This window comes from Flavobacterium lotistagni (assembly GCF_011392125.1).
In the GTDB taxonomy this organism is placed as follows: Bacteria; Bacteroidota; Bacteroidia; order Flavobacteriales; family Flavobacteriaceae; genus Flavobacterium; species Flavobacterium lotistagni.
In genome coordinates this window covers 1-99,911 of record NZ_JAAJBU010000012.1, presented here as the reverse complement: position 1 = coordinate 99,911, position 99,911 = coordinate 1, and the positions used below count along the sequence as shown (strand labels likewise).

The window sequence follows — 99,911 nt, the reverse complement described above, 5'->3', positions numbered from 1 at the left end:
AATAAGTAACCGAACCTATAGTATTCAAAGTAGGTGATGCTACCGAAGCGCCACCAGTAGCTGCGTTGAACCAGCTCAAGGTTTGTCCGGCAAGAACAGTAGCGGTAGCAGTTAAAGTTTGAATCGGAGATTGCTCACATTGGGTAATATTTCCACCTGAAACTGGAGCCGCCGGAGCTGCGTTGATGGTCAAGGTTACCGGTGTTCTGCTCAGTGAATTACAAGTTCCGTCGTTGGCTTGTGCGTAATAAGTAACCGAACTTATAGTATTCAAAGTAGGTGATGCTACCGAAGCGCCACCAGTAGCTGCGTTGAACCAGCTCAAGGTTTGTCCGGCAAGAACAGTAGCGGTAGCAGTTAAAGTTTGAATCGGCGATTGTTCGCATTGGGTAATATTTCCACCTGAAACCGGAGCTGCCGGAGCTGCGTTAATTGTTAAGGTTACCGGTGTTCTTGTAGCAGAAGCACAAGGGCCACTTACGGTTTCAGCATAATAAGTAATCGAACCAGTAGCATTTAAAGTGGGTGAAGCTACACTAGCTCCTCCAACGGCAGCATTATACCAAGTCAACGTTTCTCCAGCTAGAACAGTAGCTGTAGCAGTCAAGGTTTGTATTGGCGATTGCTCGCATTGGGTAATATTTCCACCGGAAACTGGAGCCGCCGGAGTTGGTGGTTGCGGATTAATCGTCACATTAGTTAGCGGAGAAGTACAACCAAAGGCATTTCTTGCTCTTACATCATGAGGTCCTGGAGTGAGTCCGGAATAAATCAAAGTACCTGAATAAGCGCCTCCGTCTACGCTGTATGTTTCGCCTGCTACTCCGGTAATAGTGATTGTTCCGGTAGCTGTAGAACAGCTAGGTTGCGTGACAACTACTGAAGGAGCCAAAGGGCTGGTAGCAGGAGTACAAGCAGTCGAGAAGCAACGTACTGTTCCAGCAGTAAAGCAAGTACCGACTGCACCGGAAGGAGTTACATATAGGTCTACATAATCACCCGGTGCAAGGCCTGATCGGGTATATGTTAGGATGTTTCCTACTGTACCAAATTGAAATGGCCCGCCGTTTATGGTGTAAACAACTGTATATGTTCCGGCACCTGGAACTGCACCCCAATTAAATGTGATTTGATTGAAAGTAGTCGCCCCACATGTAATCGTAGGTGATAATAATGGGTTAATCGTTACTACTTGAGTCGTAGTACAGCCTCCTAGATTTCTATAGGTTATAGTTGCAGTACCTCCAGAAACGCCAGTTACAAGACCTGTATTGTCTACTGTGGCTACAGCAGGATTTGAGGATTCCCAGGGTATGGTTGCATTCGGAAAAAGAGAACCCGCCAATTGCAAAGTACCTGCAGCACAAGTGGTGTAAGTGCCGCTTGGCGATGTAATAGTGGGGAAGTTAGCAACATAGACATTAGCCGAAAATAAATTGCCCAAATTGTCTCTATAGGTGATAGTCGTGGCTCCTAAAACTCCAGTAGCCGTTACCAATCCGGTATTGCTGACAGTCGCAATGGCTGGGTTGGAGGATGTCCAAGGGGTTGTTGGATCAGGTGTTCCTGAGCCTGTCAACTGTGTGGTTAGTGGTCCGGGCAAACAGATGCTGAAATTTCCCGTGATGGCATTGGGCGCTAGTGTAGTACGAGATGAGATTTCAGTATCTTCAGTGTTTATTAGATTTGATTTATTGCCAGAATCTACTGTTATTTGAGCAAACGCAGCGGTAGATAACAGCAATAAAAGTAGTAAAGTTCTTAATTTAAATTTATTGGGGATAAGCTTCATAATTGTTGGGTTCCTTCGTTTTGTTTAAATCGAGTGAGGCCGTGAACTTCTGTCAAGCACCCGAATTAGCTAGAATTTCGAAATTGATTTTTGTACCAACATGACTTCACAAAAAAGTAAGTATATTAACCTTTAATTCCGTCATTCTGAAAGCTTTCAACTTCAAAAAATTCGTCTCAAAATTAAATTATTTTCATTATAAACCAACTGAACAAAGATTAAATTTTAAAGATATGTTAATTTAAAATTGTGCAATTCTTTTTTTATTGTAATCTCGATTAATTTTTGTTTTTATTTTTCTAAAAATCAAATGATTATGATGTCTTAAGTTCTTCTTAAAAATACTATAGCTTCATCAAAACTTAACCATAAAAAAAGCCTGAATCATCTTCAGGCTTGTTGAATTAAAATGAGATTTTGGCTCGAATTAAATATCGTCGAAATCCACATCTGTAAAGTTACTGGCCTTGGGTGCAGTTTCTTCAGTTCTTTCAGTGGTGTATTCCTTTTTGAAATCTTTTTGGTGACGCTCCGAAATCACTTCTTCGCCTTTGTGATTTAAAACATAAGAAGTCATGTCTTCCAAGATTTCGGTGAATGCAGCGAAGTCTTCTTTGTACAAATAAATCTTGTGTTTCTTGAAATGAAACGAGCCGTCTTCTTCAGTAAATTTTTTGCTCTCAGTGATTGTGATGTAGTAGTCATCGGCCTTAGTAGCGCGTACATCAAAGAAATAAGTTCGTCTGCCTGCTCTTAAAACTTTAGAAAAAATCTCCTCTTTTTCTAACATGTCATTGTCTCTCATAATCCTGCAATCAATTAGTTTTTTGGTGTTAATTTCCATCCAAAAATGGTAAAAAATGTATTACAAAACAAAATTTTAATTCAATTCTTTTTCCGAAAGTTGTTTCAAATATAACTCGGCATAATAACCTTTCTCGTTTATAAGTTGATTATGAGTGCCTTGTTGAATAATTTTTCCACCGTCGAGAATGATGATCCAATCTGCGTTTTTCGCCGAAGATACTCTATGGCTAACAATAATGGTGGTTTTGTCTTTACAGAAAATAAGTAAATTGTTCAATATGGCTTCTTCGGTTTCGGTGTCTACAGCCGATAAACAGTCGTCTAGCAGCAGTATCGGCGCATTTTTGATGATGGCCCTCGCAATGGCAACCCGCTGTTTTTGTCCACCTGAAATTGTGATGCCGCGTTCGCCAAGCATTGTTTGGTAGGCTTTATTGAATTGAATAATATTCTCATGCACGACGGCTTGTTTGGCTGCCCATACCACTTCATCGTCAGTGGCATTTTCCTTACCGAATTTGATGTTGTTGCCGATGGTGTCTGAGAATAGAAAAGCATCTTGAGGCACAATGCCTATGCTGTCGCGCAAACTGTCTAGATTTAACTTACTGATTTCCTTTCCGTCAATCAATACCGCTCCTTCATTCGCCTCATAAAGCCTACTAATTAGTGACAAAATGGTCGATTTTCCTGAGCCGGTTTTTCCTAAAATCGCCAAGGTTTCGCCTTTTTTAATCGAGAAATTGACATTTTCCAGGGCTTGAATATTGGTGTCATCGTAAACAAAGCTCACATTTTTGAATTCAATCGAGCCATTAATCGGTGTTTTTTCAAGATGGGTATTCTGAATTTCCGGTTCTATTTTCAGAAATTCATTGATTCTTTTCTGCGAGGCTTCGGCTTCCTGAACCATCGAAGAAACCCAACCCAATGAAGCAACCGGCCAAGTGAGCATATTAATATACAGGATAAATTCGGCGATAGTACCAATACTTTGAATTGTTCCGTTAATATACATCAAGCCGCCAAAATAAATCACAACCAAATTGCTTACGCCAATCAGTGCAATCATCAATGGCCCGAACAAAGACTGCACTTTAGCCAAATGTAAACTCTTGGTTTTGCTTTCTTGCGACAAATCGACGAGTTGTTTTTGGTATTGATTTTCGAGTGAATAGGCTTTAATAACCCGAATTCCTGAGAAAACTTCTTGTGTGAAACTCGATATTTTCGAAAGATATTGCTGAAAAACTGTACTGCGTTGGTTGATTTCAGAACTCAATTTGAAAATCACGTAAGACAAAATCGGGAGCGGTAGTAATGAATATAGTGTCAATCTCGGCGAAACATTGTACATATATATAATGACAATCGCGAAACGAATAAATGTGTTAATGGTATACATCACCGCCGGACCAACATACATACGGACTTTGCCAACATCTTCACTAATCCGGTTCATCAAATCTCCGGTGCGGTTCTGTTTGTAGAAATTTTGCGTAAGCCGTTCGTATTGGCGGAAAACTTCATTCTTAAGATCGAATTCGATGTGGCGCGACATCACAATCAAGGTTTGGCGCATTAAAAAAGTCAGGAATCCGGCGATGATGGTAGTGGCAATTATCAGTAAAATATTATGAAACAGTTCTTTCTGAATTGTTGCTACACTTGGGTTGTTTGCCTTAGAAAAGTCTTCAATAGCTTTGAAAGATTTGCTGATGAGTTTTGGCGTGAACAAAGCGAAAATCTGCGCGACAATCGTGGTGATAATTCCTATTAAAAAACTGTATTTGTAGCGGACAAAATATCGATTCAAATATTGAAGTTCCTTCATGATATTAAGATGAACAGAAAATGATGTTTAAGGATTGTGTTAAAAGTGAAAGATATCTGTAATTGTATAAAATACTTTATATCAATGCTATTTTAATAATTCTACAATTAAACCCAAATATATTATGATATTTTGATTTAAATGATAAATTTGCATGGCGTTTTTGATAATGCCCCAATTAAAAATCACATTTATGACTACAGAAACCCTCACCCCAAAAGAGCTGCAAAAAATGGATCCCGTTTTCGGACAAATGTCTTTCAAAGACCACGAACAAATTGTTTTTTGCCATGACAAAGATACTGGTTTGAAAGCAATAATAGGCATCCACAATACTGTTTTAGGGCCAGCTTTGGGCGGTACCAGAATGTGGAAATATGACAACGAATGGGAAGCGCTTAACGATGTATTGCGCCTTTCCAGAGGAATGACTTATAAGTCTGCCATTTCAGGTTTGAACCTTGGTGGCGGAAAAGCCGTCATCATAGCCGACGCCAAAACAGAAAAAACTCCAGAAATGATTACCCGATTCGGACAGTTCGTCAACAGTTTGAGCGGTAAATATATCACAGCCGAAGACGTAGGAACTACTACCGAAGACATGGATCGCATTCGCAAAGTAACCAAATTCGTTACCGGTATTTCTGAAGAAATTGGCGGTTCAGGCAATCCATCTCCAGTAACAGCTTATGGTGTTTACATGGGAATGAAAGCTGCGGCCAAGTTCAAATTCGGTTCTGAAAAACTTCAAGGACGCAAAGTGCTTGTACAAGGAATTGGGCATGTCGGAGAAACTTTAGTAGACTACTTAACTAAAGAAGGTGCACAGGTTCAAATTACCGATATTAACGAAAACCGTGTTGCGGAAGTTAGCCAAAAATATGGAGCACAGATTTTTACGGGAAGCGATTTGTATGCAGCCGAGGTTGATATTTATGCACCCTGTGCTTTAGGAGCTACTATTAACGATAATACTATTGACAGAATTAAAGCGCAGGTGATTGCTGGTGCTGCGAACAACCAATTGGCCAATGAGCAGATTCACGGGCAAATCTTGAAAGAAAAAGGTATTGCTTATGCCCCAGATTTCTTGATTAATGCAGGCGGAATTATCAACGTTTACGGAGAAATTGTTGGCTACGGTAAAGAAGAAGCGATGAAAAGAACCGAGAACATCTTCAACACGACGCTCGAGATTTTTAATTTTGCCGAGCAGAAAGACATTACCACGCACCAAGCCGCTCTGTCGATTGCTGAAAAGCGCATCGAAGACCGCAAAAAAGAAGCGAAGTAATTTTATCGATTCACAATATAAAAGGAGCAATGAAAGTTGTTCCTTTTTTTATTTTATGGTTCTAGCTTTTATTCTCATAGGCGAGTGGTTCACATCAACCTTATAAAAATCAATATTAACATTAAAAGAACCTTCCGATGATTTTCGGTTGGAATAATATTGCTATTTTTGCCGCGCGTTCTTCGCAATAATCTTTAAAGTTCTTACCGCGTGTTAAACAGACGTCACATTCGAGTAAAAGTTATGCAATCGGTTTTTGCGATGCATCAAAGTGGTTCCGATCAAATCGAGAAACAAGAAAAGTTCCTGCTTCACAGCATCGAAAGCATCCGCGACCTTTATTTGTTGATGCTTTCCGCACTGGTAGAAATCGTCAAAAAGGAAGCCGATTTCCTTGATAAATCCAGTAAAAAACATTTGGCTACAGCTGAAGATAAAAACGCCAACCCGAAGTTCATTCGCAATGCTGTTTTTGAATCTTTAGCAGAAAATTTGTCACTCCAGACAGCACTTGGCGATCGCAAAATCAACAACTGGACACTCAATGATGATTACATTATCTTGTTGCTTGAAGACATCAAGAAAAGTGAATTGTATGCTAATTACATGAGAAATCGCGTAAATACTTTTGAAGAAGATCGCGAATTTGCCCAAGCACTTTTTATGGAAGTGATAGCCGCCAACGAAAAACTTTACGACTATCTCGAAGACTACAAACTCACGTGGGTAGACGATATTCCGGTAGTTAATACGCATATCATCAAGCAGTTGAAAGCATTAAAACCGGGCGAGCAAATCCAAATTCCTTCGGTTTATAAAGATGCCGAAGACCAACAATTTGCCACAGATTTGCTCAAGAAAACCTTGCTCAACGAAACCGAGCTGGCCAAAGAGTACATTCATAAAACACCGAATTGGGATACCGAGCGCATCGCAGAAATCGACACGATTATCTTAAAAATGGCGATTTGTGAGTTGCTTAAATTTCCGTCGATTCCGGTGAAAGTAACCATCAACGAATATTTAGAAATTGCCAAGGAATATTCAACACCCAAAAGCAGTATTTTCATCAACGGCATTCTCGACAATTTGGTCAAAGAATTCCAAACTGGCGGCCGACTTTTAAAAACCGGGCGCGGCCTAATGTAAATTTCAACTAACAATTAATTCAAAATTCAATATGCAACAACTTCAACAATTTCTGCCATTTATCTTGATGTTTGTGGTCATTTATTTCTTCATGATCCGGCCGCAACAAAAACGCGCAAAAGAAGAAAAACAGTTCGAAGCCGATTTAAAAGTAGGTGATAAAATCGTAACCAAAAGCGGCATTCACGGTAAAATTGCAGAACTAGCAGAAACTACGGTCGTAATCGAAACGATGTCGGGCAAACTAAAAATGGAACGCTCGGCGATTTCGATGGAAATGAGCGCGGCTTTGGCCAAGAAATAATTCCGCTGCACAAAAAAGAAAGCCTCAATTTGACTGAGGCTTTTTTCATATGATGATTTTGGGAAAATGATTATTTGTACTTGTCGTTCAAACCTATACCCAACAGTACCATCGGTTTGATTTTTTCCATGCGCCCGACTTTGGTTTCTTCCCGTTTGGCCGAATCTATATATTCAAGGTATTCACGTTGTTTGCCAGGGGTGAGTTTCTCAAAGTGTTTTTTTAATTCCAAATCGGCGAGCAATTGGTTTTGAAAAAAGTCAGAGATAATAGTTTCTTTTTTCACAGGTGCTAACTTTTTACCGAGTTTTTCATTCTCGATCGCTTCTTCAATATACTGTAGAATGGCCTTTTCGTCAATTTCATTTTTAGATGTAAAACGCCATTGTCTGAGCGCTTTGGTTACACCTTCTTGTGCATTGACCAATACTTTTTTCGGGTCTTTCAGAAACACGCCGTTGAAGAACCAAATCGTAAAATAGTTTTTGAAACCGCCAATGCCCACCACATTTTTGCCGTTGAAAGTATAGACTTCGCCGCCCCATTTGGTCGCGGGAACCAGTTGGGTTTTAGCTAAAATTTCCCGAAGCAGTTCCAGCTCATCGCCCCAGCTATTGGTTTTATTCCAACTGTTTTTGGTTTCCTTTTCCATGGTGTTATTTGTGTTTGGAAAAGTCTGTGCTAGCGGTAAGTTCTGCGATTTTGATGATGACCTCCACGGCTTTCTGCATACTTTCTACCGGAACGTATTCGTATTTACCGTGGAAATTGTGTCCGCCGGCGAAAATATTCGGGCAAGGCAAACCCATGTACGACAAACGACAACCGTCAGTTCCGCCGCGAATGGGTTTGATGATGGGTTTAATACCGAGGCTTTTCATGGCTTTTTCGGCCAAATCAACAATGAACATCACCGGTTCAACCTTTTCCTTCATGTTGTAATACTGGTCTTTTATTTCGGCAATCACAATGTCTTCGCCAAATTGGTCGGCAAATTTTTTATTGATTTTTTGGGTGATTTTCTCAATGCGTTTTTTCCGCTTCTTGAATTTCTTGGCGTCGTGGTCGCGGATGATGAGCTCTAGTTTGGTTTCCTCTATACTGCCTTGAAGCTGCGTCACATGGAAAAAACCTTCATAACCTTTGGTTTCCTGTGGCGTTTCACCTTTAGGTAATTTGTTGATGAATTGGTTCGCAATCAACATCGAATTGATCATTTTTCCTTTGGCATAGCCCGGATGCACGCTTTTCCCTTTTATGGTAATCTTCGCCCCGGCAGCATTGAAATTCTCGTATTCCAGTTCGCCAATTTGGCTGCCATCCATTGTATAGGCCCATTCGGCTCCGAATTTTTCTACATCAAACAAGTCGGCACCGCGGCCAATTTCTTCATCGGGCGTAAACCCAACTCGGATTTTCCCGTGCTTGATGGCTGGGTTTTTAATCAAGTATTCCATAGCCGATACGATTTCAGTCAGTCCGGCTTTGTCATCAGCGCCCAACAAAGTTAAGCCGTTGGTGGTAATGAGCGTTTGTCCTTTATATTGCAATAAATCTTTGAAATAACTCGGCGATAAAACAATGTTCTGTTCAGCGTTAAGCACGATATCGCCACCGTCATAATGGGTAACGATTTGGGGTTTTACATTCAGTCCGGTAAAGTCCGGAGTTGTGTCGTAATGCGCAATAAAGCCGATGGTCGGTACTTCGTGATCGAGATTGCTTTCAAGTGTTCCCATAACATAACCGTTCTTATCGATGGTTACTTCGGTCATGCCGATGGCTTTAAGTTCTTTGACCAGCAAATTGGCCAGCACGAGTTGTTTTTTGGTACTCGGAGTAGTATCTGAATTCGGATCGGATTCGGTATCGATGGTCACGTAACTGATGAAGCGGTCGATGAGGTGTTGCATTTTTTGAAGAATTAAATTTTGTGCCCGTAAATATACAAATCGTCAGGGTGGAAATAAAAAAAATCACTAACCGTCCACAATAGTTTCGGGTTAGTGAAATTTCAGCTTGGTTTAAGCTTAGGGATTATTTTATTACGTACACTTTCTTTACGATAGGTTTGCCATTAATCATCATCCGGATGAAGTAAAGACCTTGTGATAATGGTCCGGCGAGCGGAATTTCGTAATCGTATATACCAGCCGTTTGCTTAGCTGGTAGGTTGAGGTTCATGACTTTTTCACCCACTAAGTTGATCAATTCGGCACTCAAATCAGCATCTTGAACCAGCTTATAGTCTAGATGGATGCGGTTCTGATCAATGGTTGCATCTAAGGCATCTTTTGCCACTACGACCAAATCTTGATTATTGTTTTTTGCACTGTCTGTAGTTTTGGTAATCGTAAAATTATCGACTACCGAACCTGTCGAAGCCAAGTATTTACAAGAAAGAATATCGCCGTTCACATCAATCACCAAAGAACAGTTGTTGGTGTTGTTGTTGAAATACATTGCAGCCATCGGATAACCCGGCTGATTCACTACTTCGGGGTCTTGTCCAGAAGTACCGCAAACCGCATACACCGTTCCCTCATAAGGCGGCGACTTGACAAAGTTGTTGGTCTGCGTGCTCACTTTCATCGAATTGCTGAACGTTGTTGAATTGCCCAAATGGCCTTTCATCATATAACTTCTTTCGTTCACGTGCGAATGTCCGGCGAGTACCAAATCGACTTTATAGCTTTCTAGTAAAGGTACAATGTTCTGGCGTACTTGAATCAATTCTAACTCGGTGTCTGAATTGTGTGTGCCCAAAGTGTAGGGCGGATGATGCATATACACTACGGTCCAGCGTTGGGTATTGGCGGCCAAATCATTTTCAAGCCAAGTACGCATTGGGCTTCCAACAGTGTTTTCAGCACCATAAGTGTCTAACGAAATGAAATGGATGTTTGCATAATTATAAGAGTAGTACTTCGGTGAATTTGAAGCCACGCCACCACATTCGCCATTTTCTGGCAAAGAGAAAATCGAGAAATAAGGAAAATTGTTACTCATAGCTGCTGTGCTCAAATAGCCAACATCTGCATAGTCGTGATTGCCCATAGTAGGAAACAGTGGCATATTCTTGAATTGATCTGGATACTGCGCGAACACACGGCTTTGGAATTCTGGATCTTCGCCTTTGGTGTAGGCATCATCGCCAAGCCAAATCCATAAGTTGGTCGGGGTTGATCCGGTGTAATTCATATACGAATTTCTCACACTAAGTTGGTGGTCGGTTCCATTTCCGAAATCGCCGATGCCCCAAATTCTAACCGGTGTAATGGTTCCGGTTACTGGTGCTGTGATGAAATTGTTTTTGGTATCGCCTTGCAAAGTTTCGGTAGTGGTTCCGATGGTATAAAAATATTTTGTGCTTGGTGTAAGCCCTGAAATCGTAACGATATGATCGGTGACTAGCGCATTGTCTGTTACTACATTTCCGTATGCCAAAGTAGTTCCGAATTGTACGGCGCTGTTGCAGGCTACGTCGGTTCTCCAACGAATCGTAATGCTGTTGGAGTTGAGTTTTTGCAAATAAGCACCGCGAACCACTACCGGCGTCGATGTGCTGCTCGGTGCAGTAAGTTTAGCATTGAAACTCAAGTCTGAACTTGCAACCGATTGCTGATGCACTTCAACGGCTAACACATTTGTTCCAGTCACTAAAAGGGAAGGGTCTATCGAAGCGGTGAGCCAAGTATATTCATCAGAACCGCCTAAAGATTCAATAGCCAAAGTGTTGTATGTTATGGTTCCTGTGGGAAGATTGTTGCGGAAAACTTCCGTTCCGTTAAGGTAAACTACTATGCCGTCATCGCGCACCACGCCCAAAGACAATGCGCTAAATTCAGCCGGATTACTGATGTTGAATGATTTTCTGAAGTAAGTAGTTACATATTTATTAATGGCATCCGGGCCGTAGTTCACTATAGTAGTTTCGTCGCTATCTCCATAACCGAATTCCGCTGCAGCAGTTTTCCAGGCGGAATCATCAAATGTAATCGATTGCCAAACGGTATTCTGGTCGCTGCCGTTGTCAAGATATTTCCAAGTCGCATTTGGCGCAATTAAAGTATTCGCACCGGGCGCATTGGTCGTATAACCCAACACAGCACTATATGGACTGCTAGCGTTAGTACAATTGGTTTTTACTCTGAATTCATAACCGGTTGAGGCAATTAAACCTGAAATAGTTTTAGAGTTGCTGTTTGAGGTCGATATTATCCAAGCGTTGGCTCCGGCGAGTTGGTATTCTACAGTATAACTTGAAGCGCCACTAACGGCATCCCAAGAAAGCAGAATTGACGATGAACTATTGGTACTGATGCTCAAGTTGACAGGTGCATCACAACCTTGCTCAAGCGTTGAAAAAGTCGCCAATGCACTATAAGCACTCAGGAACGAGCAAACACTTTGCACTTGAAATTCATAATTGGTATTCGGTGTTAGGTTTGAAACTAAAATAGAGTTGTTGCTCGAAGTCAGTTGGTTCCAATTGCTAGAACCAGCTGCACGATATTGAATATTATAGCTCACTGCACCGCTCGCAGCCAACCAATTCAAGGTAGCTGAAGTCGATCCTGCGCTGGCATTCAAACCACTCGGGGTTTCGCATGTACCGGGAATGGTTCCGGATAATCTTCCGTTGAAACTAATGTCCGAACTATCATAAAACTGCTGATGGATTTCCACCGCAATCACGTTTTCGCCAGACAAAATTTGTGACGGACTAATCGTTACTGAATTCCAAGCTGTTTCTTCGCTAGCATTAGCTCCGACAGCAGCTGGAGTGTTGAACGCAATAACACCTGTAGGCATATTGTTGCGATAGATTTCTGTACCATTGAGATACACTACCGCACCATCATCGCGCACCAAATCAAAAGAAAAGGTTGAATAAGCCGCTGGATTATTGACTGTGAAAGTTTTTCTAAAATAAGTGGTTAAGTATTTGGCATTCGGATCAGTGCCATAGCTTACCACGGTGGTTTCGTCGCCGTCGCCGTAACCGAATTCAGCGTTAGCACTCGGCCATAAACTATCATCGAAATTGTTATTGGGCCAAGTTGTTCCTTGATCGGTTCCGTTGTCTAAATATTTCCAAGAACTGGAAGCCGGGAAAATAAAAGCTGTTCCAGAAGTTAAAGTAGTAAAAGTTACCAATTCACTAAAGTTGTTGTTCACAGTGCAGATGCCTTGTACTTGACATTCGTAATTGCTGGTTTCAGACAATCCGCTCAAGAAAACAGAATTTCCGTTGGCAATGATGCTGTTCCATGAAGCTGTTCCAGTTTTTCTGTATTGGACATTGTAACCATTGGCACCAGAAACTTCCTGCCAAGAAAGTGTTGCCGTAGCTGCTCCGATACTAGAAACAGACAATCCGCTTACCACTTCGCAAGTAGGTGTTGGCATCAATGTCCTGAAATTGAAAGACGCGCTGAAAGCACTCGTAATTATGCACAAAGCTTGTACTTGTACTTCATAATTGGTCGCTGATAATAAGTTATTTAGGTTTACGTTGGCCGATGTTACTGTAGTCATAATCCAATCTGTATTGCCATTAGGTCGGTATTGGACATTGTAACCCGTAGCACCTGTTACTGGCTGCCAAATCAAACTGGCGGTATTTGTTGTTTGGCTCTCAGAAGTCAATCCGGTCGGAACATCACAAGTGGGAACCGGGAGTGTGGTAAAATTGAATGCCGCGCTGTAAAGGCTGGTTGTGGCACAAACTGCTTGCACTTGAAATTCGTATTGGGTAGCGCCCGACAGGTTTTCAATAGCCATACTTGTATTGGTGGTGGTTGTATTGAACCAATCGTTGTTTCCAATCACTCGGTATTGCACATTATAGGAATTCACTCCAGAAACTGCTTGCCAAGACAGTTGCGCCGTATTCCAAGTAATGGTGTCGGCATTTAGAGCTGTTGGGGTTTCGCAAATGGGGAAAGTGCTGAAGTTTGCTAAAGCACTAAATTCACTATTGTAGCCGCAAACGGTTTGCACTTGAAATTCGTAGGTTGTGGCCGCAGCCAAATCAGTTAAAGATTTTGAATTGGTGGTTGATGAAGTGGTCTGCCAAGTTGTTGTTCCGGTTGGTCTGTATTGGATATTATAATTAACCGCATTCGATACGGCATTCCAGGTAACTGTTACAGAATTGCTACTCAAGTTACTGGAAGTCAATCCGGTTGGTGCGTTGCAAATGGCCAAAGTACTAAAGTTACCCGAAGCACTATAAGAACCTGTAAAAGCGCAAACGCCTTGTACTTGAAATTCATAAGCTGTCGCTGCGGTTAACCCTGTGATGGCTTTGCTGTTGGTGGCTGAAGTCGTCGTCGTCCAATTGGTGGTTCCGGTTCTGCGGTATCTGAGGTTATAACTTCCGCTGCCGACGAGCATATTCCACGAAAGTGTAGCGGCAGTAGTGGTAATGGTCGTTGCAGTCAAGCCCGAAGGCGTTCCGCAAGTTAATGACAAAGTACTAAAACCCATTGGCGTACTATAGTTTCCTGTAATAGCGCAAACCGCTTGCACCTGAAACTCATAAAAAGTTCCGCTAGACAAACTGCTTAACGATTTGGTCGTAGTAGTTGAGGTGGTATTGCTCCAAGTGGTGGTTCCGGTTTTTCTGTATTGAATTTTGTACGATGTGGCTCCTGAAACTGCAGCCCAAGACACCGAAGCGCCACTTAGTGAAGTTGAGTTTACAGTCAGTAAAGTGGGTGTGCCACAACTCAAAATTAAAGTATTGAAGGTTGCTGGTGTACTGTAAGCACTAGTAATCACACATACTGCTTGTACCTGAAATTCATAAGCCGAACTGTGAGTCAATCCGGTCAAGGCTTTACTTGTTGTGCTCGACGTGGTAGTGGTCCAAGCTGTCGTTCCCACGATTCTGTATTGGAGGTTATAACTAGTAGCTCCTGAAACCGCAGCCCAAGATATTGTGGCTGAAGTTCCGGTTATTGATGTTGCGCTCAAAGCAGTAGGTGTTCCGCAACTGTAGGCTAATGTTGAGAAATTAGCAATCGGGCTGTAGGCACTGTTAATCAAACAAACTGCCTGTACTTGGAAATCATAACCTGTAGCTGCGGTCAGTCCGGTTAAGGCTTTGCTTGCAGATGTTGAGGTGGTCGTTGTCCAAGTAGTGGTGCCCGTTTTTCTATATTGGATATTATAGCTAGTTGCTCCGGTAACGGCTGTCCAATTGAGTGTAGCCGTAGTGGGTGTAATATTCGAGCTACTCAAACCATCGGGAACATTGCAAGTCGGTACCAGTGTCGAAAAAGTAGCTGGTGCACTATAAGCGCCGCCAAGCAAACAAGTAGCTTTTACCTGAAATTCATAAGTACTGCTGTGTGTAAGACCTGTAATGGCTTTGCTGTTGGTGGTTGAGGTTACGGTTGTCCAAGAGGTAGTTCCTACCCGACGGTATTGAACGCTATAATTTAGGATGTTGGGCACCGATGCCCAATTCAAAGTGGCAGTAGTAGTAGTAACCGAAGTGGCGTTAAGTCCGATGGCAGTACCGCAAAGTCCGGTGGTCGCCTCAAGTTTTAAATTGAAACTAGCATCGATGTTACTGGCCGTGGCTTGATGAAGTTCTATTGCTAGCACATTGTTTCCAGCAACAAAAAGCGACGGATTGATCGTGTAATTGGTGTATGCTGTTTCATTGGTTCCGCTAATTTCAGCACTGGCCAGCGTATTGCTATTGATGGTTCCGGTAGGCATATTGCTGCGGGCCACTTCTACACCGTTGAGGTAAACCACCGCACCATCGTCGCGCAATAATTTCAAAGTAAAACCGGAATACAATCCGGGGTTGGCTACCGAGAAATTTTTCCTAAAATAAGTAGTAATCGGTTTTAAAGTACTGTTCAGTAGCGTTGCCTCACCGCCATCGCCATAACCCAATTCCGCATTGCCCGATAGCCAAGAAGTATCGTCAAATCCGGTTTCGCGCCAAGTTGAACCTTGGTTGCTACCATCATCGAGGTATTTCCACGAAGTGCTTTGGGCAATAATAGTGGTTTGGGAAAATGAATTAATCTGCCATAGCAATAGCACGGCGATGAAACACAGTTTTTTCATGCTTTGATAATTTAGTAAAGGCTTTGAATAATTTGGGGTTATTCAAAAACCGGTTTAAGCTTATTCGAAGACAAAGCAACTTAAGAAATCTGCTAGGGAGAAATTTTTTCGACAAAGTCCAGTAAAAACCGATTATCTATACAATTCTTAAGTTAATCTTAAGAAAATAGCTGATTCTTTTGGTTTAAAAAGCACCAGAAGAAGGAAGTCTTTATTTCTTTTTGATGGTATTTCCTTTCATGGTGTAATACCAAGCCAAACTCATTTGTTTGTTGTAGTCGTTTAAGAGTGGAGTGGCCGGCTGTTGTGATGCTTTCATTGTAGCCAATTCGATTTTTTCTACCGGTGCATCTTTCGGGATATAATACAAATCTGAAGCGGTCACGATTTTGCTGTACGACATGCTTTTCACTTTTTGCGCATCATACATCGAGGTGCCGAAACTATAATACTCAAAACCTTTAGGCGCCACCATTTCAATTAAAGTCGGCATGATGTCAATATGCGAACCCGGTGTTTTGTTGGCCGATATCGGAATGTTTTTGCCATACAAAATAAAACCGACCGAACTAGTTTCATACAAATTAGGTTTACTGTTTAAAAATCGCCTTCCGTAATGATCGCCGGTGAAACCATACACTGCGTCAGGGTATTTTTGGGTAGCTTTTTCCATGAACTTTCCTATTGCGTAATCGCCGTACCACAAATGGCCGAGTTCTTCCATGGTCATACTGCCATCGTAATATTTTTGCATGGCCGCGGGGAAATCTTTTTCGCTTTTATAAGGAAATCCTTTTTTATAAACCTCCACTGTATAAGGTGCATGATAACTCGAAGTTAAAATCACGTTGAACGAATATTGCTCCGGATTGGTTTTGGCTTGCACCAACTCAAAGAGCTTTTCATCTTCTACGCCCCAAGTGCCTGAATTGTTGTCGCCGCCCAAATCGGTTGCAGAGAAAAATCGGTCGGCGCCTTGATATTTAGTAAATTCAGCAATGTTCTGCCAACTGGCGAAACCACCGTAAAACATATTGGTTTGATAACCCAATTTCTTGAACTGCATGAACATCGAGGTCATAAAAGGCTCGTTGAGTTCGCCAATCTTGCTGATATTCACGCCCGTATAAGGCACATTCGTTACAATCGCGCCAAACGAATCAAAAGTAGCATAAGCAGCCGGTAAAAAATAACTAAAATGCGTTCCTTGGTTTTTAATCGCGCTGAGTTGGGGCGATAATCCCATCGGCGCATATTGGTCCATCAGCGGCCACGAATCATAGCTTTCCATAATGACCAAGAAAATCTGTTTGGGTTTTTCGTTGTTTGTTCCCGGAGCAGTTTTCTTCAAATAATCGCTCACTTGCGGCTTAGAAAAAATATTGAAAAATTCCGCCTCGCTCATATAAGGGTTTTTGCCCTCAAGGATATTGATCTCCTTGAAATCTTCAAGTGCATAAGCCAAAGAGCGATAAGGGTTGATAATAGTTTTGTTCAGAAAAGGATCTGTGGAAACCGCTGCCCATTTGCGCAAAGCCGGCACATCAGTCACCGAACCGCGGATGCTCATTACAAATAAAAGTAGCGAAGCCACAATCATTACAGTTCGATGCCCTTTGAATTGCAACTTTGATAGTTTCCGATAGATAAAATCCTTGGATTCAAAATACCGCAACACCAAAATCCCAGATATTATTACCACAACAAGAGCGAGCAAATTCCACCACGGATGAAAATCTTCCATCACCGTTTTCATCACTGCTTTCTGGTCGTCATACAAACCCAAAAACAAAAAGTTGTTGAACTGGCTGTGGTACTCTGCAAAGTAATTGATGGTCACCACGCAAATAAGCGTCGAGAATATCACGAACAAGTATTGGCAAACCTTGCGAACGGCGCGAATCAAGCCGAACTTTTCAAAGTACCAAAGCGACAACAACAGCAAAAAAGCCGGCACCATAAAATAGGAAACTGCCGTGCAATCGAAGCGGAAACCCATCAAAAAAGTCTTGAAGAATTCGCCCGCCGAAACCGGAAAAGTCAACTGTTTGTGAAAACTCAAGATGAAAATCACCCTAAACAGAAAGAAGAAAACAATGCCGAAACACCAGAAAAAAAACAAGTTGGCCAGTTCTTTCAGGGTTTTGTTCCATTTGCTGTCTGCCATTGTCAGTATATTGAGGTTGTTTTTTTAGCAAGGCGAAGGTAAGAAAAAGAAACCAACTCCGGCAGCGATTTCACTTGCCACCATGAGCAGATTTTCCCGATAAACTTCACAGGCCGTGTGATTGAAAGGGTATTTCGTCATTTCAACGATTTTAAATTCGTGGTTCGAACAGACTTCTTAAGTTTGGATTGAATTTAATGTTTCAACCTATACATGATGAAAAATATCCACAGCCCGATTTACCGATTGGATTATTTTGAAGGATATTCCAACGGACTCAATCCGCAGGTGCGTATCAACACCAAGCGCGACAACGACGCCTACACTACCGGGTTCAATCTGGGCCGGCTCGAGTTCGAAAGCATGAACGGTTCCTTGCGCAATGGCGTGCCGCAGCGTATTGTGAACACCAAAATTCTCGAAGACTTTCTGCTGGCGGGCATGCTGGGGCTGAGTATTGATACTGAAGGTTATACTTCGTTCCAACTGCATATTATTTTGCAATGGTACCAAAGCGGTATCGAACAATATGATCCGAACCAGAGCAGTTATTTAATCGAATTGCTCGAAGCCAACGGCATAGAAATGAGTTAAACACTTTCGGGGAAAAAGGGTTTCATTTCAAAGCAAAACCACGAATGCCTACAGTTAATTGGGTGTTCGTGGTTTTTTCTTTTTGTTTGGGCGTTTCCTTACAGGTCGGGCTTTCCGCTCCAATATTTTGCGTCGAACGCCGCCACAAAATGATTTCCGCTGCAATCCCTAACGCAACTTCCGAATCTCGAATCAGATTTGCTTAAAACAAGACAAGCATGTAAAACCCTCAATGGCTTAATTCCCGGTTTAGATTCTCTGGAGTCAATCCTACTTTACTCAGGATGTTCCATATGTCATCGGTGCTGTTCATTAACTCGAATAGTTTTTGTTTTCCGTAATGGTTGAGGGTTCTTTCACAAATTAAGGCGGCCGCCATATAAGGGATCGAGGTTTGACCATCAATATATTCGCGAGAATAAATATCAAAATAGTTACTAAGGTTCAACTTAGGATTTTTTTGCAAAAACGCTTTCATTTTCATTCGGTGCCACTCAAAATCGTGTTTACCGCTTCCGGCCAAATACATCGCAAGGCCTTCGTCTAAAAAGTTATTTTTGTTGGGAAACAGTTTTGAAGTATAAATATGAATGATCTCGTGGGTATATACCTCGGCATTATTTCCAGAGAAAATGATGTTTCCATGATCTGCCAAACCGCCTGTAGTATCAACGTACATTAGCGGATGATAATCAAAGCCTTTAATTTCAAACACCTCTTTCGGGTTCACACAAGAGAAGTATTTTATTTCAAGCTCTTGTGTATCGAAAAAATTGCAAATCCTATTGATTTCTAGTTTTTGTCTCTCCATCTCTTGATCATTAGGTGCTTTAGTAGGTGAAATTCTGTAACTGATTTTTCCCACTTTTCTTTTTTGCCATTGGTCATCAATTAAATTCAAGTAACGACTTAGAACAATTTTGTTGTTGCTTTTCGTTGCCACGATATTGTAAATTGCCTTTAACAGGTTTTCATTTTTTTCAGTATTGTGGCCAATATAAGCTACTTTCAGAATTTTGCAATTTTCATCGTTGGTGTCGATAATTTCCATTAAAGTCGGCTTGTAGAAATCCTGACCCAACTTGCTTTTTTCAATTCCGTAGAGATCCATATACGGTAAAACATATTTTTCAAAATCGGTTTTGAGCCAATATTGGTTCTCGGTTAAGTCATTGTTTTTGGTTTTCAGAAAGCCCTCCAAAGTGGCAATAATCTCCAGATTCAATGATTTGCTTTGGTCTATTATGGGCGAAACGGTCAGATGAAATGTGTTTTCAGTTTTTTCTTGTCCTAAACAAAAACCACACAAGAGCAGTAATAACCAGCAGGTGTTTTTCAATTTCATTGGATTTGGTTTTTCCAACAAAAATAAAGTTTAACCGAATGCTTCAAAAAAATAATCAGAGTTCAATCAAAAATAAAAAGAAGTCGAGGAAAAAGGGTTAGTTTTTCGTAATCGTAAAATCGTCCACCACCGCGCCAGTAGAAGCCAGTGATTTGCAAGTCAGCACATCGCCGTTAACGTCAATCACCAAGGAGCAGTTGTTGGTGTTGTTGTTGAAATACATCATTGGCATCGGATAACCCGGTTGGTTCACTACTTCAGGATTTTGCCCCGAAGTGCCACAAACCGCATACACCGTTCCCTCATAAGGCGGATTCTTTACAAAATTATTCGGCCCGCCGCCCACTTTCATCGATTCGTTGAAAGTCGTCGCTACGTCGTAATGCCCGTGAACCATATAGCTTCTTTCGTTCACATGCGAATGGCCGGCGAGCAGCAAGTCTACATGATAACTTTCCAGCAGCGGCACCAGAATCGTCCGCATATCGATCAGGGTGGTTTCGGTATCGCTGTTGTGCGTGCCGTAAGTGTATGGCGGATAATGCATGAACACTACAGTCCAGCGTTGGGTATTGGCTTGTAGGTCATTGATGAGCCAGTTGTGCATAGCGGTTCCCGGTGCATTCAATGTACCATAACTATCAATCGAGATGAAGTGAATGTTCGCATAGTTGAACGAATAGTATTTCGGAGAACCCGACGGCACACCACCGCATTCGCCATTTTCAGGCAAAGAAAAAATCGAAAAATACGGGTAGTTCGTACTTAAAGTGCTGGGTTTCTGGTAACCGGTTTCATTGTAATCGTGATTGCCCGGTGTGGTAAAAAGCGGCATACTCTTGAATTGGTCTTGGTATTGGTTGAAAGTTCGGTCTTGAAAATCAGTATCGGTTCCGGTAGTGTAGGCATTGTCGCCCAACCATAACCATAAATTGGTCGGCGTATTTCCGGTATATGCTGTGTAGGCATTTCGCACATTGAGTTGGCTGTTGGTTCCAGTGCCAAAATCACCAATGGCCCAGATGCGCACTGGCGTTGTACTTCCTTCAACTGGAGCGGTGATGAAATTGTTTTTTAAATCACCTTGCAAAGTTTGGGTTTCCGTTCCTATGGAATAGAAGTATTTGGTGCCAGGGGTGAGTCCGTTTAAAGTGATTTCGTGTTCGGTAGTGAAGGCTTCATCTGAAACATGGTTTCCGTAAGCGATGCTAGTACCAAATTGCACTTTACTATCACAAGCAATATCGGTCCGCCAACGAATAGTAATACTTTCTGAGGAAACTTTCTGCAAATACGCGCCACGGGTTACTACCGGAATCACTTCTGTACTTGGTGCGGTAATTCGGGCGTTGAAACTCATATCTGAACTGTCATAAGAAGCCTGATGCACTTCTGCCGTCAAGACGTTGGTTCCGGTCAAAAACATTGATGGGCTCAGAACTACATTATTCCAAGTCGTTTCTGCGCTACCACTGACCGAAGCATTCGCCGGCATATTATAATTGACATTGCCCGCCGGCATATTGCGGCGCATTACTTCGGTGCCGTTGAGGTAAACCACCACGCCATCGTCGAAAATAACACCCAAGGTCAATTCACTGTAGGCGTTCGGATTAATCACGTTAAAAGTTTTGCGGAAATAAGTCGTCAGGTGTTTGTGGTTCGCGTCTGGACCATAACTTACTACTGTAGTTTCGTCGCCGTCGCCATATCCAAATTCTGCTTTGCCGGAAAGCCAAGAACTATCGTCAAAATTGTTGTTGCGCCACGTTGTTCCGGCATCGCTGCCATTGTCTAAATATTTCCAAGTGGCGTTCGCAGGAAGAAATGTATCGGTGCCGCCGGGATAAGTCGTAAAATCCACGATGGTGCTGAAATCGCTGTTGTAAGAGCAAACCGCTTGCACCCTGAACTGATAATTTGTCGAAGGAATCAAGCCGGTAATCGCTTTAGTGTTGGTGCTGGAAGTTGTATTTACCCATGTGTTGCTTCCCGCCAATTGGTACTGAATATTATAGGCTGAAGCATCTACTACAGCATTCCAATTCAAATAAACTGTTGAGGCTGTATTAGAAACTACCGTTAAAGCTGTTGGCGCATGGCAAACCGGGTTGGTAGTGATGAAATTTGTGGTGTCGCTGAATCCGCCGGGCAAAGAACAAATCGCCATCACTTTAAATTCATAAGCCGTTTGCGGATTTAATCCAATGATGTTGATGGTAGTGGTGGTCGAAACGCCGGTATTCCATTCTTCGGTATCCACTTGACGGTATTGAACATTATAATTTTCGGCATCGGGCACGGCTTGCCAAGAAAGTTGTGCAGTCGTTCCGGTAACATTTGAAGTACTTAACCCAGTAGGAATAGCGCAACTCATGGCTACGGTCGAGAATTGACCTAAAGCACTAAAATCACCCGCGATGCTACACAAAGCTTGAACTTGGTATTCATAATCGGTATCAGGCACTAAACCACTGAGCAGTTTAGCGTTCGTATTTGTTGCGGTCGAAGTCCAAGTTGCTGTTCCTACAATTCGGTATTGAATATAATAACCCGTGGCTCCGGCAACAGCTTGCCAGTTTATTGTTGCTGAGGATGAATCGACTCCGGCCGTATTCAAATTATCGGGAATACCACAAGACGACGGAATGGTGCCTGAAAGTCGTCCGTTGAAAGTTAAATCAGAACTGGCTAGCGATTGCTGATGGATTTCCACGGCAATGACATTCGTTCCGACTAGTAAATTATTGGAGTCAATCAGAATACTGTACCATTGGGTCTCATCCGAACCACCGACAGAGTTCATTGCGAAAGTGTTGTAATTGATGGTTCCCTCCGGCAAATTGTTCCGAAAAATCTCGGTACCGTTGAGGTAAACCGCCACGCCATCATCGCGCATGACTTCAAAAAGCATTGCGCTATAAGCCGCCGGATTGCTCACCTGGAATGAGCGTCTGAAATAGGTCGTTACATATTTATTGTTCGCGTCTGGGCCGTAGTTTACCAAAGTGGTTTCATCGCCTTCACCATAACCGAACTTCGCATTTGCTGTAGGCCAACTGCTGTCGTTAAAATTGTTCTCGCGCCATGTGGTTCCTTGGTTGCTTCCGTTATCGAGGTATTTCCAAGCTGCACCCGCTGGAATGATAAAATTCGTACCCGAAGCCAATGTCATGAAATGCACTGGAGCACTCATTGCGCTGGGAATTAAGCAGGAAGCTTGCACCTGAAATTCATAAAGACTCGATTCTAACAAACCTGAAAGCGTTTTAGTGTTGCCGGTAAGGTTTTCCGTTGTCCATTGGCTAGTTCCTGTTCGGCGGTATTGCAGCGTATAATTGTTCGCGCCTTCTGTAGCCGCCCATGAAAGTGTTGCAGTTGAGGCTGTTACATTAGAAGCGGTCAAAGTGGTTGGCGTATCGCAATAAGCAATTTGCGTAGTGAAAAAGGTTCTGGCGCTAAAATTTCCCTGGTTACAAACCGGTTGGATTTCAAATTCGTATGAGGTAGCAGGCGATAGATTAGAAAGGTTTAATAATGGGTTGGTTGTAGCGGTAATGGTCCAAATTCCGGTCAATGCCGGACGATAACGTACTTGATAACCTGAGGCAGCGCTAATGGCGTCCCAAGAAATCGTTGCAGAAGTCGTGGTGATGTTGCTCGATAGAATTCCCGTTGGCGGTTCGCAATTCGAGAAAGGCACCGCATCGAGTTTGGCATTAAAGCTCAAATCTTCATCGTCAATTTTGAATTGATGCACTTCAATGGCCAGCAAATTTTCGCCCTCACGAAACAAATCTGGACTAATGTTGAATCCGAAGAAAGTGGCTTCATCACCGTTTTTGGTTTCTCTAGCAGCTATATCTGAGTAGGCAATGGGCTGGTTGTTGGGCATGTTGCTCCGCGCTACTTCCACGCCATTGAGATAAACTACCGCCGCATCATCGCGCAAAATACTCAGCCGAAACCACTGATAGGCAGCACCGTTAGTAATCTGAAACTTCTTTCTGAAATAAGTAGTTCGGTGTTTTATCTGACCCGAGCCGTGAGCAATCAACTCAATTTCATCGCCATCGCCAAAGCCAATCTCGCCAGAAGCTTCCTGCCAGTTGCTGTCGTCAAAGTTCAACGCGCGCCAAGCAACGGCTAAGTCATATTGGTCGTATTGGTATTTCCATGGGCTGTTGGGCGAAAACACCGGAACAGTTTGCCCGAAGAGGTTCCTAGCCAGCATGATAATGAAGATGCAGTAAATTTTTTTCATTGGTAATCTCACCAAAGAATTGGTTTTGTTTAGTGTTGCGAAAGTAGGATAGCAACAGCAAACACACAATTTAGTCCGATGAAAGCCAGAAATAAACGTTGACGGTTGTTGGCAATAGGCTTTAGGCTATATGCAGTAGGCTTTTTTTGTGGAATTAGCGGTGTTTGTGGCTGTAGGCTTTAGGCTGTAAGCAGTAGGCTATTTTTTGTGGAATTAGCTTATAGCTTACAGCTTATTGCTTATAGCTTTTTTGGTGGAATTAGCGGTGTTTGTGGCTGTAGGCTTTAGGCTGTAAGCAGTAGGCTTTTTTTTGTGGAATTAGCTTATAGCTTACAGCTTATTGCTTATAGCTTTTTTGGTGGAATTAGCGGTGTTTGTGGCTGTAGGCTTTAGGCTGTAAGCAGTAGGCTTTTTTTTGTGGAATTGACGGTGAAATTAGCTTACAGCATATAGCTTATAGCTTACAGCTTTTTGTTAGCGAATGTGCCTCTTAATAAGTTTGGATAAGCACGTCAGTTGGAATGTTTAATCTGTCATGTAACTGACGAATCATTTCAAGAGACAATTTTCTTTTCTTATTCAATATTTCACTTGCTCGACTTTTCAATCCAATAATACTTGCCAAATCAGTTTGGTTGTAACCTAACTGTTCCATTCGAAATTTAATTGCTTCAATTGGATCAGGCAAATCAATAGGAAAATGATCTTTTTCATATTGGTCAACCAAAATTCCAAGCACTTCAAGTTCGTCACCTTCTGGCGAACCTTTTTTTGCGTCAAAAATCTCTTCAAGTCTTTCGAGAGCTTGATTGTAATCTTTCTCTGTTTTTATTGGTTTAATTTCCATAGCTATTAAATTTCGTTTGCATTAATCTTGTCATATTCTGAATGTGTTCCAATAAATCGAATCCAAACCATTTGGTAATCATAATTTATCTTTACAATCAATCTGTAGTTGTTTCCTTTGATATTAAAAACAACTCTGTTGTCATTAAGAATACTAGCGCTTGGATACTCTTTTTTTATTTGATTTGGATTTTTCCATTCTGCATTGCTTGCTTCCTGAAACCAGGATTTTAATTGTTGTTCACAACCTGAATGTGTTTCCCAAAATTCTCTCAATATCTTTTTTGCAATTACTCTCAATACATAAATTTTTTGACGAATATAAATAAAAAGTTCCCAATACGGGAAATTAATTATGAATTTTTATTTTTGGTACGCGCTCTTTGGCATAATCGCTAACTTATTGCTGATAGCTCTTTTTTGTGTAATTAGCGGTGTTTATGGCAATAGGCAATAGGCTTTAGGCTGTAAGCAGTAGGCTTTTTTGTGGAATTGACGGTGTTTATGGCTTTAGGCTGTAAGCAGTAGTTTTTTTGTGGAATTGACGGTGAAATTAGCTTAAAGCCTACAGCTCTTCGTCGTGGAATTCAAAACCGACAACTCTAATTCTTCTTATACTTCAAAAAATGCATAATTTTCTGCAACTCCTCATCTGAAACTGCATTGGTAGTAAGCCTTTCGGTATGCTCGGGGTTTTTCACGCGCATGATGTAGAGTTCTAGTTGCTCTGGAGTGAATTTGGGATATTCGGTTTTGCGCTTCACTTTTTTGTTGTGGCATTCGGCGCAACTGACCGCGTAATAAGCTTCGCCTTCGGTAAAGAACTGAATGAATTGTTTTTGGTTTTTTTCGGTTAGTCCTTCAGGCAGGTTGTACTGGCCTTTTTTCTGTGCCTGAGCGGAAGTCAATCCAAGAAAAATTAGCAGTAGAATGAGTTTTATGGGTTTAGTAGCTTCCTCCAACTTTTCGGGTATTTAATTTTTTGATTTTTGATTTTGGCAATCCCACGGGCGGTTTTTCAAAAGTAATCTTTTCGTTGAGCGATTGTATAAAACGGATGAGTTGTTTTTTTTCAGCTAAGTTCAAATGCAAAGAATCTGCCGTAGCCGTTTGGTTGGGAACCGAGAGTTTATGGCCTGCACCGGCACCGCGATTGTAAAAATTAATCACTTCTTCAAGCGAATTAAAAACACCGTTGTGCATGTAAGGCTTGGTTTTTTCGGCATTTCTTAATGTGGTGGTTCTAAAGGCATGCAGTGTTTCAGTGGCTGGGTTGACTTCGTATCGGCCTTTGTCTTGGCTGATTGAAGTAAAAGTGGTATCCGACGGTACACCCAAAACCTCAAATTCATTTCCAATGTAAGGCGGTTTGATGCCACTAAAAGTCGGTACAAAATGACAAGTAGCGCATTGGGCTTTACTCATAAACAAATTAAAACCTTTGATGGCTTCTTCAGGGATTTCTTTTTTTGAACTCATGGCCTCGTCAAAGGGCGAATAGTATTGACTAAATTTGCTGTAATAAGCGGTTATTGCCGAATAGATGTGGTTCAATGAAACTTTTTGATTTGCAGGGGTATAGTTCGCGAATTTCTTAAAAGCTTTCTTGTAGGTCGGGCAACTCATAACCTTTTTGAGCATTTCGCCTTCAGAACTGCCCATTTCATGCGGATTGGTGGTTACAGTTTGCACTTGTTCTTGCAAGCTGAGCAATTTTCCATCGAGCATCATTAAGTGGTTGTAGGGCGCGTTGATGAGGCTCGGAGTGTTGCGAGGCAAAACTTTTGCCGGATTGAATTGCAAGGCGGTTTTAATTCGGGTATCGGTAAAATAATCTTCCGCTTTATGGCACGAGGCACAACTTCTTTCATTGTTGCCAGAGAGGATTGGATCGTAAAAAAGCAACTTGCCAATGCTGTCAATTTCTTTCAGGATGTTAGGGTCTTTGATGCGGTGATAAATGCCGTTGGGGTTTTGGGCTGTGAACAACGATTTGTCGAATATTGAGGGGTTGTTTATGTTCAAGCTATAGTCGAGCATATTTTTAGAAACTATCTGGTATTTAGCGATGTAAGTTTGGTTAATCGTGTAAAGCGGATTGACGTAATCACGGATAAAAACAAAATGGTTGAACTGGGTATAATCATCCGATGCATGCGCGACAAAGTTGATGGTTTGTCGGTATAAATCAAGGTACGCTGCAGTGAGTTTCTTATCCTCAAATGTGATATTGTAAGCGGTGTAGATTTCGTTTACATCAGACAGCATTTGTCGCAATTCGGGAATGATATTTTCGGAATTCGGATTTTCAAATCCGGTTGAATAAATCGAGGCTAAGTTTAATATAAACAATCGGTTACACAGAAAAAAAACATCGCTGCTTTTTAGATTTTCCAATATCGGTTGGGTGTTGTAAACCGAAATCGCCTCTGTAGCCATTTGGGTATAATTGAGCAGTATTTTTTTATCGACCGAATCTTCACCGAGATAGATTTCAGAAACGGTCAAACCGGCACCTTCGCGTTTGTAAGGTTTTTCAAATTTCTCGAATACTTCCGTTTCCCATTCAACCGGCAAAGGGCCATTAATTTTTCTGTAGGCGTTTGGTTCAAAATACCGCAGCCAAAAGTCGATTTTTTTCAGGTGGATGCGATTTTCTCTAATTTTTTTTAAGAGGGTTGTTTTCGATACACTGTCGAAGGAAGTCGTGTTTTCAATCAGGCTCAAAAGCTGGTTTTGCTGGGCGGTAAAAGTCGATAAATTCTGCGAATAAAAAAGCTCATACGGATTGGCTTGCTCATTCTTGAAAGAATAAGTCAACACCAGCATAAGAAAAACCAATATCGCAATGGATAGTTTTCGCATCTCGGAGTGTTTAGCTTCTCATTTGTAGCATTGCCAGCAAAGTAAATGAAAATCAAAGCAAAAATAACCACTTTAGGCAATCGTGTTTTCGTTTCAACTCAATCAACCAGAAATCTGCATCGTTTTGAACCTTGCTATAGCTCTATTTTGCTTAAAATTAATGCGGCAAGTTTTCAAATTAATTTCCTATTTTTGGGCCATAAAAAATTAGCTCATGGCGATTATTGCATTAGGAGAAAACACCATCCACACTTCGGGCGAATTGCCACAAGTGAACACAAAAGCACCCAATTTCGAGTTGGTAAAAACCGATTTGTCAACCGTTCAATTAACTGATTTTGCGGGAAGCAGACTTGTTTTGAATATTTTTCCGAGTATCGATACCGGAACTTGTGCTACTTCGGTCAGAAAATTCAATGAGAAAGCCAGTGGGCTTGACAATACCAAAGTGTTGTGTATTTCGCGCGATTTACCTTTTGCGCAAAATCGTTTCTGTGGTGCCGAAGGTCTGGAAAACGTGATCAACCTTTCGGATTTCAAAACGGGTCAATTCGGAAAAGATTACGGTTTGGAAATGACAGACGGAAAACTCGCCGGATTGCACTCTAGAGTGGTCATTGTTATCAACGAACAAGGCACAGTAACTTATACTGAGCAAGTGGCTAATATTGCGCAAGAACCAGATTATGACCGTGCTTTAGCCGCACTATAAAAACCCAAGATGGAATTTCAGAAAGACAATACTTTTATTACCGGAAGATTCAAAAGTGTAGGTTATGCCGTGAAAGGTGCCGTGAAATTACTCACTACCGAACACAGCGTGATGGTGCAATCTTCAGTAGGCGTTTTACTGATCATTGCAGGGTTTTATTTTCAGATTTCCATGACCGAATGGCTTTGTCAGACTTTAGTGGTCGGTTTAGTACTCAGCATAGAAGGATTGAATACCGCCGTGGAGAAAATCGCCGATTTCATTCATCCAAATTACCACGAGAAAATTGGTTTCATTAAAGATATTGCGGCCGGTTCGGTTTTTTTTGCAGCCATGACCGCCATTGCAGTTATCATGATGATTTATGTTCCTAAATTTATAGCCTAGCAATTATGGCCAAAACAGTCAAAACAGCAGTAGAACCCAAAGCGGAAGGCAAGACAGAATCCAAGAAATCTTGGAAATTTACCCGCCAGCACAAAATGCTCTTGGGCAGTGTTTTGGTTTTGTTTTCTATTGCGTTGCTCTTGGCCTTTATTTCATTTTTTATCTACGGTCACGAAGACCAAAGTACGCTTGGCACACTCACAGATCGTGCAGAGAAATCGCAGAATTGGCTCGGTAAATTTGGTGCCGTATTAGCTGATTTCTTTATTTTCAAAGGCTTTGGCGTAGCTTCGTTTTTATTTGTCAAGTTGTTTTTCTTAACCGGTTCATTCTTAGCGCTCGATATCTCACTCAAGAAACTCAAGAACATTTGGTTTTGGGATTTGTTTGCGATGGTGCTCATTTCGATTCTGTTTGGCTTTTTTGCGAATTCTTTGCCTGAATTGGGCGGCACTATTGGCTACGAAATGAACTTGTTCTCGCAAGATTATATCGGCCGCATCGGCACCTTGCTGGTTTTGGTTTTGGGAATTATCGTTTATCTGATTTTCAAAATCAATATTTCCCCTGAGGCCGTCAAGTCGTTTTTTGAGCGCAACAAAAAGCAAATCAACGACGAATTGGCTACGATGAATCCGCCGGTGGTTGAAAGTGCTTACAACCTTGAAGAATACGCCGTAAAAGAAGAAGACCAAGAGCCGATTCAAGAACCGGAACTCATCCGAGGCGAAACCGAACCGAGCGGCACTCAACCTGTTTCGCAGTTTGAAATCAACAAGGACGCTTTGAAGCCCACTATTGAGCATGCTTCGGAAATTATTCTAGAGCCGCAACTTAAACCCGAACCCATCAAGCCATCAACGGCTCCGGAGCCTGAAATCATCAAAACCGACGATGAGTCATTCGTGATCGAAAAAGCACCCGAAGAAGCTACAATCGACGAAAATCTAGCGGCTAAATTAGTGGCTGATTTCGGGCTGTTCGATCCAACACTCGAACTTTCCAACTACATGTTTCCAACCCTCGACATGCTCAAGGAATATTCCGGCGGCGGCATTACCATCAACCAAGCGGAACTAGAGGAAAACAAAAATAACATCGTCGAAACGCTGCGCAATTATAAAATCGAAATCGCGCAAATTAAAGCCACGGTCGGGCCATCGGTAACGCTTTACGAGATTGTTCCTGAAGCCGGTATTCGGATTTCGAAAATCAAGAGTCTAGAAGACGATATCGCATTGTCATTAGCCGCGCTCGGTATTCGTATCATCGCACCAATTCCGGGCAAAGGAACCATTGGTATCGAAGTGCCCAACAAAAATCCGACGATGGTTTCTATGAAAAGTGTCATTGGTTCGGCCAAGTTCCAAGAAGCCGAAATGGAGCTGCCCATTGCGTTGGGTAAAACCATTTCAAACGAAACTTTCGTAGTCGATTTGGCCAAAATGCCGCACTTGCTTATGGCTGGAGCTACCGGGCAAGGAAAATCCGTGGGTTTGAATGCAGTACTGACTTCGCTATTGTATAAGAAACATCCGGCTGAAGTAAAGTTCGTACTGGTCGACCCGAAAAAAGTCGAACTCACGCTATTCAATAAAATCGAACGCCATTATCTGGCGAAGTTGCCTGATTCGGGTGATGCGATTATTACCGATAACACGAAAGTCATCAACACGCTCAATTCGCTTTGCGTGGAAATGGACAACCGTTATTCGCTTTTGAAAGACGCCATGGTGCGCAACATCAAGGAATACAACGAGAAATTCAAGTCGCGCAAACTCAATCCGGAGAATGGACACCAGTTTTTGCCTTACATTGTTTTGGTGGTCGATGAGTTCGCCGATTTGATTATGACCGCTGGTAAAGAAGTTGAAACCCCGATTGCACGTTTGGCCCAGTTGGCTCGTGCCATTGGTATTCATTTGATTATTGCTACACAAAGACCGTCAGTGAATGTGATTACCGGAATTATTAAGGCAAATTTCCCAGCTAGAATTGCTTTCAGGGTAACCTCTAAAATCGATTCCAGAACCATCCTCGATACCCAAGGCGCCGATCAACTCATTGGTCGAGGCGATTTATTATACTCCAACGGGAACGATGTGATTCGCGTGCAGTGTGCTTTTGTTGATACGCCTGAAGTCGAGAAGATAACCGAATTTATTGGCGCGCAGAAAGCATACCCAGATGCTTATTTGTTGCCCGAATTTGTTGGAGATGGGGAAGGTGGCATCAATCTTGATATCGACATTTCTGAAAGGGATTCCCTCTTTCGCGAAGCCGCAGAGATTATCGTGACTGCACAACAAGGTTCCGCTTCTCTTTTACAAAGAAAATTAAAATTGGGCTACAATAGGGCCGGAAGGTTGATTGACCAACTCGAAGCCGCCGGTATTGTCGGGCCGTTTGAAGGAAGTAAAGCCCGAAATGTCAACATCACCGATCTAAACGCTTTGGATCAATTTTTTAACAACGAACAGAACAATGATTTTTAACATGAAAAGATTCACCCCAATCGTTTTTATTTTACTGCTCAGCCTCCACCTACAGGCGCAAGACAAAAAGGCCAAAGACTTACTCGATCAAGTGACGGCCAAAGTCAAAAGTTATCAGAATATTGTCATTGATTTTAAGTATTCGCTCAATAATTCCAAAGAAAACATCAACCAAGAAAGCAAAGGCAACGTGACCATGAAAGGCAATATGTATGTGCTGAATTTAATGGGCGTCACCAAATTGTTTGATGGTAAGAAGGTTTATACCATTAACCCAGAAGACGAAGAAATCACCATTTCTAAACTCAACGAGAAAGACGACAATGCCATTACGCCGTCTAAAATGCTCACCTTTTACAATACCGGATACAAATATACCTTAGACATTACCCAAAACGTCAAAGGCCGCCAAATCCAATATGTGAAACTTGTGCCTACCGGTGGTAAAGACCAGCGAAAAGAAATTCTGCTCGGTATTGATACCCAAACCAAAAACATCTACAATCTGATTGAAGTAGGGAAGAACGGTACCAAGACCACCTTGACAGTTAATTCTTTTAAAGTCAACCAACCGTTGTCTAAAAATCAGTTTGTCTTTGACGCGGCCAAGTATCCAAAATACTACATCAACAAGCTAGACTAAGCCCGTGAAAATCATTGACAGATACATCCTGAAATCGTTCATTACTACGTTCGCGACGGTATTTGTGATTTTGCTGCTTATTTTTATTCTGCAAACCGTTTGGTTGTTCATCTCCGAACTCGCGGGCCGAGACCTTGATTTTATCATGATTGTCAAGTTCTTGCTTTTTAAAATGCCCAGTTTGGTGCCTTTAGTGTTGCCTTTATCTGTTTTGCTGGCTTCTATCATGACCTTTGGCGATTTGGCCGAGAATTATGAGTTTGCCGCGATGAAGTCGGCCGGAATTTCGTTGCAACGCATCATGCGCGGGCTGATGATTTTTATTGTATTTCTGAGTTTTGCCGCTTTTTTCTTTGCCAACAATGTGATTCCATATGCCGAATATAAGTTCATCAACTTCCGCAAGAACATCGCCCAGCTCAAACCCGCGATGGCCATAGCAGAAGGGCAATTCAGCGACGTCGGGACTTACAACATCAAAGTAGAAAAGAAATCAGGTCCCAACGGAAATTTCCTCACCGGAGTGACCATCCACAAAAAAGTCAATAATTACGATGGCAGCAAGAATGTGATTAAGGCCAAAACAGGCGAATTGGTCAGCAACGAAAGTTCGAATATTCTCAAACTGGTGCTCAAAGACGGGTATTATTACGAAGATATTGTACCTAAAAAGTACGAAGAGCGCCGTAAAATTCCTTTTGCCAAAAGTTCGTTCAAGCAGTACATTATCAACATCGACCTGAGCAAACTTAATCCGGTAGACGAAGACCAAGATCAGGTCAAAGACACCGACCGAATGCTTAACGTGAGTGAACTGCTTTATACCTTAGATTCGCTCAACAGCAATTACCGAAAAGACATTATATCCATTGCCGACAATACCTACCTCAGAATGGGTATGATTGGCAATCAAACCGCGCCGGTCAAAGGAAATGAAAAGTTGCTGGATGGGTTTACCCCTGCGGAAAAAGCCAATATTTTGCGTACTGCAGCCGGAAATGTCATGAGTAATAATTTCTCCATCGACAGTTATAAAAATGAAATTTTTGCTAAAGTTGAAACCATCAACGAGCACTGGATTGCGGTCTATGAAAAGTTTGTGATAGCTTTTGCTTGTTTGTTGATGTTCTTTATCGGCGCACCACTCGGGGCTATCATTCGCAAAGGTGGTTTAGGGCTTCCTATTGTGTTTGCAGTTACAATTTTTATCATCTTTCATTTTGTGAATACTTTCGGGAAAAAAGTCGCGCAAGAAAACGGAATTACACCTTTTATGGGTTGCTGGCTTTCTAGCTTTATTTTATTGCCATTAGCTATATTGCTTACTTATAGAGCCACGAACGACATCAGTTTGATTAATATGGATACGATATTGACACCAGTACAGCAATTTTTTAAACGATGGCTACCGGCTAAAAAATAATTTTCAATCATGGAAAAAATCAAACTCAACACGATTGAGGAAGCAATAGAAGACATCCGTCAAGGCAAAGTAATTATAGTAGTCGACGACGAAGATCGCGAAAACGAAGGCGATTTTCTAGCCGCTGCCGATATGGTCACGCCTGATATGATTAACTTTATGGCCACACACGGACGCGGCTTAATTTGTGTGCCACTAACCGAAAACCGTTGTAAAGAACTCGGCCTACACGCGATGGTGAGCAACAACACCGACCCGATGGAAACGGCTTTCACAGTTTCGGTTGATTTGCGCGGCAATGGCGTTACTACAGGAATATCCGCTTCAGACCGCGCCAAAACCATTCTCGCGCTCACAGACCCAAATACCAAACCGCATGAATTGGCCCGCCCGGGGCATATTTTTCCGCTGATTGCCAAACAAGGCGGCGTGCTCAGAAGAACCGGACACACCGAAGCGGCCATTGATTTTGCACGTTTGGCCGGTTTTAAATCTGCTGGAGTCATTGTCGAAATCATGAACGAAGATGGCACGATGGCGCGTTTGCCAGAGCTTATGGAAGTAGCCAAAAAGTTTGATTTGAAACTGGTTTCAATTGAAGATTTGGTAGCCTACAGAATGCAGCACGACAGTTTAATTGTCAAGAAAGAAGACTTCGACGTAGAAACCCGCTTTGGCAAATTCAGGCTCAGAGCGTATCAACAAACCACTAACAAACAAGTCCACATTGCTCTTACCAAAGGCACTTGGAATATGGGCGAGGCGATTCTAACAAGAATTAATTCTACCTTAGTCAACAACGATATTTTAGGCACACTCACCAACAACGCCGACAAAAAGCTCGACGATATGTTCCAGCTCATCAATGATGAAGGCAAAGGCGCGATTTTGTTTATCAATCAGGAATTGCAGACTACCAATTTATTGAACCGCATTTCTGAACTCAAAACCCTGCAAGGGCAAGGCATTTTCAAAGCGCCGCAAATCAAAATGGATATCAAGGATTTTGGGATTGGTGCGCAGATTCTGCATGATATTGACATTTCTAAAATTCGTTTGGTATCGAATGCGGAACATGCCAAAAGAGTGGGGATGATAGGTTATGGGTTGGAGATTACGGAGTATGTAGCGTATTGATTTAGAATCGCATTAAATGAAAAACCGCAGCAAAGCTGCGGTTTTTTTTGAACTGATGATGCCTTCGGAGTGGGTTGGGGGTTATGGGGTTTTTTTGGATGAGATGTGTAGTGTTTCTTCTTCTTCTTCTTTTGTCTTGATACAAACCGACGTTTGGAGGTTCAGCGAATACCTATGAAAAATATTAACCAATGAGCTAAACCGACGTCAGGAGGTTCACCGAACTCTTATAAAAAATACTATCCAGTGAGGTAAAAGAAGCAAAAAATCAAGGCTGGCATAAAATTAAGCTAAAAACTAAATTGAAAAACTAAGCCAGCTTAACGGTTATTTCTTCTTTTGTCTTGATACAAAAGAAGCAAAAAATCAAGGCTGCATAAAACCGCGCTAAAAATTAAAACTAAAAGCTAAGCCAGCTAAACTCGCCTGGCGGCTCAAACAGTACCTGGCTCTTAACGCTTTTAGTTTTAATTTTCTTAACGCCCGGTTTTATGAAGGCCGAGGCTGAGCTGGGTTGGGCTTTGGTGGCTCGCCTGGCGGCTCAAACAGAATAATGCTTGTTTTCACTTTGGTTTTCTTAACGCCCGCTTTTATGAAGGCCGGTGCGGAGCTGGATTGGGCATTCGTGGTTCGCCTGACGGCTCAAACAGAATCTGGCTCTTAACGCTTTTCAATTTAGTTTTCTTAACGCTCAATTTTATGAAGGCCGGGGCGGAGCTAGGTTGGGCATTCGTGGTTTGCCTGACGGCTTAAACAGAATAGTGCTCTTAACGCTTTTAGTTTTAATTTTCGTAACGCCCGGTTTTATGAAGGCCGGGGCGGAGCAGAGTTGGGCTTTGGTGGTTCGCCTAGCGGCTTAAACGTTTTTTTTTTTAACGCTTTCGATTTTAGTTTTCTTAACGTTCTGTTTTACGAAGGCCGAAAAGCGTTTTCCAAAAACTATCTGTCATCGTTGACTTCGTCGTCTTGCTCGTCTTCGGTAATGTCGTGGGTGAAGAATTCTTCTACTTCTTTTTTGTCTTTTCGGTTGCGGGCTACTAGGGCAACGATTAGTGCGATGGCGCCAACGATGACAAATCCGATTATTTTCCAGTTGATTTGCATAACGGTTGTTTCTTATAAAGTTACGAAGAAATTGAAAACTTGCGTTGGGGTGGAGGTTATATTTTGGTTATTTAGTTTGTTGAAAATATCTTACTTTTTGTCTTGATACAAAAAGTAACAAAAAAATCAAGGCTGCATAAAACCGCGCTAAAAATTAAAACTAAAAGCTAAGCCAGCTAAACTCGCCTGGCGGCTCAAACAGTACCTGGCTCTTAACGCTTTTAGTTTTAATTTTCTTAACGCCCGGTTTTATGAAGGCCGAGGCTGAGCTGGGTTGGGCTTTGGTGGCTCGCCTGACGGCTTAAACAGAATAGTGCTTGTTTTCACTTTGGTTTTCTTAACGCTCAATTTTATGAAGGCCGGGGCGGAGCTGGGTTGGGCTTTGGTGGTTCGCCTGACGGCTTAAACAGAATAGGGCTCTTAACGCTTTTAGTTTTAATTTTCGTAATGCCCGGTTTTTATGAAGGCCGGGGCTGGGCTGGATTGGACTGGAGGGGTTTGTTGCAATTTTTGAATTGATTTTGAAATTGCAACAACTGTTGTTGCAATTTTTTTTTGATGTTGAAAATTGCAACAGTTTTTGTTGCAAAATTTTTTGGGGTTTGAAAATTGCAACAGGGTTTGTGTTGGGGGCAAACAGTAACTGTTATTTAACGCGATTGATTTTAATTTTTAGCCCGGTTTTATGAAGGCCGGGGTGAGTGCAAAGCAAGATCTTTGGTTTGTTGTTGAAATAATCGTCGGGAAAGAGTTATTTGCTTTTTGTCTTGATGCAAAGCGACTTTAGGAGCTTCACCAAACTCCTATAAAAAAATATCCAGTGAGGAAAACCGACGTCAGGAGATTCACCGCACTCCTCTTAGAAATATTTACCAATGAAGCAAAAAATCAAGTCTCGCTCTTTTCTCTTGTAAATTATCACAAGGGCCAGCACTCCTCCAAAAAATCCACGGGACATTTTCTTAACGCTCAGCTCTTATTGCGCTCACACCTTTGTTTGTGGCTCTTGGTTTTCGTATTGGTTTTTGGAGTTCATGCGTTTATGCTAGTGTGGTTCATTTTTGCACTCAGATTTCTTACAATTCTAGTACATTTGCAGACTAGTTGAATGTTAAGAATAAAATTATCTCTGTGTTGCGAATTTCGATTTTAGTGTTGTTATGTTTTGGGCAAGCGTTCGGGCAAATCCCAGCGGGTTATTATAATACCGCCAACGGGCTATCAGGAGAAAACCTCCGTACTGCTCTCAAAATCATCACTAGTACAAGCCATGTCAAATTGCCTTATACCAGTACTAGTTTCGACACATGGGATGCCTATCAATATACTGATGTACGCCCTTCGGCGCCGACCCAAATCTGGGACATGTATAGCGACCGTCCTAACAGCACGCCCGCTTACACCTATACGCTGTTCACCTCGCAATGCGGGAATGCTAGCGCCGAAGGCAGTTGTTACTCACGTGAACATTGTTTCCCGAGATCCTGGTGGGGTGGGATAGATAATGCAAGCAATCCGCAGTATACAGACCTACATCATTTGTTTCCTTCAGATCAGTATGTCAATGCAATGAAAAGCAATTATCCGATTGGTGCAGTAAATCCTTCAGCAGTTTCCTGGACTTCTACCAACGGTAGTAAAGTTGGTAATTGCGGCGTGCCCGGCTACACGGGTTTTGTCTTTGAGCCAATTGACGAGTACAAAGGTGACTTTGCTCGGGCATACCTCTATATCATCACCCGCTACAAAGACCAGATAAGCAGTTGGATCACCGCCAATGGTAGTACCCAAATTGCCGATGTTGCTACTGGGAACAATTATAAACCCTGGTTTCTGAATATGCTTATTGCTTGGAGCACCAATGATCCTGTAAGTGCAAAGGAGATTGCGCGCAACGATGCTATTTATTACCAAACTCCGCAGCATAATCGTAACCCGTTCATTGACCATCCGGAGTATGTTACTGCGATTTGGGGGACCCCATTAGTTGTGGCAGCTCCAGTGGCTAATGCCGCTTCTACCGTTAACAGTACTTCATTTACCGCAAACTGGACCCTTATTGCCAATGCCGCTGACGGGTACTTACTCGATGTGAGTGCTAGCCCCAATTTCTCGGTAATGACTCCCCAAAACACCACTGACTTGCTTTTTTCAGAATATGTCGAAGGCTCTTCTTTCAATAAGTATATTGAGATATACAATGGCACAGGCAGTACCGTCAATCTTGCGGATTATAGGCTGCAACTATTTCTCAACGGGGCAAACACCCCTTCGGTCACTACAACATTGAGTGGACAGCTTCCTCACGGTGCAACTGTTGTTTACAAAAATACCAACGCTACACTATACAGTGGGGTGGCGACCATTTCTGGGACTATCGATTTCAACGGAGATGATACGATTGCACTCTACAAAATATCTACTGCGAGTTATGTAGATATATTCGGACGCATCGGCGAAGACCCGGGTACAGCCTGGAATAGTGGCAGCAACACGGCACTAGACCGCACTTTGGTCCGTTTGCCCAATGTTACCGCAGGGGTGACGGTCAATCCGAGCTCAGGTTTTCCAACCCTGGGGACCCAATGGGTGGTATCCGACCTGGATGATGTCTCCGACCTTGGCGGGCACTCGTTTGCCGCCACCAACCTAATTGATTCTTACGTCAGCGGTTACCAAAGCAAACCCATCAGCGGATCAGGATCTACAAGCGCTTTGGTGAGCGGCTTGGCGGTGAATACTAATTATTATTACCGTGTTCGGGCCAAAAACGGTACGGTCATCTCGGGTTATTCCAATACGATAGCGGTTTGCCAAAACTTGACTATTCCTACTTTTACTCCAATTGTTCCGATTTGTAGCGGTAGTCCTCTTGAACCGCTGCCCCTTACCGCTAACAATGGTATTGTTGGAAGCTGGCAGCCGGCCTTGAACAACACCCAAACCACCACCTATACTTTCACGCCCTCAGCCGGGCAGTGCGCCAGTACGGCCAGTCTGGTCATCACTGTGAGTTGTGGCGCCACCATGCAAGTCAAGTTTTTTGTGCAGGATTTTTATGATCCTACTCAGGGCACGATGCGTCCGGTGGCAATGAACCAAGGCAGCAGTCTCAGCCCGAGCGAGGTGGTACCGGTAACACTTTCCTTGTTTCGAAGCACCGACCTCGGCCTACAAGCCAGTACCAGTGCCATGTTGGGCACCGACGGAATCGCGAATGCCGTTTTCACCTCAGTGCCTGACGGTAACTATTTTGTGGCGGTCAAAGGAGGTAATTTTATAGCAACCTGGAGTGCTGCGCCCGTTGCGATCAGTGCGGGAGCCAACACCCAATATGATTTCACGACCGCTGACAACAAAGCTTATGGAAGCAATATGACCCCTATTGCTGCAGGTTGGGCATTTTTCTCGGGCGATGTCAACCAGGATGGAGCGATTGACAATTCAGATTTAGATACGGTGTTCACTGATATCGATAACTCTAATTTTGGGGTATTGAATACGGATATGAATGGTGATGGGGTAGTGGACAATTCGGATTTGGATTCGGTTTTTGTGAATATTGAGAATTCGGTCTTTGCGGCGATGCCGCAATAAGCTTTTTTTCTTCGCTAAGTGAGACATTGGAGTTCTTTACTTTTTGTCTTGATATAAACCGACGTTAGGAGGTTCATCGAATTCATTTACTTTTTGCCTTGATGCAAAAAGTAACAAAAAAATCAAGGCTGGCATAAAATTGAGCTAAAAACTAAATTGAAAAGCTAAGCCAGCTTAACGGTGACTTCTTCTTTTGTCTTGATACAAAAGAAGCAAAAAATCAAGGCTGCATAAAACCGCGCTAAAAATTAAAACTAAAAGCTAAGCCAGCTAAACTCGCCTGGCGGCTCAAACAGTACCTGGCTCTTAACGCTTTTAGTTTTAATTTTCTTAACGCCCGGTTTTATGAAGGCCGAGGCTGAGCTGGGTTGGGCTTTGGTGGCTCGCCTAGCGGCTCAAACAGAATAATGCTTGTTTTCACTTTGGTTTTCTTAACGCCCGGTTTTATGAATGCCGGGGCGGAGCAGAGTTGGGCTTTGGTGGCTCGCCTAGCGGCTCAAACAGAATAATGCTTGTTTTCACTTTGTTTTTTTTACGCGCAGTTTTATGAAGGCCGGGGCGGAGCTGGGTTGGGGTGGAGGGGTTTGTTGCAATTTTTGAATTGATTTTGAAATTGCAACAACTGTTGTTGCAATTTTTTTTGATGTTGAAAATTGCAACAGTTTTTGTTGCAAAATTTTTTGGGGTTTGAAAATTGCAACAGGGGTTGTGTTGGGGGTCAAACAGTAACTGTTATTTAACGCGATTGATTTTAATTTTTAGTTTGGTTTTATGACGGATGGGGTTCTTGGTTGCTACGTTATCTACTTTTTTTAAAGTTTTCGGCTTGTTCGAAGATTTCTTTATAAACTTCGTCCCGGTCTATGGGCGGGTAGTCATTGTCAGCTAATAGAATAATAAGATCTACCTTTAATTCGGCTTTAATGTCGTCGCGTTTGCTCCAATCGGTATATTTTGCTTTGTCGTCTACAACCTCTTTCACTTTTTTTGCTAGTACGACCAACTTTTCTTCTGGATAAGGAAAGTCGTATTTAACCGTAAGCATTTTTAGGATGTCATAAAACGCCTTTTCTTCAAAGTCAATCCCTTTATCAGCTAGTGAGTTGTTTTCTGCCATTAAGGCGTGATACAGTGCAATAATTTCATCTGTAAAATCTTCAAGTACCTCACTGCGTAATATATCATTTTCTTCACGTTGGTTGTATCGATGCAAAATTGCTTCCAGTCGCTTTGAAAAATCAATACCGGTTACTTTGTTGACTTTTTTGGTTTTGTCAATAGCTTGTTGTAAAAGCTTCAGCAAAAGTTTGAACTTGGTATGCGGTAGTTTTATTTTATCGAGTTTGGCCAAGTAATCTTCTGAAAATAAATCGATTTCAGTGGCCTCATCTGCATTTAATTTAAATAATTCTTCCACCCCTTGGCTTTCTATAGCGTCTTGAATCATTATCCTAACTTTTTCATTCATCTGGGTGGCATCGGGTGCGTTTCCTTTGGTGAGTTTATAGATAATCGAACGAATGGCGACGTAAAAGTGAATCTTGTCTTTTTCCAAGGTTGACAATAAATCACTTCCCGAACAAATATCAAAAGCTGCCTTAAGTCGTTTTACGATGTTCATAAAACGAGTTTCGAGTTCTTTGGTAGCTTGTATAAATTCTGCCCCTTTATTGAGTGTAGAAAGTTGCTCTAATGGCGTTCCGTTGAAATAGCCGGTAGCGTCAAAAGTGTGAAATATGTTTTCTAATAAACTCAAATGGTCTTTAACAACCTTCACGGATTGCTCCACATCCTCAACACTAGTTGTGTTATTATTGTTGTATTGGGCTAAGGCTAAGTTCATTTGTTTCTTTATACCGATATAGTCAACCACCAGTCCTTTCTCTTTACCCTCAAATTTGCGGTTTACTCTAGAGATGGTTTGAATCAAATTGTGTCTTTGTAGTGGTTTGTCGATGTAAATGGTGTCTAAAAACGGAACATCGAAGCCGGTAAGCCACATATCGACCACAATGGCAATTTTAAAATTAGAATGTTCAAACTTAAACTGTCGATCTAGTTCTTTGCGATAGTCTTTTGTACCCAATAAGTCGTATAGCTCTTTTTCATCGTCTTTGTTGCGGGTCATGACCAATTTAATTTGCTCAATCGGAACGAGTTCTCTTCGCTCTTTCTCGCTAAGTAATGTTGGGTCGAAGGCTGTTTTGGGCTCGCCCCATTTTGGTCTCAGCTTTAGAATGGCTTTGTATAAATCATAGGCAATTTCACGGTTACTGCAAACAAACAGTGCTTTGCCACGTATGGTCGATTTTTCTTCTACTCTTTTTTCGTAATGATTGACGAAATCTTCTGCCAAAGCTTTAATACGCGACGGGTCGCCCAATATCACATTCATCTGTGACATGGCATTTTTGCTTTCTTCAATCTGATTTTCGTTGCTGCCTTCTTCAGCACATTTACTGTAATACTTTTCTATTTCAGCCAGTTTATCATTTTGCAGAAGTAATTTAGCCGCTCGGCCTTCATAAACTAATGGAACGGTAATTTCATCTTTAACCGACTCACGCATGGTATACGAATCTATGATGTCGCCAAATACCTCAATGGTGGCATCTACCGGCGTTCCAGTAAAACCTACGTAGGTAGCATTGGGCAGTGAATCATGCAAATGTTTGGCAAAACCATAAGTTTTTCTAAGGCCTTCTTTGGTTTCTTTGAGCTTTTGATTTAGGTTGGTTTGGCTTCGGTGTGCTTCGTCAGAAATACAAATAACGTTATATCGATCCGTCAGTAGTTGGGTGTCTTCGGTAAACTTGTGAATAGTTGTCAGGAATACCCCGCCACTATTTCGGTCTTGCAGCAGTTCGCGTAAATGAACCCGACTTTCCACACTGATGATCGTTTCGTCACCGATGAAACCCTTGGCGTTAGTAAATTGCGCTGACAATTGATCGTCTAAATCCGTTCTGTCGGTAATAAGCACAATGGTAGGACTTTTCAGTTTTGTGCTACGCATAAGCAATCGGCACAAGTACAACATCGTATAACTTTTACCACAACCTGTAGTGCCAAAGTAAGTGCCGCCTTTGCCGTTTCCGAGGGGTTTCTGACTTAGGATGATGTTGTCAAAAAGCTTGTTGGCTGCATAATATTGCGGATAACGACAAACTATTTTTTCGTTTTTTTTGCTGCTGTCGGGCAAGAAAATAAAGTTTTGAATAATGTCTCGAAGTCGGTCCTTGTGAAACATTCCCTGTATCATGGTAAACATGGCGTCTACGCCATCTACTTCGTTGTCCATGCCCGCTATTTTACGCCAAGCGTAGTAAAAGTCATAAGGCGCAAAGAATGACCCGGCTTTGGTATTTACGCCATCGCTAATAACGCAAAAAGTACTGTATTTGAATAGCTCGGGAATGTCTCGTTGGTAGCGTTTGGTTAATTGCACATAGGCATCGTGTATGGTGGTGTTTTCTTGTATGGTCGACTTAAACTCAAATACTACTAAAGGCAAACCGTTGATATATATAATCAAATCAGGGATACGCATTTCAAAACCTTTGATGGCCAGTTGATTGACGATGGTGTATGTATTGTTGTCTTGAGAAGAAAAGTCAATTAGATGTACCAAGAAATCTTTTTGTTGGCGGTCTTCCCGCTTTAGTACAAAACCATCGGAAAGCATCTTCATGAACGCTTTGTTTGATTCATACAAATCTGATGCGGGAAGGCGCTCAAGGTTGCGAACAATAGAGTCTATTTCGGCAGCAGTAATGTTGTGTGCCGCGTATTGGCTCTTAAGGAAATTTCTAAGTTCATCTAACAAGAGCACATTTTCGGTAGCGATATGCCCATATAATCTTTTCGGCTCCTGTACGCCCAGACTCTCTGCACTGCGCAGGTCTTTACCATTGCGGTGCTGCATAGACTGTTGGGTCAACAAATCAATAAATGAGAGCTCTAAGTGGGCTTCGGTGAACTTCATTGTTTATTTAATAGAAAAGTTAGACACCCAGTCGCTAATATTTTTATCCGGATAAAGATACTGAATTACTTTTAGCGTAATATCGGCAAAATCCTCCTGTATTTTTTGGGTCACGAGTTCACCAAAGTTTTTAAGTTCATCAGTACCCAAAGAGTAGTCTTGACATAAAAAATGGAGATAAGTGTTTTTAGATTCACCCTGCTCTTTGCTTGTCAATTGTGGGTGATTCGCAAACTGTTTGCGCACCTCGGCTGCCTTTTCTTTGTCTGCCCGATTCAGTTCAAGGATGATTCTAAAAGTCATTTTGCCATTGATGAGGTCGCGCGTTATAATAGTTAAATAGGTATCCAGTACGTTATGCTGATCCCAGAAGTTGCGCCAATTCATGCTGCTACCGTAGGTTTGCCAACCCAAGTTTTGGGCAATAAGTTCCAACTGATTGTTTAAAAAATCATAGGCTTGCTGTTGGGTTTGTACGGCCAACTGAACTTGTTGTGCATGGGCGAAATAGAATTGGGCTGATTTGTTCATAGCATATCGATTGGTCAGGTTTTCTAGGGTGTTGATAAAATCGTTGAGGTAAATTTCGTAGCGAATATCTAGATCATTAGATTGCATTTGCTCTTTGATGGCTTGCATCCACTCGCGATGGGTAATGTTGATAAATTTGCCGTTTAACTCTGTAGGGATCGGGTGGGGGTAAAGGGTAAGCAAAATTCCGACTTTTCGCGCATCGGGTAAGTTGCTGTAGTTCCAGTAATCGGATAAGTCATTATGCAAATAATGGTGAATTTTGTTCTCGATTAAAATGATATTCTGGTTATGAAAATCTTCAATCACCAAATCAAGCCTACCGCCCATAGGGGTTTTGACCTCGGTACTGACCACCGACTGACTGAGATTGAGCTGTTTTTGTGTTCGGGAATAAACCAGGTCGGTTAAGGTATCACGAAACAAAGTCTCAACGCCCGGAATGCCGCAACTAAGGAAGTGGGCGTAAACGGCCGAATTGATGTTTTCGTGGTGTGCTTTGTTGATGACCTCCAGAAAACCGATTCTGCGTTCAATCCTGGGAATCCTGCCTTGGTCTACTAAGGTTGCTAAAGCTTGTAGATTCATGCCACCTTTCTTTTTATTTTTTGCTCATCCGGTACCTGCTTGTTCAAATTTATCAAGCTGCCTTTAGACAGTGTGTAAAACGTTTCTTTGTAGTGCTTTAAGCCTCTTTTTTGAATATAGTGTTCTACAATAAAACTACCCGGGCCATTGAATAACTCTGTCAACGAACCGTCGCTATTGATATTCAACGCTAAAAAATGATCGGGTATCCTATCTACTCCGTAGGGAAAATAGCAATAACCTTTAAAAGACGCTTTAATCTGTACCAGCTTGCCGGTTGCTCTTTCCTTAGCATCATGTTTAAAGCTATTTTCAGGCAATAAATCAAGCCCGTATGCTTCAGCTGCCAAGACTTCGCCGATATCGCCTACCAGACGTCCGTCTAAACTAAAACTGCGACCGTATTGGGCTTTGAGTTGTTGGGTGATGGAAAGGAGTTGTTGGATTTGGTGCATTTTTTTTAATATTTCAATAAAAGTTTGTTAGAAGCAACCCATAAGTAAAAAAACAAAATCAAGACAGCAATTAGTTGATAGTTAGTAAGAAATAGTAATAACGATAATACAAATATTGGAACAAGCCATAGCAGAGTTTCGATCAATATTAATCTATTAACCTGTTTGTTTTTTTCTGAATTTACATGAATAAAAGATTTTTCAACTTCTTTTCTGTCCTGATCCTTAAAGGTTGATTTATAATAATTTATATTTTCACTGATAAATTTTATTGTAGACTTTTGATTGTTTACAAATAATTGCAAAAGAGAAGAAAAAATAAATAGGCCAGCTGTGCTGATAATATTCTTAGGGTCATCGATTTTTTCAAAATTAAGACTTGATAAAACAAGAACAAATGCTGTTGGAATTGCAATTAATTTGGTTTGGGAATCATTTATCACTGATTGCAATTTTTGATTAAATTCGATAGCTTTTGAATCGATTTCCAACTTTAATTTATTGTATGAAAAATTTCTTAGATAAAAGTTATAAGTTGAATTTGAGTTATTTATAAATTGCTCGAAATCGTTTACTAGTGAGGAAAATCTTATTTCCTCAGGGTATTTGAAACAAAAGTCGACCAACTCATTTAAGTATATGTTTTTTTTATCTTGGAGACTATTATCTCTAAAGATTGTTAAGGCGGTATCTATAAGGAAACTGCTATTCTTATTGGTTAATAGTTCGCTCTCGTATAAAAAACTCACCAATAGTGACCTATCTTCCCTAAAAATAATTGCATTTTTAATCCCAGCATCTTCGTAGGTATGTTTGGCATTATTCTCTATTTCTAATATTAAATTAACAATAGATTTATATTGAGGATAAAATTCTGTTTCTTTTAAGTACTGTTTTAATTCGAATATATAAACATCATCTTGGGGAATGTGATATCTATATTTTTTTACGAAAGAACTTTTATCTGTAAAAAAACCTAAAGATTGAAGTTTTAGTATTGAGAATTCTAGCGTAAGTTGGTCATCTCGATTTACAGGTGTTGTTGTTATATTTTCAATAATAGCTTCTTTCTGCAGTAATTCAAAAAAGGCTAAATCATCAATCTTATACTCACAAAGTAACGTTGTTACCGAAAGGTTCGAATTGGAATTATTGATAATATTAACGATTTGAGATAGCATTATTAATTAAGGTTTTTAATTTTATCAATTAATTCTTGGGGTAGATTTTTAATCGTTAATCTTTTAGTGTTTTCGTTTAAATGTATTATTTCATTAATTAATAATGATGAGTCAAATTCGATTTTTAGATTATCATCGCTATAACTAACATACTTAAATATTTTCATTTTGGATTTGTCACCACTGATTACGGAGCTAACCTTACGACCATCTTCGGTTGCGAAATCTTGAAATTCTTCAGGATTGTCGGGATCTAAAATACTTGATATTCGGGATAGTAGTATTTCTTTCTTTGCAGTCATGCAGTCGTGACAATATTCGAAAATCTGATTTCTTTTTTTAATTTTGGTATCTCTGTCCCATCTTTTAGAATCAGAATATTCATCAAATGCCGTGATTAGGCTATTTGTAGATTCTGTCGTCGTCTTTTTATTGTCAACATCTACAAAAGTCATAAAATAGTAACTTATGTTTTTCATACCTTTTACAAATGACAGGTAAGTTTGTCTATCAGTCTCTAGGTGATCTTCAATATTTTTCCACTCTGTCAGATTTATAAGACAAGCAACATCGACTTTACTCAAATCAAGATTTTTAATATTCTCAAGAGTTAAGTTATCTTCATTAACAACATACCCATCTTTGTTATTAATCATTAAAACAAGTAACAAATCTTTAGCTGTTATCTTATTTGTATATTCACACAAAATCATGTAACCTCCGGTGGCGGGAACAGTATCTTCCAAAACTTTTTTGTAATGATTCATTACACTCATTGAAAAGTCATAAAATTCTAATTCTCCCTCGACATAGCTCGCAAGATTATTTTTAAATTCTGGTTTTTCATCAGCAAAAATCCCATAAATTGGATTTGATTTTTTATGATATGATTGATCTAAATTGGCAAGAAAAGTTTGCTCTTTGTCGGTAATGGTAATTGTTTTTTTTGCTTCCTTCGATTTTACTATTCTATTTCCAGCTTCTTTCAATAATTGATGTATTATGAAGTTTTTTATTACTAGACTATCTTTTCTCTTTTTACTAGCTGCCATTATTTTATTGTTTTATGTTATCAATCATATCTTTTTTAATTCCCCTTTAGCCATCTCACCCAACAACAACTCCTTTAACTCATTTAGTTTTAGATTTTCTTTTTCAATAATTTCTTTATGCTTTACAATTTTTTTTAATGAATTATTAAATTTCGTAAGTGAATCTTTGGTTGGTAAAACAACGTCAATACTGTTTAAAAATGCTGAGGTCATACTCGGAACAGCTGAACCTTGATCTAGTGCGTTAAAATCAAGTTGCTTTAATATGTAAAATGAGTAATATCCATTCACATCATCATTAAAAATTGAATAGAACATTGTGTCAACACACCAAAAAGGTTCATTAACAAACATAATATTGCTTAGAGTACCTTTTCTAGGTATTAGGACGCTTGGTTTTGAATAAAGTGCTTTATTAACTTTTCCCATTAATCCTCCTGAACCGTATAGAGGTATAGTACCTTTTTCTAGATGTGAATATGCTTTACCATATTTTACTTCAATTAAATCTGTTAGCTTTCCTAATCTCCAACCCTCAGGCAAATTCTCCAAATCAATTCCCTCCACAAACCACTGCTTATAAATCGTCTGTGCCGTTTCTTCCAACTTCGCAATCAATTGGTTATTGAGGTCAATCCGTTTTTGTAGCGTATGGTATTCGTTTACGAGTTGTTGTTGTTTTTCTTGGGAAGGAATGGGAAGCATTACGTCGCACATCTCTTGCCAATCAAAAATTTCTCTTGCACTACCATGTGATTTGAATCGGGCATAACGGTCAAATTCGGTGCGGCGAAACCACATCATTAAATATTCAGGATGTAGTTTACTTTCGTCTTTTACTTCAAAAGGAGTATACGCTTGCGAAACAAGCATTTTGTCAAATTTTTCATTTAAGGCAATGGCAATTTTATCTCCACGCCTTGAAGTGTCTGCTATATAAGTAAATTGATTCCTATAAACAATTTTATAAGTTGACATATCAGTGCCAACTAGGTTTGCAATAGTTGGAAAAAAAACTTTAGAAACACTTAAGCCCATCAAAGGCAATTTTTCTAAAGATTTATTTCTTTCATCAACAAGCTGTATGTAATCACCCAACCGTTTATAACCTGATGTCATAGCCTAACTCTTTAAAAACGGTTAGTAAATCCTGTTTCGATTGCGCTTCTTCTTGTAAAAGGGTAGTAATTTCCTGTTGTAATACTCTCATCTTTTCGTCGTAGTCAATCTGTTCATCGCGGTTTACAAAGGCAATGTACTTGCTAGGTACTAAGGAGTAATCTTTAGCCACTACCTCGCTTTTAGTAGCACTATAGCAAAACTCATCTTGGTTTTGATAGCTATCTTTACCCGTTTGCCAAGTGTGGTACGTGCTAGCTATATCGCGCACTTCATCTTCTGAGAATTGGGTATATTTCTTTTCAAAGGGTATTCCCTTTTGTCGTAAATCCAAAAAGAGGATTTCGTTTTGGCGGTTACGGTAGTTGCGGGTTTCTTCGGGTAATGAAACGGTTCTTGCTTTTTTGTTTTTGTTCAAAATCCAAAGCGTTACACTAATGTCGGTGGTATAAAACATATTACGAGGCAAAATCACAATCGCCTCCACCAAATCGTTTTCAATAAGCTTTTTGCGTATTTCATATTCGGTACCGCCACCGCTCAGCGCCCCATTAGCCAAGATAAAGCCGGCAACCCCATTTTCCGAGAGTTTGCTTACCATGTTTAATATCCAACCATAGTTGGCATTGCTGGTAGGCGGTACGTCATAGCCCCGCCAACGCGGGTCATCGGTGAGTTCATCGGTAGCCCGCCAATCCTTTTGGTTAAAAGGTGGGTTGGCCATGATAAAGTCGGCCTTCAAATCGGGGTGCTGGTCTTTGCCAAAGGTATCGGCAGGAACATCACCCAAATTGGCGTTAATCCCTCGAATTGCCAAGTTCATCTTCGCCAATTTATACGTGGTAGCAGTGTATTCTTGCCCGTAAATAGAGACCTCTTTTTTATTGCCGTGGTGACTTTCAATAAACTTAATACTTTGTACAAACATACCACCTGAGCCACAAGCGGGGTCATAAATAATGCCTTTGTAGGGCTCTATCATTTCGGCAATCAGGTTGACAATGCTTTTCGGGGTATAGAATTCGCCCTTTCCTTTGCCTTCGGCCAAAGCAAACTTGCTCAAAAAGTATTCGTACACGCGGCCTACAATGTCTTGCTCTTTGTCGCGTAGTGTATCAATATTGTTAATCGTGTCGAGTAGGGCTGCCAGTTTACTCACATCCATATTCAGACGAGAGAAGTAGTTATCAGGCAAAGCGCCTTTTAAAGCAGGGTTGTTTTTCTCGATGGTGTGTAAGGCCGTGTCTATTTTGAGCGCTATGTCGTTTTGTTTTGAAAACTCCATGATGTGGCTCCAACAGGCTTGCTCGGGCAGATAAAAAATGTTCTGCATATTGTAGAACTCTTTCATCTCAAGAAACTTTTCTTTGCCTTCGGCCATTAGTTCGCGACGGCGCTCGTCAAACTTGTCTCCGGCAAACTTTAAAAAGATGAGCCCCAATACTACGTGTTTGTATTCTGATGATTCAACCGTGCCCCTTAATTTGTTGGCCGAGTCCCATAGGGTTTCTTCAATAGACTTTTCTTTTTTAGCCTTTGTTTGTTTTGTCATTCTGTAAAGTTCTAGTTTGCCAAACCTACCAAAAAATACCCAAACCACCGCACGCAGAAAATAGATTCTCATTAAATTATTTTTCAACTTCTTCCGCAACCTTGCCAACCTAGGTGTTCTTTCGGTATACCACTTTACCGATCCGATGCATTCCCGATTTTTTAAAATTTGTGTCAAAATTGGAACTGTCGTGAAGTTTGACACAGATTTGGTGTCAAAATTAAAATCGCTCTCCAATTTGACACAGCATGGCAACGTTTTTGTTTTTGAGCGGCCATTAATTTAACCTTCAAGGCCATGAAAAAAGAAAACCCTATCCGGCATTTATTAGGTGTGACCCAGCTTGAAGCCGCTATGTTGTTGGGTATCAGCCGCAGTCAATGGTCTATGTTTGAATCGGGCAAGCGCGATCTGCCTTTGCCTGCACAACAGTTGTTGGCCGAGATGCTTGCGTTTGTGCAAAGCGCCGAGCAACAACCCGAGCGTCGGGCCCACGCTAGGGCACAGCAGATTGCAAATGTTGAGTTGAAGTTGCGCGAGTTGGCTTTTCAGCAAATGCGGCTGCAGCGGGAGATTGTTAAAATAGAACGGGAGGCCCAATGGCAAGCCCGGCGCGAGTTGCTTGAGGATTTTCTTGTGCAGCGGCAGCACAGCAAATCAACCCCGGTCGTGGTGCGGGTGGTGTTGTTCACCGGTAATAAAATAGCTACTGAGGTGCTTTTGGCTCAAATCGAGAAGCAAAAACACCGCAACGAATTACTCGAACTCGAAAAACTATTGCTCGAGTCACAATTGCGCAAATTGGGGAAATCACTTGAAAATACTGGAGGTGAAATATAGGCTTGATTGTCAATAGCTTTTGTTTTATGTTAAATATATTTTAAATATTCAATAAATTAACTTTTTTGGTTCGGCATTTGAAAATTCAGAAGCATTATTAACTTTTAATTCTTTTTATTATGAATTATTCAATTGCCAATGTTACAGAGGTAGCCGACTGTAATGTGTTGTTGTCTTGGGCTTCTAAAGAGAAAGCAGATTTAGAATTTAAAAAGCTTTCTGATGAGCGTTTAACGGCTAGATATACTGCTACTTCGGCAGAACTCGATGCAGAACTTCAAGGGGTGGTCGCCGAGATTTCCGCTACAGAAACCATCATTTCGATGTTGCCTGATGGGAATTCAAAAGAAGACGCCATCAACAAGAAAACCCGATTAGAGTACAAAAAGTTTCTGATCGAAACCCGCAAAGAAAGCAATGGCGTGGTGGCCTTGATTGAAAAGGAAGTCGATTTGGCTCGCGTACAAAACGAGCTCTCAGAAGTCAATGGTTTCATTACGATACTCGAAGCCAGAAAAGCAGAACTCATAGCACAGGCTTAAATAGCTTTTGCTTGAGTAGGAAAACGGGCCCCCCAGCCCGTTTTTTTATGGAATAAATTGAGGTGCCCCAATAGAGAACAATCCGCAACTGACAATTCCACAATGAAAAGCTGTAAGCTAATTTCACAAAAAAGCTGTAAGCTAATTCCACCGTTAATTCCACAAAAAGAGCCTACTGCTTACAGCAACAAACACCGATAATTCCACAAAAAGCTATAAGCAATAAGCTATAAGCTATTGCCATCGTTAATTCCACAAAAAGAGCCTATTGCTTAAAGCCTAAAGCCTATTGCTTAAAGCTTATAGCCTAAAGCCTAGAACCAACAACCAAACAAATCACAATTTCATCACCTCAATTTAACCTTGGGTTTGCACTGGTTGGCTACACTTGTGTATGGGAAAACGCCAAGTCGACCTTGTCATTTTATCAGACGTGCACCTGGGAACTTATGGGTGTCATGCCAAGGAACTTCTCGCTTATTTACAGAGCATCCAGCCCAAAGCCATCGTACTCAATGGCGATATTATCGACATTTGGCAATTCAGTAAATCCTATTGGCCGCAGTCGCACATGAAAGTGGTGCGCCGAATCATGAAGTATGTGGCCGAGAATGTGCCGGTATATTACCTCACGGGCAATCATGATGAGATGTTGCGCAAGTTTGCCGATTTGAGTGTGGGCAGTTTCAAGTTGCAAAATAAGCTGATATTGGAACTTGATGGTCGTAAGGCCTGGATTTTTCATGGTGATGTATTCGATGTCACGATGCAACATTCTAAATGGTTGGCCAAGCTCGGAGCAATAGGGTATGATACCTTGATTTTGCTGAACCGGTTTGTGAATTGGGGGTTGAAATTACTCGGTAGTGAAAAAATGAGTTTTTCCAAACGGATTAAAGCGCAGTTCAAAGATGCTGTGAAATTTATCAACGATTTTGAAAATACGGCAGCCGAACTGGCTATCGAAAAAGGCTATCATTATGTGATTTGCGGACACATTCACCAACCTGAAATCCGGGAAATTAAAACAGATAAGGGTAAAGTAACTTACCTCAATTCTGGCGATTGGGTGGAGAATCTTACGGCACTGGAATACCACCAAGGCCAATGGGAAATTTTCCGGTATGATGCAGCTGATTTTCCTGAAACTAAAGGCAATGAATCGGTTACTGATGTGGAAGATTTGAACAGCTTACTTAACATCAAAACCCTCATGATTGAAGTCATGGACGACAAGACGATCTAAGCGTGTTTGGCGACGATGCCATCAATGATTTCTTGGGTTTTGTCTGGGTAATTTACCGCGATACGCTTTCCGTTGTCGAGCCAATCTGCGATGACGGCGTTCCATTTGGGTTTTAAGCTTTTGATGACCGGTACATTCATTTGGCGCAAGGCTTCTGCGTTGAGTTGTTGTTCGTATTGGTTTTTCATCGGAATCACGAGCAATTTCTTGCCTAAAAATAGAGCTTCGGCTGGGGTTTCAAATCCGGCACCACACAATACTCCGGTACTGGCAGCCATGCTGTTAATGAAGCGTTCGCCATTGATGGGCTCGATGATGATATTTTGGTGAACAATTTTTTTGTGGTTGTGTTTGGAGAATACCTGCCACTGTACTTGTTCAAAGGCAGAAAGTCTTTCAATGAGCAACTCATCGCTGTAGGAAGGAAGATACACCGTGTAATGTCCTTGGTCGGTCACGTTTAGTTCGCGAACTTGCTTTCTTACCACGGGTGTGAAAATATCGTTGTCATTGCCTCTGAAATGAAAACCGTATTTATAATCGGCTGGGGCATAATTTTGCAAGATGAGTTGGCCCAATTTATCGGTTTCTTCTGGTTGCGGAAAATCTTTGGATAGTACTGCCGCTTGATGGCTGAGTGCAATGCAAGGTTTGTTTTTGACAAAGCAAGCCCAAGCGGATACGGGTTCAAAGTCGTTAATCACCAAGTCATAAGTTTCCACCGGCAACTGCTGGATGCTTTGATAGAGTTTGCGCGGATGGCTCCGGGTAATGGTTTTGAGCAAATCGACCCCGCCTTTTTTGCCAAAAATAAAGCTGAGTCCTTTGAGTTGGTATTTCACGGCATAAGGCAGTTTCAAATCGCCTTGGATACCGCTCACCAAGATATCGACTTCGCCGTGGCGCTGCAAGCAAGGAATGATATCAAGAGCACGGCTCAAATGTCCGTTGCCGGTGCCTTGAATAGCGTAGAGTATTTTCATGTGGTCTTCCTTTTGAAGGTAATACTTTTGTTCTAGAGGTTATTTCAAAAAATCCCGATACCATAATCCTGAATTCTTGACGGTGCGTTGTTGTGTTTCGAAATCTACATGCACCAGCCCAAATCGCGGGTGAAATCCTTCAGCCCATTCGAAATTGTCAGTCAAGGTCCAGACAAAATATCCGTCTGTTTTGTGGCCTTCTCTTTTGGCGCGCAGCACTTCTTTAAGATACCCTTGCAGGTATTCGGTGCGTTTGACGTCATTGACTGCTCCTGATTGCCACACATCGGGGAACGCCGCCCCATTTTCTGTAACAATAAGTTTTTTGATTTGTGGATAAGCGCTGAATTTTTTAATCATTTCGTAGATGGCCTCTGGATAGACCTCCCAATTCATCAAGGTATGCGGCACTTTGCGTTGGGATGCTTTTACAATCGATGCCCCGATGTATGGTGTCCAGAGCGAAGCTTTCACAATCTCTCGGGTATAACATTGAATACCGATAAAATCAAAATCGAAGGCCATTTTATCATAATCATCGGGTTGGATGTATTTTTCGATTTTCTTCAGTACCGAGAAATCGGCAATCGGATAACCCAAACCCAGAAGGGGCTCAATAAAAGTGCGGTTCAAAAGTGTGTCTACGCGTTGGGTTGCGCGAATATGACTAGGCGAGTGGGTGTATGGTTCGAGATGGGTACACGAAAAAGTAGTCCCAATTTGGGCCTTCGGAAGTGCTGCCCGCAAGATATTGGCTCCTGTTGCAGTGGCCAAAGTACTGTGGTGAATGGCTTTAAGGTAATTCGATAATCCTCTTCTGCCTGGGGCATGAACGCCCAGAAAATATCCTGCACCTGTAAACACGGAAGGCTCGTTCATCACCATGAAATGCTTCACACGGTCGCCATAATGCTGGGCACACAAGGCAGTATACTCAGAAAACCATGACACAATATCGCGATGGGTCCAACCGCCACGTTGCTCTAAGGCATGAGGCAAATCCCAATGGTATAAGGTAACCCAAGGAGTGATGCCCTTTTCCAGTAAAGTATCGATGACCCTATTGTAGTAATCAATTCCTTTGGGGTTGACCGCCCCAACTCCAGCGGGTAATAATCGGCTCCAACTCAAAGAAAAACGAAAATTAGGGATATTCAGCTCAGCCATCAAACCAATATCGTCGGCATATTGGTGATAAAAATTGCAAGCGTCTCCGGGCCGATGCCCATTTTTTATTTTATTTTTTCGAGAAGCAAACACATCCCATACAGACAAACCTTTGCCATCAGTTTCTGCTGCACCCTCAATTTGGAAGGCAGCCGTCGAAACGCCCCAATGAAAATCAGGTCCAAAGGCTGCTTTGTTCAAGTCTGTAGCTAGGCTTTGATCCATCGGCGATCGGCAATCATCAATCAATGGAGAAAAGTAGACTGCATGGCCCGAAGAAAAAGCCACTGCTTGACAAGAGTCAAAATATTTCTAAAACTGTGGAAATAAATCATAAACTACTTTGTTGGTACAACCAAAGATAAAGCAGGTCATGTAAATCAAGCGCTAAGAGAAGGTTAACAAATAGGTTGGAGGTGGTAGTTGGTGGTTGCCGGTTTTATTTACCAAAGGTTGAACCGCTGTTTTTGAGTTAAAACTTTTTTCAATGAAGTATTTGTTGGCTTTGAATTCCACAAAAAAAGCTCTAAGCAATAAGCAATAAGCTATAAGCTAATTCCACAAAAAAAAAGCCTACTGCTTACTGCCTAAAGCCTACAGCAACAAACACCGCTAATTCCACAAAAAGCTATAAGCAATAAGCTGTAAGCTATACGCTATTTCCACCGTTAATTCCACAAAAAGAGCCTATTGCTTAAAGCCTAAAGCTTACAGCAACAAACACCGTTAATTCTACCATTCGAACCAACAACCGACAACTCCAAAAAAAAGACCTACTCTTTTTGATTATAAGGAATATAATTTTCCCATTTCCAAGGCGTATAAATATCGCCAATAGCTACTTCTAATAATTCTTTAAAAATGCTTTCTGCATGATCACTATTACTCATCATTATTATTCCTATTCCTGTCTTGGGAAAAATGATGGAATAATGTTGAAATCCATCGCCATGACCTTCTTTGAAAGCACCAATGCCATGAGGAGATTGAAGTAAAACCCAACCCAGTCCGTAGCCTAAATCTATCGGATCATTGGCATCAGAATCTTTCAATCGCAACGGGCCAAACTGGGTTAATGATTTAATTTTAATTTGTTGGGTGAACATTGTTTTGGTCGTTGGTTTTTTCAATAACCTATGGTTCAATACCGCTTCGGTAAATAGGGAATAATCGTTTAAAGTGGTTTCTAAAGTACTAGCAGCCCTAGCATCGTTATCTTTATCTTTTGGGTATGGTGCGCCGTCCATATCATGACCCAAACAGTAATCGTTTTCAAATTCGGATTGCCAAGTGTAGGAGGAATGATTCATTTTCAATGGGTGAAATATATTTTCTTGCATCATTTGCTCTAACGGTTTGTTTAATAGATGCTCTAGCACGACTTGCAGATAAACCAGCCCTTCACCAGAATAGCCATAGCGAGAACCTGGATTGGTCTTCACCCTTAATTTTTGATCTGGTTCGTCCCATCGCCAATTTGGAAAACCAGAAGTATGATTGAGGCACATTCTTGCAGTTATCTTCTGATAGCTTGAATCTTTTTTCAGATCTTGATAGTTGTCATGCCATTTTTTGCTTGGTTGATAATCATAAATTGGCTTTGGTAAATATTCTTGTAATGGTTTATCTAAATCCAGTATGCCTTTTTCAACCAGTTGCATTACCATTACAGCAAAGACCGGTTTGCTTAATGAAGCACCATAAAAGTTGGTTTCATTGGTTATGGCCTCTTGGGTCAGAATATTTTTGTAACCGAATGACTTTTTATAAACAGGCTTATTATTGTTGAAAACGGTTACCGCTAATCCTTCTACTTTGGCAACTTTCATCAATGTGTTAATTTTTGTATCTAACTCCGTTGCTGTGATTTTGGTCTTATCAAGGCGAACGATATGCTGCCCAAAAGTCATCTGAAATAGTAAAAGAATTGCAAAACAAGGGCGATTTACAGACATGATGTGGTTTTTAATTGTGTATAACGGTGACTAGCTTCACGACTACTCGAAGTTAGCGAACTGGGTTTTCTCTGCTAAAGATAGAATTTCTTCGTAAAAACCAAGCTTCCAGCCAAGAAAATACAGACATTGCAACCAGACTAAGGTGAGTTGGTGGTTGTGCGTTGTGGGGTCGAATTGTTGAATTTATTAGGTTAGGGCTTTCAGTTGTATGTTATTTATTCTCCAAGCATTTCTCCAGATCAATCCCTGGGTTTTTAGAAACCATATCTCTAACGTAGTCTTGGGGCAATTTTTCTCCTTTTTTGAGCATACAATATTCAAAAATGCCATAGGTTTTGTCACAGGATTCTTTTTCAAGGCTTTGCCAGGCTTGGGCCGAAAACAAGTACATCGTCATTGAAAAGAGCAGCAGAATTAGGCTGGTTTTCAACCGGATTTTACTTTCGATGATTTTGAGTTGCAGAATAATAATTGTAAGCGAAATAACCGAAAACAAGGCCACTGAAAAATGCTCTTTTGCAATAAGGGTATTGTTTTCAAAACAGATATTGCAAGCAAAAAACAGAACTAACAAACTATTGAACAAACAAAAAAGGAACAGTACTTTTTGAGCGCCTATCGCAAGGATGATTTCTTTGAATGTGATGATTAAAGTAACCAATAACCCAATCAGGGCCACGATGCTCATTACCCAAAAGGAGAAACACAGGGTTTGGTTCAGGTTGATCAAGGTTTGGGTGTATTGCAAATACGGAACCCATTTGGCAGTACCTAAGATAGCGTGTTTGGTGTAGTAATAGGTTTTTAGTTTGTCTTTATTCTTGATGTAATCATTCGGAACGTATTTGCCTAGTATTTTGTCGAAGGTTTTTAATTTGATTATTTTGTCTGTGTTGGTCAGATAATGTGCTTTGGGAGAATATTTTTCATGAAATTCTTCTTCCACCCAGTATTTTTTCAATCCCAAATGGTGGGCGTTGCATTCGTCCATGAATTTGTCACTCAAATTGACCACCATGGCACCTGTGATATACGAGCTGATAATTAGGGTACCACTCAAAGTGATGAATTTGAATGATTGCATGATATTGTTAGAGAAAGTGTCCTGAATTTGATTCAATTCCGTTTTCTGATCGCCATCGGTAACAGTTGTCTGTTTTTGCACAGAGAAATACTGATAGACGATTTTCTTCAAGCTCTTGAAATAATACTCCAAAATGGTTTCGTCACCTTCTTTGCGAACCAAATACATAAAGAAGATAAATGAAAAAATTAGGGTTACATTAAAAATGAAACCTTGCGCAAAAATGTCCCAAGACAATCCTTGCTGAAACAGGTTGATAATTGAAGTTTCCATGTGTTTTGGGGTAAGAATTATTGGTTTTCCGGCTTCAGATCGAGCTTGGAATTACCAAAACCGTAATTGATCCCGAATAAGCTGAACAGGTTATTGACTGTGCCGAAGTTCTTTCCGTAGGAGCCGGTCAGGTAAACGCCGTCGCTAATTTTGTACTGCAGCAAACCCACGGTTCTTTTAGAATTTTCCGCGCTGTTGTTTTTGTATTCGCGCAGTAAGTATTCTATACCTAGGCTTAACTTTTTGAAGGAGTATTCCAGTTTGTAGCCATAGTCATAACAGCTTTCTCTTTCAAAACGGCTCGTAGTGGTATCTTTCAAGATGTTGTCTTCAATTGCCCTAACTACACCAATGAGCGATAGGCGGTGGTTGTTAGCGTTTTCATTTTTCTCTTGATTATCTATAAAAGTGTTGTAGTTTACGGCAGCCGTAAGCCAAAAGCCGCTGCGGTTGAACCTTTGCTGCTCGTAATCATTGTCGGGAATAGCTATCGAGTAGGCGTAGGCGGCATCAATTTGCACTGTGGGCAGCGATTCGATCTGCCCGCGGTAACGCTGGATTTCCTTGTCCTCGTTCATGGCTTTAAGGAGTTCGTTAGGCAGCGGTTTGTATTGTTGCACGATTTGATAGTGTATCACACTTAATCGAACAGTCAAGTCGGTTAATATCGAAGTACATTCCGTGATGATTTTGTCAATCGCTTTTAAATTTTCGGTTAGTTTTGTTTTTTCATTTTCAGTACTTGCGCTGGCGATTTTAACCACAAGGGCATCTCTTTCCGTAAGAGCCGAATTCTTTTTTTGGTTAATGGTATCTAGTTTTCCAAGGACAGCCGCTTTTTCGTTACTGATCTGATTTCTTTCCTTTTTGTAAGATTTTAGATCGGTGACGCGACTCCGATAGCCATCGATTGCTTTTTTGACCGCCTCCTGATTGCTTTTGGTTCTGTAGCTGACTAGGTTAGTCTTAAAGCCGACTGCCATATAGTTGGTGTTTTTAATCAGCGCGTCTTTGTCGGTTTCGTTGAATGTCGAAGCCAGAGAAAGGCTCAACTTCCGCACGGTATTACGAAGGTCGAAAAATAGTTTGTTGTCCGAATTCAGGTAATCTTCGACCTTAGTGTTATCGCCTTTAAAAATCCAGAATGGGCTCATTTCCATTGCAAAATTCTTGGGAAGTGCGGTTCCGTTGTTAGACAAACTCAACATACTTGCGGCAAACTCTGTGGGGTTCTTGGGCCGCTCGATGGTTTCCGGCGATAGGTCGAGGATTTGAAAGCCCGGTGAAGAAGGAGCTGCGAGGTCTGTAAAGTCATAGTCTTCTTGCGCCCAAAGGGATAGTGTGCTAAAAAAGATTAAAATCAAGAGTTTAGTTTTCATAGTGCTCAGTTTAAAAAGAAGTCTTTTCTGGTAATGATGATTTCTCCGTTGTCACTGTCTTCTTTGATATCCCCCGGATCATGTTTGAAAGTGTCGTCGGCGATCCCGCCAGTGAATTTGTACTTGATCTTGAGGTCGTCAAAAAATTGCTTCCGTTGCCCGGTAGTGAGGTTTTTCAAGTCGAAAACCATCTCCACGGTCAACATGCCGCCTTTGATTTGATTCCTTGTGCCCAGATCGTATTTGAAATTGAAATCGCCGGCCTGCTGTTGGGTGGGTTGCGGCTTGCTATCCGGGTAAAATATGACCTCAGGGGTCACCAGTACGCCATTCTTTTCAGGAGTGGTGATGATTTCCAGGTACACTTTATTGCTTCCTGTACCTACGTTGTATTCTGCATCCATATTTTTAAATTTTATCGTTCCTTAAATAATTTAGGGGCATCGGGCAATTGGGCCAAATCCAGTTCCAATCGGGTAGTGCCGCCATCTGCTTCAATGCCTACCGTAAATGCGCCATAGCTAATGAGTTTGTATTCTGCCTTTCCGTTGACGGCATCAACTTCAACATCATCGACAGGAAATGACGGATGAAGGTGGAACTTCACCATACCCAGGAGCGGCTTGTCCGGATTGGTTGAGGTTACTTCTAAATCTACAACAAAGAGCTCTTTGTCATAGGAAGTTTCGCGTACCGTGGCGTTAATTTTGCGGCCGAAATTCTCAGACAAGCCACCAAATTTTCCTTTGTGCGGATCACTTTCAGCTTCATCATCTTCCTTAATTCTCTTTTGCTCTTCCTTAATGAGTTGAGTGACATCAGGGAAAGTTTTGATAATCGCGTCGAGTTCGGTTTTGCTGATTTGTTTTTCCTCTTCAATTACCTTCTTTTCGCTGATTACATTGTCGAGTTTTTCAACGGTTTCATTATACATGTTCTTGAAGTTGATTTTGGCTTGTTGCAGGATGTGATAGAAATAAATCCGCGTCCAGATGTACACCATCATGAACCCAAGAATCGAAAAATAAAGAATAATGGCCACCGAGACATTGGTTCACAGTGTGTTTTTAGGATCATAACCCAAAATGGAAGTGCCCAATTTTTCACCGATGTGATACAATGATTTTGGAATGGTGTTGAGCTGTGTCAGGCCAACTCCTACAATGATTTTAGTGAGCCAATCGCTAATTTGCACTAAATTGTCATTGTGAATCACATCGGTTTCTCGGATATCTTCTGCCTTTGCGTCCAGATGATTGCTTTGAATAATCTTTGGGATGCCGAACAAAAATCCGGTCAGTCCGCCTGCACCGTAGAAGGCACCGGCAATCAGCATGGCATTTCCAATAGAATACAACACTCTAAAGCCAAATGTTTCGATGTTAATCAACGACAACAGTATGATGAATACCATGCCTAGAATCAGCATCCATTTTAAAATGACAAAAACATCAGGCAAGTTGTCAATTGATAATCTTGTGTTTCTGCGCGTCATCATTCAGCGGTTTTAGATTTCAATAATAATACTAGTCGGACAATGGTCACTCGCTTCGGTATGTTCAGGCCCAATAGTAGCAAATCGGTCACCTTGATATTGCTTGCATTTAGTGGTTATCCCTTTTCTGAAAATTTCGGTTTCGATTACTTCTATCGATGCATGTGGTAGAATATAGTCCAAACGGCTTACTTCTTTACCTGAAGTGTAGTAGTGGGTCCAGGTTTCTTTAGGGAAGTGATCCTTCAGAAGTCCATCGTCAATTAATAAGTTTACTGAGTTGTCCGAAGGTTTCTCAGGCTTGTTGATATCCATGTTTAAATCTCCCAGAACAATCGGTAGTTTGCCTTGGTCGAAAGCTTTTTTTGCAATCTCCAGTACTTTTTTTGCTTGTGTGATTCTTTTATTGATGCTACTTTCTTTTCCGTCTTGAGCTTTGAAGTGATTGACTAAGAAAGTAATCACTTTGTTATTGATTTCCACATCTACTTCAAGACAATCCCTTGAAAATAATGCTCCTTTACTCATGTATCCCATATTGGGAATAGAAACCCTGCTAGTAACGCCCAGATCACAATTTGTTCTTATGTTTAAAACTTTGCAAGGCAAGCCTTTTTTAATCATAAAGCCCACGTCAATACCTCTTGGATCATTGCCTTCAAGTAAAAAAATATGCTCAAAGTAATCATCTAAGTATTTATTGTTGAAAACCCTTAAAGTTTCTATATTTTCGACTTCCTGAACTGCCAAAAAATCAGGTTCGGTTTCTAAGATCGCCATGGCAGTATTATTTCGTTGGATGTTGGTTGTTTGATACGATACCAATGAACCGTCACGCCCCGCCAATGAAACTACATCAATTACTTGAATAAATTTATTATAATCTTTGTTTTCCCATGCCTGATCCAAGAACGAGTATCTGTTGAACAGATTTTCCACATTAAAATTGGTTACTTTAATTTTCATGATATTGTTGTTTAAAGGTTTAGTGATTAGAGTTATCTGTGCTAAGCAGCATTCTAAGGATTGCAAATCACCAATTATTCGGATTGAACAACTGGGTGTTGGTTTGCTTGAGTTTTTCTTCTACGCGATTGGCCTTGTACTGCTCCCACTCAAATGCTCTAAGAAAGCGCATGGCCTCTCGGGCGCCTATTCGGAAGAGCTCTTGCTTTTGGGGTTCGTCCATGTAAAAGTTGAGCCATGAAATTTTATCGCCAATTTCTACATAAGCGATGCCTTGCGCATACGAAGCATTTTTATTGATGAATTCTTTGTCGCTGCTAAGCTTCATTGTGCTGATGATTTTGCCGGCCAGATTGGTTAAGGTTTGAATGTTAAATTCATTGTCATCTTTTTTATCGACCAAACGGATCCCGAAAGTAGGCAGGCGTGGCGCATCGTTCTTAGGGTTGAAGAAGATGTTGATTGGGAAGTTAGACAACGAGCCTCCATCCACAAAAAGCACTTTGGGCGGAATCGGGCGTTTGGTATCCCAGTTGAGTAGTTCTTGCCATTGCGCCCTTCTTTGAACTGAGACGGCTTCTTTCCATACTGATTTCTGATAAGCTTCAAAAAAGATCGGAATCGACATACTGGCCCTGATAAAATCTGCCGGATTTACCGATTGCAGATCATCGTAATACAACGGCCACATCCGGGGAAACTCAATTTTGTTCTGGGTGGTGATATCGGCCGTGATGAAGGCTAGCCTCGGTACTCTGGGAGGAAGTTCGTCGGGTTTTCTGTGGTTGGTGGGCGTAGGCGGTTCCAGTTTCAAATCTTTAGGCACTTTGCTGAAGTGGTTTTTAAGATCTTCAAGGGTTTTGCCTTCCAGAATCTTGTCAGTGACCCAGCGGTGGAAATAATCGCCTTTGTTGAGTCCGAAACCTTTCTTGACCTGATTCAGACGACGCCATGTGAGCAAAGTCAACAACAAAGCAATGACCCAAGCGATGATCGTGATGATGCTCACCGGATACAGAAAAGGCGAGTCGCTGTAAGCTAGTATTGCCGTAGCCAAGCTGCTAGCCACAACCACCAAAAACAGAACGAACAGCACCGTTTTGATCAAAGCGCCGAACCAAGTAAACTTGATGAAGAATCCGATCAGTTTTCTTTCAAAAGCAGTGAAGCCACGGCTGGATTTACCATCCATGAGCGAATCGAGTGGTAAATCAATCAACAATTGCAATATTTCTTCAGTCTTAGTTTCGTGTTTTTCGTTGATAGCGGCCATGGCCATTGCGTTGATAGCACCGGCACTGGTTCCGGCCAAAGAAAAAAAGCGAATGCCCACTTGTTCCATGACATAGACAAATCCGAGTAGTGCGATACCCCAAACGCCGCCACCTTGTTGCACCAAGTCAACATATTGGTGGCCTTGCAGATCGGTCACATCGGAAAATTTCTTTTTTTTCTCGGCGAGTTCTTTTTTCAATTCGGCGAGTTCTGCTTCGATGCCGGTTTGCCGAATGAATTCTTGTGGTGTTTTTTTCATGGTGTTGGTCTTGGTTTGAATTAATTTCGACAAATCAATGTTACTGCTTCTGTTTCTAGTGGCTTCAGGGTTTTCCCTGGACGCTGCCCGGATTTTCCTCAGAAAGGCTTGCTTGGCAGGAAACAATGGGTTGTTTTGGTTGTTTTTACGTATTAGAATTTTCTGAAAAACTTATAGAGCAAGCAAAATATCACCAAAAGCGAGGTCTGTAGTGTGATGGTCACAAAGTCTATTTTTTCGTGTTTAATGCCATAATAAAATAGTGTAAAACAGATACTGCCGATCAGAAAGTTTAGAATCAGATGGAAAAAGAAGACGCCCGATTGAGGTTTTTTATAATCCGATTTGGCCCGCTTTATATTTTGCTCAACCATCAATTGAATTTTCTTGTTGTGTTCATTTTGATAGACCCTTTCATAAAACTGGTCCACGATGTCAAGGCTGGTTTTATGGTTGTGTTTGCTTAAAAAGTATATCATCTGAGCATTGAGTGTCCTCAAACGGCCAAGTTGATGGTAGTTGAGCGCTAACCCGGCTTTGAATTCTTCCTTTTTTTTCTTTGTGATGGTGACCGTGGAAGCTATGGAACCCAAAAGAAAATCGGCTTTAAGCCTTTCTTTTTTCAACAGTGAAGCCGAGTGCCGATCGTCATGAAAGCTTTTACTCAGATCATCGGCCAGCCGCTTATTCAATTGCGTCAATGAATTGGGTTTGAAAATTTTCCTGCGGTAGTAGTGACACTGAAAAAGGCTCAATACCAAATAGAGCCCGAGCGGAAACCAAATCAACGCCTTATCAGTGAACGCAGCATCAACCATCGGGGTTTGATCGTTTTTGAGACCTTGATGGGTTTTGGTAACCTGTGAACAAGAATCCACAGGGCACGGAATAGTATCATACCCTTGATGGGTCAAATTGATTTCGACATCCATGATTTTATTTTTTAAGTTCTTTTTTTATTTCTTCAATCTTGTCCTGATACACATTATGCATCATATAATAGCGTTCCAAGGCAGCCCCGAAGTGAAAGCGATGGTCGTTGAAATCGTCTTCGAGATAAACCATTTCCCTCATCTTGCGGTTGTATTCCTGCCCGGCAGTATGCAATTCAATGGCGATATTGTAATAATCAACGGCTCTTCGATAATGATAATCGACATCCAAAGCAGAATAGGAATGGCCTCCGATGAGCTCGTCTATCCTGTGTATGAGGTCTGGGTCTTGCGCCAAGGTTTTGTTATCCTGAATAGTTTTGGCCATTTTATAATGGATATGGGCATTGAAGCTGGGGCCGAAAATGTAGTCGCTGCCATAAATCTTAAAAATTCTCAGGATGGAACTTTGGTTATAGATATAGCTGATGAAACTCACTGCATCGGTTTTTTCGGATTTGAGTTTCCTGGCCAACACCCTAGAATTGTATTCAAGTTCCAACACCCGTAGATGCTGAGAGGAAACTGATGGGGCGATGGCTTTTGGTTTTGGGTCGAGTTGTACCTTCAGTAGCAACCTTTTGAAATATAAAAGGGTTTCTTTGATGTCTTGATGGTTCGGGAGTTTATAGATCTGTTGCATCAGCGCATCGGTTTGCTCCAAAGTGGTAGTATCAGATTGCCCGATTTCATCCTCTTTACTCTTTTTGATGATGTGCCTTTGTGATTGCCCCAAAGAAGTGTAATAAAGATCCAAAGCCGGCAAGATGATGTCATTGAAAAGCGGCGTTGCTATCGAATCGGCGTCATCGGTTAGCACATGAGATAAAACCTGTATGATTTTTTGATACTGGTATTGCGCAGAACTGATTTGTCCGTTTTTTTCGTATAGCTTGGCGGAATAGTAATAGCATTTGAGCATCAAAGCCAACGGAGAAGTGTTCAGGCCTGTAATGAAACTGCCTGTTTTTGCACCTTTATAAATGTCATTCAGGTTTATTTTAGTTACTTTCTGCGTTTTTGAGTGATCTTTCAAACAAAGCAAACAATCTCCGATCGAGGATAAGAATGAAGCCATATACCTCAGGTGATTGGAAATAAAAGCTTCTTTGCCCCCAGAATTACTGCTGAAAAATTTTTCAATGAGCTCGATGTATATCAATATAACCGCATTGACACCATTGGGGTTTTGATTTACAGATAAGCACAATAGTTCGTTTTTAATTGGTTGATTTATAAAGAAGTCCCTCGATTTCATGATTTCATCCAGGCCAATCAGATAAGTCATCAAAGCGAGAATGGGTTGCCTTCTGAACTGGTATTTTATAGGTTCAAGCAAGGTCGTCAATTGTTCATAAAGCTTTTGATACCATATTGGATATTGGTTGGTGTAATCATCAGTATAATCAGCAGTATGAACCGAACTGTTTTTGTAGTAAAGCAGCTTGGCCAAATGCAGCATACTGTTGGCAATGATGATATTGTTGCGGCCCGAATGTAAAGAGATGAAATCGGTAATGCGATAAAAGTCGGCCATTTCAGCCTTGACGCGAGCTGTCGTAATGCCTTCCTGACCCATCTTCTCCTGAATGTATATGTTGGCCAGAAAAGCTTGAATCGAAATTTGTTGCAGATCGTTAAGCGAAGAGGTAAAAAATGGTTTGTTGAGCTCATTGGTTTGACCACTGAAATTGAAATATTCCGCGTTTTTCAAATAGTATTTGTAAAAGCGTTTGATGTCTTGTATGCAATCGCTGTAGAAACTCAAGGCTTCTTCAAAAGAGTAGATTTTCTCGAAACAAAGCCCCAATTTTAGTTTATTTCTGATTAGCCCGATAAAATCCCTGAAATTGATTTTGTGGATTTTTAAATTGTTAATGCTTCGAATAGCATCAGAATAGCAACAAATGGCCTCGTGAAATTCTTGGTCGAAAAAATAAATGTCGCCCAAACTTGAATTCAAATTAGCAATTGAGAAAATTTGCGGATTCAAGACATCTGAATCCATTTTATAACGCGAATGAATGCTTCTGTATTCCTTGATTTTATCTGATAAAAGCATTTTGGCCGGATAACTTTCATCTAGTGTAAAATTGAAAGCTGCTTCTTCGGTCTCAAATATTTTAGAGATGTAGGCAATTTCATTGGCAGTCTTGCTGTGAAATTTATAGTCGAAGAGTTCAATGTCAGTATTCCGGACATGGGATTTCAATAAATACTGAATTACCTGACTAATGTCTTCCCTTAAATTGATGGTTTTATTGATGGTGATTAAATCTGGAATCAGTTCCAAGTTAGACATCGAGAAGGCAAATGGATGAAACTTGAACAAGTGATCGAAATAGTATGGAATTGATATCACACTATTCTCACTAAAGCTTTTGTAGCTTTTACCATATTGGATAATAAAAGGGCGATAAATTGAATTGATAAAACTAATTCGGTATTGTTCGCTGCTGTTGAAGTATAGAAAGTACTTAGAATCCATATCATTAGCTTTGATTAGGAAATGGTTCTGCTCATCCCGTTCGATTACCTCCGACGGCTTGACAAATTCATGGAAAGCTTGGATCAGTTTTTTAGGCGATCCGCTGCTACGATAAATCAGATAGGTAATGAAGTTCAGAATAGTAAAATAGATTTTCTCTGCCTCCTCCGACACGTTTTTGGAAGCCCGGTTCCGGTTTTTATAATCGGCAATGAACTCATCGATTGAACCGATAGGGCAGCCTTGGTGGCTGAGTTGCTTTTCAAAGATAAATTCCTCGATGGCGATACTCAGCGAGAAATAGTTTTTGTGGTTGTTCCCAATTTCTTTAAGCAGTGTTTCGATATGAAAAATGAACGTGAAGATACTGCTCAACGGCGATTGCTTATCGGAAATATCGGCTAACGAAGCGTCAAACATCTCGCGGCCGGCAATAAAGACAAAACGCGCTTCGGCTGTGGTGAAAAAATTCTTCAGTCCAGTAATGATATTCAACACGGCTTTTTTACGGTTCCGAATATGATTGTTCAGCGGCCCGGCATTTTTGTTCTCGAAATGGTCTAACTCATCATTGAGATTGTGGTTGCTGCTGTTGAGTTCGATTTTGTCCAATTCGTCAAAAATGAAGATAAACTCGTAGTGTTCTTTTTGGGCTTCGCGCAGAAACTGAATCAATTCAAACTCAATTTCCTTTGTATTGGCCACATTGTAGGTCTTGTTTTTTTTATTACTGAGTTTCAGGCCGAAATCTTTTATGAGGCTGACATTGGTTTCGCTGGCGTTTTCATGACTTACTTCGGAAAAACAGCGTTCCATCAAGTTGCTAATCCGATTGTAGGCTTTGTTCTGATTTTTGTAGAAAAGCTCGAAACAATGCAGAATGATCAAAGGGAATATAAAAAGGACGATGGTGGAAAAATCAATGTGATTCAAAAAAATATCCTTGACCTGTATCTTGCACAAATGAATAAAGAGTTTGTACCCAAAAACCAACAGCAGCGCATAAAGGAAAAAGTATTTTGAAGCAAAAATGAGGTCGAACGTTTTGTTTTTTTGACGGCCGAAACTGTCATTGATGCTGCTCACTACTTGCTTCAACACATCAGATTCCTTAGGGGCGTTCTGCGAGATGGTCAGGTGCAGTGGAATAATTTTTTTCCGGTTCTTGAACTTGCCGAGTTTCTTGAGGTTGGATTTTTTCTGGTACTGATACAACACATGATTTACAAAACTGGTTTTTCCCATTCCTCTGTAGCCGGTAATGAGGTAAACACCTTTGTTGGAAGAATTCAAGAAAGACAAAAATTTGATGATCTGCGCCTTTCTGCCAATAAAATTTTTATTTGATTTTTTGTCGGTGCCATTGGGAATATTGATGAATTTGAAATCGTCAGGCAAGCCGATAGCGATGTTTTTGATAAAAGTATGAGGGGTATGTTTCGAAATATTGTTCATGTGAATGGATTAAATGAATTGACAATCATTTTGTTCCGAATTCAGTATCACATAGGCATTAAACCATCAAAAGCTATCTTCCCTATAAACGGTTGGTTTGTAGTTTTTTAAATTTTAAGCTAAAGTTTTAGGTAGTAGTGTTATCTTGAAAAGATGAATTCTAGATAACTATTTGGGATTCATAAAAGTAAGATGTTTTATGATACCTAGGTTTACGTAAAAACACTACATTTTGAGAGGAAAATACGCAAAGCGGATTACGGGTTTTTACGTAATTTTTCCATCGGTATAGGGTTTCGGGTGTTGGTTCTTGAATCCACAAGCACAATATTTTTATGCAAAACTTGTTGAGGTGCGAAGTCTTCACTGCGTTACTCGCATCGCTAAAATTCTATAACATTTATTGTTCGTTTTAAAATCCTGTCGGTTGGTCTTGTCCTCAACTTTATCAGGCTTTATGCTACCTCAGGAAAATTATGAACTCAGCGGTTTTTTCGGTTATGTGGTATTTACTAACGGGCATGTGATACAAAGCGATTTACTGACCGTTTATTACGGAGCCGCAGACGAATTTGTTTGTGGCGCCCATTTTTCAATTGCCGAGATTCTATCGCAACTTCAGTATGATTGATTGGGCCGGTTGACAGTCGGTTTGTTTAATTGTAAAGCGGCTTAACTACAACGGTTCGCTTTTTTGACTACATTGGCTGTAGCTAAACTTCATCGTATGCCCAACGCCAGTATTCCCGTTCGTCAAATCAAGCCGTCGTTTTTCGAAGAGCGGTTCAGCGTGCGCAGTATTGCAGATTTAACCTCTGGTAAAGCTTTGGTACACGATTTACACCGCCATGATTTTTATTTTTTACTGTTTGTAGCCAACGGTTCGGGCCGCCACGCTATTGATTTTATTGAATACCAAGTGTCAGACAACGTGGTTTTCTTTGTTCGGCCGGGGCAGGTACATGAATTGGTTTTGCAAGCCGGGGCCAGCGGTTTTATCATTCAGTTTACCGCAGATTTTTATGCCCCAAAGGAAATTCCGGTGCTACAGGTTTTGCGAAAGGTGAGTGGCCAGAATTTCTGCAAGTTGTCGGTTGAGGGATTTGAACAAATAGCAGCCATGTCGCAAAGAATCTTTCACGAATTTTCCCAAAAGCAATTTCGTTATCAAGAGGCCATCAAATCTTACCTCAATTTACTTTTTATTGCCTTGGCAAGACAAAGCAGCAACAGTGCGGCAATGCCTGACAAAAGCAAGTTATATGCGCAAGAACGGCTTGAAGAATTTCAGGACTTGTTAGAGCGGCACATCAGCACCAAAAAACAAGTAACTGATTATGCCCAAATGCTGTCGATGACTTCTTATCAGCTCAATGCAATTACTAAATCGCTGGTACAAAAAACCGCATCGGAACTCATTAACGACCACATCGTGCTGGAAGCCAAACGAATGCTGATGGCCACTTCAAGCTTAATCAATCAGTTAGCTGATGCACTGGGCTATGATGATCCTTCGTATTTTATTCGCTTCTTCAAAAAGAAAACAGGCAGCACACCCGAGGCTTTCAGGCACAATTTTAAATAAGTCCTATAGAACTAAAAAGCTGTCCTATAACCTAGTCCGGCACCGGAAATACTTTTGCAGTGTAAAACACAATCACTAAAAAAGTTATTCCATGAAAATCAATTTATTCTTATTAGTGTGGCTCGGGGCAATTTCCTGGGCAACAACACTTCAGGCGCAAGACACCCTTAAAATCGCCGTGTCAAAAACAGTATCGGTCGAAGAAATGCTCGGCGACCAACGACAGTTCCTACAACTTACCGTCAATAAAATGTTTGGCGAAAAGAAAGGGCTGGGGCTCTTATCCATCACTGCTTATGTCGCAGACTACGAGGACCAACTCGAAAAAAACGAGTTCCTGAACACGACGCTGCTCTACCAACTTTTGTACAAAGGGCTTGCAATCAATTCCGGCGTGGCTTTCACTTCCGTTGACGGTATGAAGAATTTCGCCGGTTTGCAGTTCATGCACCAGTCAAAAGCATTCTCATTGCTGTATTTGCCGAGTTATTTCTTTCTGCACAGTCACCGTTTGGCCAACACCGCAATGCTGACTTACTCACCAGAGCTCAACAAGCGTTGGTCGATCTATACGCATTTGCAGTTGCATTACAATCACGATTTTAAAACCGGCCACCACTTCAGAAGTTACGCTTATGGCCGTCTGGGGCTTTCTCGAAATTATGTCACTTTCGGATTGGCCTACAACTTCGACCAGTATGGCGCTAGCAAAATTACAAAGAACAATACCGGAATCTTCTTGAAATTGTCAATGTAAAAAGGCGGGAGTTTTCCTTTAAAAAAGAGTTTAATTTAAAAAAGTAATAAAAATGAATCAACGAAAAAGAATTATTATCGTAGGCGCTTCAGGAACTATGGGAACGTATTTGGCAGGCGCATTTGAAAAAGAGCATGAAGTAGTGCGTGTGGCCTCAAAAAGTGGCGATTACCAACTTGATATTACCTCGCCCGAGGCCATAACCGATTTTTTTAAACAAGTAGGCCCGTTTGATGCTTTGGTTTCCACAGCCGGCCCAACCTACGTAGGACCTTGGAATACCCTGACCGATCAAGAATTCCGCAAAGGAGTCGAGGGAAAAATGATGGGGCAAATCAATTTGGTATTAATCGGGCAGCATTACATCAATCCGAAAGGCTCATTTACGCTGATTTCGGGAGCGCTCACCTATGAACCCCAACGTCATTTTGCCAATGCTTCGGCAGCCAACGGAGCAGTCAACGGCTTTGTAAAAGCGGCAGCCATCGAACTCGATAAAGGCATTCGCATCAATGCGGTTAGCCCAACGGTCATTGAAGATTCGCCGCAGTATTTTCCGTTCTTTCCCGGCGAGGTGCCCGTAACGATGAAGCAACTCGAGTATGGTTTCAGGAAAAGTATTTTTGGACCCGGCACCGGAGAGATTATCAAACTTTATTAGTAGGGCGTTATGTTACAGTTAAAGTTAAAAATGGCGCTTAAAATTTGGTTGGCTATTTATCCGTCAATTACGCTCTTTCTCTATTTTTTTGGAGCAATCATGGGAGCGCTGCCGTTGCCAGTAAAAACACTAATTATCACGCTGTTTTTGGTGCCTTGGGTGGTTTTTGTCGGGCTGCCTTTAGTAGACTATCTGATGAATAAAACTGATGCAAAACAACGAGGGTCCAAACATCTGTAGGAGAAATTTTATCATACTAATCGGTAAGGCGGCAATAACGTTAGCTTTACCGATTCGTTTACCACCCCAAAATTTATTTAAAATGAAAAACGAACAAAATTATGAAGTAATCATCATTGGAGGCAGTTACGCTGGGCTGGCGGCTGCGATGGCATTGGGTCGGGCTGCGCGTCGGGTACTTGTCATCGATGGAAGGCAACCTTGCAATCGACAAACTCCCTATTCGCATAATTTTATCACCCAAGATGGAGTGCCACCCGCAATTATTGCAGCGAAAGCGCGGGAACAAGTCGCGATGTATGATACAGTTTCCTTTCTGACCGATGATGCGGAGCAAGCAGTTAAAGTACCCAACGGTTTTGAAATAGGTACAAAGTCAGGCAGTCGTTTCACCGCACAAAAACTCATTTTTGCTACCGGTATCGCTGATCAGTTTCCTGCTATTGAAGGAATGGCAGCGTCGTGGGGAATTTCAGTGCTGCATTGCCCATATTGCCACGGCTATGAAGTAAAAGGACAAGCTACCGGCGTTTTAGGCAATGGCGATAGCGGATTCGATATGGTGCGAATGATTTCCCACTGGACTCCAAACTTGACTTTGTTTACTAACGGAAAGTCTACATTAACAGACCAGCAGGCCAGCTTGTTGTCGCGACACCAGATAGATATTGAGACAAGACCCATTGAAGCTTTACAACAACAATTCGGGAAAATAAGCGCGATTGCTTTCAAAGACGGAACCCAAAAACCTATAGAGGTACTCTATGCAAAAGTAGATTTCGTGCAACATACAGACTTGCCAGTTTCGTTAGGTTGCGCCCTAAATGCCAGTGGATATATTCAAGTAGACGACTTGCAGAAAACTTCGGTACCGGGCATTTACGCCTGCGGAGACAACAGCAGCCGGATGCGAACGGTCGCTAATGCGGTCGCCACAGGAACGACAGCCGGCATGATGCTCAACAAGGAAATGATTGAAGAACGTTTTACTGAATAGGCTCATCGGGGTGCAGGAGACCTGACAGCCACAAAGTTGGAACTAGGTGGCCTTTTGCTCGGGACAGGATAGTCAAAAAAATAAAAGCGGACTCCCCAAGTCCGCTTTTTTTATGCCAAAACTTGTTGAGGCGCCAAGTCTTGGCGGGGCTCCTGAGTGCTTTGCGGTGCTTTCCGCGTGGCCCGTTGGAGTTTGTCGTTAATGGTTTTTCCCAAGCCGGTGTCGGGCATAAGTTCTGCGATAATCACATCCAACCCATTGCGATCGAGCCTGTGAAGTGCGGCGTAAAGATTCTTGGCGGCTTCTGTCAGGTTTCCGTTTGCAGACAATACCTCTTGATGGGTGATTGTATCTATCGGCACCCTATGGCTAAAGGTAAGTGTTCCGATTTTTTTCCTTTTGAAGGTCTTGCAAAGCTCGACTACATTGTTGGTCAGGTAAGTGCTTGTGTTGGGCGCGTTATGCCGCGTGAGCATACCCGGCGCTTCGGGCGATTGGTAGTTTTGGGTTTTCGTACGGAGTTTTCCGGTTACTTTTTCGATATCTTCTACGGCTATAGAACCGTGTCGATACAATACCGGGCGGCCGTTCTCAAATCCGATAATGGTCGATTCAACTCATTTGGCGCAATGGCCACCATCTAAGATTACCCCGAGCGAATCACCGAAATAGTGCCACACATGCTCGGCCGAAGTAGGGCTGATTGACCCAAACGGATTGGCACTCGGCGCCACCAAAGGGAATTCTAGGCTTTCCAGCAGCGACAGTGTCAGTAGGTGATCAGGTACTCTAACCGCTACAGTGGGGTTTCCAGCGGTAACGGCGGCGGAGATATGCACTTGTTTTTCGAGCAACAGCGTTAGTGGCCCGGGCCAGAATCGGTCGGCCAAATCAAAAGCCAGTTGGGGGATGTTCTGCGCTACCTTGGGCAAGAAACTCGCCGATTTGATATGAACAATCAACGGATTGTATGCCGGGCGGTTCTTTAAGGCGTAAATCTTTCGGACCACATCATCGTTGTGTGCATTTCCGGCAAGACCGTACACCGTTTCGGTTGGAATGGCTACCAATTGATCTTGCTGCAATGCTTTAATGGCTTTTACTATGTCGTTTGTAATCATCTGCTTCGTGTTGTATTAGTTAGGGGTTACGGCAATGTTTCCTCCAATTTTGAAACTGTTTTGCCCGGATTGGATTTGTGCTTTCAGTAAGGCAAATTCGTGTTGCAGTTTCTTGATTTTAGACTCGCGTGCCTTGATATCTTCTTCGCCGGAGTCGGTAGTAATCTTGCTTTCATGGTACTTGATCTTGATTTGGATCATTTGAGACAACAGGGCCAAAGTATCGGTGGCGCTAAATTCTCCGTGGATTAGTGCTAAGTTCACAACAGTTCGTTTTTATTGTCCTTGTCCTAACGAATATGCTGCTTTCCCGTCAAAAGAATACAGATTTTCGGTTTTGATGGTATCGATGTCTTCCGCGATCGCTTTTTGAAGTAAGGTGATGATTTCCTGTTTGCCAATGGTGGTGCCTTCGACAGGTTTGAAACGGCATCTCCAGTGATCGGTGCAGAAGGTTTCTTTGAAGCCGTCGGGCCAAACTTTGATACCTCTGTTGGTTATCATTGACAGGCGAAGGTTTTGGTTCTCTATCTTGCTGACCTTTTCTGCCAGCTTGTTCGGATCGTTGCCTAGCCAGTGCACGAATACATCAACACCTACCAATTCTTTTTGCTTGGGTGCTTTTCTTTGGTATCTCGGCAATTGCAGTGCGGCGTTATTGGCGTAAGATACCGGTTGGAAAATCACCGGCTGTTGCCCCAGATTAGCGATAACCGCTTGAGCAAATTCTTTGGTACCGACCTTTTCGCGGCTGGTCGTTTCGTTATAGATGTCGTAGGTATGGATTCCGTCTTCTAAGGTTTTGAGCCACGCATTCTGTACTTTTTCGGCTACATCGGTCTGACCAATATGATTCAGCATCATGATTGCACCTTGCAACAAACCAGACGGATTCGCTAGATTCATACCAGCCCTTCTGGGCGCCGAACCGTGAATGGCTTCAAACATCGAGCATTCTTCACCAATATTAGCCGAACCTGCTAAGCCCACCGAACCGGTAATCTGGGCGGCAATATCGCTGAGCACGTCGCCATAAAGGTTGGGCATGACAATGACATCGAACGCTTCTGGAGTGTCGGCCATTTTAGCGGCACCGATATCGATAATCCAGTGCTCGTTCTCGATTTCGGGATATTCTTTGGCAATCTCGTCGAATACCTGATGGAATAATCCGTCGGTCTGCTTCATGATGTTGTCTTTGGTGAAGCAAGTCACTTTTTTGCGGTTCTGTTGTTTGGCGTACTCAAAGGCGTAGCGAACGATTTTCTCACAACCGGGCCTACTGATGAGTTTCAGACATTGTACCACTTCGTCGGTTTGCTGGTGTTCGATGCCTGCGTAAAGGTCTTCTTCGTTTTCGCGGATGATGACGATATCCATTACCGGATGTTTGGTGCTGACCAAAGGGTGCAAGCTTCGACAAGGACGCACATTGGAATACAGCCCAAGGAACTTTCGTGTAGTGACGTTCAAACTTTTGTATCCGCCACCTTGCGGTGTGGTAATTGGGGCTTTGAGGAAGATTTTGTTTTTTCTGATGGTTTCCCACGAAGCATCGCTGATGCCCGAGGTATTGCCTGATAAATAGATTTTTTCTCCTACTTCAATTTCGTCGATTTCGATTTTAGCACCGGCGGCTATAATAATGTCGAGAGTGGCCTCCATGATTTCCGGGCCAATGCCATCTCCTTTGGCTACAGTGATTTTAGTCATTTTTTTTAGTTTTTTTTTCCGTACCAAAAATGGATAACTTTTTTTGTATATTTTTATTTATGTTTTTAATAAAAAATATAAAATGTTTTTATAATATACCTCAAGCTTATCTTAAACTTTCGCAGCTTTTGGAGCACAACAGTATAAGCGGTAGAGTGGGTAAAACATACAAAATGAAATACTTGTCAAGACATCTAAAAAAAAAAAATGATTTTCGTGAAAAATATTTCGCAAATCAAAATTAGCTTTCTATATTTGCGACCGCATTGAGCAATTGGTGCAAGATTTATTGGAGAAATGGCAGAGTGGTCGATTGCGGCAGTCTTGAAAACTGTTGACTGTAACAGGTCCGGGGGTTCGAATCCCTCTTTCTCCGCTGAAACTTAGGAAGCCCGTAAATAGGCGGGTTTCCGAAAGTTTTTAAAAAATAGTGAACAGATAAGGAACAAAATCCTTAATCGTTGGTTGGTTAAATGTCCCCGCAAACATTTTAATTTTTAAACAAATTAAAATGAAACCAATCTTCACAAAACCAAAAGTAAGCAAACCAGCTGACCCTAGTAAGCCGTGGTTCGTATGGTTCAGATACGAAAACAAACTAAAGCGCTATAAACTAGGAATCAATTACGTTAAAGATTTAAAGGAACGCGAACGCGAAGCAAATGCCTTGGCAGATGCTTTGTTGCAGAAACTAAAGGAAAATTGGAATCCAAATATTCCAAACTTAATCAAAGAAGATCCCGAAGTTTTATTCGAAGACGCGATCAACTTTGCACTACTTAAAAAAAAGCCATCTTTAAAACCAAAATCTTACGCAGATTATTCATGTACCGGCCGCTTTATCATCAAAGCAGGTATATCATTGAAATATAAAGACGCACCTATTCGAAAAATCAAGCGGCAACATATTAAAGAAATTTTAGCTGAAGCAAAATTGCAGCAAAATTGGTCGAACAAAGCTTATAACAAACACCTGAACCAACTCAAAGCGATTCTGAGTGAATTGCTCGAATGGAATGTTTTGAACAACAATCCGGCACATAAAATAAAGCGATTGCCTGTTGACGAAACCATTGCCAATATTCCGGCCACACCAGCCCAACACAAAATCATAAAAGAATTTTTAGAAACCAAACACCCGGAATTCTTTGTTTTTATAATCACTATTTTTCATACCGGCGCAAGGCCCGAAGAAATATTGAACATCAGAAACGAAATGATAAACCTTCGCACTCAGGAAATCATTTTATCTGGTAGCATCACCAAAACCAAAAAAGACCGAATCATTCCGATTAACAATCATTTATTAAAATATTTTGAAAAAATGAACCTGCATAAATACCCAAAACACTATTTTGTTTTTGGAAGCTTCAGACAACCCGGAATAGGTTTTCGTGATCAACAAAAAGATTTCATTCCTGGCCCGACTAAAATAAAAAGAGATACAGCAACAAAGCGCTGGAATCGCTTAATAAAAAGCGAGACCGGATTAAATATAAACGTTAGCATGTATTCCAATAAACATGCTGGAGCAGATGCAAAGATTCTTTCAGGAATGGAATTAGACGTTTTAAGAGAACTATACGGCCACAAATCTAAATTAATGACAGAAACCTATGCCAAGGTAGTAAAAGAGCAATACAGGAAGCAGATCCGCGAAAATTCACCTGAATTCTAACAAAAAAGGCGTGCGAATTAACTACTTCCGCACGCCAAACCAACAATAAAAAACCCAATTTTTAGAATGATATCATATCATAATTAAACGACGGCCCGGCAAATGCATCGGAACGCTGTAGTAGGTTCCAGCCGAACGAGCACCCCAGGCCAAATCGTTTTTTCCTCTTTGCTTTCAGGGTGGCCAATTCCACCTCTATCTTTTCCTGCTTCTTTAGCGAGCTTAAAAGGCCCTCTTGCAAGTCAAGGTTATGTGAAACGTACTCTTTGCTCTCTAAGCCCAAATCAATCGCTTCCTTGGAAATAGAATCGATGGCGCGTTGGTAAAATGCTATCTGCTCATTGGCCTTGCGCTGACAGTCTTTGATTTGTTCTCGATATGCCTTGCGCTGTTCGTTGATTTTATAGAGGGCCTCGACGCGTTCCCGGCTATTCAGGTCTTTGTGCTCAGTCTGGCATTGCGCTGTCCAATGAATCGCGCATAGCGTCATAATCAGCAGTATTGATGATAGGTTTTTCATAATGAATCGGTTTGTTGTTTTTAGTATTGTCGCGGATGGATCTGATTTTCTTAATTCGGTCATCAACGCTTTTGATGTGCTCGTCGGCAGCTTGTTTGATGGCCGCTTTTTTGTTTTCTACATCTACGGCCGCATCGGTTTTTTCGATGGTCTTTTTCACAATCTTCACCTCGTTATGTGAATCTGCCCAATAGGTATAACCTATATAGCCTATGGCCAAAGCGGCGACAATCAGCAGCGCGATAATTAAACGTTGGCGAACGACCAACGGAAGCGATTTGAAATAGGATACTATAAGCATGATAAAAATTTATGATAGTGTTCTGCAATGAGCTGCGCTTTGTCAGTTCCGTTGATAATCCGGCGCGCACTCACCGGATCTGAAACATTGGCGTTGAAATACTGCTCAAGGCACTTTCCGGTAAAATCTCCAATGGATGAAGCTCCGCGAAGCATCCCTTCAAACATAACCTTCACAGCAACATCCATGTTCATTGCAAGCTCTGGGTTTCGTAGCAAGTCAACTTTTAAAAGTCGGCCCATGAGTTCGTAGTTTTCGTACCACGTAAGCTGCACAAAACCTCGACCATAGTATAACTTATCCGGCGTGGTGTATCTTACGCCTGAGTGCTTTATTTTTGAGCCGTAAGGTCTTGAGCCGCCTTTTCCGTATTCAGCAATTGGCTGCATCGTTCTCGCGGTTTCATGCCAAGCGGTGGCGAGCATATAAGCCAACCAACGCAAGTCACTTAGTCTTGACCTATCCCACTCGTTGATAATAGCGTCAAAGCCTTGAACTTGGCTATTGGTAAAGCGGCCAAAATGTTTTTTGAATTCAGTGTAGAATTTTACTTTGTTAATTGCCATCGTTTTGAGGTATTGGGTTATAAGTGTCTGTATTTCCATAAGGGTATTGCGGCTGCTCCGACACCTTTATTTTTTCCTGAAGCGCAATTCCGATACATGCTGCAGAAAAGCTTAAAAGTGAGAAAACCACAAACTCTTTTACATCGAACTCTGGAACGAAAACCGGAATGAATACGTAAATCAAAGTAGCGTTGAAGCCCATCACGGCCAAACATCTTTTTAATTCGTAACGTCCTTTCGGCCTAAGAGTTTCGTTCCAAAATTTCATTTTAATTCGATGTTACACCGCGATAATACATGCCGCGCTCAGTCAAATATTTGATGTCGTTGAGCTTTTCGTCAATAGCCCTAAATCGATTCGCAATGTCAGCGCTATCTCGCTTGCGTTCACTCTTACGCATCATATCCTCATTCCTTTTCTCGATTGCGGTCATTGTATTTTTTTTTTAGATTATCGTTAAGATGTTAATGCGGCATAAACACCAGCCGAAAACGCGTTTTGAGCCGTTTGATTGATGTGTACATTGTCTCCGGTATTCAACAAACTGTCGCCTCCGTTGTCTCTCATGTACTGTAGAAAGTCGTAGTACTTGGTTCCATGCGTGGTTGCAGCGTTCGATATCTGAGTCCTGTAGTTGTCCAAAGCCGCGGCATTTGCTCCTGAACGCTGATAGGGATTACTGCCCAAGCATATTTTGTTCGGCGAATGCCCTACGGCTATAAGATCGGCCACGATAGTATTCAAATCTGCTCCAAACGTGGAAGCGCTTACCGAATTCAAAATGTCATTTGTACCATATTGAATTACTATGTAATCTGTGTAAGGTCTGGTGAATAAATGGTCTTTGTATCTAGCGATTCCGCTATTAGAATTGAATGTAGTAAGGTAAGAACCACTTATGCCGGCATTTGCGTCAGCAACTCCTAAAGAGACTCCTAGCGAAACTAAGTAGGATATAGAACCAGTTCCTACTGTATTACTATCTCCAAACCCAATAACACATTCAGCAGCATTGTCGGCAGCCAAATTATAATCGGAATATAGCTTATTAATAACCTTTTGATTGTCGATATCGCTTAGATACTGACTACTCACACATAATGCCCGAACCCCTCCAGTCATGAAGAAACCCGCGCCGGTATAGCTCATTAATCTTGAAATCAAAGTAGCCTGACCCGCAAACGTACTAGAAGTAGAAATAAGCGTTCTGTCGTTGATTTTAGCAGTGAGCGTGTTTCCGTTTCTCCGAATAGATAAAATACTGTATCGGTTTCCGGTAAGTCCGGCGCGCCAAACTTGCTTCGGAACACCACCTACATTTATACTAATTGCATCGTAAGAATTTGAAGGTGAAGTGTGCATAAAATAATCACTAGCCGATTGCGCACCTAAAAATATTTTACCAACCGCTCCAGTATCTTTGAAAACTAGGTACAATGAAAAAGATGTGGCTGAAATTTCTGCACTTCTTACAAGCTGGTCGTTGCCGTCAAAAATAGGCACTCCAGATGTAAGCGTAGGTCGAGCCGTATCAGTTGCCTGAACCCATGCCGATATAGCATCGTTCCAACTACTGATTTTTGAGCTTACCAAAGTAAACTGACTTGCGTCTTTGGAATGCAGATTAACCAAGTCCATATATGAAGCAAGGTCAAAACTGTTCATCATTCCCATCATTTGTTCTAACATGCTACATTACTTTTACAGTGTACTGAATTTCGGTTTCGGTCTTTCTTACAATAATGTGATTGATTACACCATTGGCCGTAGAAATTGAATCGCTACCTAAATTTTTCCATGAAGAAAATCCAGTGATTCCACTTCCGTTAGCTGTGATTTTTACTGATGCGATTCCTCCAACTATTGCACTAACCCCTATGGATAAAGTCAAAGCACCAGACTGTGCATGATCGTCGTAGTAGTCTGGCCCTTTTCTGTTTAGCGCGAATACGCCAGAAAAAGCTCCTACTTCAGCAGGGCTAATATTGTCAAGCGCCGTCTGCACTTCTGAAGATATGCCCGACGCTCCGGGCGTATTAAAATTTGCGTAACGCAATCTTTCGAACACATCCAACAACGCACCAACATTTGCTACATCAGTAGGCTCGGAATTACCCAATTCAATAACAGAAATTTCAGTGAAATGAAACACTTCATCCGCAGCATCAGGAATTTTAAAGGCAATATTATTACCTCTATTATAAATTTTCTCAATTGTTCGCGATTTATAACCATTATCAAATTCAGTGAGAAAACGCGTTTGAGTTTCTTGTGTGATTGTTACTTTGATCATTTTAATATTTTTTTTTTAAAATTTATAAATTGAAACTTGTATTGGATTATTCTCAAAAACTTCAGAAGTAGGCGCCCATGTATGATCAAGAAATACTATTGAAAAAACCGTGCCCGTATGAGAAACAAAGTTTGACGCTGGAGCCTGAATAGACGGAAGTAAAAATGGTGGTATTGACCAATATACTCTACCAGAAAAATCACCAGCGCCATTTAAAGTCGAATTTTCATCGTCCCAAACCCAAGTTATTCCACCGAAATTATTCCCATCCTCAACTACTGTCGGAATAGTTGGTGTTGACGGATTATATGTTATGTAAGCACAATACTCTTTTTTATTTAATCCATTACCGCCAATAAACGCATCGGAAGCTCTTTCAATATGAAGTTCAACAATGTACGGCTGCATGTTTTTTCCAACAACAGACTCGCCCTCAACGGAAGTATAGTTAATCTTATCGGTAGCGGAACTTTCCCCCATAGCCCGACCAGGAACACTCGCTCCGGTACCTAAGGTATTAACACCTGGTTTCCCATCAGACCAAACAACCGTCTTATGAACATGCTGCCCAACTACAGCATCTTCACTACCACCAATATCGCCAATATTCGGGTAATTTGCAGGATGCCAACCAACAGAAACCCGCCCGCCGTTTTGTGGTTTAATGCGCCAGCCCACCATTGTAGAGATACCAGAAAGATAGTTCGGGGATTCAGAATCTAAATCAAAATTATCTTGAATCCACTCGATTGATCTATTAATTACCATACCCAAACCTTCAGGCACAAACAGACCAACACCCAAGCTTGACAACAAGGCATTTTTTGTAGTCTTATAATCTTGACCATCTTTTACCACATACAACAAAGCATCGCCCGGAACATCGAGCAACCAGTTCATTTCGCTAACTTTTATTTCATCAATCATAGCACAACAATATTTTCATTATTTTCCGTTTTTATCAAGTCTCCAGTTTCGGCGGTCAAATATTTTCGGTTGCGGTCAATTTCGCTATATAGCTGCGGGCTAATCCAAATAATATGTATCACATTATTATTCATAAGAAATATCATTTACAGACTCAAAAATCGCTTCGACTGCCAAAACCTTCGTAACGCCTTTTGCTAGGTTAACCTTAACCGTCGGATGAATAAAATTCCGAACTTGATCTTTATAATTCATAGCCATAATCTCGTTAGGCCAAACCATTTTCTTATACTCCGTATCTATAACAAAAATTGGACGCGGCCTAGAAAAATGATAAAGCTTCGCAAGCGTTTCATTAAATTTTCTATGATTATCAGTATTGATAAAATTGTAGATTTTCCAAGACGATCTTGCAGCAAGGTTTTCGGTGCCGTAATCAAAAAAAACATAGTTAAGATTATCGCCTATTTGAATCTCATATTCTTTATCATAACCATCAGGAAGCATTACACCTTGGTCATAAGATGTCAAATATGCCATTTTACACGTATCATCCGCTTCTTTTCTGACATACCAACTACGAATATATTTAGAAACCCCACCTGCTGTTTCTACGAAAAAATTTGACCTCAGATTATTAAAAACTATTTTTTCAAAGTCATCTTCAGATACTTCAAAAGCTTTCAAGAAAAGATGTTTGTACAATGGATTGCCCGACATTACAAAAAATGCATTTGTACCATAAGCATTTACAGCACCATCTTCAAAATCTACAGATTGAACATAATCAGGGTTAACCAAACGATCCACACCAAAATTATTTTTGATTGCCTCTGAATTGGTTGATATAAAGTCAACTTCAAGTTTTCTCTGAGTAGTATAGTTGATATCACGGATTGCAGTCAACTTATCATTTTTAGCATCTTTGACAATCTCACAACTCAATTCTTTAATCATTCGATAATCAAAAACATCGATTCCTAAACCATTATTTATAGGAGCTAGCAATCTAAATTTTAGCTTACCAGATACCGGCGCAGTAAATTCATAATCTAAACTAAACTTAACACGTGTAACCAAACTTGTAAGAGGCGTAACTTGATAATCATACTTATAAGAATTATTTGTGAAACTAGGGCGTTTCGATATGAATTCATTTTCATCAATAAATAACTGAAAAGGAGCCATGCTATCATATAAACCTTGTTTTAAACTTTGATCAGAAAACGATTCAGTCCATAAGTCAACAAAATCTAACACAAATCTAAATTTGTATTTTACACCAGCTTCAACAGAAGGATATTCAGGACATTCATAATAATTATGCAAGGCCATTTCTTCGGTAGCAACACCATGCAATTCATAGGCCGCACGAAATCCGGCAAAAAAATAAATTTCATCAGCTTCAACCCATGTAGTAGGTTCACTCACGAAATAATCCAATCCAGATTCATGTTTTAGCCACGGCTTCACTTGACCAGTCCAAAATGTTTCAGAAAAATCAGTTGAAAAATCCCTATCCAAGTAAGGATTAGTAAACGGACGCGTGAAAGCAAAACCCTTTGATTCAGGTAACCCAGATTCAAAATCAGAAATAAACGATGTAGTTTCTATCGGTGCTTTTACGACCGTATCAGAAAAAAGTTGTTTTGATTGCAACAACTTAAAATCAACAATAACACGTTTAAAAGGCGAAGCAACACTGATTATAGGGTCAGTTGCTTTCATTGGCCACACAACATTATTTATAACATCGACCTTTTGAACAAAAGTACCATCAGGATCAAATTCATAACATCCATAGTTAATCATTTCCGATTTACGCGAAATACCGGTAATAAACCAATAACCCCTGAAACTATATAGGGTGAATCCGTTTGCTTTTAGCAAATCTTCAAGTATTGTAAAAACATCTTTATAACCGTCATCTTCATCAAAATAATGATGCAACGGAACATTAATATCAGTCCAGATGTAGGATAAGTTATCTGGTATAATACTGGGCGCTACGATGATATTTTGTTCTAATCCAGTTTCTTTTAACAGCATTGCAAATACTTTATGCATCGGAATACGGTTAAAATACCACCATTGATTAAGCACCCGATCCTTTAATGATTGAATACCATCTACAACTGTAAATTCAACAAAGAAACATCCGTTCTTATAAGGCTCTTTATAAATATCAGGCAACATGAAACCCTGCCAAATAAGTTCTTTTGTCAATGTAATAGGGTCGTTAGTAAAAATTTTCACTTTATAACGGCGTTCATCACCTGTAAAAAGATGAAAGAAATGAGCATCATCAACATCAGGAACAAGCATATTAAAAACCAGTTTCGAAATCATAAACTGGCTATATATATCTTCATCCGATCCCCAACTTAAAACAGGCGAACCTTGCTGAGTATATTCCTCAATTAAAGGTCGCGAATTATCATAGGTATCAATAACCTCAATTGATAATTGTTTTACATTCAATGGATTCAATACAGCGTTCATAATCCTGTTCTATCTGATTGTCGATCAACCCTACTCATAAGAAGCTTTAAAGTTGTACCTTCAAGCTGAAAACCACCATCAATAAAAACTACTTGCGGGCCGTTATTCACCAATTGTCCATATAAGCTTCTTTGCTGACCGTAATTTAATATCATCTCACCGCTATTAACACGCGCTAATATTTTATCACCATAAAATGATGAACCACCAACAATACCACCAAATTCAAATTTTGGAATAGCAGCAAAAGCAGCCAATACACCACTTACGGCAGTCGCAATAAAAGCCGGTGTGGTAAAAACAGCCAACGGCCCCGTAGCCGTTCCTGAAGCAGTAGCACCGGCAATTGATTGTGATATTGCAGACGCGAGCATCATCGCGACCAATTTTGTTATTGTTTGAACCAAACCACCTATAAAACCTTCAAATCCTGTTTTAGCTAATCCTAACGAATCAACAATAGAAGTCGATAGATTTGCAAAAGCACCGGCAACGGATTCACCAACAGCTTCACCGACAGCCGCCAATCTTTGTTGCGATGCAGCTAAATCTTCAGCGGCGTTTTTTGCTAAATCAAAATTTTCTACACCTTCAATCGCTTTAATCTTGATTTCAGTATTACTGATATTTTCGGTTAGATCCTGATATTGCTTATCAGTTGTCGAAAATTGTTCACGTAGCTTTTCAAAATATGCTTTTTGATTATTAAGTTCTTCTAAAGAAAATTGAATTGAAACAGGCACTTCGGATTCCCCTAATTGCGGTAATTCAGGTTTTGGTAATTTTATTGGGCCTTTACCCTCTATGGCATCAATCTTCTTTTGAATTACATCAATTCTATCCTGATAAGATTGCCAGGATTTATTTGTAGTAGAAACTTCTTTTTGAAGTTTCTGTAGTTCCTCGATTTGACCTTCAAAGAAAATGATTGTACCGAATTTCGCACCAGCTGCTTTAGCAATATCCTGCAACGTTACAGCAACCTCTTCATTTGATTTTGATACATCTTTGTTTTTCGCAATGAAAGCAGTCAAGATGTTTTGCAGTTTTACAAGTTCAGTATTTTCTGTTCCTAAATTTTCAGCTACAGTCAAAGCAGATCGAGCAGCAAAACTCATACTATTCCCACCCGATAGTAAAGCATTCGAAAAGTTTTGCCACACCGAAGGCTTAATCGCATCAGTATTACCTAACTGCAATTCCAATAGCTTTTTTTGAACATCAACCAATTTTTCTTCAGCTGCCTGTACTTTTGCTTTAACCGCCAAAGCATCAGTATATTTTAAAACTGCATCAGTAGTTTGTTGAGTGTATAAGTTTTCTAGTCTAATGTTTCCTAAGAGTTCAGGGGAAAGGGCGTTAATCTTTTTTACAGCATCTTGACGCAATTCATCAGTTAATGATTTATTTTTAGCAATAGCTAAATTCTTTTGAAGTTCAGCAGATTCAGAAGCAACAGAATCTGAGGCTTTTTGCTGAATTTCCGCAAAGCTTTTTGTAGCATTGGTCAATTCCGTAAATCGCGAAGATGATACAATTGTAATAGCCGCAATTGTAGCCAAAACGGTTGCAATAGCAGTAAAAGGATTTGCAAGAACCAAAGCTTTCAAAGCCGTCAAATTATCCTTTAACTGATTAAATTTTGAAATTGTATTCGGAATTAAAGTTAAAAGTGATCCAAAAACAGAAAGCATAGGCCCAGTAGCAGCCGCAATACCCGCCACAGCAACAATTGTCGTTTTACTTTCATCTGATAAGCTTGAAAAACCTTTGATGATTTCATTGACAATCTTAATACCTTTTGTAAAAGCAGGTAATAAAACCTGACCGAATTCAGCGCCCGCTTGTTTTAGGCTTTCCTGAAAAATTCGCATTTGATTAGCAGCACCGCCACCGGTACGAGCAAAATCACCCTGAGCATTTTTAGTTTGCTCCATAACATAAGCATAACGAAGCGTTACCTTATCCGCTTGCGTCATATCTTTGATTTGGGTTCGGATTCCTTTGGTAAGCGCAAACTGCTGTAAATTCGCTTCTGTCATCACAACACCCAATCTTTTTAAAGATTCGGTTTCACCTGTGAAAATTCCATTAAGCGCGGTTGTAGCTTCATCAATCCCGATGTTTTTAAATGACGAAAGATCACCAGCCAAACCAACCAATGACTTTGATAATGCAGCAGATTTATCAATAGGCAAACCCATCGATGTTGCCATATCGCCGAACAAAGCAGCCATATCGAGCGCACTACCTTCAGCAATACCGAAACTGTCTAATGATGTTTTAGCGAATTCTTTTACTTTATCCGACGAAGAACCGAAGGCTACATCAACCTTATTCAGAGATTCGTTATAATCTGAAGCGAATTTAACAGCTGCCGCACCGCCCAAAAGAAGCGGTGCAGTAATATACAAAGACATGGATTTCCCAAGCTTTTGCATATCATCACCAACTTTACCAATGATACGTAGCGCCTTTTGAGTTTCAGTACTGAAACCACGTAAATCAGCAGTAAATTTGATGTTTATTTCAGCTAATGAAGCCACAGAAATAAGGTTTATTATTCCCGATAAAAGTAGTTTTGAGATGTTCGGATTCAGGTATAAAGTTTGTACTTTATACAAAGAAAAACCCAGCAAAATAGCCGGGTTTTATCATAGTTTTTATTTTTGTTTTTGTTGGTTTTCTAACTTCTTTTTATCTCGAAGCTCCCATCTTTTTTTACTTTCTTCAATTTCATTCAAATAATCTGAGGAAAGCTTTTGAGTAACGGTTTCCCATTCAAACGGAAAATATTCCTGCTCAGTCATTTGCTCAGTCAAATATGGTTGAATGCACCGGTAAAAAATACATCGGGTTTGTAACCAGGATTCACGCGATTTACTTTCTTCACGTTTATTAAAACCGTAAACAATATTATCAAATTGACGCGGCGTAAGACTATAGAAATAATTGATTTGTAAACCTACATAACCACACGCAAAAGATTCAAGATCATCCCACGTTTCAGATTTTACTTCTTTACTTTCGCCGCTATATACTTTCCCGATTCAACCGATTTGATAACAGGCATGGATGCATAAAAAGCTACCATGATTTCCTGAATTTTAGCAGGATTTTCAAACAGATATTTTTGACATTCTTTTTTATCAAAATTAACTTCCGATTCAGGGTTTTCAATCATAGCGGCCGCAAAACAAATATCAGCGATATATGCATAAGACCGTAAAGTAAAATCACCGTCAGGAGTTATAAAAGATGCTATCTTTTGACCTAAAGCCGTCATTCCTTCTACTTCCCACAATTCAGAAATTTTGAGAAATGTAAAGAAATCAAATTGGAGCGCAAATTTATGCGCCCCAAATTCAATAATTACTTTTTTCATATTAGGCGACAACTTCTACGGTGTAATCACCATTACCTTTAAACGATGCATCAAAAGAAGTATTTCCTTCAACCGGTGCACCCAAAGAAGCTGATTCAATGAATGCATTTCCTGTAATAATTATATCACCAACTTCACCAGTCGTGAAAGAAAGTTCAATTTCAGTTCCAGCTTTGTGTAAATCGAGTAATGATTTTACGTCCTGATGCGTAGTCGAACCAGCCGGTTTATTTGCAATCAAACCTTTTGAAGTCATGCTCCAGCTTAAGTTTGATGGTACACCAACTTCGCCGTTGGTATCTTTGGTTGCAATACTTTCAATCTTCATACTTGAAGAGAAAGTACATTCCGTTGCATGGTAAATTACTTTACCATCAGCTTTTAATCTAAGGTCTTTACCTTTGTAAATTGTTGATGCCATTAAATTGTTATTTTAAAATTAATAATTGAGACAAAAGAACCATCTTCATCATCGATGTCCGGTTCAGAGGTAATCCATTCAAAATCACGATGACCACGGATTATAGGCGTAATTGCATCACAAAAAGCAACACATTCATCATACTGTTCGGGACTAAAGAAAACTCCTAACGAAACCAAATATGACGAAGCATCTTTAGTTGCACCAGATTGCTCACGGATTCGATAAGTTGCAAAAGGTTCAGGAACATCACTATCAGCGGCAATTGGATATAGTTTCCACACACCATTTAATTGACCAACCACATCAGTAAAAACCGACTGACTTGTTAAAAAACTAAATAATAATTCGCTTGCTTCTTTCATAATCTATCAATTCGCCGTTGAATGTATCTTGCGACCTTACTCGCTGATTCTGCTGTAACGTTACCGTTTGTGGCTGCATAAGCTTTTTTCAGATAAAACCAACCAGGTACAAAACCCACTTTACTGTTAACACCTTTTCCGCGAACTCGCTCTAAGCTATTTCGGGTTCGTTTTGTTTTTTTCCTTTTGTACACCACATACTTTTTTGAGTTGCGATATACGTTATGACCAGCTTCAACCATTGCACCATACCAACCATCAAAATTGCCTTTAGCACGCGGCCCGACATAAATAGTCGGATTTTCTACCGCCGCACCACGCTTACCGGTAATCGTACCGATTGACCTTTTTAAATTGCCCGGCCTGATCATTTTCCGCGTACGCTTTCCAGAAACCAAATGATCTTTTTCCGATACAGGCGCAAGCTCTTTAGCTTTTGAAACCGTTGAACCAGCAACCGCTCTTAATATCCCTAGAATTTCGGTTTTCTTTGCAGGATCTTTATCGAGTTCCTGAATTTTTCGTTTCAGTTCAGGAAAGCCTTTTATATCGATATGGAAGCCATCACTACTCATTCATACAGTTCAGTATATAATTTCAAATGACTTCTACGACCTAAAGGCTCAACATGCGTAATCCTGAAACGAATTTCATTGTCTATAAGAACATAGTTTTTACCATTCGCTGCAACATCGGAATTATGCCGGATGATATAACTTCGCTTAACGGTATGCTTAACTTTTCCTTGCAATTCCTCAAACCCGGAATCACTTTCAAGTTTAGCCCACGGTTTACATATTTCTTCATCAGCAGAAGAAACCGAGCCGGTTTCTGATTGTGATTTTTCAAGCTTCACAATCTTTACAATCCTATCCATCGTTCCAATAAAAGGCGCTCTATTCATAAAAGTTATTTTTTGCGAATTTTGATTTTAAGCTACTTTTATTTTGAAACTATGATTGATATATAAGGCATTAAGAAAAGCGTTAAAACGCTTTAATTTTTAGTTGTATCTTCTGTAAGGGCGCAAAAGATTGTTCGAAGCAGGATTATTACCCTGCTCACGATCTTCACGACGATCATAATAATCAGAAATCAAAAGATTCATAGCCTGAATGATTGCTTTAGGACATTCAGCCAAAGTATAACCCTGAACAACCGTTATCGTAATTGCATCCGGTCTATCAGCTACTTCAGGAGTAGATAAAAAACCAATCTCAAAACAATTAATCACATTAGAAGTTTTCAATTTATACTGATCAGCAGGCATAGTAACCGATTCTGTTTCACCAGCCGGAAAGTAAACTACACTTTCAATTTTTTCATTGGAACTTGCTTCAATTTCCTTCAGATCAAAAGAATTCATTTTCAGGATTAATTTGCGGCGGCCAATAACCCTACCTATATAATTTTCAGCAGCAGATTGAGCCGCATCGATGTAAACCTGAATCAAATCATCTTCATCAGTAATCGACGCTTCGATACGCAATTGCTTTTTAGCTTTTGCAAGCGTAATCAAACTAGCCTCATTTTCTGAAAACGGAACTATTGAAACTTCTGTAACCATTGTTTTGAGATTAGATTTTAATTATTGTTTTTCGAAGCGGCTTTTGCTTTTTCAAGATCACCTTTGGCGGTTTCTAAATCAGCTTTTAACTGAGTGTTTTCACCTGTAGCAGTTTCGAGTTCTGACTTAGCGGCTTCCAAATCAGCTTTTAACTGAGTGTTTTCACCTGTAGCAGTTTCGAGTTCTGACTTAGCGGCTTCCAAGTCAGCTTTTAACTGAGCGTTGTCAGTTTCGTTTGCCTTTTTTTCAGATGATGCTTTAGCTTTTTGTTTAGCGTTATACTCTTTCGATTCATCATCTGAAGCTTTACGTCCATAGCCAGCATCAATCATTTCCTGACCCTGTTTTTCATCGACTTCAACCAATTGGTTTTCACGATTCGGCAAACCGAAAGGCAATAGCGGAAGTAATGAAAAAATTAAGATTTTTTTATTTGACATTGTTATAAAGATTAAGGAAAAGCCCGTAGGCTTTTCCTAGTTAGACTTTAATTTACACACTCAACCAGCTGTTGATTGCAAACGCTTTTTTGTTTGCTACCTGAACATCAGCATCCATATTTACAACAACTTTCAGACTGTTAGAATCAGCAGCTGATACAGGATCGACAACAAAGGAAATACCGCCCCATTGAACTACGAACATTTGTGAGAAATCACCAAAAATTAAATGGTGTAATTCAGGATTACCACCAGCAGCGGCAATTGAAGGTACAAGCGATGTTGCAACCGATTTGTAACCACCGATTTTACCATCTTGCGATAAGAACAAACCTGAACCTTCATCTTTTTTAAGCGTCATCATCGACGCTTCCAAAACAGGATCAAGTAAGTAACCTAAAGATTGTTCGGTTGAATCATTCTTTTTGATCAATCCCTGAAGTTCTGTTACCCTTGCCCAAGTTGCGGCCGCATCATCAGATTGCGATGAAGTAAGGATTCCGGTCATGTTAATCAATCCTGTAGGATCGTTTGATAGTCCAGTACCCGAAATAGCAGCACCATTCAAACATTTTGCTGCACCCGCGCCAAGCATGTTCATCACCATTTGACGAACCGGTAATGATGATTGATTTAAAAGCCGGTTCGAAATCAACACAACCGCACCAGCACGTTTAGCAGATGCAACTGGGCCTGTGATCGTTTTTTTCTGTGATGAAATCGTTGCCGTTTCAGCATACCAACCGAAGTCGTATTCCTCAACAACAGGCAAAGGCAAAGTACCGCCCTCAACACCGGTTAAAACCGTAGCACCCATTTGCTCTAAAAACAATTTTGGCAAAAAGCCAGCCACAGGACGCGGTTGTTGACTAACCACCAACTGACCACCATAGTTACCGGAATCCTCAGAAACGGTTTGAGCAGAAGCACGAACCATATCAGAAGGAATGGTAAACGATGATGCAGGCGCAGACTTACCGTTTGCGCGCATTTCTTCAACTGCAATATCATGCACTTCTTTTTCAACACCATCGAAGTTTCCGGTTGGCGCACTGCGAAGCGCTTTAGAAAAATCGAAATCCGCATACAATTTGCGTTTTTCTCTTTTTTCAGAATCATCACCTTCAGTTGTTACAGATTTTCCGTTCTGAGTTCGTTGGTTTTCTTCCAACTTTTCTTCGACTTCGATTTCGGAAGTAAGATTATCAATTTCGGTTTGTTGTGTACGAAATTGCGTCACTTCATCCGGTGTCATTTTTCTTTTTTCGTCCTGGATTTTTTTAGCGAAAGCCGTTTGAGCGTCAATTTTTGTCGAGCGCTCCTGTCTTAATTGAACAGATCTTTTCATTACTTTAAATTTAAATTTGAGTTAATAATAATTTGAGCCTCGACTTCATCCAGCTCATTATTGTCATCGGTACGATTTTGTTCGCCCGGATTTTCTTTTTTGTATTCGTCGAAGCTACGTTTTGCAACTTCGGTATCGGGATAAGCCGGATAAGTTACCGGCGATACATCATAAAGCCTTTTATACTTTACAATTTCACGCGTTCCAATTTCTTCGCCATCAGGCTCAGTCCAAGTTTGCGTTTCAACCTCAAATGCAAAAGAAGATTGAGAAACATCGCCACTTGCAATTGCATCGGCCAAATCTTTTGCATACTGGCGATCAGGTGTTTTGTAACTGTATTTCAATCCAATGTTATCAACAGATAAAGTAAGTGTGCCTTTACCTTTTGAACATCGAGCCAAAACATAATTAGGATCATGATTGAACAAACAACGTACATCATCATTCAGCACATCATCAAAAGCACCCGGAAGGATTTTTTCACGGAACTTGTAATAATGACCTATAACCGTCTCTGAATTAAATTTTGCCGCGTAGCCTTCAATTATAGCTAAATCTTCATTGTTAGATTCATCAGGCTTAACCGCACGAACCTTAGATTCAAAAAATCGTCGTTCAGCGCCTTCAATGTTTTTGATATAATCCTTATTCATTTTTCTTTTCTTTTAAGTTGTCTTCTATTTGAGATTCTGTAAAAGTGTTTACAGGCGTTAGGTATTCATCCAACATAGCTGGTCCAGCATTTTGATCTTCTAGTAATCTGCCCTGATTTCGAGTATAAACACCAGTCATAATATATCGGCAAATCGCTTCAGAACGGGTTTTCATATCAGCACGAAGCAGAACGTTCATATTTCCTTTTACGAAATAAGATTTACGGTCTGCATTGGAAAACAATTTTTTTGAAAGTTCCTGTTCGATATTAGTTACATAAGGTTGCATCGTATCAGAAACATGATCCAATGATTGCTGTTCGATATTGTTGTTTGTGGATTGCTGAAGTGATTTTATTTTATGAGGCGCTATGTTAAACCAGCGGGCAATATCTTCAACCGTAAATCGGCTCATTTCAATTATCTGGGCCTCCTGAGGCGTGATATTTATAGCTTTGAATTTTAAACCATCGTCCAACACTACAATCCGGTCAGGTGATTTTTGCGCCATTGCAGAACTCCACGCAGTTTTTATTTTTTGCTTTGGTGTTGCTTCACCAGGTTTATTCGGATCAGCATTTAAAGTTTTATCTGTTTCAATAACTCCAGTTCGAACCCCTTTGTTTTCAAAATTTGTAATTGAAAATTGCTGAACTTCAATTGCTAGATTCATTTGTTGGGCCGCATAAGTAATTACACCAACACCTACAAAACCATTGTGAGTAAAGTTTTTAAAATGTAGAACCTCAGAGGATAAAAGCGGTTTATCATAACCACGTACGAAGTATAAGATTTCACCTGCAACTTTTTTAATATCTAAAACATCATCCCAATCAATAAAAGTTAATTCTATAATATCACCTTTATGATTTGTTTCAATTTTAGAAAGCGAGTTTCCACGAAGTAACAATGAAATTGCTGTAACTTTTTTCCAAATGAACGAAGTCATGAACGGATTAGGTTCAGTTGACAAAAGCCAATCCACAGGATGCGCTTTAAAGCGTTCACTTCCGTTCTCTACTACCTTATATACAAAAAATGGAATCTTTGCTATATCGTTGCTAATTTGCTCAACAGCATTAAATACAGCAGAAAGTTTTAAGGAAGCTTTATAGTTAAGCGATGAAGTTTTTGCCTTCGAATCAGACAAAAAGAAAGATGTGAAATCATTGAAATAAGAAACGCTATCCGCACCTCTTTTTTCGCCTGAAGAAAACATCATTGAAAAAGCCTGATTTAATGACATGGGTTATATTAATTAACCCTGTAAAAGTATTTTTACGGCTTTGCTATGAAGGTATAAAGTTTGTACTTTTCCGAATATGAAGTCAACGGAAAAAACTTTTCAGAATCGGATTCGATTCAAAGCTTTAGCCATGTTTTCGAGCAACCGAAAAAGCAAAGTCTTTTGTAGATGTTGCTGAAACTCCCTTCGTGCCTTTAAATTTTCTAAAAGCACTACGCACAAAGGTTTACTATTAAACGATTTTGGATTTTTATAATATTCCACAATAATCATACGCTGATAAAAACCAAATAACATTTTATTTTTCATCATTTTCCTTATTAACGGTTAATTCCAGTTTGATATAAAAATAAGCCGAAGCTATTTCAAAAACTATCAGCAGCAACACCAAAGCGTAACGAATAGGATTCTTAAAAAATTCAAATTCCAAAAGCCCTGATGTCGCAATAGCAATTAAAAAGGTGATGAGTACTATATAAATAATTTTCATATTTTATTTTTTTCGTTTGTAATAATTAATAACATTTTTAAAAGAAACGTAATCAGAATATCGGTAAAAACCGAATAATTGAAAATGCAAATCGTTCACACTATTAAAAGCGGATTCATAAGTTGAATGATCCGGTAACGCCTCATAATACATATCAAAAAAACCTTGCCGCGTTGACAAACGTTTCATGACTTTAGCTTCTTCTTCAAGCTTCAGAATCCGAAGACGTAATGCATTTTCTTCTGGTTTCATATATTTTCTCTGTTTTGGGATGAAAAATAATAACTTAACAATTAATTAATTATTTTGTTACAATAATGGCATTTTATTAACTATTATGTATTTAGATTGACTATCTTCTTAACATTCAAAGGTCGTGCCCGCTTTATTATAATAACTTTCGTTTGTATCTTCAGGAGGTGAAAGCGACCCACCTAAAGCCATTATAGACGCTATTATTCCATCTATTCGCTTTCCGTTTGCATGGCTTTTACCTTTTGAAATTCGATAATTTTCATTGGTATCTTCTATTTTTACACAGCCTGAAAGCATCCATTCCATCACAGGATTACCCTCGTGGATAATTTCACCTTTATAAACCAGACTTTCAAATGTTTTCGTCGGATGCGAATAGTTCGGTAAAGTTTGAGTGAACTCCGAAAGATTAAAACCTTCATCATCTAATCGGTTTACTAGCGAACTGGAATTATATCGGTCAAATTCAATCCGTCTTATTCCATGCGATAAATAATGACTACGGATGTAATCTTCAATAATTGCATAATCAACTTGGTTACCCGGTGTAGCAATCATAAACCCGGAATCTACCCAATATCTATAAGGAACCGAATCTTCTTTACTTCGCTTCTGTACCGTATCTTCAGGACAAAAAAGAAAAACCTTCAGATACCTTTTATTTTCATTATCGGGTTCGGATAATATTGCGAAAGCCGTGATATCAGTTGTTGTAGATAAATCAACAGCTGCATAAGAACCAAATTCATGAAATTTTTCAATAGGCAACGGCTTTCTTTGATCTACAGTCTTATCAGCGTTAAAATCGCACTTTTTCCAAATCTCAGACGGAATCCAAACATTATATCCATCAACCCACATATTTAAAGATTTCGTTTTGAAATTAGGAATTTTAGAAGGTTGATTCTTAGCCTTTATAAATTCCCTACGAAGAAAATCCAAAAGGGTAGTGCTATGCTGTAGATTAGGATTTGCTTTTTCCCAATTCGCTTCCAATTCCCAATCATCATCTTCATCAAGTTGATGAATCATTATCAAAGTATGATCATCAACATTTAGCCCTTTCAAAATATCCTTATACGAATCTTCAGCATGTTTGCACACGCTTTTTAAATTAAATCCAGCAGTTGTAATAATGTAAACTAAGGGATTTTCACGAGCACCCATAGCAGATTCCAACACTTCACGAACACCATCATCTTTATGCGCATGATATTCATCAATAAAAGCCACAGAAGGGTTGAGACTATCCAATGTTTTACTATCACCACCCAAAAACCGAAATACCGCTGACATTCGAGGAAAACGGATTTCACGCATTGTATTTCTAAAACCAAGCGTTCGAAGTTTTAAAGATTTTTCAACGAAATTGAATGCTTGCTCCCATAAGGTTTTAGCCTGAGCCTCTTTTGTAGCACCTACATATATTTCAGCACCTTCTTCACCATCCATTGCCTGACAATACAAACCCAATCCTGATAATTGCGTAGTCTTACCATTTTTACGACCAACCGTTTCGTAAACAAAGTTGATGCGCCGCAAATTTGTGCCCTTAATTTTCCACGCGAAAATATTATAGATTGTAAATTGCTGATATGGAGATAAAATGAACGGCGCTTTCAATTTTGCTAACGGCCCTTTAGTATGAATAAGATATCTAGGAAACCATTCAATAACAAACATTGCTTCTTTATGATCAAGATAAAACCCTTTTTCATCAGCCTGATCAATCCATTCAAAAAAGCGTTTTGCAGCCAGTTTAATGTATTTTCCACAAATGATTTTTCCATCCAACACATCCTGAGCGTATTGAAAGGGAACCGAAGATTTCATTTCATCAGAAATAATCATAAAAAGTTATTTTTTGCGAATTTTAATTTTAAGGCATTTTTTTGTTTTTGAAATACATTCGCGTTTCAAGTAAAAAATGTTTGCTTAAATCGCTTTATTTTTTGTTTTGTTTTAAAATCAGACATGTCTTTTTAATTTTTGGGTGATTTGTCTGATTTTTACAGACGAATTAAACGGTTAACGCCAACCATAAGAGGCAGCGTGCAAGTTTATGGCGTTGAATATTTGATAAGCAACCTGTGGAACTATTGCGTTTCCATAGGCTTTGATTGATTCATTTCGCCATTTAGGAAAGGTAATTCCGTCCAATTCGTTGGAAAACCCATCATTTCCGCCACAAATTGTGGGTTCAGTAATTGGGAATTTAGTCCAGGCTCCGAATTTCGTATAACTGTCTCCAAATTCTGTTGTTTCCCTTCCCTGTTCTTTCCCATGTAGCCCGTTTTCCCGCTCGCTGCATCCGGTGTTGGTAACATTCCGTTTCTCACATAATTGCTCAATCCCCATTGGCTGCTTTTGTCGCTTCGCCTGTCCGAACAATCCGGTGTCGGTATTAACCCCATAAACATTGCCATATCCGTTATGCTGTTCGGTCTGTTCTCTCCATTCTTTCGGCTCATCATTGTTGTAGCTCCTTTGTCCAAAAGTCCGTTCACTCGTTCGGGATGGTCCCGCTGTACGCTTGTTGGAGTAGGCCACAAACCATATTCTTTCTCTCCGATGTGGCGCACCAACGGCACAAGCTGGAAGTATAACCGGTTGTACTTCGTACCCTTCATTTTCCAGGTCAGTTTGCACCTCGTGGAAAACCAATCCCCCGTTCCAATTAACAAGCCCATAAACGTTTTCCCCCACAATGTATGTCGGGGAAATTTCTCGTATTGCTCTAAGCATTTCTGGCCATAAGTGGCGTTCATCTTCTTTGCCTTTTCGTTTACCTGCAAGGCTGTATGGTTGGCATGGGAATCCACCTGTAAGCACGTCAATTGTTCCTCGGTGAATAGTGAAGTCTGTTTTTGTAATATCTCCATAACTAATAGCTTTAGTCCAGTAATGTTTTAAAATCTTTTGTCCAAATTCGTTCCATTCGCAATGAAAAGCATTTTGCCAACCGGCCCACTCAGCGGCTAAATCAAAACCACCAATTCCCGAAAAAAGAGAACCATGAAAAAATGGCTGGGCGTTAACACGCGGTATAAAACATGCCGGGTGTTGTGGGTTATTTAAGTTCTGTTTTCCGTTCATAAGTTCGTGTATTTTGATAGTGTTTCGCTCGCAATCCGGCACGCTTTCATACCGCCATCGTTATAGGCTATGCTGTAAATGCAGCTCGTCAAACAGTCCTTTGCTAACTTCAGGATAATTCATCCAAATTACTTCCTGAACTTCCGACGATCGGATGTTATTTTTCTTGACTGGAAATTCAACTTTGCGCCAATCGTGATACAGATCATTATACAATTCGGAATTGTAGCTGCTCACCATGGCCAGACCTTGAATATCATGGAGCCGTTTTGCAAGCTGCTCATGTTTTTCTGTAGAGAACTCAAATCGGTAATCGTTGAATGATGCTCGCGTTTCTGCCGGGTATGGCGGATCACAATAGAAAAACGCGCCATCAAAGTCTAATTTGTCGATTGCTTCATTGAAATCGAAATTCGTAATCTGAAAATTTGATCGAAGCACATCGGCCACGTCGTACAGCTTTTCAATTCCATTGTTCCATTTGGAAACGGTTTCACCGCCTTGCGCGTTCACTTGCGTTTTTGCAATATGCCAGCCTTTATTTTGACGCTGAGCACCAAGGCCAAAAAATGATTGCCGAATGCGTACATAAAACCTTCTTGCGCGCTCAAGTTCATCGCAGCCATCCATTTCCCAAGATTGGTTGTACTCCGTTTTCGAGCACGGTGTAAGCAAAAGTGCGCGCATGAGCTCCGGCTCCCGGTCGCGCAGCACTTGAAAGAAATTGGTAATTTCTCCATTGATTTCATTGGCTGTCCGAATCATGCGCCCGGGATAGTTTAGCGAAACCGAAAAGCTGCCGCCAAACAGATCTATCAAATGATTGAAGCGTTGCGGAAAATGGTGATACAAGTATTCAAGCCAGGTAAACTTCCCGCCGAAATAATTGAATGCGATAATTTTTGAATTGTTGCCTGACATAATGCACAGCCTATAACCGCAGTTTTGCATGATCACTGCGATTAGGTTAATATTACTTTCTTTGGTAATTATGTGAACTTTAAACTTTTATTTTGCAAGACTATCGTTGTGTTAAATGGAAATCTTTCACCAGGAAACTTTTCAATTTGATCTCTTAAATTTTTAGAACCGGTAAACACAATGTACTTAACACCTTCTTTTTCGAAATGCAGTTTTAAGCGCTTTGTACCGATTTTGACGGTCGAATCTTCTACAATGAAATCCAGTATTTTAATACGGACATTCAGAATATCTTCTATTTGCAATTTGTTTCCTGAGAAACGACCGAGATCCGGCTCGGTTCCGTAATCTTTAAATTCGTATTCATGCATCGTTTTGGCAGTAATTTTTTTATTAAGTGGTTTGTATTCGCGTGTTTGGCCCAGCCTAAATAAGATGCGATTGTAGCAGAATTTGGGTTCTTTTTTGAAGCAGCTTTCGCAAACCTCTTTTTAATTGTTTTTCGTAATAAAGTATGCGTATGATAAAAGACATATCCGACAAAATCAATCCCACGATCTTCAACTTTGAATACCTGGTAATTATGTTTTACTTCAAGCTTTAGATTATCCCTTAAATAAATTCTGATATCCTGTAAATAAGCATGAAGTTCAGGTTTATTTGAAGCCAGCAATACCAAATCATCAGCATACCGGAAATAGTACTTTACTTTTTGCTGTTCTTTCAACCAATGATCAAAATTTGTGAGATAAAAATTAGCGAAGTATTGACTTAAATAGTTTCCGATAGGCAATCCTTCGGCGCTATCGATGATATTATCTAATAAACATAGTAAGTCCTGATCTTTGATTTTTCGGCGAATCAGCGCTTTTAAAATTTGATGATCGATGTTAGGATAAAACTTTTTAATATCGAGTTTTAAGCAGTATTGCGTAGCTGATTTATTTTTTAACGCGGATTTTATCGCATTGGCAGCGGAATGAATTCCACGGCCTTCGATATTAGCGTAGGTATCTGCTGTAAACCATAGTGTAAAATAGCTTTTGAGAACATTAAGGATTGCATGATGAACTATCCGATCAGGGTAATACGGCAATTTGAAAATTAGCCGTTCTTTTGGTTCATATACAGGAAAAGTAACATATTCAGATGTACGGAAATCTTTATTTATCAAAACATCATTCAGTAAAAGTAAATTGCCTTCAGGATTCTGATCAAATAATTTAACGCCGGGCTGATGCTTTTTACCTTTTCGGGCATTGGCTTCAGCCTGACGTAAATTATCAAAGTCAGTTATTTGATTGTATAAATATCCTATTCTTTTCATGCCTTGTTTTAATTAAGTCGCGTTCGACAAAGAAGCTACCAGCGCCTTTTTTAAATTTGTGATTTTTTGCCATGTGGCAGGGCCTGTAATGCTTGTCTAACAATTGGGCACTGACGTTCGAATTCGTCCTCCTGTTGTCGTAGTCGTTGTACGAAAACTCGGCACCCGAAGGGGAACCACGCCAACGCATCACACAGCCTGTTTTTCTACTCTATTTTTCGGTCATAGACCTTCATAACTTTGTAATCCTGGTCGCAGATTTCAGCAATATGTTCAGCAGCCGTTCCGGTTTCGGAAACAAGGCGGGCACCGACGCCCGAACCCGACCACCAGTCGCCGTAGCCGACGTACGAAAACCCGGCACCCGAAGGGGAACCCATATCGTGAATTGCTTCATATTTCCGTTGTGCTGGATCTTCATAATTAGGTTTGAAATCAGGATTTACAGCATCATGCGCAACAAACAAGTTTGCTACTGCTTTTAATGCTTCAACATGGTGCTCAGGAACGCCGGTAATGACAACCGCGCTCGGATCGTAATTTTGCGATGCGAATGCAGCATCGCGATTTTCAAATTTTTTCATTGTTATTTTTGGATTTTGTCGATTGCACTTCGATCATACACTTTCATCGCTTTGTAATCTTCATGGAAAATTTCTGCGATGTGTTCGGCCGCTTCTGAATCTTCAGAAACAAGGCGGGCACCGACGATCGAAACCGACCTCCAGTCGCCGTAGACGTCGAACGAAAACCCGGCACCCGAAGGGGAACCCATATCGTGAATTGCTTCATATTTCCGTTGTGCTGGATCTTCATAATTAGGTTTGAAATCAGGATTTACAGCATCATGCGCAACAAACAAGTTTGCTAC

Annotated in this window: 87 protein-coding genes and 1 tRNA gene; 23 read left to right on the top strand and 65 right to left on the bottom strand. The window is 40.7% G+C overall.

Annotated elements, in window-relative coordinates:
* The 3 genes from G4D82_RS12660 to G4D82_RS12650 form a co-directional block, all read right to left on the bottom strand.
* Positions 1-1,792: Ig-like domain-containing protein (locus G4D82_RS12660; protein WP_166337662.1), on the bottom strand; the 1,792-nt coding region annotated here is incomplete at its 3' end.
* Positions 1,793-2,219: 427 nt separating this feature from the next.
* Positions 2,220-2,597, bottom strand: a complete 378-nt coding sequence (locus tag G4D82_RS12655) for a PUR family DNA/RNA-binding protein (protein ID WP_166337661.1) — start codon at positions 2,595-2,597, stop codon at positions 2,220-2,222.
* 75 nt (positions 2,598-2,672) lie between these two features.
* Positions 2,673-4,433 (bottom strand): ABC transporter ATP-binding protein, encoded by a 1,761-nt coding sequence (locus G4D82_RS12650; RefSeq protein WP_166337660.1) that lies wholly within the window; start codon positions 4,431-4,433, stop codon positions 2,673-2,675.
* A 193-nt stretch (positions 4,434-4,626) separates the two neighbouring features.
* Here G4D82_RS12650 and G4D82_RS12645 point away from each other — a divergent pair, with 193 nt between their 5' ends.
* The 3 genes from G4D82_RS12645 (at position 4,627) to yajC (ending at position 7,180) form a co-directional block, all read left to right on the top strand.
* Positions 4,627-5,727 (top strand): Glu/Leu/Phe/Val dehydrogenase, encoded by a 1,101-nt coding sequence (locus tag G4D82_RS12645; protein ID WP_166337659.1) that lies wholly within the window; start codon positions 4,627-4,629, stop codon positions 5,725-5,727.
* A gap of 243 nt (positions 5,728-5,970) precedes the next feature.
* A complete protein-coding gene (nusB, locus tag G4D82_RS12640) occupies positions 5,971-6,876 on the top strand; it encodes a transcription antitermination factor NusB (protein ID WP_166337658.1) in 906 nt (301 codons plus the stop codon).
* A gap of 31 nt (positions 6,877-6,907) precedes the next feature.
* Positions 6,908-7,180, top strand: coding sequence for a preprotein translocase subunit YajC (gene yajC / locus G4D82_RS12635; RefSeq protein ID WP_166337657.1), 273 nt, complete (start codon positions 6,908-6,910; stop codon positions 7,178-7,180).
* Between the two features lie 70 nt (positions 7,181-7,250).
* Here the strand turns inward: yajC and G4D82_RS12630 are convergent, their stop codons facing one another.
* The 4 genes from G4D82_RS12630 to G4D82_RS12615 all read right to left on the bottom strand — a co-directional run bounded on the left by G4D82_RS12630 (position 7,251) and on the right by G4D82_RS12615 (position 17,444).
* Positions 7,251-7,832: a YdeI/OmpD-associated family protein gene (locus G4D82_RS12630; RefSeq protein ID WP_166337656.1), complete on the bottom strand. Its 582-nt coding sequence runs from the start codon at positions 7,830-7,832 to the stop codon at positions 7,251-7,253.
* Between the two features lie 4 nt (positions 7,833-7,836).
* Positions 7,837-9,093, bottom strand: a complete 1,257-nt coding sequence (pepT, locus tag G4D82_RS12625; protein WP_166337655.1) for a peptidase T — start codon at positions 9,091-9,093, stop codon at positions 7,837-7,839.
* A 124-nt stretch (positions 9,094-9,217) separates the two neighbouring features.
* Positions 9,218-15,277 (bottom strand): fibronectin type III domain-containing protein, encoded by a 6,060-nt coding sequence (locus G4D82_RS12620; protein WP_166337654.1) that lies wholly within the window; start codon positions 15,275-15,277, stop codon positions 9,218-9,220.
* A 211-nt stretch (positions 15,278-15,488) separates the two neighbouring features.
* Positions 15,489-17,444, bottom strand: a complete 1,956-nt coding sequence (locus G4D82_RS12615) for an LTA synthase family protein (protein WP_166337653.1) — start codon at positions 17,442-17,444, stop codon at positions 15,489-15,491.
* A gap of 213 nt (positions 17,445-17,657) precedes the next feature.
* On the opposite strand from G4D82_RS12615, the gene G4D82_RS12610 reads away from it, so the two are divergent.
* Positions 17,658-18,038, top strand: a complete 381-nt coding sequence (locus tag G4D82_RS12610) for a hypothetical protein (RefSeq protein WP_166337652.1) — start codon at positions 17,658-17,660, stop codon at positions 18,036-18,038.
* Between the two features lie 229 nt (positions 18,039-18,267).
* Here G4D82_RS12610 and G4D82_RS12605 read toward each other — a convergent pair whose 3' ends face one another.
* From G4D82_RS12605 to G4D82_RS12580, 6 genes are all read right to left on the bottom strand, one after another.
* Entirely contained in the window at positions 18,268-19,383 is a 1,116-nt protein-coding gene (locus tag G4D82_RS12605) for a hypothetical protein (RefSeq protein WP_166337651.1), read from the bottom strand.
* 97 nt (positions 19,384-19,480) lie between these two features.
* Positions 19,481-23,647 (bottom strand): fibronectin type III domain-containing protein, encoded by a 4,167-nt coding sequence (locus G4D82_RS12600; protein ID WP_166337650.1) that lies wholly within the window; start codon positions 23,645-23,647, stop codon positions 19,481-19,483.
* A gap of 490 nt (positions 23,648-24,137) precedes the next feature.
* A complete protein-coding gene (locus G4D82_RS12595) occupies positions 24,138-24,494 on the bottom strand; it encodes a helix-turn-helix domain-containing protein (protein ID WP_166337649.1) in 357 nt (118 codons plus the stop codon).
* Positions 24,495-24,499: 5 nt separating this feature from the next.
* Positions 24,500-24,793 carry a type II toxin-antitoxin system HigB family toxin gene (locus G4D82_RS12590; protein WP_166337648.1) on the bottom strand — a complete coding sequence of 98 codons (294 nt, stop codon included), beginning with the start codon at positions 24,791-24,793 and terminating at the stop codon, positions 24,500-24,502.
* Positions 24,794-25,095: 302 nt separating this feature from the next.
* Positions 25,096-25,455: a hypothetical protein gene (locus G4D82_RS12585; RefSeq protein WP_166337647.1), complete on the bottom strand. Its 360-nt coding sequence runs from the start codon at positions 25,453-25,455 to the stop codon at positions 25,096-25,098.
* Positions 25,439-27,358, bottom strand: coding sequence for a cytochrome-c peroxidase (locus G4D82_RS12580; RefSeq protein WP_166337646.1), 1,920 nt, complete (start codon positions 27,356-27,358; stop codon positions 25,439-25,441). The genes G4D82_RS12585 and G4D82_RS12580 overlap by 17 nt, the downstream gene beginning before the upstream one ends.
* A gap of 214 nt (positions 27,359-27,572) precedes the next feature.
* Here G4D82_RS12580 and tpx point away from each other — a divergent pair, with 214 nt between their 5' ends.
* The 7 genes from tpx to G4D82_RS12545 are packed head-to-tail and all read left to right on the top strand — an operon-like array spanning position 27,573 to position 34,333.
* Entirely contained in the window at positions 27,573-28,070 is a 498-nt protein-coding gene (gene tpx, locus G4D82_RS12575) for a thiol peroxidase (RefSeq protein ID WP_166337645.1), read from the top strand.
* 9 nt (positions 28,071-28,079) lie between these two features.
* Positions 28,080-28,457, top strand: coding sequence for a diacylglycerol kinase (locus tag G4D82_RS12570; protein WP_166337644.1), 378 nt, complete (start codon positions 28,080-28,082; stop codon positions 28,455-28,457).
* A 5-nt stretch (positions 28,458-28,462) separates the two neighbouring features.
* Entirely contained in the window at positions 28,463-30,952 is a 2,490-nt protein-coding gene (locus G4D82_RS12565) for a DNA translocase FtsK (RefSeq protein WP_166337643.1), read from the top strand.
* A gap of 1 nt (position 30,953) precedes the next feature.
* The gene (locus G4D82_RS12560; protein WP_166337642.1) at positions 30,954-31,595 is read left to right on the top strand and encodes a LolA family protein; all 642 of its coding nucleotides are present in this window, start codon (positions 30,954-30,956) and stop codon (positions 31,593-31,595) included.
* A gap of 4 nt (positions 31,596-31,599) precedes the next feature.
* Positions 31,600-33,018 carry an LptF/LptG family permease gene (locus tag G4D82_RS12555; RefSeq protein ID WP_166337641.1) on the top strand — a complete coding sequence of 473 codons (1,419 nt, stop codon included), beginning with the start codon at positions 31,600-31,602 and terminating at the stop codon, positions 33,016-33,018.
* Between the two features lie 9 nt (positions 33,019-33,027).
* On the top strand, positions 33,028-34,155 hold the full coding sequence (ribB, locus tag G4D82_RS12550; RefSeq protein WP_166337640.1) for a 3,4-dihydroxy-2-butanone-4-phosphate synthase: 1,128 nt from the start codon (positions 33,028-33,030) through the stop codon (positions 34,153-34,155).
* Between the two features lie 16 nt (positions 34,156-34,171).
* Complete coding sequence (locus tag G4D82_RS12545; protein WP_166337639.1) at positions 34,172-34,333, top strand: hypothetical protein; 162 nt, start codon at positions 34,172-34,174, stop codon at positions 34,331-34,333.
* A gap of 761 nt (positions 34,334-35,094) precedes the next feature.
* On the opposite strand, the gene G4D82_RS12540 is transcribed toward G4D82_RS12545, so the two are convergent.
* Entirely contained in the window at positions 35,095-35,259 is a 165-nt protein-coding gene (locus G4D82_RS12540; protein ID WP_166337638.1) for a hypothetical protein, read from the bottom strand.
* A gap of 1,131 nt (positions 35,260-36,390) precedes the next feature.
* Between G4D82_RS12540 and G4D82_RS12535 the strand changes: the two genes are divergently transcribed.
* Entirely contained in the window at positions 36,391-38,856 is a 2,466-nt protein-coding gene (locus G4D82_RS12535; RefSeq protein WP_166337637.1) for an endonuclease, read from the top strand.
* A 799-nt stretch (positions 38,857-39,655) separates the two neighbouring features.
* Here G4D82_RS12535 and G4D82_RS12530 read toward each other — a convergent pair.
* Genes G4D82_RS12530 through G4D82_RS12500 form a run of 7 tightly spaced genes read right to left on the bottom strand, consistent with a single transcriptional unit; the run spans position 39,656 to position 49,319 of the window.
* Positions 39,656-42,841: a type I restriction endonuclease subunit R gene (locus G4D82_RS12530; protein ID WP_166337636.1), complete on the bottom strand. Its 3,186-nt coding sequence runs from the start codon at positions 42,839-42,841 to the stop codon at positions 39,656-39,658.
* Positions 42,842-42,844: 3 nt separating this feature from the next.
* Positions 42,845-43,960 (bottom strand): PD-(D/E)XK nuclease family protein, encoded by a 1,116-nt coding sequence (locus tag G4D82_RS12525; protein ID WP_166337635.1) that lies wholly within the window; start codon positions 43,958-43,960, stop codon positions 42,845-42,847.
* Positions 43,957-44,415, bottom strand: a complete 459-nt coding sequence (locus tag G4D82_RS12520) for a DUF6998 domain-containing protein (protein WP_166337634.1) — start codon at positions 44,413-44,415, stop codon at positions 43,957-43,959. The genes G4D82_RS12525 and G4D82_RS12520 overlap by 4 nt, the downstream gene beginning before the upstream one ends.
* A 5-nt stretch (positions 44,416-44,420) precedes the next feature.
* The gene (locus G4D82_RS12515) at positions 44,421-45,596 is read right to left on the bottom strand and encodes a hypothetical protein (protein ID WP_166337633.1); all 1,176 of its coding nucleotides are present in this window, start codon (positions 45,594-45,596) and stop codon (positions 44,421-44,423) included.
* Positions 45,597-45,598: 2 nt separating this feature from the next.
* Positions 45,599-46,648 (bottom strand): nucleoid-associated protein, encoded by a 1,050-nt coding sequence (locus G4D82_RS12510; RefSeq protein ID WP_166337632.1) that lies wholly within the window; start codon positions 46,646-46,648, stop codon positions 45,599-45,601.
* Between the two features lie 24 nt (positions 46,649-46,672).
* Positions 46,673-47,767, bottom strand: a complete 1,095-nt coding sequence (locus G4D82_RS12505; protein ID WP_166337631.1) for a restriction endonuclease subunit S — start codon at positions 47,765-47,767, stop codon at positions 46,673-46,675.
* Entirely contained in the window at positions 47,751-49,319 is a 1,569-nt protein-coding gene (locus G4D82_RS12500) for a type I restriction-modification system subunit M (protein WP_166337630.1), read from the bottom strand. The genes G4D82_RS12505 and G4D82_RS12500 overlap by 17 nt, the downstream gene beginning before the upstream one ends.
* Positions 49,320-49,616: 297 nt before the next feature.
* Between G4D82_RS12500 and G4D82_RS12495 the strand changes: the two genes are divergently transcribed.
* The 3 genes from G4D82_RS12495 (at position 49,617) to G4D82_RS12485 (ending at position 51,947) form a co-directional block, all read left to right on the top strand.
* The gene (locus G4D82_RS12495; RefSeq protein ID WP_166337629.1) at positions 49,617-50,159 is read left to right on the top strand and encodes a helix-turn-helix domain-containing protein; all 543 of its coding nucleotides are present in this window, start codon (positions 49,617-49,619) and stop codon (positions 50,157-50,159) included.
* Positions 50,160-50,278: 119 nt separating this feature from the next.
* A complete protein-coding gene (locus G4D82_RS12490; RefSeq protein WP_166337628.1) occupies positions 50,279-50,701 on the top strand; it encodes a hypothetical protein in 423 nt (140 codons plus the stop codon).
* Between the two features lie 394 nt (positions 50,702-51,095).
* Positions 51,096-51,947, top strand: coding sequence for a UDP-2,3-diacylglucosamine diphosphatase (locus tag G4D82_RS12485; protein WP_166337627.1), 852 nt, complete (start codon positions 51,096-51,098; stop codon positions 51,945-51,947).
* Here the strand turns inward: G4D82_RS12485 and G4D82_RS12480 are convergent.
* The 12 genes from G4D82_RS12480 to G4D82_RS12425 all read right to left on the bottom strand — a co-directional run bounded on the left by G4D82_RS12480 (position 51,944) and on the right by G4D82_RS12425 (position 67,661).
* The gene (locus G4D82_RS12480) at positions 51,944-52,930 is read right to left on the bottom strand and encodes a glycosyltransferase family protein (RefSeq protein WP_166337626.1); all 987 of its coding nucleotides are present in this window, start codon (positions 52,928-52,930) and stop codon (positions 51,944-51,946) included. The genes G4D82_RS12485 and G4D82_RS12480 overlap by 4 nt on opposite strands.
* Positions 52,931-52,969: 39 nt before the next feature.
* A complete protein-coding gene (locus G4D82_RS12475; protein ID WP_166337625.1) occupies positions 52,970-54,322 on the bottom strand; it encodes a GH1 family beta-glucosidase in 1,353 nt (450 codons plus the stop codon).
* Between the two features lie 548 nt (positions 54,323-54,870).
* Positions 54,871-56,052 (bottom strand): serine hydrolase domain-containing protein, encoded by a 1,182-nt coding sequence (locus G4D82_RS12470; RefSeq protein WP_166337624.1) that lies wholly within the window; start codon positions 56,050-56,052, stop codon positions 54,871-54,873.
* Positions 56,053-56,266: 214 nt separating this feature from the next.
* Positions 56,267-57,412, bottom strand: coding sequence for a hypothetical protein (locus G4D82_RS12465; RefSeq protein WP_166337623.1), 1,146 nt, complete (start codon positions 57,410-57,412; stop codon positions 56,267-56,269).
* 17 nt (positions 57,413-57,429) lie between these two features.
* Positions 57,430-58,791, bottom strand: a complete 1,362-nt coding sequence (locus G4D82_RS12460) for a DUF3450 domain-containing protein (protein ID WP_166337622.1) — start codon at positions 58,789-58,791, stop codon at positions 57,430-57,432.
* Between the two features lie 5 nt (positions 58,792-58,796).
* Positions 58,797-59,195: a hypothetical protein gene (locus G4D82_RS12455; protein ID WP_166337621.1), complete on the bottom strand. Its 399-nt coding sequence runs from the start codon at positions 59,193-59,195 to the stop codon at positions 58,797-58,799.
* 11 nt (positions 59,196-59,206) lie between these two features.
* Positions 59,207-59,833: a pYEATS domain-containing protein gene (locus G4D82_RS12450; protein WP_166337620.1), complete on the bottom strand. Its 627-nt coding sequence runs from the start codon at positions 59,831-59,833 to the stop codon at positions 59,207-59,209.
* 12 nt (positions 59,834-59,845) lie between these two features.
* Positions 59,846-60,289, bottom strand: a complete 444-nt coding sequence (locus G4D82_RS12445) for a hypothetical protein (protein WP_166337619.1) — start codon at positions 60,287-60,289, stop codon at positions 59,846-59,848.
* A 9-nt stretch (positions 60,290-60,298) separates the two neighbouring features.
* Positions 60,299-61,252, bottom strand: a complete 954-nt coding sequence (locus tag G4D82_RS12440; RefSeq protein ID WP_166337618.1) for an endonuclease/exonuclease/phosphatase family protein — start codon at positions 61,250-61,252, stop codon at positions 60,299-60,301.
* Between the two features lie 67 nt (positions 61,253-61,319).
* Positions 61,320-62,786, bottom strand: a complete 1,467-nt coding sequence (locus G4D82_RS12435; RefSeq protein ID WP_166337617.1) for a patatin-like phospholipase family protein — start codon at positions 62,784-62,786, stop codon at positions 61,320-61,322.
* Between the two features lie 152 nt (positions 62,787-62,938).
* Positions 62,939-63,718, bottom strand: coding sequence for a hypothetical protein (locus G4D82_RS12430; RefSeq protein ID WP_166337616.1), 780 nt, complete (start codon positions 63,716-63,718; stop codon positions 62,939-62,941).
* A 4-nt stretch (positions 63,719-63,722) separates the two neighbouring features.
* A complete protein-coding gene (locus G4D82_RS12425) occupies positions 63,723-67,661 on the bottom strand; it encodes an ATP-binding protein (protein WP_166337615.1) in 3,939 nt (1,312 codons plus the stop codon).
* Between the two features lie 403 nt (positions 67,662-68,064).
* Between G4D82_RS12425 and G4D82_RS12420 the strand changes: the two genes are divergently transcribed.
* The 6 genes from G4D82_RS12420 to G4D82_RS12395 all read left to right on the top strand — a co-directional run bounded on the left by G4D82_RS12420 (position 68,065) and on the right by G4D82_RS12395 (position 71,901).
* A complete protein-coding gene (locus G4D82_RS12420) occupies positions 68,065-68,292 on the top strand; it encodes a glycoside hydrolase family 130 protein (protein ID WP_317167575.1) in 228 nt (75 codons plus the stop codon).
* A 96-nt stretch (positions 68,293-68,388) separates the two neighbouring features.
* Positions 68,389-69,246, top strand: a complete 858-nt coding sequence (locus tag G4D82_RS12415) for an AraC family transcriptional regulator (protein WP_166337614.1) — start codon at positions 68,389-68,391, stop codon at positions 69,244-69,246.
* A gap of 91 nt (positions 69,247-69,337) precedes the next feature.
* Positions 69,338-70,003: a hypothetical protein gene (locus G4D82_RS12410; protein ID WP_166337613.1), complete on the top strand. Its 666-nt coding sequence runs from the start codon at positions 69,338-69,340 to the stop codon at positions 70,001-70,003.
* Positions 70,004-70,055: 52 nt separating this feature from the next.
* Positions 70,056-70,664, top strand: coding sequence for a short chain dehydrogenase (locus tag G4D82_RS12405; protein WP_166337612.1), 609 nt, complete (start codon positions 70,056-70,058; stop codon positions 70,662-70,664).
* A gap of 30 nt (positions 70,665-70,694) precedes the next feature.
* Complete coding sequence (locus tag G4D82_RS12400; RefSeq protein WP_207788173.1) at positions 70,695-70,904, top strand: hypothetical protein; 210 nt, start codon at positions 70,695-70,697, stop codon at positions 70,902-70,904.
* Positions 70,905-70,986: 82 nt separating this feature from the next.
* A complete protein-coding gene (locus G4D82_RS12395; protein WP_166337610.1) occupies positions 70,987-71,901 on the top strand; it encodes an NAD(P)/FAD-dependent oxidoreductase in 915 nt (304 codons plus the stop codon).
* Positions 71,902-72,011: 110 nt separating this feature from the next.
* On the opposite strand, the gene G4D82_RS14520 is transcribed toward G4D82_RS12395, so the two are convergent.
* The 4 genes from G4D82_RS14520 to G4D82_RS12380 are packed head-to-tail and all read right to left on the bottom strand — an operon-like array spanning position 72,012 to position 74,735.
* A complete protein-coding gene (locus G4D82_RS14520) occupies positions 72,012-72,476 on the bottom strand; it encodes a Sua5 family C-terminal domain-containing protein (protein ID WP_317167574.1) in 465 nt (154 codons plus the stop codon).
* A gap of 42 nt (positions 72,477-72,518) precedes the next feature.
* Positions 72,519-73,022 (bottom strand): L-threonylcarbamoyladenylate synthase, encoded by a 504-nt coding sequence (locus G4D82_RS14515; RefSeq protein ID WP_317167573.1) that lies wholly within the window; start codon positions 73,020-73,022, stop codon positions 72,519-72,521.
* Positions 73,023-73,037: 15 nt separating this feature from the next.
* The gene (locus tag G4D82_RS12385) at positions 73,038-73,286 is read right to left on the bottom strand and encodes a hypothetical protein (RefSeq protein WP_166337609.1); all 249 of its coding nucleotides are present in this window, start codon (positions 73,284-73,286) and stop codon (positions 73,038-73,040) included.
* A 12-nt stretch (positions 73,287-73,298) separates the two neighbouring features.
* On the bottom strand, positions 73,299-74,735 hold the full coding sequence (locus G4D82_RS12380) for an NADP-dependent isocitrate dehydrogenase (RefSeq protein WP_166337608.1): 1,437 nt from the start codon (positions 74,733-74,735) through the stop codon (positions 73,299-73,301).
* 291 nt (positions 74,736-75,026) lie between these two features.
* On the opposite strand from G4D82_RS12380, the gene G4D82_RS12375 reads away from it, so the two are divergent.
* A tRNA-Ser gene (locus G4D82_RS12375) sits at positions 75,027-75,111 on the top strand.
* Positions 75,112-75,246: 135 nt separating this feature from the next.
* Positions 75,247-76,413 carry a tyrosine-type recombinase/integrase gene (locus G4D82_RS12370; RefSeq protein WP_166337607.1) on the top strand — a complete coding sequence of 389 codons (1,167 nt, stop codon included), beginning with the start codon at positions 75,247-75,249 and terminating at the stop codon, positions 76,411-76,413.
* A 61-nt stretch (positions 76,414-76,474) separates the two neighbouring features.
* Here the strand turns inward: G4D82_RS12370 and G4D82_RS12365 are convergent, their stop codons facing one another.
* From G4D82_RS12365 to G4D82_RS12235, 28 genes are all read right to left on the bottom strand, one after another.
* Complete coding sequence (locus tag G4D82_RS12365) at positions 76,475-76,933, bottom strand: hypothetical protein (RefSeq protein ID WP_166337606.1); 459 nt, start codon at positions 76,931-76,933, stop codon at positions 76,475-76,477.
* The gene (locus tag G4D82_RS12360) at positions 76,860-77,234 is read right to left on the bottom strand and encodes a hypothetical protein (RefSeq protein WP_166337605.1); all 375 of its coding nucleotides are present in this window, start codon (positions 77,232-77,234) and stop codon (positions 76,860-76,862) included. The genes G4D82_RS12365 and G4D82_RS12360 overlap by 74 nt, the downstream gene beginning before the upstream one ends.
* The gene (locus G4D82_RS12355; RefSeq protein WP_166337604.1) at positions 77,225-77,800 is read right to left on the bottom strand and encodes a glycoside hydrolase family 19 protein; all 576 of its coding nucleotides are present in this window, start codon (positions 77,798-77,800) and stop codon (positions 77,225-77,227) included. The genes G4D82_RS12360 and G4D82_RS12355 overlap by 10 nt, the downstream gene beginning before the upstream one ends.
* Positions 77,790-78,068, bottom strand: coding sequence for a hypothetical protein (locus tag G4D82_RS12350; RefSeq protein ID WP_166337603.1), 279 nt, complete (start codon positions 78,066-78,068; stop codon positions 77,790-77,792). Before G4D82_RS12350 ends, G4D82_RS12355 begins: the two co-directional genes overlap by 11 nt.
* 1 nt (position 78,069) lies before the next feature.
* Positions 78,070-78,204 (bottom strand): hypothetical protein, encoded by a 135-nt coding sequence (locus G4D82_RS14465; protein ID WP_262886697.1) that lies wholly within the window; start codon positions 78,202-78,204, stop codon positions 78,070-78,072.
* A gap of 53 nt (positions 78,205-78,257) precedes the next feature.
* Positions 78,258-79,490 carry an SGNH/GDSL hydrolase family protein gene (locus tag G4D82_RS12345; RefSeq protein WP_166337602.1) on the bottom strand — a complete coding sequence of 411 codons (1,233 nt, stop codon included), beginning with the start codon at positions 79,488-79,490 and terminating at the stop codon, positions 78,258-78,260.
* A 1-nt stretch (position 79,491) separates the two neighbouring features.
* Complete coding sequence (locus tag G4D82_RS12340; RefSeq protein ID WP_166337601.1) at positions 79,492-80,094, bottom strand: hypothetical protein; 603 nt, start codon at positions 80,092-80,094, stop codon at positions 79,492-79,494.
* Positions 80,095-80,109: 15 nt separating this feature from the next.
* A complete protein-coding gene (locus G4D82_RS12335) occupies positions 80,110-81,021 on the bottom strand; it encodes a hypothetical protein (protein WP_166337600.1) in 912 nt (303 codons plus the stop codon).
* A gap of 126 nt (positions 81,022-81,147) precedes the next feature.
* The gene (locus G4D82_RS12330) at positions 81,148-83,523 is read right to left on the bottom strand and encodes a hypothetical protein (RefSeq protein ID WP_166337599.1); all 2,376 of its coding nucleotides are present in this window, start codon (positions 83,521-83,523) and stop codon (positions 81,148-81,150) included.
* Positions 83,520-86,069: a phage tail tape measure protein gene (locus tag G4D82_RS12325; protein WP_166337598.1), complete on the bottom strand. Its 2,550-nt coding sequence runs from the start codon at positions 86,067-86,069 to the stop codon at positions 83,520-83,522. Before G4D82_RS12325 ends, G4D82_RS12330 begins: the two co-directional genes overlap by 4 nt.
* A 467-nt stretch (positions 86,070-86,536) precedes the next feature.
* Entirely contained in the window at positions 86,537-86,908 is a 372-nt protein-coding gene (locus G4D82_RS12320; protein WP_166337597.1) for a hypothetical protein, read from the bottom strand.
* A gap of 1 nt (position 86,909) precedes the next feature.
* Positions 86,910-87,329 carry a phage tail tube protein gene (locus G4D82_RS12315; RefSeq protein ID WP_166337596.1) on the bottom strand — a complete coding sequence of 140 codons (420 nt, stop codon included), beginning with the start codon at positions 87,327-87,329 and terminating at the stop codon, positions 86,910-86,912.
* Positions 87,329-87,694 carry a hypothetical protein gene (locus tag G4D82_RS12310; RefSeq protein ID WP_166337595.1) on the bottom strand — a complete coding sequence of 122 codons (366 nt, stop codon included), beginning with the start codon at positions 87,692-87,694 and terminating at the stop codon, positions 87,329-87,331. Before G4D82_RS12310 ends, G4D82_RS12315 begins: the two co-directional genes overlap by 1 nt.
* On the bottom strand, positions 87,691-88,269 hold the full coding sequence (locus tag G4D82_RS12305; protein WP_166337594.1) for a hypothetical protein: 579 nt from the start codon (positions 88,267-88,269) through the stop codon (positions 87,691-87,693). The genes G4D82_RS12310 and G4D82_RS12305 overlap by 4 nt, the downstream gene beginning before the upstream one ends.
* Positions 88,266-88,598, bottom strand: a complete 333-nt coding sequence (locus tag G4D82_RS12300; RefSeq protein ID WP_166337593.1) for a phage head completion protein — start codon at positions 88,596-88,598, stop codon at positions 88,266-88,268. Before G4D82_RS12300 ends, G4D82_RS12305 begins: the two co-directional genes overlap by 4 nt.
* A gap of 99 nt (positions 88,599-88,697) precedes the next feature.
* Entirely contained in the window at positions 88,698-89,261 is a 564-nt protein-coding gene (locus G4D82_RS12295; RefSeq protein ID WP_166337592.1) for a head-tail connector protein, read from the bottom strand.
* Positions 89,262-89,278: 17 nt separating this feature from the next.
* Positions 89,279-89,701 carry a hypothetical protein gene (locus G4D82_RS12290; protein WP_166337591.1) on the bottom strand — a complete coding sequence of 141 codons (423 nt, stop codon included), beginning with the start codon at positions 89,699-89,701 and terminating at the stop codon, positions 89,279-89,281.
* A gap of 52 nt (positions 89,702-89,753) precedes the next feature.
* Positions 89,754-91,049, bottom strand: a complete 1,296-nt coding sequence (locus G4D82_RS12285) for a phage major capsid protein (protein ID WP_166337590.1) — start codon at positions 91,047-91,049, stop codon at positions 89,754-89,756.
* The gene (locus tag G4D82_RS12280; protein ID WP_166337589.1) at positions 91,049-91,705 is read right to left on the bottom strand and encodes an HK97 family phage prohead protease; all 657 of its coding nucleotides are present in this window, start codon (positions 91,703-91,705) and stop codon (positions 91,049-91,051) included. Before G4D82_RS12280 ends, G4D82_RS12285 begins: the two co-directional genes overlap by 1 nt.
* On the bottom strand, positions 91,698-92,951 hold the full coding sequence (locus tag G4D82_RS12275; RefSeq protein WP_166337588.1) for a phage portal protein: 1,254 nt from the start codon (positions 92,949-92,951) through the stop codon (positions 91,698-91,700). Before G4D82_RS12275 ends, G4D82_RS12280 begins: the two co-directional genes overlap by 8 nt.
* A gap of 298 nt (positions 92,952-93,249) precedes the next feature.
* On the bottom strand, positions 93,250-93,441 hold the full coding sequence (locus G4D82_RS12270) for a hypothetical protein (protein ID WP_166337587.1): 192 nt from the start codon (positions 93,439-93,441) through the stop codon (positions 93,250-93,252).
* 3 nt (positions 93,442-93,444) lie between these two features.
* Entirely contained in the window at positions 93,445-93,693 is a 249-nt protein-coding gene (locus tag G4D82_RS12265) for a hypothetical protein (RefSeq protein WP_166337586.1), read from the bottom strand.
* 108 nt (positions 93,694-93,801) lie between these two features.
* Entirely contained in the window at positions 93,802-95,547 is a 1,746-nt protein-coding gene (locus tag G4D82_RS12260) for a terminase large subunit (RefSeq protein ID WP_166337585.1), read from the bottom strand.
* 177 nt (positions 95,548-95,724) lie between these two features.
* Positions 95,725-96,792: a DNA (cytosine-5-)-methyltransferase gene (dcm, locus tag G4D82_RS12255; protein ID WP_166337584.1), complete on the bottom strand. Its 1,068-nt coding sequence runs from the start codon at positions 96,790-96,792 to the stop codon at positions 95,725-95,727.
* A 60-nt stretch (positions 96,793-96,852) separates the two neighbouring features.
* Complete coding sequence (locus G4D82_RS12250) at positions 96,853-97,713, bottom strand: DNA adenine methylase (RefSeq protein ID WP_166337663.1); 861 nt, start codon at positions 97,711-97,713, stop codon at positions 96,853-96,855.
* A 295-nt stretch (positions 97,714-98,008) separates the two neighbouring features.
* Entirely contained in the window at positions 98,009-99,040 is a 1,032-nt protein-coding gene (locus tag G4D82_RS12245; protein ID WP_166337583.1) for an RNA-directed DNA polymerase, read from the bottom strand.
* 206 nt (positions 99,041-99,246) lie between these two features.
* Positions 99,247-99,624 carry a hypothetical protein gene (locus G4D82_RS12240; RefSeq protein WP_166337582.1) on the bottom strand — a complete coding sequence of 126 codons (378 nt, stop codon included), beginning with the start codon at positions 99,622-99,624 and terminating at the stop codon, positions 99,247-99,249.
* 2 nt (positions 99,625-99,626) lie between these two features.
* The coding region (locus tag G4D82_RS12235; RefSeq protein ID WP_166337581.1) for a hypothetical protein at positions 99,627-99,911 on the bottom strand (285 nt) is incomplete at its 5' end.

Excerpts from the sequence above, each read along its gene's own strand:
- G4D82_RS12655 (WP_166337661.1), bottom strand. The coding sequence starts at position 2,597 with ATGAGAGACAATGACATGTTAGAAAAAGAGGAGATTTTTTCTAAAGTT.
- G4D82_RS12650 (WP_166337660.1), bottom strand. The coding sequence starts at position 4,433 with ATGAAGGAACTTCAATATTTGAATCGATATTTTGTCCGCTACAAATAC.
- G4D82_RS12645 (WP_166337659.1), top strand. The coding sequence starts at position 4,627 with ATGACTACAGAAACCCTCACCCCAAAAGAGCTGCAAAAAATGGATCCC.
- nusB (WP_166337658.1), top strand. The coding sequence starts at position 5,971 with ATGCAATCGGTTTTTGCGATGCATCAAAGTGGTTCCGATCAAATCGAG.
- yajC (WP_166337657.1), top strand. The coding sequence starts at position 6,908 with ATGCAACAACTTCAACAATTTCTGCCATTTATCTTGATGTTTGTGGTC.
- G4D82_RS12630 (WP_166337656.1), bottom strand. The coding sequence starts at position 7,832 with ATGGAAAAGGAAACCAAAAACAGTTGGAATAAAACCAATAGCTGGGGC.
- pepT (WP_166337655.1), bottom strand. The coding sequence starts at position 9,093 with ATGCAACACCTCATCGACCGCTTCATCAGTTACGTGACCATCGATACC.
- G4D82_RS12620 (WP_166337654.1), bottom strand. The coding sequence starts at position 15,277 with ATGAAAAAACTGTGTTTCATCGCCGTGCTATTGCTATGGCAGATTAAT.
- G4D82_RS12615 (WP_166337653.1), bottom strand. The coding sequence starts at position 17,444 with ATGGCAGACAGCAAATGGAACAAAACCCTGAAAGAACTGGCCAACTTG.
- G4D82_RS12610 (WP_166337652.1), top strand. The coding sequence starts at position 17,658 with ATGATGAAAAATATCCACAGCCCGATTTACCGATTGGATTATTTTGAA.
- G4D82_RS12605 (WP_166337651.1), bottom strand. The coding sequence starts at position 19,383 with ATGAAATTGAAAAACACCTGCTGGTTATTACTGCTCTTGTGTGGTTTT.
- G4D82_RS12600 (WP_166337650.1), bottom strand. The coding sequence starts at position 23,647 with ATGAAAAAAATTTACTGCATCTTCATTATCATGCTGGCTAGGAACCTC.
- G4D82_RS12595 (WP_166337649.1), bottom strand. The coding sequence starts at position 24,494 with ATGGAAATTAAACCAATAAAAACAGAGAAAGATTACAATCAAGCTCTC.
- G4D82_RS12580 (WP_166337646.1), bottom strand. The coding sequence starts at position 27,358 with ATGCGAAAACTATCCATTGCGATATTGGTTTTTCTTATGCTGGTGTTG.
- tpx (WP_166337645.1), top strand. The coding sequence starts at position 27,573 with ATGGCGATTATTGCATTAGGAGAAAACACCATCCACACTTCGGGCGAA.
- G4D82_RS12570 (WP_166337644.1), top strand. The coding sequence starts at position 28,080 with ATGGAATTTCAGAAAGACAATACTTTTATTACCGGAAGATTCAAAAGT.
- G4D82_RS12565 (WP_166337643.1), top strand. The coding sequence starts at position 28,463 with ATGGCCAAAACAGTCAAAACAGCAGTAGAACCCAAAGCGGAAGGCAAG.
- G4D82_RS12560 (WP_166337642.1), top strand. The coding sequence starts at position 30,954 with ATGAAAAGATTCACCCCAATCGTTTTTATTTTACTGCTCAGCCTCCAC.
- ribB (WP_166337640.1), top strand. The coding sequence starts at position 33,028 with ATGGAAAAAATCAAACTCAACACGATTGAGGAAGCAATAGAAGACATC.
- G4D82_RS12545 (WP_166337639.1), top strand. The coding sequence starts at position 34,172 with ATGAAAAACCGCAGCAAAGCTGCGGTTTTTTTTGAACTGATGATGCCT.
- G4D82_RS12540 (WP_166337638.1), bottom strand. The coding sequence starts at position 35,259 with ATGCAAATCAACTGGAAAATAATCGGATTTGTCATCGTTGGCGCCATC.
- G4D82_RS12530 (WP_166337636.1), bottom strand. The coding sequence starts at position 42,841 with ATGAAGTTCACCGAAGCCCACTTAGAGCTCTCATTTATTGATTTGTTG.
- G4D82_RS12525 (WP_166337635.1), bottom strand. The coding sequence starts at position 43,960 with ATGAATCTACAAGCTTTAGCAACCTTAGTAGACCAAGGCAGGATTCCC.
- G4D82_RS12520 (WP_166337634.1), bottom strand. The coding sequence starts at position 44,415 with ATGCACCAAATCCAACAACTCCTTTCCATCACCCAACAACTCAAAGCC.
- G4D82_RS12515 (WP_166337633.1), bottom strand. The coding sequence starts at position 45,596 with ATGCTATCTCAAATCGTTAATATTATCAATAATTCCAATTCGAACCTT.
- G4D82_RS12510 (WP_166337632.1), bottom strand. The coding sequence starts at position 46,648 with ATGGCAGCTAGTAAAAAGAGAAAAGATAGTCTAGTAATAAAAAACTTC.
- G4D82_RS12505 (WP_166337631.1), bottom strand. The coding sequence starts at position 47,767 with ATGACATCAGGTTATAAACGGTTGGGTGATTACATACAGCTTGTTGAT.
- G4D82_RS12500 (WP_166337630.1), bottom strand. The coding sequence starts at position 49,319 with ATGACAAAACAAACAAAGGCTAAAAAAGAAAAGTCTATTGAAGAAACC.
- G4D82_RS12495 (WP_166337629.1), top strand. The coding sequence starts at position 49,617 with ATGAAAAAAGAAAACCCTATCCGGCATTTATTAGGTGTGACCCAGCTT.
- G4D82_RS12490 (WP_166337628.1), top strand. The coding sequence starts at position 50,279 with ATGAATTATTCAATTGCCAATGTTACAGAGGTAGCCGACTGTAATGTG.
- G4D82_RS12485 (WP_166337627.1), top strand. The coding sequence starts at position 51,096 with ATGGGAAAACGCCAAGTCGACCTTGTCATTTTATCAGACGTGCACCTG.
- G4D82_RS12480 (WP_166337626.1), bottom strand. The coding sequence starts at position 52,930 with ATGAAAATACTCTACGCTATTCAAGGCACCGGCAACGGACATTTGAGC.
- G4D82_RS12475 (WP_166337625.1), bottom strand. The coding sequence starts at position 54,322 with ATGGATCAAAGCCTAGCTACAGACTTGAACAAAGCAGCCTTTGGACCT.
- G4D82_RS12470 (WP_166337624.1), bottom strand. The coding sequence starts at position 56,052 with ATGTCTGTAAATCGCCCTTGTTTTGCAATTCTTTTACTATTTCAGATG.
- G4D82_RS12465 (WP_166337623.1), bottom strand. The coding sequence starts at position 57,412 with ATGGAAACTTCAATTATCAACCTGTTTCAGCAAGGATTGTCTTGGGAC.
- G4D82_RS12460 (WP_166337622.1), bottom strand. The coding sequence starts at position 58,791 with ATGAAAACTAAACTCTTGATTTTAATCTTTTTTAGCACACTATCCCTT.
- G4D82_RS12455 (WP_166337621.1), bottom strand. The coding sequence starts at position 59,195 with ATGGATGCAGAATACAACGTAGGTACAGGAAGCAATAAAGTGTACCTG.
- G4D82_RS12445 (WP_166337619.1), bottom strand. The coding sequence starts at position 60,289 with ATGATGACGCGCAGAAACACAAGATTATCAATTGACAACTTGCCTGAT.
- G4D82_RS12440 (WP_166337618.1), bottom strand. The coding sequence starts at position 61,252 with ATGAAAATTAAAGTAACCAATTTTAATGTGGAAAATCTGTTCAACAGA.
- G4D82_RS12435 (WP_166337617.1), bottom strand. The coding sequence starts at position 62,786 with ATGAAAAAAACACCACAAGAATTCATTCGGCAAACCGGCATCGAAGCA.
- G4D82_RS12430 (WP_166337616.1), bottom strand. The coding sequence starts at position 63,718 with ATGGATGTCGAAATCAATTTGACCCATCAAGGGTATGATACTATTCCG.
- G4D82_RS12425 (WP_166337615.1), bottom strand. The coding sequence starts at position 67,661 with ATGAACAATATTTCGAAACATACCCCTCATACTTTTATCAAAAACATC.
- G4D82_RS12415 (WP_166337614.1), top strand. The coding sequence starts at position 68,389 with ATGCCCAACGCCAGTATTCCCGTTCGTCAAATCAAGCCGTCGTTTTTC.
- G4D82_RS12410 (WP_166337613.1), top strand. The coding sequence starts at position 69,338 with ATGAAAATCAATTTATTCTTATTAGTGTGGCTCGGGGCAATTTCCTGG.
- G4D82_RS12405 (WP_166337612.1), top strand. The coding sequence starts at position 70,056 with ATGAATCAACGAAAAAGAATTATTATCGTAGGCGCTTCAGGAACTATG.
- G4D82_RS12400 (WP_207788173.1), top strand. The coding sequence starts at position 70,695 with ATGGCGCTTAAAATTTGGTTGGCTATTTATCCGTCAATTACGCTCTTT.
- G4D82_RS12395 (WP_166337610.1), top strand. The coding sequence starts at position 70,987 with ATGAAAAACGAACAAAATTATGAAGTAATCATCATTGGAGGCAGTTAC.
- G4D82_RS14515 (WP_317167573.1), bottom strand. The coding sequence starts at position 73,022 with ATGATTACAAACGACATAGTAAAAGCCATTAAAGCATTGCAGCAAGAT.
- G4D82_RS12380 (WP_166337608.1), bottom strand. The coding sequence starts at position 74,735 with ATGACTAAAATCACTGTAGCCAAAGGAGATGGCATTGGCCCGGAAATC.
- G4D82_RS12370 (WP_166337607.1), top strand. The coding sequence starts at position 75,247 with ATGAAACCAATCTTCACAAAACCAAAAGTAAGCAAACCAGCTGACCCT.
- G4D82_RS12365 (WP_166337606.1), bottom strand. The coding sequence starts at position 76,933 with ATGAAAAACCTATCATCAATACTGCTGATTATGACGCTATGCGCGATT.
- G4D82_RS12360 (WP_166337605.1), bottom strand. The coding sequence starts at position 77,234 with ATGCTTATAGTATCCTATTTCAAATCGCTTCCGTTGGTCGTTCGCCAA.
- G4D82_RS12355 (WP_166337604.1), bottom strand. The coding sequence starts at position 77,800 with ATGGCAATTAACAAAGTAAAATTCTACACTGAATTCAAAAAACATTTT.
- G4D82_RS12350 (WP_166337603.1), bottom strand. The coding sequence starts at position 78,068 with ATGAAATTTTGGAACGAAACTCTTAGGCCGAAAGGACGTTACGAATTA.
- G4D82_RS14465 (WP_262886697.1), bottom strand. The coding sequence starts at position 78,204 with ATGATGCGTAAGAGTGAACGCAAGCGAGATAGCGCTGACATTGCGAAT.
- G4D82_RS12345 (WP_166337602.1), bottom strand. The coding sequence starts at position 79,490 with ATGTTAGAACAAATGATGGGAATGATGAACAGTTTTGACCTTGCTTCA.
- G4D82_RS12340 (WP_166337601.1), bottom strand. The coding sequence starts at position 80,094 with ATGATCAAAGTAACAATCACACAAGAAACTCAAACGCGTTTTCTCACT.
- G4D82_RS12335 (WP_166337600.1), bottom strand. The coding sequence starts at position 81,021 with ATGATTGATGAAATAAAAGTTAGCGAAATGAACTGGTTGCTCGATGTT.
- G4D82_RS12330 (WP_166337599.1), bottom strand. The coding sequence starts at position 83,523 with ATGAACGCTGTATTGAATCCATTGAATGTAAAACAATTATCAATTGAG.
- G4D82_RS12320 (WP_166337597.1), bottom strand. The coding sequence starts at position 86,908 with ATGAAAAAAGTAATTATTGAATTTGGGGCGCATAAATTTGCGCTCCAA.
- G4D82_RS12315 (WP_166337596.1), bottom strand. The coding sequence starts at position 87,329 with ATGGCATCAACAATTTACAAAGGTAAAGACCTTAGATTAAAAGCTGAT.
- G4D82_RS12310 (WP_166337595.1), bottom strand. The coding sequence starts at position 87,694 with ATGAAAGAAGCAAGCGAATTATTATTTAGTTTTTTAACAAGTCAGTCG.
- G4D82_RS12305 (WP_166337594.1), bottom strand. The coding sequence starts at position 88,269 with ATGAGTAGTGATGGCTTCCATATCGATATAAAAGGCTTTCCTGAACTG.
- G4D82_RS12300 (WP_166337593.1), bottom strand. The coding sequence starts at position 88,598 with ATGAATAGAGCGCCTTTTATTGGAACGATGGATAGGATTGTAAAGATT.
- G4D82_RS12295 (WP_166337592.1), bottom strand. The coding sequence starts at position 89,261 with ATGGTTACAGAAGTTTCAATAGTTCCGTTTTCAGAAAATGAGGCTAGT.
- G4D82_RS12290 (WP_166337591.1), bottom strand. The coding sequence starts at position 89,701 with ATGTCAAATAAAAAAATCTTAATTTTTTCATTACTTCCGCTATTGCCT.
- G4D82_RS12285 (WP_166337590.1), bottom strand. The coding sequence starts at position 91,049 with ATGAAAAGATCTGTTCAATTAAGACAGGAGCGCTCGACAAAAATTGAC.
- G4D82_RS12280 (WP_166337589.1), bottom strand. The coding sequence starts at position 91,705 with ATGAATAAGGATTATATCAAAAACATTGAAGGCGCTGAACGACGATTT.
- G4D82_RS12275 (WP_166337588.1), bottom strand. The coding sequence starts at position 92,951 with ATGTCATTAAATCAGGCTTTTTCAATGATGTTTTCTTCAGGCGAAAAA.
- G4D82_RS12270 (WP_166337587.1), bottom strand. The coding sequence starts at position 93,441 with ATGAAAATTATTTATATAGTACTCATCACCTTTTTAATTGCTATTGCG.
- G4D82_RS12265 (WP_166337586.1), bottom strand. The coding sequence starts at position 93,693 with ATGAAACCAGAAGAAAATGCATTACGTCTTCGGATTCTGAAGCTTGAA.
- G4D82_RS12260 (WP_166337585.1), bottom strand. The coding sequence starts at position 95,547 with ATGATTATTTCTGATGAAATGAAATCTTCGGTTCCCTTTCAATACGCT.
- dcm (WP_166337584.1), bottom strand. The coding sequence starts at position 96,792 with ATGAACGGAAAACAGAACTTAAATAACCCACAACACCCGGCATGTTTT.
- G4D82_RS12250 (WP_166337663.1), bottom strand. The coding sequence starts at position 97,713 with ATGTCAGGCAACAATTCAAAAATTATCGCATTCAATTATTTCGGCGGG.
- G4D82_RS12245 (WP_166337583.1), bottom strand. The coding sequence starts at position 99,040 with ATGAAAAGAATAGGATATTTATACAATCAAATAACTGACTTTGATAAT.
- G4D82_RS12240 (WP_166337582.1), bottom strand. The coding sequence starts at position 99,624 with ATGAAAAAATTTGAAAATCGCGATGCTGCATTCGCATCGCAAAATTAC.